Source organism: Sphingomonas daechungensis (assembly GCF_039543105.1).
Lineage (GTDB): Bacteria > Pseudomonadota > Alphaproteobacteria > Sphingomonadales > Sphingomonadaceae > Sphingomicrobium > Sphingomicrobium daechungense.
The window spans coordinates 1,547,943-1,657,944 of sequence record NZ_BAABJC010000001.1 but is presented as its reverse complement, the minus strand read 5'-3'; the positions used below and the strand labels follow the sequence as shown (position 1 = coordinate 1,657,944).

The window sequence follows — 110,002 nt, the reverse complement described above, 5'->3', positions numbered from 1 at the left end:
CTCGCGGACTTCTACGCCAGCGCGATGTAGGCCAGCTTCGTGGAAGCGAATTATTGGAGTTGCCGGGCTTTTTCTTTCGCCTCCAGGCGTCCGCCAATGGTCTCCATCACCTTGCCGCGGACCTGCATGTAGTCTCCGCATTCTTGCAGATACGGGCCGAGGGGTTTGCCCTCGATCATCCGTCCAGCAGCGGCCATCCGCTCCTCCAGTTCCGCCTCGGACAGAACGGCATCGACTCGCCCGAAGAAGTACATGGAGGCCATTTATGTTGCGAGCGCCTCCGACCCCTCGAGCTGCTGGGAAGCCAGCTGGGTCGCAATCATGCATCGCGCGTCGAAATCGATCTGGCTCGTGGACGGAGCAGCCGCTGTCGCCGCCAGGAATAGGAAGGCGATGATGTTCATCGACGCGTCTCCTCATAGAAAAAGCCGGCGGGATGGTGGTCCCGCCGGCTCTGTCTTGCCCCCCTGAAACGCCTTATTCGCTGATCGGCGCCAGGTTCACCGCCGCATATTTGCCGCGGCGATCAACCTCGATCTCGAACTCCAACTTGTCGCCCTCGTTGAGGGTCGGCATGCCCGCGCGCTCGACGGCCGAAATGTGCACGAAGGCATCCGGCTGTCCGTCGTCGCGCTGAATGAAGCCGAAGCCTTTCATCGCGTTGAAGAACTTGACCGTTCCGGTCGCCTTTTCGCCCGTCAGCTGACGCTGCGGAGCCCGCTCGGCGCGTTCGACTGCCATCGGCTCACCGTCGATTCGCAGGTTGGTCGCGGAAATGCGGCCCCCGCGGTCGACCAAGGTGAACTCGAGCGGCTGCCCGTCCGCCAGGTCGGTCAGGCCGGCCTGCTCGACAGCGGAGATGTGCACGAACACGTCCTCGCCGCCGTCATCGCGAACGATGAAGCCGAAGCCCTTCTGCGGATTGAAGAATTTGACGACGCCTTTGCCTTCGCCGACGACCTGGGGAGGCATTCCGCCACCACCGCCGCTGCCGCCGCCGCGGAAACCGCCGCCGCCACCGCCGCCACGGAAGCCACCGCCTCCGCCGCCGCCGCGGAAACCGCCGCCGCCACCGCCGCCAAAGCGATCGCCGCCACCGCCGCCAAAGCGATCGCCGCCGCCGCGGTATCCACCGCCGCCGCCGCCACCGCCAAAGCCGCCGCGGTCGGAAAATCCGCCGCGGTCGCCATAGCTGCTCTCACCACCGAAGAAATCGTCGCGCTTATCACGGCCGCGACCACCGCGGTCCCCCTTACGCCCTTTATCGAAACCCATGCCCGTCTAAAATCCTTTGTGCCCGCAATGTCTTAAAACCAACGCGCTGGGCCCAAAGAGCGCAACCGGTCGGGGGCGTGATTGCTCACACACCGTTCAGCACCCTACATGAAAAAAGCGAGCCTCTCTAGATGATTCCCGCGCGTTCTCGTGGCATGGGCTTAAGAGGCACGCCGACAGGCCTGCCGGGACAGCCTGGCTCAGTACGGTTTGCAGCGATTTGGGACGATTGAATGAGCATCCATTTCCACGAAGAAGACCTGCCCGAGGGCGTGCATTTCGAAGGCCCGATTGCCGTCGATACGGAGGCGATGGGCCTCCATCCGCATCGCGATCGCCTGTGCCTCGTCCAGCTTTCCGATGGGCGCGGCGACGAGCATCTCGTCCGCTTCAGGAAAGACGGCCCCTATTCCGCACCCAACCTCAAGGCGCTTCTGGGCGATCCCAATCGACTGAAGCTCTATCACTTCGCACGCTTCGATATCGCGATGATCCAGGCCTACCTCGGCTTCATGGCCGCGCCGCTTTACTGCACGCGCACGGCTTCCCGGCTGGTCCGCACCTACACCGACCGTCACGGGCTGAAGGACCTGGTGCGCGAGCTTCTGGGTCAGGAGATTTCCAAGCAGCAGCAGACCAGCGATTGGGGCGCTCCCGAGCTCAACGACGCGCAGCGCGAATATGCGGCAAGCGACGTCCGCTACCTTCATGCCCTGAAGGAAAAGCTGGACGAGCGCCTGGTCCGCGAAGGCCGGGTCGTGCTTGCCCAGGCCTGCTTCGACTTCCTTCCCAACCGTGCCCTGCTCGATCTCGCGGGTTGGCCGGAACAGGATATTTTCGCTCACGACGGCTGATCCATGTCCGATCTCGCCAACCAGGAACGCGCGACCAAACAGCGCTGGGCCGTGCCGGGAAGCTCGCACGACAAGATCGTGCGTCTCGCGAAGATCGGCCTTCCGGCAGCGGTGGGAGTGGTCATTGCCTTCCTGGCAATGGCTCCCCTCGATCAGCACGGCGACGTTAGCTTCGTGCTCGACAAGAAGAAGGTCGAGAACGCCCCCGAGCGCATGCGCGTCGAAAAGGCCAGCTATGTCGGCGAGGACAATCGCGGGCAGAAGTTCCAGATCGAGGCGAATCGCGCTCTCCAGCGTTCGTCGGATGAGCCGGTCGTCGACATCTGGGGCATGCTTGCCCGATTCGGACTTTCGAACGGGCCAGTCACGGTTGCTGCCAACCAGGGGCGCTACAACCTCGACGAGCAGAAGGTGGCGGTCCAGGGCCCGGTCCGCGTCGCTGGGCCGGAAGGCGAGCAGCTGGTAACCCGCGATGTCACTGTGGATCTGAAGCAGAATTTGGTCACCAGCGACGGCGGTGTCACAGGTCGCACCGAGCTCGGAGAGTTCCAGGCGGACAGCTTGCGCGCGGATCTGGACGGGCGAACCGTAGTGCTGGACGGTCGCGCTCGCTTGAAAATCGTACAGGGGGCGGTCAGATGAGAACAATGCGCCGTTTGCCGCCTCTCCTGATCGCACCGCTGGCTTTGCTGACGGGTGCAGCCGCGCTCGCCCAGGCGAATGCGCCGGTGTCGGCACTAAAGGGTCACAACAGCAACGCTCCGATTGATGTCACCTCCGACAGGATCGAGGTCCAGGACCGCGCCGACCGCGCCATTTTCGTCGGCAATGTCCACGTCAGGCAAGACGAGCTGACACTCGAAACCGCGCGGCTGACGGTGGCTTATTCGAACGCGGGGAGCGTGCAGATCAATCGCCTCGACGCGAGCGGCGGTGTGACCGTGCAGAGCCCGTCGGAGACTGCACGGGGCGAGTTCGGCATCTACGACCTTGACCGCAAGCTCATCACCCTGGTCGGAAACGTCGTGCTTAAGCGCGAAGGGTCCCAGATCAACGGGCAGCGGCTGACGATCGACCTCGACTCGGGCCGAGCGGTCATCGACGGTGGCCCGGCGGGTGTCGGACAAAGCGGTGGTCGCGTGACCGGTCACTTCACCGTCCCGCAAAAGAAGGGCGGCTGATCCCGTGAATGAAGCCGCAACGCTGCCGCGCGCGGCGATGGAACCGGAGGCGGCGGCAGGCGGTCTCGAGGTCCGCTCGATCGCCAAAGCCTATGATCGCCGCGCCGTGCTACACGACGTTTCGCTCGACGTGCATCGCGGGGAGGTCGTCGGGCTGCTCGGTCCGAACGGCGCGGGCAAGACCACCTGCTTCTACTCCGTCATGGGTCTGGTGAAGCCCGACAGCGGTCGCATCTTCCTGGATGGTCAGGACATTACCGAGCTGCCGATGTACCGGCGCGCCATCCTCGGCCTCGGCTATCTGCCGCAGGAAACATCGATTTTCCGTGGCCTCACGGTCGAGCAGAACATCATGGCCGTGCTCGAAGTCGCGGAGCCGGATGCCGGTGCGCGCCGTGCCCGGCTGGAGCAGTTGCTTGGCGAGTTTGGCATCACCCATCTTCGCGAATCTGCCGCAATGGCGCTTTCCGGCGGCGAGCGGCGGCGCTGCGAGATTGCGCGCGCCCTGGCCGCCGATCCGTCGATCATGCTTCTCGACGAGCCGTTCGCGGGCATCGACCCGATCTCGATCTCCGACATCCGCGAGCTCGTACGCGAACTCAAGAAACGCGACATCGGCGTCCTGATCACCGATCACAACGTGCGCGAGACTCTCGACATCGTCGACCGCGCCTGCATCATCTACGACGGACAGGTACTCTTCGCCGGCACACCGCAGGCGCTCGTCGCGGACCATGAAGTGCGACGACTTTATCTTGGCGAGAGCTTCGCCCTTTAATCCTTTGTCGCTAGTCTGATGGCGCAATGGCGCTAGGTCCACGTCTCGATATCCGGCAAACTCAGGCACTTGTCCTGACGCCGCAGCTTCAGCAGGCGATCCGCCTGCTTCAGCTGTCGAACATGGAGCTCGAGGCGGTCATCGCCGAAGAAATGGCGAAGAACCCATTGCTGGAGGCTTCGTCCAGCGACGACGAGCCCAGCTCAGCGCCTGACGGGGATGCCGACTTTCCTGCGGACTCATTGGAAGACCCCGCCGCTCCCGGTGCGGACGAATTGATGGTGTCATCCGACGGCACATCCGACCAGCCGCTCGACTTCGACTGGAACAGCGAGGCGCTGGAAACGGACAGTTACTCAGACGTCGCGCTGAGCAGCAGTGGCGGCGGGGAAGATGGCCCCGACTTCGAACGGATGGAATATTCCGCGGACTCGCTTGCCGAGCACCTGCTCAACCAGCTGCACGGTGCGGGCGGCGAAGTTGGCCGCCTTGCGCGAGCCATCGCCGAAATGCTCGATGAAACAGGCTATCTGTCCGTTTCGGTTCGCGACATTGCCGAAGCGACCGACGAAGCCGTCGAATTCGTCGAAGAAGCACTCGCGCTGGTCCAGGACCTCGATCCGCCCGGCGTCGGCGCCCGCGACCTGGCCGAATGTCTCGCGCTGCAGGCCAAGGCTGCCGACCGTTACGACCCGGCCATGGCGAGGCTGATCGACAATCTCGACCTCCTCGCCAAGGGCCGGATGACCGACCTCAAGCGGATCTGCGGAGTCGACGACGAGGACCTTTCCGACATGGTCCGCGAGCTTCGGGCCTACGATCCCAAGCCCGGCTGCCAGTTCTCGAGCAAGGGTGTCGAAGCGGTGGCCCCCGACGTAATCGTCCGCCAAACCCGGGGCGGCTACGCGGTCGAGCTCAATCAGGCGACCCTGCCGCGGCTGTTGGTCAATCGGCGCTACTATCAGGAGCTGAAAAGCGGTCCGAGCGACAAGACCTCGCGCGCATGGCTGAGCGAATGCCTGGCCAGCGCGAATTGGCTGGTGAAAGCGCTCGACCAGCGCGCCCGGACGATCGTCAAGGTTGTGTCGGAAATCGTGAAGCGCCAGCAGGGTTTCTTCGAAAAGGGCGTGGCCGCGATGAAGCCGATGACGCTTCGCGAAATTGCGGAAGCCATCGAGATGCACGAGTCCACGATCAGCCGTGTCACCTCGAACAAGTACCTGCTGTGCGATCGTGGCCTGTTCGAGCTGAAATACTTTTTTGGGTCGGGCGTCGCTTCGACCGAAGGCGAGGGGGACGGGGCGGCCGCGGAGGCCGTGAAGGCGGCGATCCGCGAGATCATCGACCGTGAGGCGGACATTCTCAGCGACGACGCCATCGCCGGCCTGCTCAAGCAGCGCGGTTTCGACTGCGCGCGCCGGACCGTCGTCAAATATCGCGAGGCGATGGGGATCGGCTCATCGATCCAGCGCCGCCGTCAGCGCAAGATCGCGGGCGCGGCCTGAACGTCAGCCCGTCAGTCGCGCCCAGACAGGAAGGTGATCGGATGCTCGCCGCGCAGACGGGCTCATGTGCACGCCTGCTGCTGCAATGTGCAGGTCCTTGTCGACGATAATTCGATCAAGCGCCGCCACTGGATGACGAGAGTGGAAGCTCGGTCCGGTCGAAGCGATGTGGAAGTCGGGTTCAAGGTCCTTCAGGCAACCCGCGACATCGCGCCATTCATTGGTGTCGCCCATCAGGATCGTCGGCATGCGCTGCGGCCGCCGGGAGACCGCGTCGAGAATCGCGCGGATCTGACGCCGCCGCCACAGCCCCGAAAGGTCAAGGTGCATGCCGACGACCCGCACCGGCTGCTCGTCGATCAGCAATTCCGCAAGCACCGCGCCGCGAGGCTCGAAGGTCGGAAGGTCGAGAGCGGCGCAATCGAGAACGCCGATATGCTGCTTCACGAGGATGGCATTGCCGTGCCAGCCCATGTTCCGCGTATTGATTTTCAAGAGCGAGTCGACGTGCTTCCCACCCGGCATGCGGTCGAGCGCGCGGCGATGCTTCACGCCGAAGAATACCGGCTTGTACATGCCATGGTCGTCGATCAGCTCGTGCGGAACCGCCGCGCCGCGCCCGCCGAACCTCTTGTCGGCCTCCTGCAAAGCGACGATGTCCGCGTCGATCTCGTGCAGCACGTCGAGAACACGCTGCGGATTGCGGCGACGGTCCGTGCCGATGGCCTTCCGCACATTGTAGCTGGCGACGGTGATCGAGGGCGCTGCGGACACGTTGCGGCAACCCGGATCCTGCTACCGCAGTTCCTCAGACGTCCAGGTTCGCGACGCTGAGTGCGTTCTCCTGGATGAACTCCCGCCGGGGTTCGACGATGTCGCCCATGAGCCGCGTAAAGATCTCGTCAGCGACGTCCGCCTGGGCGACTTCGACGCGAAGGAGCGAGCGATTGGAGGGGTCGAGCGTCGTCTCCCAAAGCTGCTCCGCATTCATCTCGCCCAGACCTTTATAGCGCTGGATGCTGAGTCCCTTCCGGCCGGCCGCGAGAACCGCATCGAGCATCTCGGACGGGCGGCTAACCGGGACCGTCTTGCCCTTGGTCTCCGCCTCCTCCGGCTGATCTTCGGTTTCTACGCCTTCGATCGGCTCGGGCTTCTGCTCCTCGGTGACCGCGCCCTTCTTCAGCGTCTTGAGCACCGACGGCGCCGAATAGACCGCAGCCTGCTCGCCAGCGAGCGTCGCCAGCTTGCGGGCTTCCGCCGAGATGAGGAAGCTCTTCTCGATGATGTGCGCATCGGTCACGCCGCGCCACAGCCGCTTGAGCAGATAACCACCCTCAGCCGCGAGCTCGCCCGACCATTGCGCTTCGAGATCCGCCCGGCCGAGCCATTCCCCGACCTTGGCGATCGCTGCCTTTTGCCCGGCTTCGTCGAGGTTCGGCTTCAGCGCGCCGTTGATCGCCAGCGCTTCGATGATCGCCGGATCATATTTGCGCGGGGCGTAGCGCATCAGGGTCCGCATGCGACGGGCATGGTCGACAAGGGCACGCAGGTCTTGCCCGCTCCGCTGGCCGTCGGCCGCTTCCAGCACTAAGCCGTCCAGGCCGGCATCGACGAGATATTCGTCGAGCGCCGCATCGTCCTTGAGGTAAACTTCCGACCGGCCGCGAGCGACCTTGTACAGCGGCGGCTGGGCGATGAAGAGGTGCCCTGCTTCGATCAGCTCCGGCATCTGCCGGTAAAAGAAGGTCAGCAACAAAGTCCGGATGTGCGCGCCGTCGACGTCGGCATCGGTCATCAGGACGATCTTGTGATAGCGCAGCTTCTCGAGGTTGAACTCTTCGCGGCCGATGCCCGTGCCGAGCGCCTGGATCATCGTCCCGATTTCCTTGGACGACAGCATGCGGTCGAAGCGCGCACGCTCGACGTTCAGGATCTTGCCCTTCAGCGGCAGGATCGCCTGATACTTGCTATCGCGACCCTGCTTGGCGGAGCCGCCGGCGCTGTCACCCTCGACGAGGAAAAGCTCGGACTTGGCCGGATCGCGTTCCGAGCAGTCGTGCAGCTTGCCGGGCAATGAGGCGATGCCCATCACCGACTTGCGACTGGCCTCGCGGGCCTTGCGGGCGGCTTCGCGTGCAGCAGCGGCGTCAATGATCTTCTGGACAATCGTCCGCGCGTGAGCCGGATTCTCCTCCAGCCATTCTGCGAGCTTGTCGGCGATCAGGCTTTCGAGCGGCTGACGGACTTCGGATGAAACGAGCTTGTCCTTGGTCTGCGAGCTGAACTTCGGGTCGGGAAGTTTCACCGACACGATGCCGGTAAGGCCCTCGCGCATGTCCTCGCCGGCGAGGCTGATCTTCTCTTTCTTCAAGACGCCCGACTTGTCTGCATAGTTGTTGAGCGTCCGGGTCAGTGCCGCGCGGAAAGCCGCAAGGTGCGTGCCGCCGTCGCGCTGTGGAATGTTGTTCGTGAAGCAGAGGACCTGCTCGTAGTAACTGTCGTTCCATTCGAGCGCGACTTCGATGCCGATGTCGTCGCGCTGCCCGGTGACCGAGATCGGGTCCGGGATCAGTGGAGTCTTGGCCCGGTCGAGATATTTCACGAAGGCTGCGATTCCGCCTTCGTAATGCATCTCCACTTCCTTCAGCTCGTCGTGCCGAGCGTCCTGCAGACGGAGCCTCACGCCCGAGTTCAGGAAGGCGAGTTCGCGGAAGCGATGCTCGAGCCTGTCGAAGTCAAAATCGGTGATCTTGAAGGTTTCGGGGCTTGGCAGGAAGGTCACCCGGGTTCCGCGGCGATCGGTCTTGCCGACAACCTTGAGCGGAGCCTCGGCCTCGCCGTGGCGGAAGCGCATGTAATGCTCTTCGCCGTCCCGCCAGATGGTGAGATCGAGCCATTCGCTAAGCGCGTTGACGACCGACACGCCGACGCCGTGGAGGCCGCCCGACACCTTGTAGGCATTGTCGTCCGACGTGTTCTCGAACTTACCGCCGGCATGAAGCTGGGTCATGATGACCTCGGCCGCCGAGACACCTTCTTCCGCGTGAATTCCGGTGGGGATTCCGCGGCCATTGTCGTCGACCGAAACGGAACCGTCCGGATTGAGCGTAATCAGAATCCTGTCGCAGTGGCCTGCAAGCGCTTCATCGATGGCATTGTCACTGACCTCGAAGACCATGTGGTGGAGGCCGGATCCGTCATCGGTGTCGCCGATGTACATGCCGGGACGCTTGCGCACCGCGTCGAGGCCCTTGAGGACCTTGATGCTATCGGCGCCATAGGAATTGCTGTTGGGGTCGGTTGCCATGATATCCGGGATAAGGTGAAAAGCCGCGAAAGTCCCACGAATTCGCGCGTGCGCGTACGCGCGCGTGAGTCAGTCCTCCCTGATATAGGAATAATCGGCGGAATTTCGAGCTTCTGCTTGCGTGGGAGCCTCGAAAAGTGAAGCTTGCTGCCGCTGCTGATCGAAGGCGGCCGAAACCGGGGGGCCAGATGATCAAATCCGCTGCCGCAATTGCGTTTGCATTCACCGCTTCTGCCGTCTCGGCCCAAGCCCCGCGACTGGATCAGACCGAGTTTCGCGCACTCTATAAGGAGCTGGTCGAGACCAACACGACGCTGAGCAGCGGCAGCTGCACCCTCGCTGCCGAGCGTATGGCCGCGCGGCTGAAGGCGGCCGGGCTCCCGGAGAGTCAGATCACCCTTTTTGCGGATCCTGCGCATCCGAAGGAAGGCGGCCTCGTCGCAGTCTATCCGGGCACGTCGAAGACGCTGAAGCCGGTCCTCGGCATCGCCCATATCGACGTGGTGGAAGCCAAGCGGGAGGATTGGACTCGCGATCCATTCGCCCTGATTGAGGAGAACGGCTACTTCTACGCCCGCGGGACGAGCGACAACAAGGCCATGGCGTCCATCCTGGTCGACACGCTGATCCGCTTCCAGAAGTCGGGCTACAAGCCGAAGCGCACTGTGAAGATCGCGCTGACCTGCGGTGAAGAGACCAACGGCGCCTTCAACGGAGCGGAGTGGCTCGCCGCCAACAAGCGTGACCTGATCGATGCCGAGTTCGCCATCAACGAAGGCGGCGGCGGATCGACCGACGGCAAGGGCAAGGTCGTCGAGCAGGCGATGCAGGTCGGCGAAAAGACCTTCGGCACGTTCCGTCTCGAAACCCGCAACCCCGGCGGGCACAGCTCGGTGCCGCGACCGGACAACGCCATCTATCAGCTCGCTCACGGCCTCGTGAAGTTGGAGGCGTACGAATTCCCGCTGGAGATGACGGAAACCACGCGGGCCTACTTCCGTGAGGCCGGCGCGGGTCGGAAGGATGAGATCGGCGCGGCGATGGTGGCGCTTTCTGCCAACCCCGCGGACAAAGCGGCGGAGGCCGTCGTCAACAAGGACCCGTTCCTCCACTCCAACCTGCGGACGACCTGCGTCGCGACGATGCTCGACGGCGGTCATGCGAAGAACGCACTCGCACAGCGCGCGGGCGCCTACGTCAACTGCCGGATCTTTCCCGGACATTCGGTGGCATCGATTGGCGAGGAATTGTCGAAGGTCATCGGCGATCCCGGCGTGACCGTGACGGCTATTCCGCCGCTTCGGCCGTCACCGCCGGCGCCACCGCTCGATCCCAAGGTGATGGGGCCGGCCAAGAAGGTTGCGGCCAAATATTTCCCCGGCGTTCCGGTCGTGCCGGCCATGGCCAACGGCTACACCGACGCGACCTTCCTGGGTGCTGTCGGCATTCCGACCTACGGGGTTCCCGGGATCTGGGGCGACCCCGACGGCAATGGCGTGCACGGCTTGAACGAGCGGATCGAAGTCCGCTCGCTCTATGTCGGCCGCGATTATCTGTTCGACCTGATCAAGGCCTACGCGAACTAGCCCTGCGCGCGGCGCGGGCCGCCCGGTCGGCCGCGACGGCCGTGGAACTTCCCATGAGGACGGCCACCGTCCGGACGGGACGGACCGCGCGTGTCGTTCGGACGAGACTGACGCGGACCCGCGTCGGCTTCACGATAGGCCTCGGGCCGGTAGGACGAACGGCTGCCGTCGCCACGCTGATCGTCACGCCGCTGGCCATTGCGATCCTGAGCCGAGGATCGGTGAGCGGCATGCCCCTCGCCGCGATGCGGATGACGCTGGCGCTCATTGCGCTGATCGCGCCGCTGGCCGTCAGCACGGCGATCCGCCTTGAAACCATGCGACGCACGGCGAGGCTGGTCCTCGACCTTCTTCGGTGCCGGCTTGAGACGCTTAAGCTTCTCCGCAGTCTCGAGGAAGTTCGCCGGAAGCGGAGCAACGTCGATCTTCAGTCGCGTTAGCCGCTCGATGTCGCGCAGCAGGCCGCGCTCATCGGGCGAGCAGAAGGCAAGGGCCTTCCCCTCGGCCCCGGCGCGAGCCGTCCGGCCGATGCGGTGGACGTACTGCTCGGGGACTTCGGGCAGGTCGTAGTTGATGACGTGGCTGACACCCGGGATGTCGATCCCGCGCGCGGCAATGTCGGTGGCAATCAGCACCGAAACCTCGCCCGACTTGAACTCGCGGATCGCCTTCTCGCGCTGCGACTGGCTCTTGTTGCCGTGGATCGCGTTCGCGGAGATCCCCGCCGCGCTCAACATGCGGACGATCTTGTCGGCGCCATGCTTCGTACGGCTGAACACGAGTGTGCGCTCGGTCTTTTCCGACTGCAGGAAGATGGTCAGAAGCGCGGTCTTTTCCGGCTGATTGACCATCACAACGGCCTGGCCGATGCGATCGGCAGTCTTCGCGACCGGGGTCACGGCGACTTCGGCCGGGTTGGTCAGATACTTGTCGGCCAGCTCCTTGATCGCCCGCGGCATCGTGGCCGAGAAGAACAGAGTCTGGCGCTTGGCCGGAACCAAGGCAACAATCCGCTTCAGCGCATGGATGAAGCCGAGGTCGAGCATCTGGTCAGCCTCGTCGAGGACGAGGATTTCGAGCTCGCGAAGGCTGAGCGCACGCTGATCGATCAGATCGAGCAGGCGGCCCGGGGTCGCGACGAGCACGTCGAGACCGCGCGAAACCGTGCGGACGCTCTTCGAGTTGGGAACGCCGCCGAAGATGACGCCGACCGACAGGCGCATGAAGCGGCCGTAGGTTTCGGCGCTCGCGGCGATCTGCGAGGCAAGCTCGCGGGTCGGGGCAAGCACCAGCATGCGGATCTGGCCTGGCTTCGGGATGTTGCGATTGGCCGCGAGACGGTCGAGCGACGGCAGCATGAACGCCGCCGTCTTGCCGGTGCCCGTCTGGGCAATGCCGAGGAGATCGCGGCCCGTGAGAACCGTCGGGATCGCCTGGGTCTGGATCGGCGTCGCTTGCGAATAATTCTTTGCCGCGAGCGCGTCGAGAAGGGGCTTGGACAGCCCAAGGTTATGAAATGACAATGGAAATTCCAATATTGTACGGCCGCGCAAACCGCGCGGTCCGAAGGGGTCAAAAAAGCGCCCCGCGTGAATTGGAGAGCAAAATCGGTCGAAGCGCGGGCCGGTCCCGGATCTCGTCCGGACGTTCACGCCGCTTGGAAAAGCGCTTCGTGCTGCGGTGCAATATAGCTCAAAAGCGCGAAAAGTCTAGGATGCGCTCACTGAGCCGCCTTCGACATGGAAGCGGGTCGCGGTCCCGACGCCTTCGAACAGTGCCGCCTCAGTCGCCGTCATCCACACCTGCCCCCGCCCTTCGAGACGGGCAAACAAGGCCGCGCGCCGCTTCGGATCCAGGTGAGCGGCGACTTCATCTAGAAGAAGGATGGGTGGTTCGCCGCGTCGCTCGGTGACCAGTTCGGCATGTGCAAGCACCAGCCCCAGCAGCAGCGCTTTCTGTTCACCGGTCGAGGATCGTGCTGCGTCCATCTGCTTGGCACGATGCAGGACGAGGAGATCCTGGCGGTGGGGGCCGACGGTGGCTCGCCCGGCAGCGGCGTCGCGACCGCGAGCTTGTCGCAGCTGCTCTGCCAGGTCGGCCTGCTCCCAGCCGCCGATCTGAATTGAAGCCCTCGCGAATTCATCCTCCGGACTCTCTTCCAGCCGGCGTTCGAGCTCCGCAACTGTATGCGCGCGCGCATCTCCGATTGAGGCTCCATGTTCCGCCATCTGCTGTTCGAGGGCAGCAAGCCACGACGGGTCCGGGATACGGTCGTCCGCCAGAAGCTTGTTTCGCGACCGCATGGCCGCCTCGTACCTAGAGGAGTGGTGCGCGTGGCTCGGCTGCAGGGCGAGAACCAGGCGATCGAGGAAGCGTCTCCGGTCGCCTGCAGAGCCGAGGAAGAGCCGATCCATGGCCGGTGTCAGCCAGAGCACGGACAGCCGTTCGCTCAGCGAGTTCACCGAAGCAGGGGCGGAATTGATCCGAACCTGTCGGCGTTCCGGAGCTGTCGGAACGGTCCCAGTGCCGATATCGGCCTCAGCGAGCCTGGCTGCGACCGCGAAGCCGCCCTCTCCGCCGATCCTGGCCATGTCGGAAAGCGCCGCACCCCGCAGGCCGCGACCAGGACTCAGCAGCGACACCGCTTCGAGCAGGTTCGTCTTCCCCGCCCCATTCTCGCCCGACAGAAGGACAAAGCCAGCCCCCGGCTCAATCAGTGCCGATGGGTAGGATCGAAAGTCGGTAAGGGTTAGGCGACTGACCGGCACATTACTGTCATTGCGAGGAGTAGAACGACGAAGCAATCCAGCAACGCAAACTGGATTGCTTCGCTAAGCTCGCAATGACCAGCTACTGAGCCCTGCGGTCGAGAACCTCGAAGTGTGCGGCGCGCGCATCGAATCTCAACAGCACTGCCTGAGCGGCGGCGGGCACATGACTAACGCTGTAATCCTCGCCCACGAAAGCCTTGATTGCGTCGATACTGTCGAACCACATGCACGTCATGAACTCGACCTCATTTCCAAGGTCGCGCCTCATCAGGTCGATGTGATGAAAGCCGGGGATCCGCCGTGCTTCGATGCCCGGGATCACGTCCTCGCGAACGACACGCTCATAGGCTTCGGCATTCTCGAGCGTCGCCCATCCGCGCCAGACCCGGCAGATCATGTCCTACTTCTTCTTCGCAGCCTCAAACTTCGCGAGTGTCGCGGTCATGATCGCTTCGATCTCAGCTTCGAACTCTGGCGCGGGTTCGTTCGAGAAATCCTGCTCAAGCTTGCGCATCGCCGGTGCCATCATCGCAACGCGCGTGAAATAGGGCTTCATCGCAAATTCCTTGAGCGCCGGTTGGTCGCTCTCGTCGATCAGCTTCGTTGCCGCTTCCGTGCTTGCCTTGTGGTCCGCCGCGACCGCCGCATAACTTGTGGGCTTATCGGGATCGGCCATGACCTCGCTCAGAGTCGCCCCGACGGTCGCATTCTGCTGCATCCCGTTCAGAAGTTTTTGACCGGTCGGGGTGAGATAGAATTTCGTCAGGTCCTCAATTTCGGCGGCATTGAGACGCGAGGAAATCAGGTCCGCGACCCGCTCATGATAAGCCGGAAGCTCCTTGATCGTGAAACGCACCAAGGCGGGCTTCATCTCGCGAAGGATAGCCTCTGTGAACCCGGGGTATTCCTTATCGAGAAATTGCAAGTCCGAATTTGCGCGGAAAGCCGCCGAAAGTTCGCCGTCGGCGATCCGTTCCGCCACCGCAGCCTGTGACCGCTCCGAATAGAGAATGCCGGCTAACCGAAGCGCCGCAGCCTTAGCCGCGGGATCGATGGGCGCCGGACTAATCACGGCCGGTGGTGCGACAGGCGCTGCCGATGCCTCGCAAGCGAGGCTGCCAAGCAAGAGCCCGACTATCAGATTCCTATACTGTGCCCCTACGGAGTGATTCACACCCGCATCGGCATCAGGACATAGAGTGCCGAGCTCTTGTCGTTCTCGCGCAGGAGCGTCGGCGCGGCGGCGTCGGCGAGATGGACCTCGACGGTGTCCCCGTCAATTTCGCCAAGGATGTCGAGCAGGTAGCGCGCGTTGAAGCCGATCTCGAGGCCGTCGGCGCCATAGTCGGCCGCGATCTCCTCGGTCGCCGTTCCGGCTTCCGGCGACGTCACCGACAGCGTCACCTTGTCGCGGTCGACCGCCATCTTCACGGCGCGCGTCTTCTCGCTGGCGATCGTCGAGACGCGATCGACGCCCTGAGCGAAGCTCTTCGGGTCGAGCTTCAGCAACTTGTCGTTCGCGGTCGGAATAACCCGATTATAGTCCGGGAAGGTGCCGTCGATCAGCTTGCTGGTCAGCACCGCGCTGCCAAGACCGAAGCGGATCTTGGTCGGCGACATCGACACTTCGACGGTACCCTCGAGCTCCTCAAGCAGCTTGCGAAGCTCGGCGACGCACTTCCGAGGGACAATGACGTCAGGCATGCCGTCGGCGCCATCCGGCTTGGCCACGGTCACGCGGGCAAGGCGGTGCCCGTCGGTCGCGGCAGCTTTCAGCTGATCGTCGGCGACATGGAGGAAGATGCCCATCAGGTAATATCGGGTTTCTTCGGTCGAGATGGCGAACCGGGTCTTGTCGATGATCTGGCGGAGCGTCGCGGCCGGAAGCTCAAACCGCGTCGGCAGGTCGCCCTCGGCAATGACCGGGAAATCGTCGCGCGGCAGCGTCGAGAGGTTGAAGCGTGCCCGCCCGGCAGACAGTTGCATCTTCCCATCGGCGGCGTTGAGCTCGACCTGGCTGCCGTCCGGAAGCTTGCGGACGATGTCGAACAAGGTGTGGGCGGATACGGTCGTAGCACCCGCCGTTGCGACGTTGGCAGGAACGCTCTCATCGACTTGCAGGTCGAGGTCGGTGGCCATCAGACGGATCGACCCGTCGTCGCGCGCCTCGATGAGCACGTTCGACAGGATCGGAATGGTGTTGCGACGCTCCACGACCGACTGGACGTGGCTCAGGCTCTTGAGGAGTGTCGCCCGTTCAATCGTCGCCTTCATGCGTCGCCCTGCCCCCAATCATGCCGGTATCAGCACTCGTTTATAGCGAGCGTTCCGTAGCTTGGAAGCCAAGAATGGCGGCTCGCGAGCGCAAGCCGCCACTCACATGTCAGGACTTGGCCGGCGCTTTCGAAGCCGCGGCAGGCATCAGCACCGTATCGACGTACTGGACGACACCGTTGGACCGCTTCTGGTCTCCATCGACAATGGTCGCCTTGTTCCCGACAGCGTCCGTAAGGACGACCTTGGCGCCGTCCTTCGTGGCTGTGAGCGTCTGCCCGTTCATCGTCTGCACGAGCGCCTTACCCTTGCCATTGTCGACCGCCTTGCCGAGGTCTTCGATCAGAACCGTGCCCGGAAGGATGTGATAGGTCAGGACTCGAGTCAGCTCGGCCCGGTTCTCCGGATTGGCCGCGTCCTTCAGCGCACCGTCGACCTTTGAGAAGGCATCATCCTTGGGAACCAGTACGGTGTAGGGGCCTGGACCCGCCAGGGTGGAGTCCAAACCGGCGGAATGGGCGGCCTGATAGAAGCGCCCATTCTTGTCCAGCGCCGCCGAGATCGTCTGGTCGCCAGCGGCCTTCGCGGCCTGCGCCGGCTGATCCGGGGCGGAGCTATTGGTATTGTCGGTCTTGTTGCAGCCGCCAATCGCCAGAGCGAGCGCGGCCGTGGTCACAGCTAGCATTCTGAAGGTCATTGCCTTCCTCCTGATTTCCGTTGTGAAGGCGAAACGGCCCGGCAACGCATGCCGGGCCGCAAGCGATCCATCGGCCGTCAATTAGACGAGCGCCTGGACCATCGCCGTGATCAACTGGGTCGTCGGATCGACCTGGTAGATGTAGCCGTCGCTATAGCGGTACCAGGCGTCCGGCCGATCGTAGTACCGGTCGCGATAATCGATCGGCACGTTGTAGACCGAATAGGCCGGCGGAAGCGGCTGGCCCACGGACAGGCCGCCCGTCAGCAGCGTCGCAATCGCCGTGATCAGCTGGCTGTCGCGGTCGACCTGGTAGATCGCACCCGGAGCGTAGCGGTACGAATAGTCCGCCGTGTCCGGGTAGTAATCGCGATACTGGTACGGCACGTTGTAATAGCTGTACCCGGCCGGCATCATCTGCCCGATCCCGTAGCCGCGATCGAGGAGCGGGATGACGTCCTCGATGTAGCCGCTCCCGGCATCGACCCGATACACATAGCCGTCGTCATATCGATAATAATCGTACGGCGTGTCCGGGTAGAACGACTGGTAATAGCTCGGCACATAGTAGCCGGGCTCGTTGTAGTACGGGAAGTACTGCCCAACGCCGTAGCCGGCGCCGATCAGCGGCAGCAGTGCCGAGATCAGATTGTCGCCCCGGTTGACCCGATAAACGTAGCCGTCGCCATAGCGGTAATAATGGTCCGGCGTGTCGTAGTAGATATCCCGCAGGCCTAGCGGCAGGTAGCTGGACCGGTAATAGTCCGGAAGGGCCTGACCAACGTAGCGCTCGCGCGCCAATCCCGGCGGCACACAGGCCCGGCTCTTCTTGGCGAGACCCGGAGGACAGCCGACATAGGCGGCCGGAATGCCGCGATAGCCGTAGTTGCGATCCCAATCGCCGTCATTCCAATCACGCCACTTCGCGTGCTGGCGGAAGTCGTCGCGGCTCACGAACGCAACACGACGGCTGTCTTCGAAAGCGCGAACCGGGGCGAATTCACGGACGCTGTCGCGGAAGGTTCCGCGCTCCTGAGCGAACCGCCGATCGTCGCGGCCGCCCTTGTTCTGAATCTCGATCCGGCCGTCGCGATGGCTTCGATTATCAACGCGAGCGGCCTGGCGCTCGACCCGCTGAGGCTGGCGTTCGATTCGGTTCGCGTTGCGGCCTTGACCCGGCTGGACATTGGCCACGTGCCGGTCGCCGCCGTTGCGACGCTCCTGCTTTGCACCGTGTCCGCGATCGGACTGGAAGTTCGCAAAGCGCGGTCCGCTTCGCTCGACGCGCTGCGCCTGGCGATTGCCTCCGCTTTGGCGCTGGAAGTCATGCTTCTGTCCGCCGCCGCGATTGGCCTGCATCTGACGGCCGCCGCCATGGTCCATGCGCTGCATCTGCACCTGACGACCGCCACCGCCACCGCCTCGTTGACGCTGAGCCTGCTGGCCACCGCCTCCGCTGCCGCGCTGCTGCTGTGCGCGCTGGCCTCCGCCACCGCCATGGCCGCCGCCGCCCTTGTCCGGCTTCGCTGCTGCCGGCGCGGTGATCGCGAGCGCCGCGACACCAGCTATCAGGATGAGGTTCCTCATCACGAATCTCCTTTGTATCCCTGTCACAACGACGCTTTCAGGGCGCCGTTCCACCTTCCGGTAGATGTACGGGAAGGAGTAGCGGAAGGCCCATGAGCCTGAGATTTCCGCCACTTGCAGGTGAGGTTAAGACTTGAGGTCGTCCCTCAGACGCCGTGCGGCGAACAGGTAGAAGACAGCGGCGAGCAGGTAGAAACCGAGCCCGTACAGGATCGAATATTTGAGCGAATCCACCCCGTGAGCGGCCTTCATGGCGTCCGAGAACCACCCGAAGAAGTAGATGCCGAACGCGATTCCGATCAGATTGTTGATGAACAGGAAGCTGGCCGATGCCGTTGCCCGCATGGCCGGCACGACGATGTGCTGGATCGCCGTAATCACCGGCCCGAGCCATGCCAGCGCGAGCATCTGACCGATGGTGAACAACACCCACGCCAAGGGAAGGTTGGGGGCGAATAGGCCGAGCGCTAGCATGGGAGCGGTGACCAGGAAGCACACGGCAGGGATCAGGGCATACCCGCCAGGCCGCGACGGTCCGATCCGATCGCCGAGCACGCCGCCTAACCACGTTCCAAGCGCTCCACCGACGAGCACGATCGAGCCATAAAACAGGCCAACCTGATCGACTGCGAGTCCGAAGCTGCGATTGAAGAAGCTCGGCAGCCAGAAGATCAGGCCGTAGCCAAGGATCGAGCCGGACGCCGCACCGAAGGACAGCAGCCAGAAGCTGGGGATCCTGACCAAGGTGCGAAGGACCTCCGCCGCAGGCATCGGCACCGCCGGCGCCGCGTCGAAGCGGCCCCGTTCCGGCTCCGGAACCAGCAGCTTGATGAGGAGGGCGGCGGGCAGCCCAAGCAGGCCGACGATGATGAACGCGCTCCGCCATGACAGCTGCGCCGCCAGCCAGCCGCCGAAGAACACACCGAGTGCGGAGCCGATAGGGATGCCCAGCGAATAGAACGCCAGTGCTCGCGACCGGCGCTCGCGCGGAAAATAGTCGGAGATGAGCGAATAGGACGGCGCGATTCCGCCGGCCTCCCCCACCGCAACGCCCATGCGTGCGACGACCAACTGCGTGTAGCTTTGGACAACGCCGCAGGCCGCCGTGAACAGGCTCCACAGCGCGACAGAGGCGGCGATGATGTTGACGCGGCTCTTGCGGTCAGCCGCCCAGGCAATCGGAATGGCGATGACTGCGTAGAAGATTCCGAACGCGACGCCGAGGTGACTGAGGGCTGTGTCCGAGAGGTTGAATTCCTCGCGAATCGGAACTGCGAGAACGCCCGCGATGTTCCGATCGATGAAGTTAAAGATGTAAGCGAAGAGGAGGAGCAGCAGCACCCGTGAACGAAGTGCTCGGTCTTCGGCGGTCGGTTCGGTCATTGATGTTGGCGCTGGCAGGCCAGCGGCGGGGCGACAAGCCCCGCCGCCCTTCGCGACCTCAGTAACGAGCCGTCAGCTTGAGCTGTATGGTCCGCGGATTGCCGTAATAGACTGTGCGGATGTTCCCCACGCTCGAGAATTCCTGGGCGTCCGTCTTGTAGGCCCTGTCGGTCAGATTGTTGCCATAGAGGCCGACCGCAATCTTCTTCGACGAATTCTCCCAGACAATGCGCGCGTCCTCAACCCAATAGCCGTTCTGGAAGAGCCCATCGATCTCCACGTTGGAATTCACCGGCGTGTTGTCCACGGCGAGGGCCTGGCGCGAACGATAGCGCGTCTGGCCGCCGATGGTGATACCGCCCGGCCCGCCGAGGTCGAAGGTATATTGGGCTCCGAAGCGAAGCGTCCATTTGGGCGCGAACGCCGGCGTCTGGAATGCCCGGCTGCCGTTGAAGTTGACGAAGCGCGCATCGGCAAACTTCTTGTATTCGGAATCGAGGTACCCGACCTGCGTGTCGAGCAGAAGGTTCGCCACGGGCGTCCATGACGCTTCGAGCTCAGCGCCCTTGATGCTCAGCTTGCCGGCGTTGAGGACGGACAGCTTCGGCGACGGCAGGCCCGTGACGGGATCGGTGTCGAGCCCGGAGACGCGGGCCTGGAAGTTCTTGTAGTCGTTGTAGAAGACCGACCCGTTGACGCGCAGCTGCTTGGCAAGCGTCGACTTGAACCCGGCTTCATAGGACCAGACCGTCTCCGGATCGTACTTGGTCGATTCTGCCACCGTATTGGCGCGGCCGTTGAAGCCGCCGGACTTAAATCCCTTCGCGACGCGCGCATAGAGCATCGTGTCCGGCGTCGCCTGCCAATCCAGGCTGACCATCGGCGACGTGTCGTGCCATTTGGCCTTCGGCGGGGCGAAGACGTAGGTCGCGTTGAAGGCCGGCAGCAGCGAGAAGAACGTGCTGGTCGTGCGCCAGTAATCCTTCTTTTCCTCGGTGTGGCGGATGCCTGCGGACAGCCGCACCGTCGGCACGATCTCGTACGTAGCATTCGCGTATGCGGCGTAACTTTTGGTGTTGAGCTTATCGTCGATGGTGCGGAGGAAGCCGCTGTTGAAGAACGCCGGGCCGAGCAGGTCGTCGGCATAGGCTTCCTGATGGGAATCCACGTTCTCGTTGAGGTAATAGAGGCCGCCGACCGCGCTCAGCTTTTCGCCCGTGTAGGCGAGCTGGAATTCCTGGCTGACCTGATCCTGATCGACGCCAACGAAGACGTCGCCCACTTCATACCGTGTCGCGTCAATGTCGATGTAGTCGTCGGTCTTGAGGACCCGGTAAGCGGTGATCGACTTCAGCGTCAGATTGTCGGTTAGATCGAAAGCCGCAGTACCCGCAAATCCGTAATGCTTGAGCTTGGTCGAATTGGGGAGGCCTGGCGTTGTCTCGCCCTTCCACTTGTACTTTCCGGAGCCGACGGGATCGGTGACGACCAGGACGCCGCCAGAGAAGGTGACGAGATTGTTGATGGGGCGACCGACGTTCAGCGAGGCATCGTCCTTGCTGTAATCCACCGCCAGGTCGAGCCGCACCTTGCTCGAAGGCGTGAAGGCAAACGCTGTGCGGATGCCGAAAGAATCCCGGTCGTTATATTCGCGCTTGTCGTTGCGATCGTCGACGAAGCCGTCGCGCACCGAGCGCATGATCGACACTCCGGCCGAGACGCCTTCCCCAAGCGGCCCCGAGATGTTTCCGCGCAGGTCGAGCTGCGTGTAGGAGCCGAGCGTTGCGCTGGCTTCCGCGCGAAGCTCGTCGCCGGGCTTCCGCGACACGAACTTGATCGCGCCGCCGATGGTGTTCTTACCATACAGCGTGCCTTGAGGGCCACGCAGCACCTCGATCCGCTCGACGTCGAGCAAGTCGAGCTGGTTGCCGCGGATGCGCGACAGATAGACGTCATCGACATAGACGCCGACCGCCGGGTCGAAGGTCTGCAGCGCGTCCGGCTGACCGATGCCGCGAATGTAGATGTTGGTGGCGTTGGACGATCCGCGACCCTGGACGATGTTCAGGTTCGGAACCGCGCCTTGCAGGCCAGTCGTGTCGGTCGCCTGGATGCGATCGAGCGCGCGTTCGTTGAAGGCCGAAATAGAGGAGGGGACGCGCTGCAGCCGCTCGTCGGTGCGGCGGGCGGTGACGACGATTTCACCCGTTGCCGAATCCTGGCCTTCGTCGTTTGTGGCAGTGGTCGCCTCCGGTCCCGGAGCTTGCTGCTGCGCTTCGGCAGTCGTCTGCTCCGCAGTCTGCGCCCAGGTCGGCGTGGCGATGGCAAGTCCGGCAACACCTGCGAGCAACAGGCGTCCATAGCGGTCGGCGCGAATCATTTGATGTCCCCTCTCCCCGCCGCGCTATGATGGTTGCGCAGCGTTCAAGCATCGGTAATACTGAAACCTGAACCGGGTTTCAACTTTGTTTGATTGGCCGGTGATCCGAGGGGGACAAGATTGGCCGGGACGCGGGAAGCGGATGGTTCTGCTGGCGAGGCTGCGGCCACGCGCGCCGTTGAATCTTCCAGTCCAGCGAGCGACGGCAAGGCGCCCCGCACCGCGCGTGGAGAAAGGACGCTTCGAAAGATCCTCGACGCAGCGTTGGAAGAGTTCGGTGAAAAGGGCTTTTCGGAAGGGTCCATCGTCGGGATTACCAGCCGGGCGCGCGTCGCACTCGGGACCTTCTACACTTACTTCGACAGCAAGGAGGCGGTGTTCCAGGAGGTGGTTCGCGACATGTCCGCTCAGGTCCGCGATCACGTCGCGCCTGTGCTACAGTCGGCATCAGGAGCACTCGAAGCGGAGGGTCTCGCGCTCGAGTCCTTCCTTCGGTTCGTAGCGACGCACCGTCAGGTTTACCGGATCATCGACGAAGCCGAGTTCGTCGATCCGGATGGCTTTCGGAAGCATTACATGACCACAGCCGAGCGCATCGCCGCCCGCCTTCAGGCCGGAAAGGACAAAGGTGAAGTGGTGAAGGTTGACTCGCCACTCGCAACCGAGGTCGAGGCCTGGGCGATCATGGGCATGAACGTGTTTCTGGGTCTACGTTTCGGTGTCTGGGGCGAGGACTCGCCGGCGGAGGTCACCCGCGTTGCAAACCAGCTCATCCGCCGAGGTCTGAAGCCTTAGGCCAGGCCCTTCGCCAGTTCGGCGAAAGCTTCCACGTCTTCCTCGTCGTGGTACAGCGCAAGCCCAATCCGCAACACGTCTCCGCGCACGTCGGTGATGCAGTTTCGAGAGAGCAGTTCGTCCGACCAGCGCTTTGCACTTGGGGTCCGAAACGCCAGGAAACGCGCGTCACCCGGCCCATTCAGCCGTTCGACCCTGTTGAAGGCTGTGCCTTGGACTGCATCGAGCAGATGCTCCTGCAGCCGGCTGACATGCGCTGAGATCCGCGATGTGGTCAGCCCATTCTCGTCCAGCATTCGGCGAACGGCATTGAACCGGTACAGTCCCGAAGGATCGAATGTCGCGCCCATGAACCGCATCGCGTCCTTGCGGTAGCCGACGGATCCTGGCGGCAGGGTAAGGTCTTCGAATTCCGCGAACCAGCCGGTGATTGGCGGACGGGCGCCAAAGCCCGACGGCGCATGGAGGAAGGCGCAACCCTCCCCGGACATCGCATATTTGTACCCACCGCCAAGGTAGAAAGCAGATTCCGCGGCGACCTCGTCGAAAGGCGCTTCGATCGCCATGAAGGCGTGATAGCCGTCGATCACCACCCAGGAGCCTTCGGGCCTTGCAAGCGAGGCAAGCTGGTCAACCCGGTCGAACCGTCGGCCGCTGCCGAACAGGGCCTGGCTGATGAAGATCAGGTCGTGGCCGCCTTGTTGTGCCGACTCCAGGAATCGGTCCGACAATGTTTCGAAGGGCTCGCACGGGACTCGGTCGATGACCGCCTCCCCACTCTCTTCCCAACGCGCGAATTGCCGTCGCGCACTGTGGAATTCGCCGTCGGTCGTCAGAATTCGAACCGCTGGCCCGGATCGCGGCGCTGCGGCGACGAGGCGGATGATAAAGTCGTGCGTGTTGGGGGCAAACACCACTGCGTCTGGCATGCCGGTGCCGAGTTCGGCGGCGATGTTAGCCTGCGCCTCCGGCCAGACCTCGTCCATGATCCGGTCCCATTTGCGGTCGGCCAGCGTCGCCGCATCCTCCCAGCATTCGACCTGTCCTTCGAAGCTCGCGTCGGGCCACAGGTGATGGCTGTGCGCTGCCAGGTGCAGCCGATCCGGATTGGCGCCGAGGCTTCGCGCGAACAGGGGCTTGAAGCTCAGAGCGCCGTCCTCAGCGACCAGAGTTCGGGAAAGGCCCGCTTGTCGAGTGTCGAGCGCAGGTAGGGCGCTCCGGCCGAACCGCCGGTCCCGGGCTTGTTGCCGATGATCCGCTCGACCGTCAGCACATGCTTGAACCGCCACATCGACAAGGCATCGTCGATATCGACCAGCTTTTCGGCCAGTTGATAAAGATCGAACCAGCGGTCGGCATCGCGATAGACCTCTAGCCAAGCGGCAGAGACTGCATCGTCCGATCCGTCGCCAAGGTCGAAGCCGGCGCGCTGGAGCGCCGCATGGCTCGCTTCTCGAAGGCTCTGCCCTTCCAACGCCGCCTTGAGGCGCGCCGACGCGTCCGGAATGTCCTTGTGATATTCGAGGAAGGCGGGGTTCTTGAGGCCCAGCTTGAATTCAAGCTCACGAAATTGCGCCGACTGGAAGCCGGACGACGTCCCAAGCACATGGCGAAACGCCATGTAATCGACCGGCGTGAGGGTCGACAGCACGTCCCAGGAAAGCGTCATCACCGACTGGATCCGGCTGATCCGCGACATCGCCTTGTAAGCCGGCGCAAAGCGGTCCTCGTCCACCAGGCCGATCGCAAGGTCGACCTCGTGAAGCATCTGCTTCAGCCAGAGCTCCTTGGTCTGGTGGATGACGATGAAGAGCATCTCATCGTGCAGGTCCGACAGCGGCTTCTGCGCGCCGAGCAATGTGTCCAGGGCCAGATAATCGGCATAGGTCATGCCGGCGGGCGTAGCGGTCATTCGCCTCGCCTAAGCGAAAGCGCGGCCGTTAGAAAGATTACTGTCGCTGGCTGCCCGGCAGGCCTGGCTGACTGATCGTGCCGATATTGTTGAACAGCTCCTGGAAGAAGCTGCGCTCGCGGCCGAGCGTCGGGGTGCGATCGCCGGACGGCCTGATAGAGGCGATCAGCTTCTCGTCCGTCTGCTCGACCGAGGCGACGTTGCCGGCGGGATCGAAGCGGACGTGAATGACGGTCTGGTCGGTCACCTTCGGATTGCGGAAGGCGAAGGCGCGGGTGTCGCGCGCGACATAATACCAGTCGTTCTGATCGAACGTGCCGGTAAAGGTCGGGTCGCCGAGCGTCTTCTGCACCGACGCCTTGTTGTCGGTTCCGACGGCGATGCCGGAGGTCAGCTGTTCGTCCACCACATAGCCACGGTGCTCGCGCACGGTGATGCCGCCGCATCCGGTCAGCATCGTCGCCGCCATGCAGGCGACCGCGCCTTTGAAAACCGCAGACTTCATGATTGGACCTTCTCCCAATATCCGGCAGTTGGCTTGCGCAACCGCAGGGTGGCCTCAATATGCGGCTCGCCCCAAGGGCCGCAAGCCCTACACGCAAGCTCGAGCCAAGAGGAGTTCTATGTTCCGCGCCCTGTTCGCCAGATTAACGGACGAGCCGAAGCGCGGCCAAGCCTTGTTCCGCCTCGCGGTTGCAGAGGCTCGCCGGCCGGATTGGTACCTTCGGGGCCAGGTCCCCGACACCGTGAACGGCCGATTCGCGGTGCTGGCAACGATCGTCGCGCTGCTGATGGTGAGGCTCGATCGCGACGGCGAGCCGGGCAAGGACGCAGGCACGGCGCTGACCGAGCGCCTCGTCGAATCGCTCGACGCCGAGATCCGCGAGATGGGGACGGGCGACCCGACGTTGGGCAAGCAGGTTCGCCAGCTGGTCGGCGCAGTCGCTGGACGGGCCGATCGCTGGGGCAAGCTGGTCGCGACAACGGAAACGTGGGGCGCGGAGCTCCGCCGCAGCGTCTATCTGGATGAGACCGTGGCGACGGAGGCGCTGGATTTCAGCGAATCGGCCCTGCGGATATTCTGGGCCCGCATCGAAGAGTCGCGGGTCGAGGACTTGATCGACGGGAAGATTGGATGACCGACGACTTCGCCCACCGGCTCCCGCTCAACCAGATTCGCGACGGCGAACGAGTCGACCTCAGCGCTGACGAGTCCGAGCGAGCAGGCGTCGCAGAACGGCTCGGCCTCCGCGGACTGGAGCGCCTCGAAGCGCACGCGGTGCTCGACCGGAAAGGCGAGATCGTCCGGGCCCGCGGACGGCTGAAGGCAAGCCTTTGCCAGAGCTGCGTGGTGACAGATGAACCCGTCGATGCCCGGATCGACGAGGCCTTCGACATCTATTTCCTGCCCGAGCCGGCCGCCGATGGGTCGGAGGAGGAGGTTGAACTGGTCGAAGCCGATTGCGACGTCGTCTTTCACGACGGTTCAGCCATCGATCTCGGCAGTGCGATCGCGGATACGCTGGCTCTCGGACTCGACCCTTATCCGCGCAGTGCAGGGGCCGAGGCCGCGCTCAAGGAAGCAGGCGTCCTCAGTGAAGCGGAGGCGGGGCCGTTTGCGGCGCTCGCCAAGCCGAAGCGGAGCGACTCCTAGAAAGGAACGTCGTCGTCTAGGTCGCTGTCGAACGCGGCCGGCTGCGGACGCTGCTGGCGCTGTGAGCCGCCGCCACTGCTCCCGCCACCGAAGTCATCGCCGTAACCGCCGCCGCCGAATGCGCCGCCCGATCCGCCGCCTTCACCACGGCTGTCGAGCAGGACCAGCTCACCGCGGAAACGCTGAAGCACAATCTCGGTCGTATACTTGTCGTTGCCGGACTGGTCGGTCCACTTGCGGGTCTGGAGCTGGCCTTCGAGATAGACCTTCGAGCCCTTCTTCAAGTAGCTCTTCGCGACGCGGCCGAGGTTCTCGTTGAAGATGACGACCTGGTGCCATTCGGTCCGCTCCTGACGGTTGCCGTCGCGGTCCTTCCAGTTCTCGGAAGTGGCAACGCGAAGGTTCACGACCTCGCCGCCATTGTTCAATGAACGGGCTTCCGGATCCGCGCCGAGATTGCCGACCAGGATCACCTTGTTCACGCCCGCCATGTCACTCTCCTTCGTGTCTTGGAGAGTCGCTATAAACCCAGCGCGACCGCCGTCCAGTAGGTCAATCCGGCGGCGACATAAGCCAGCACGAAAAGATAGCTGACCATGAAGAGCGGCCACTTCCAGCCGTTCGTTTCGCGCCGCGTGACGGCGATGGTCGAGATGCATTGAGGGGCGAAGACGAACCAGGCGAGGAAGGCGAGCGCGGTCGCCAGCGACCAGCGTCCCTGCAACCGTTCGGCGAGCGGCTTCGCCGCTGCTTCCTCATCGCTCGCATCAATTGAGTAGACGGTGGCAATGGCGCTGACCGCAACTTCGCGCGCGGCCATGGCTGGAAGCAATGCGAGCGAGATGTCGCGGTTGAAGCCGATCGGCTTCACCAGAACGTAGATGCCATCGGAAATCCTGCCGGCGATCGACACGTCGACCTGGCTTTCACCCGGCTTGGCCTGCGGAAAGCTTGCCAGCGCCCACAGCAAGATGGTGGTGCCAAGGATGATCGTGCCCGCACGTTTCAGAAAGATGATCGCGCGCTGATAGAGTCCGAGGACGACGTCCTTCAGGCGCGGCATCTGATACTTCGGAAGCTCCATCATGAACGCCCCGCCGCCGCCTTTGGTAATGGTCCGGCGAAGCGTCAACGCGGCAAGCAAGGCGCCGACGACGCCTGCCACGTACAGCCCGAACATGACCAGGCCTTGCAGGCCGATACCCGGTCCGACCGCGCGGTCGGGAATGAAGGCCGCGATGATCAGGGTGTAGACTGGCAGCCGCGCGGAACAGGTCATCAGCGGCGCGACCAGGATGGTCGTCAGACGGTCCTTCGGATTGTCGATCGTCCGCGTGGCCATGATCCCCGGCACCGCGCAGGCAAAGCTCGACAGCAGCGGAATGAACGCGCGTCCGGACAGCCCGGCGCCGTGCATCAACTTGTCCATGATGAAGGCGGCGCGGACCATGTAGCCGCTCGCTTCCAGCATCAGGATGAAGAGGAACAGGATCAGGATCTGCGGCAGGAAGACTACGACCGCGCCGACGCCGCCGATCACGCCGTCCACGATTAGCGACTGCAGCACGCCCGCCGGGATCACGTCCGTCGCGGCCGACGCGAGCAGTGCCATGCCGCTTTCGATCCAGCCGACCGGGATCTCGCTCCACGCGAAAACCGCCTGGAACATGACGAACAGGATGGCGGCAAGAATTACCGGGCCCGCGACCGGATGCAGCAGGACACTGTCCAGCCGGTGGGTCCAGCGACGCGTCGGACTTTCGCTGACCACCGCCGCCTTTGCGATATCGCGAGCACGGCGTTGGAGCTGAATGAGTTCCGAAGGCACCCGTTCGTTCACCGCGCAACGCGGCGCCGATAGCATGTCGTCGAGAGCCGCCTGCAACTCGGGCAGGCCGCGCTTGCGGACGGCGACCGTCTCGATCACCGGGACACCGAGCTCGGTCTCAAGCCGCTTCGGGTCCAGCTCAAGGCCGTCCCGCTTGGCAAGGTCGACCATGTTCAGCGCGACGATGGTCGGGAGGCCGAGCTCAATCAGCTGCAGCGCGAAGCGGAGGTGGCTATCGAGGTTCGACGCGTCGACCACGATCACCAAGGCGTCAGGCGTCCGCTCGCCTTTCTGCTTGCCGAGCAGGACGTCGCGGGTCACCGCCTCGTCGGGGCTGGCGGGATCCAGGCTGTAAGCGCCCGGAAGATCGACCAGCTCGACCGGTCGGCCATCGGCGAGGGTCAGGCGTCCGGAATGGCGCTCGACCGTGACGCCTGGATAATTGCCGACCTTCTGCCGGGCGCCCGTGAGAGCATTGAACAAGGCGCTCTTTCCGGCATTGGGGCTGCCGGCAACCGCGACGAGCGGAAGCGGGGTCATGGCAATCCTACTGCGGGAGAGTCACGCGCACGGCGCGAGCATGGCTGCGGCGGATGGCGACGGTCATCCGGCCGACGCGAATAGCCAACGGATCTCGGCCAAACGGACCGAAGTGCAGCGGCTCAACGACGACCCCCTCATCGAACCCGAAATGCTTCAGACGCGCGGATTCGCCGGCTTCAAGCGCGTCCCAGTCGATAGAGGCAATCGACGCACGCGACCCGACCTCGAGCTGGTCGAGCGAGATCGACTCCGGTTTGAAGTGCGCCGTCATGTTGCAAGTGATTATCAATAACGAGCGCGACACGCCATAGGGCGTATTACGTAAGGGCTTGCCGCACTAGCGAGCCGGGTAGCGGAGCCGACCCAGAAAACGCGTGACGCTGAAGTGCTCCTGGCCCTTCCACTGCGCCTTGAACTTTTCGAACTGCATGACGTCCTCGATCCGTCGATCGAGGAATGCGGAGGTTTCCATCCAGCCTTCCGTCTCGTCGTTGATCCAGACGAGGAGCGTCGATCCATAAACGCCGCTGAGGGTCATGCGCTTGGTGTAATGATTGAAATCGGTGCTGGTATCGCCCGCGATCCGCCACATGGTGTCCGCGGTGCGCCAAGCCGACTTGAGCCCCGTTGGCAGATTCTGCGGCATGGCCAGGATTGACAGCGCGCGCCGCACTGCCTCTCGCGCCGGAGCCATGATTTCCAGCCGCTTCCAGATAAGGCCGCGGATCTTCTCGCGAATCTTGAGGCCCTGCAGGCGCTCCGGCGTGAACCACGCCTCGAGTTCCTGGTCCACCGCGCTGATGTAGGTGTCAATCTTGCCGGCCTGGTCCTTGGGTACAGCCAGCCGGGCTTGGTCCGGATCGATCCCGAGCTGCGCCGCCGCGGAATCGACCGCCGCCTGGGTCCAGCCGTCGAACACCGCATTCTCGCCGACGGCAAGCGCGAGGGTATCGCGGATCTGCTTGAGTGGGCTTGGCTGCTCCATTTGGGCTCAACTCGCCCCTTGCGCCGCAGGTTGCAAGTCCCGCTTCGGCAATCGCACCAGGATGAGCGCGGCGGCGATGGCTAGAGCCCCCACCCAGTCAAGTGGCGATAGCGTCTCGCCATAGACCGTCCACCCGATAAAGGCCGAGATCGCCGGTTGGGTGAGCAGGGTCAGTCCGACGACAAGCGGCGACAGGGCGCCGATCGCGTAGACAAGCAAGCCTTGCCCGATCACCTGGCTGCTGATCGCCAGGATGATCACAAACGTCCAATCGCTGGGGACAATGGTCTCTCCAAGCAGGAACGAGAAAGGCAGCAGCATGGCCGCGCCCATCGCGCTGGACAGGAACAGCAGCGGCAATGGCGCAAGCGTCTCGCGGGCCCGCTCGACCGAAATTAGATAGCCGGCGTAGAGCAGCCCGGCCGCAAGGCAGAGCATGTCGCCCTGGACGTTCCGAAGCGATAGTTCGGCGCTGCTTCCCATCAGCAAAACCGCACCGAGTGCCGCCAGGATCAGGGACGCGCCCTGGATCTTCGAAGGCCAGCTCCGCGCCAGCCAGAGGCCCCAGCCGGCGAAGGCAAAGCTCGCGACGTTTCCAAACAATGTCGAGTTGCCGAGCTTGGTCATGTGGATTCCGAGGTGCCAGGCGGCGAGGTCGGCGGCGAAGAAAAATGCCGCGAAGGCGATGATCGTCCCCAGCGCCCGGCCCGGCCAGTGCACCGGCTGGCCGGCAAACTTCGCGATCGCAAACAGGAACGGCAAGGCCAGCGACAGGCGCCAGAAGCCGGCTGCGACCGGACCCACGCCGGTCAGGCGAACGAGCCAGGGACCGACCGCAAGCGCACTGCTTCCGAACAGGAGCGCGGCGAATGCGAACGGATGATGATCGGAGCGCTTCACGGGACGTGGATTAGGCCCTTCACCACGCCGGCGAAAGTGTGAACGTCAAACGATGCTCATAAGCTGGCCTTATGGAATGTCAGTGAGAATCAGAATTGAACGGATAGCGAGCACAACTATTTGAGCCGTGGGCTGCCGGAGAGGCACAACCAGTTTGGAAGGACTCTGATGTCCAATCTATTCGATCCCCTCGAGTTCGGCGCATTCGACCTGGCCAACAGAATTGTCATGGCTCCGCTCACTCGCGCTCGCTCGGGCAAGGACGGCGTGCCGAATGCTTTGATGGCGGCTTACTATGCCCAGCGGGCGAGTGCCGGCCTGATCATATCCGAAGCCACAGGCATCAGCCGCGAAGGCCTCGGCTGGCCAAACGCGCCCGGCTTGTGGAACGACGACCAGGTCGAGGGCTGGAAGCTGGTGACCGACGCCGTCCACCGCTCCAAGGGACGGATCGTTGCGCAGCTTTGGCACATGGGCCGTCTCGTTCACCCGGATCTGGGTGGCGGCCAGCCCGTCAGCGCATCGTGCACGACGGCCCCCGATTTCGCTCACACTTATGAAGGAAAGAAGCCCTACGTCGCAGCTCGGGCCGCCAGCTTCGCCGACATCCAGCGGATCATCGGGGATTACGCCACGGCCGCGCGAAATGCGATCGCCGCTGGCTTCGACGGCGTCCAGATTCACGGTGCCAACGGTTACCTTGTCGATCAATTCCTTCGCAACAGCGCCAACTTCCGCACTGACCAGTACGGCTGCTCAATCGACAATCGCCTGCGCTTCATGACCGAGGTCCTGGAAGCCGTCGGCGATGCGATCGGGATGGAGCGCGTCGGCATCCGCTTCTCGCCGAACGTCTACACGCAGGGCGTCGACGATTCCGATCCGATCGCGCTGTTCACTGCGGTTGCTCACCGGCTGGAAAAGCTGGGCGTGCCGTGGATCGAGCTTCGCGAGGCCCATCAGCCGACGTCCGCGGGCGCCGTCCCAACGGTGCCCGTCAGCCCCGCCATGCGGCCGCTTTATTCCGGCAAGATCCTGCTCAACAGCGATTATGACGGCCCAAGCGCGCGGGAACGCATGGCGGAAGGCATCGCTGACGGGATCAGCTTCGGGCGGCCGTTCATTTCCAACCCGGACTTGCCCGAGCGGATCGCGCTCGGCGCACGGCTCAGCCCTGGCGATACCTCGACATTCTACTCCGGTGGCGCGGCCGGCTACGTCGATTATCCCACGTTGGATCGCGTCGAAGCCGCTTAGGGCGCATACTTCTCGCGAAGGTCGAACAAGGCGAGGGCGGCGCGAGCGGCGTGGCCGCCCTTGTCCAATTGGCCCGGATCGGCGCGGACGATCGCCTGCTCCTCATTTTCAACCGTGAGGACGCCGTTGCCGATCGCGAAGCCTTCGAGCGTCAGATCCATCAGCGCCCGAGCGCTCTCCTCGGCGACGATCTCAAAATGATAGGTTTCGCCCCGGATCACGACGCCGAGCGCAACGAACGCGCAATATCGTCCGCTCTTGGCTGCTAGCGAAATCGCCGCCGGGAGCTCAAGCGCGCCGGGCACGGTGAGCGTCTCATGATTGTGCCCCGCGTCCTCGATAGCCTTGCGGGCACCGTTGAGCAGCTTGTCGTTGAGGTGCGGATAAAAGCGCGCCTCGACGATCAAGATGGTCGCCATGGCGTCAGTCCTCCGTCTCAATCGCGCGTTCCTCGACAATCTCCAGCCCGTAGCCAGAGAGTCCGACGGGGGACTGATGCGTGTTGGACAGCAAGACCATCTCGTGAATGCCCAACGCCGCGAGGATCTGCGCGCCGATGCCATAGCTTCTGAGAGCGGGTCCTTCGGTCGGCCTACCGGCGCGAAGGTCCGCCGAACGCGACAGGGATCCGGGAGCCGCGGCATGTAGCGCCACGATCACTCCCGAACCTTCATGCTCGATCATCCGCATTGAGCCACGGAGCAGCCCTGAGCGCGGGCTGCGCTCGCCAAGGACGTCGGCGAAAAGGTCGAGACTATGCATCCGAACAAGCACCGGTTTCGTCACGTCGAGCGCCCCGTGCACGAGAGCCAACTGCTCTTCGCCGGTCGCCTTGTCGCGGAAGACCTGCGCCTGCCATTCCGCTCCACTCTGCGCGCGAAATGCAGTCGATGCCGCGCGCTCGACCATGTGGTCCTTCTTCAGCCGGTAGGCGATCAGGTCGCGGATGGTGCCGATCTTCAGCCCGTGGGTGCGGGCGAAGTCCATCAAGTCGTCCAGTCGCGCCATGCTGCCATCGTCACGCATGATCTCGCAGATGACTGCGCTCGGGTTGAGGCCGGCGAGACGCGAGATGTCGACGCCTGCTTCCGTATGCCCAGCGCGGACCAGAGTGCCGCCCGGCTTGGCGACGAGCGGAAACACGTGTCCAGGCGAAACCAGGTCATCGGGCCCATGCGATGCGTCGATCGCGACCGAGATCGTGCGCGCGCGATCGGCGGCGCTGATCCCCGTCGAAATGCCTTCCCGTGCCTCGATTGAGACGGTGAACGCAGTCTCGTTGCGGCTGCGGTTATTGTTGACCATCGGCTGAAGGCCGAGCGTGTCGGCCCGCTCCTTCGTCAGAGCGAGGCAGATCAGGCCGCGTCCGTGACGAGCCATGAAGTTGATCGCTTCGGGCGTCGCCATCTGTCCCGGAATGATGAGGTCGCCCTCATTCTCGCGGTCGTCATCGTCGACGAGGATAAACATCCTGCCATTCCGGGCTTCGTCGATGATCGCCTCGGTGCCGACCAGCACTTCGGTGTTTCCGCGCTGGAGCAGCTTCTCCAGGCGCCCGAGCGTGTCAGCGGTCGGGTTCCAGTCGGAATGGCCGAGCTTTCGCAGGGAGTTGGGATGCAGCCCGGCGGCTCGAGCAAGAGCGGCGCGGCTGACCTCGCCGGTTTCGATGATGGCGTTGAGCCGATCGATGAGAGTAGTGCTCATGGCGCTCTCCCATAATCACATTGCAATGTGATGGATAGCAGGAACAGTGCTGTTCCTAATGTGAGCGAGCAGCGAGCATCCGATCGATATAGCGGGCAATGACGTCGATCTCGACATTGAGCTGTCGGCCCGGCTTCAGCCCACCGAGCGTCGTCTCATTCGCAGTGTGCGGGATGATGTTCACCGAGAATTCCGTCCCGTCCCGCACATCCGTCACATCGTTGACGGTTAGGGACACGCCGTCGAGGCAGATCGAGCCCTTCTTCGCGATTGCTGGCGCCAAGCCCCGGTCGACGCGAATGGCAATCCGGATCGAGTCGCCCTCCGCCGACACGTCGATGACCTCGCCCACGCTGTCGACATGGCCGGTGACGATATGCCCGCCCAGCTCGTCGCCCATGCGCAGCGACCTTTCGAGGTTCAGCCGCGCACCTTCACTCCACATGTCCCCGGCAGTTCGCGAGATCGTTTCCGCCGAGACATCGGCCGCGAACCAGTCGTCGCCCTTGTCGACCACCGTCAGACAGACGCCCGAACAGGCAATCGAAGCGCCAAGGTCTACGGTCGAGAGGTCGTACCCCGTGCGAATTCGCAATCGCCGATCGCCGCGCTGCTCGGCGCTGACCACTTCCCCGACGTCGGTGACGATGCCCGTGAACATGACTGCCGCTTAAGCTCCGCGCACCCGCTCGTAAACTTCAAGCCGGTCGACGCCGAGACGCCTGCCATCGCTTGGCCTCCACAGCCCATGCGCGTCGGCGATCGCGTCCAGCCCGACATAACCGAACGACGACTTGCCTTCGCCGACGATGATCGGCGCGCGATAGATGAGGATGCGATCGACCAAATCCGCCTCCAGGAAGGCGGTCGCGGTGGCCGATCCGCCTTCGACGAGCAGGTCATTGACGTCATGAAGTCGATAGACATCCGCCGGATTTGAAAGGATTTCCCATCCGGCGACGGCGTCCCCGCGAGTCAAGAGTGCACGCCGGGGCGACCAGTCCTCCAGCCCCGGCAAACGTACGTCGAGGCGCGGCGCATCGGCCTGGTATGTCCCTCGCCCGACCAGAATCATGTCGGAGTGCGCCCGCTCCAGATGCACATGCTTCCGCGCATCCTCGCCGGTGATCCATTTGCTCTCGCCGGACGGAAGAGCGATCTTTCCGTCGATCGACAATGCCAGCTTAAGGGTGATCCTGGGCCGTCCGAGTTCAAGCCGGGTCAGCCAACCCGACAGCGATTCTCGCGCCGCCTTTCGGCCGACGCCCATCTTTACGTCGATGTCCGCTTCACGGAGTTTCTGGATGCCGCGACCAAGCACGCGAGGGTCCGGGTCCTTCAGTGCGATGACGACACGCGACGGCCGGGCCTCGACCAGCAGGTCGCTGCAAGCCGGGCCGCGCGGGCTTTCGTGCGCACAAGGTTCAAGCGTTGCGTAAACCGTCGATCCGCGCGCCTTCGATCCGGCCTGGGCAAGCGCGACGGCTTCGGCGTGCGGGCGGCCGCCGGCCGCCGTCGATCCTCGACCGACGATTTCGCCTTTGCCGGAAACGATGACGCAGCCGACGTTGGGATTGGGGGCGCTCCGGCCACGCGCGGCTTCACCGAGCCGCACCGCCTCCGCCATGAACCGCGAGTCTGGCGTTCCCCCCGGCCCGCTCACATTCCGAGCTGCTTTTCCAATTTCTGGAACTGGCGCTGCTTTTCCTTCGCCGCTGCGTCCTTCTTGGCCTGGTCGACCTTTTGCTGGGCGACGATCTCGGCATCGGTGCGGTCTGCGCTCCAGCTCTGAGCATAGACGATCTGCTGCGGCGGAGCCGTGTTGATCCTCGAATCGATCAGGAATTCGAAAACGATGACGGCTGTGACCAGCACGGCAAGGGCCGCGCCGATGAATTGCTCGCGGCTCCGCTGGCGCATGAAGGCGCGCAGATCGGCAAAGGCGGCGCGTGGGCCAACCGGTTTCGGGAACCAGGACATGGGACGAATGTAGGCGCTGCGGCATGGGAGTGCCAGTCGCAGCGACCGGCCCGCGCTCGCTGAGCTAAAGCCGGCCTTTGGCATGTTTCAATCGCGCCTCGGCGGGAATTGAGAAGATTCTTCTGTCTATCGGCAGCCTAGCGGCAACATCCACGCTATTTCTGGTCTCCCTCTTGCCCATGAAGGCCCTGGGGTGGGAGTAGCGTCGCGTTCGGTTTTCAGAGCGCGCAGTCGAATTGAGAAGAATCTTCTCGTTTGATGTTCTCGGCAACCGACAACTCCCTAGGGCCCCGGCAGGTTCACTGCCGGGGCCAATCCGAGATTTCGGGGGCGGGGGCCCAATAAAGAAAGTTGCGGAGGATTTTGAATATGAAGCTTTTCCAAATCGCCAGCGTCGCGGTCGCCGCGGCAGCCCTTGCCGCGTGCGGTGGCGCGGCCAGCGAAGAGAATACGGCGGTCGAGAACGTCTCGCTCGAGACGGAGAACCTGGATGCCGGTGCGGATCTCAACACGACCGACCTCAACACGGTCGACGCGAACGCGACGGTCGGCAACGAGGTCGATGCCAACGCGGCTGACAATGCAACGGCGGCGGACAATTCGACGAACGCTCAGTAAACCCCTTGAGTGTGGGAAAGGGCGCGGTGCCGAAAGGCGCCGCGCCCTTTCTTTCATGCGAGCCGGAACGACAGGGTGATTACCGTCGACGAGGGGACCGGATGGCCGTCCTCGGTCGCCGGCTTGTAGCGCCAGTTCGCAATCAGGTGCCGGCGGGCTGCTTCGAAGAAGGAGCGGTCCACCTTTCCAACCGGTTCAACGGCCACGACGTGCCCGCGTTCGTCGATCGACAGCTTCAGCCGAAGCGTCGCCTCCTCCTCAAGCCGCTGCTTGTCAGCGGGATAAGGCGGCTTGATCAGCCGGTTCGGAGTGATGAATCGCGCCGCAATCCAAACCGGATCGGGTACCGGGACTGGCACGACTTCCGGGCCGGTTCCGATCGGACCGGGCGTGGGCAGGGTCGGGATCGGAGTCTGGTCCACACTCGGTCCGCGTGGATTGGAAATGGGAACCAGCGGCTGAGTGTGATCGATGGACGAATTGGGCGGAGACTTCCGCTTTGGCGGCTCCGGCACCTTTTGCGGAGGCGGGTCCGGCGGAATCGGAATCTGATCCACGATGATCGGCGGCTCGAAAATGCGCGTGGGCAAGTCCATCTTCGCGGTCATCACCGCAGCAATCGCAACGGCGTGAATTCCAACGATAAAGACGAGTGCACGCGGATGTTGGCGCTGGCCGACGAAGCCTGGTGGGCTGGCATAGACTGGCATGTCCCTCTCCTCTCTCAAGAGCAACACGAGGGATGTTACAACATTACATGCTTATTACAAAGTGGTTTCTGCGAAGTCGTCCACCACCCCCAGTCAGCGCTTGGCTGCGGCCTTGAGTCTTTCCAGGGTAAGGCTCTTGCCCATCCGCTCGATGAGGCCGGCCATTTCCGGACCGCTCTCGCGCCCGGTGAGCGCGAGTCGCAGCGGATGGAACAGCTCGCGCCCCTTCTTGCCAGAGGTCGCCTTCAGCTCGGCGGTCAGCGCGCGCCAAGGCTCCTGCGTCCAATCCAGCCGTTCGGCGACCGCTGCGGCGTCCTTCATGAGCAGGCGCTCATCATGCGCCAGCTCCGGCACGTCGACGTCGCCGCGCAGCACATCGAACCATGACCGGAAATCGGACAACCGTTCCAAGTTCGGCCTCAGTAGCAACCAGTCTTCCTCCGCCGTGTCCGCGGGCAATCTGTCCTTGACCGCATCATGGTCCAGCTTGTGCAGCAGGCGGGCATTGAGGTGCTCGACCTCCTGCGGATCGAAATGCGCCGGCGCCCGGCCGAAATGCGCGAAGTCGAAATCGCTTGCCAGTTCATCCAGTGACGCAATCGGCTCGACCGGCTGCGAGGTCCCGATCCGCGCCAGCAACGACAGCATCGCCATGGGCTCGACGCCCTCCTCGCGAAGATGCTCGGCGCCGTAGGAACCCAGCCGCTTGGACAATTTGCCTTCCGATGCGACCAGCAAAGCCTCGTGGGCAAAAGACGGCGCCTCGCTTCCAAGCGCCTCGAACATCTGGATCTGCGCGGCGCTGTTGGTGACATGATCCTCGCCACGCACGATGTGCGTGATGCCAAGGTCGACGTCGTCGATCACGCTCGGCAGCAAATAGAGCCAGCTGCCGTCCTCCCGCCGGACGACCGGATCGGACAGCAGCTTCGGATCGAACCGCTGCGGACCGCGGATAAGATCGGTCCATTCTATCGGCCGCTCGTGATCGAGCCGGAAGCGCCAGTGCGGACGGCGGCCTTCGGGGACCGGCGCATTGTCAGGTTTCCGCTCATAAACCGGCGGCAGGCCGCGCCCGAGCAGGACCTTTCGGCGAAGCTCAAGCTCCCCCGGCGTTTCGTAGCAGGGATAGACGCGTCCCACCGACTTCAGCCGATCGAATTCGCGCTCGTAAAGGTCGAACCGCTCCGACTGGCGGACCTCGGCGTCCGGATCGAGTCCCATCCAGCCAAGATCGTCGCGGATGGCTTCGACGAATTCCTTCCGGCTGCGCTCGCGATCGGTGTCGTCGATCCGCAGCAGGAACCTGCCGCGATGCTTTCGCGCGAACAGGAAGTTGTGCAGCGCGGTCCGGATATTGCCGACGTGGAGCCGCCCGGTCGGCGACGGCGCAAAGCGAGTGACGACGCTCACTTCGGCAAGCCGGTGTGGAAGAAGTTGCTGATCGGGTAGCGACGGTCGCGGCCGAAGTTGCGCGCGCCGATCTTCACGCCCGGCGGAGCCTGCCTCCGCTTGTATTCCGCGCGGAGCACGAGTTGCTCCATCTTCGCGACAAGCTCTTCCGGCTCGCCCGTCGCGTTTGCCGTCTCCCGAACCGACATCTCCTTGTCGATCAGGGCCTCGAGAATGCGGTCGAGGTCGGAATAGGGCGGGAGGCTGTCCTCGTCTTTCTGTCCCGGACGCAACTCGGCCGTTGGCGGCTTGGTGATGACGCTGGCCGGCATCACAGGTCCGTCCGGCCCGAGCGCACCCTCCGGTCTATTGCGGTTACGCCAGCGCGATAGCGCGAACACGGTCGTCTTGTAGGCGTCCTTCAGTACGTTGTAGCCGCCCGACATGTCGCCGTAGAGCGTCGCATAGCCCACGCTCATCTCGCTCTTGTTGCCGGTCGTCAGCAGCATGGGTCCGAACTTGTTCGACAAGGCCATCAGCGCGACCATTCGCAGACGAGCCTGGATATTTTCCTCCGCCAGACCGGGCATCGTTCCGGCAAACGCCTCGGCAAGCGCTTCGTCCATCGCGTTCACCCCCGGGGCGATGGAGATGACGTCATGGCGGCAGCCGAGCAGTCGAGCGCACTCGCGTGCGTCTTCCAGGCTTTCGTCAGACGTATACTTGGAGGGCAGCATCACGCCCCAAACCTTGTCGGGGCCCAAAGCATCGACCGCAATTGCCGCCGAAAGTGCGCTGTCGATTCCTCCGGACAGCCCGAGGATCACGCCGGGGAAGCCATTCCGCCCGACGTAGTCGCGAAGGCCCACCATCATCGCCCGGTAGACATCCTCGGGAAACGGATCGAGCTCATGGCTTTCCTGCGTCTCGCAGACCCAGCCGTCGGCTTCCCGCTTCCATTCGGTCAGCAACAGCTTCTCATCCCAGTCCGGGAACTGCACCACACGCTCCCCGTCGGGATGCATGATGAACGACGAACCGTCGAATACCAACTCATCCTGGCCCCCGACGCGGTTGAGGTACGCCATCGGCAGGCCGGTCATCGTGACCCGCGAACGGACGAGCAGGGCGCGCTTGTCGTCCTTGTCCAGCTCGTAGGGACTGCCATTCGGCACCAGCAGGATTTCCGCGCCGGCATCGGCGAGGTGCGAGCAAACGATCTCCTGCCAGATATCCTCGCAGATCGGGACGCCGATTTTGACGCCGCGAAACTCGATCGGTTCCGGCAAGGGCCCCGACGCGAAGACGCGCTTCTCATCGAACGTGCCGTAGTTCGGGAGCTCGCGCTTTAGCCGGCGCGCGACCATCCGCCCGCCTTCCGCAAGGATCATCACATTGTAGTCGAGGCCGCCCTCGTTGTGGATTGATCCGAACAGCAGCGCCGGCCCGGGCGAGGCCGTCGCGTCGATCAATCGCTCGGCTGCTTCCATCGTCCGCCGAACAAATTCGGGTTTGAGGACGAGGTCTTCGGGAGGATAGCCCGTAAGCTGCAGCTCCGGCACCATCAGCAGGTCGGCGCCGGACGCCCGATCGCGCACTGCCAGGATCGCCCTGGCGTTGCCCTCAAGGTCGCCGACCCTTTGGTTCATCTGGGCGAGCGCAATGCTCAGTCGATTGGTCACTTCGGCAGCCATGCGGGCGATTTAGCGTCTGGGCAGCCCTCGGCAACCTTTACGGCACCGTGACTCGCTCGCTAAGGCGATGAGACCGCAAGGGGGAAGCACAGCCGATGAAACTTCTCGCCGGGAACAGCAACACGCCGCTGGCCCGATCCATCGCCGACTATCTCGAGATTCCGCTGACGGAGGCGAGCGTCCGCCGCTTCGCCGATGAGGAGATTTTCGTCGAGATCAACGAGAACGTGCGCGGCGAGGATGTCTTCGTCCTGCAGTCCACCAGCTATCCGGCCAACGACAATCTGATGGAACTGCTGATTTGCATCGACGCGCTCCGCCGTGCGTCGGCCAAGCGGATCACCGCGGTCGTCCCCTATTTCGGCTACGCCCGCCAGGACCGGAAGCCCGGGCCGCGCACGCCAATTTCGGCCAAGCTGGTCGCCAACCTGATTACCACCGCCGGAGCCAACCGCGTCCTCTCGGTCGACCTGCACGCCGGCCAGATTCAGGGCTTCTTCGACATTCCGACCGACAATTTGTTCGCCGCTCCGGTCATCGCGGCCGATATTCAGGCGCGCCTTTCGAACAAAAACCTGATGATCGTATCGCCGGACGTCGGCGGCGTGGTTCGCGCTCGCGGCCTCGCCAAGCGGCTCGACAACGCCCCGCTGGCGATCGTCGACAAGCGGCGCGAACGCGCCGGCGAGTCCGAGGTCATGAACATCATCGGCGACGTCGAGGGCCGCACCTGCATCCTCGTCGACGACATCGTCGATAGCGCCGGCACTCTCTGCAACGCTGCTGCAGCCCTCCGCCAGCAGGGCGCCGAGGAAGTCTTCGCTTATTGCACCCACGGCGTCCTTTCGGGCGGGGCCGCCGCTCGCGTCGGCGCTTCGGAGCTCAAGGAGTTGGTGGTCACCGATTCCATCTACAGCGGCGAGCCCGATACCGAAGGCGACAAGATTCGCCGCCTGACGATCGCACCCTTGCTGGCGGAGGCGGTCCGCCGCATTGCCGACGAAAGCTCCGTCTCCAGCCTGTTCGACTGACGGGCGTTCGGCCTGGGCCTGGGAACTTGCCTTAAACGGCTGCCCTCTCTATAGGCGCCCAGCTTTCCAAATCATTGGAAGACCGATGGCCCGGCCAAAAGGCATGCCGTGGCGGTTGGATTATGTCGCGTCTTTCGGGACGCAAAGGAGACGAAATGCCCAAGCTGAAGACCAAGAGCGGCGTGAAAAAGCGCTTCAAGCTCACGGCGACCGGCAAGATCAAGCATGGTGTCGCGGGCAAGCGCCACCGCCTGATCAGCCACAACGCCAAATATATTCGCCAGAACCGCGGTACAGATGTTCTCGCCGACGCCGATACGGCGCGCGTGAAGCTCTGGGCGCCCTACGGCCTCAAGTAAGGAGTAGCGGGACATGGCACGCGTCAAGCGCGGCGTAACCACGCGCGCAAAGCACAAGCGGATCCTCGACAATGCGAAGGGCTATTACGGCCGTCGCAAGAACACGATCCGCATCGCCCGCCAGGCAGTCGAGAAGGCAGGCCAGTACGCCTACCGCGACCGCAAGGTGAAGAAGCGGAGCTTCCGCGCCCTCTGGATCCAGCGCATCAACGCTGCGGTCCGCGCGGAAGGCCTGACCTACGGGCAGTTCATCCACGCCCTCAAGCTTGCGAACATCGACCTCGACCGGAAGGTCCTGGCCGACATCGCGATGCACGAAGGCGAAGCGTTCAGTGCCATCATCGCTCAGGCGAAGAAGGCTCTCGAAGGCAACAAGGCCGCGGCCTAAGCCTCAGCGCTGAAGAAAAAGGAAAGGGCGTCGGAGCTTCGGTTCCGGCGCCCTTTTCGTTTCGGGTTAGCTGTCAGCTTTGGGCGGATAGCGGGCATAAGGACATTTCGCGTCCCGACAGAACTAACCTGTCAAAACTGTCCGCGCTGCCGACAAATGTGCCCTGCTGATTGGAACTACCGTGTCATCAACCAGCCGGGCAATCGCTCGTCCGGACGTTCTTTCCAGCACGCGAACACCGTCTTTGGCCACCCACCAGCTACGGTGCACGCGAAGGCCCAGCCGGGAATCGATCAGTGCCGCCGCGTCCGCCAGCCGCATCAAGACCAGTGCCGAGCCGTGGAGGGTGTGCACACGCACGTAATGATCCTCGGCCTCAAGCGCGAGTATGTCTCGGCGCAAGGCAGGCGGAAGCTTCGACACGAACTCGGGCGGGTATTCGGGAGCGGCGGCTGGCTGTTCCACGGGTGCGGCCGCACTCATCCAGTTGTCCGGAGATGTGAGCCAGGCGATCAGCAGCTGCACCAGCGCCACGTACGGATACAAGCCGAGCAACTGCAGAGGACTGAATGCTCTGCCTGGTCGAACCACGCCCATGGCCCACGCCACGAAGAAGGTCATGGGCACCGCGGATGCGGCTGCTATGGCGACGATCCGCGTTGCCTGCTTCCCGCCCAACGCAGCGGATGAAAGCACTCGCCCGGCGGCGGCGGCGGCGCCAAAGCCGACGAGCGCTACGTCCATCCAGAATGCATATTTCACGGCCGGGGCGAGTGCGGTTTGCGATCCGAATGGACCTGTCACTCCAAGCAGCGCGCCGATAGCGAAGGCACTGATCGGCCCGCGCCATTTCCCCATCTGCCGCCATTCACGCATCGCCAATTGCATCGGCCCACCGGTCACGAAATATCGAAGGCTATTCACGACTTTCCCTGTTGTCGACCGGCATCGCCACCCGCCAACCGAGCACCACAACGCCGCTATGGCGACAGGGAGGAAGTAATGAATCGGATTATCGCAGGCCTTGCGTTGGTATGTGCAGCTCTACTGCCGGCAGCGAGCGAAGCCGCACCGTCGATCGCCGTGGACTGCGACGCGGGAGCCGTTACGGCGGGCGACGAGGCTCCGAACATTCACGGCCATTGGGATTTCCTCATGATTCCCCGCGGAACGCTCAGCTTCGGGCTAATGTCGATCGGCTTCGTCGGCGCTGACTATGGCGGATCGCTGGCACCGGCGAGGACCGCGCCCGTTGTCCTGCGCAAGGTCACCTTGGCCGGCAAAAGCATCCAACTGATTGTTGCCTCCCGCGAGGGCGACGTCCGGTTCGACGGCAAGCTGTCCGCCAAGGGCGACTTCATGTGCGGAACCGTAACCTACCACAGAGGCGAAACCTTCCCGATGGTGGCGCAGAAGCGGCCTTCAACCTATCAGTCGCAGCCTCAGGCACAGCGGGCGCGGTAATCGGCTCGGGCGGTGCCGCCGGGGCGCTCAGGCGCCGCCGCTTACTATGCGCTGCTTCAGTCGAGTAGCTCGTAGGCCGGCAGGGTCAGGAATTCGACGAAGTCGTCTGAGACGACCATTTCGCGGAACAGGTCGGAGGCGTCGGCGATGTTTTCGACTTCCTGCAATAGGCCAATCTCTTCCTCGTAGAGCGCGTCGAACAGTTCACGGTTGAACTTGCGGCCGTCGTCTAGGGGAGCCTCGAAATGCAGCCACTGCCATAGCTGGGCGCGGCTGATCTCCGCCGTCGCCGCATCCTCCATCAGATTGTACAGCGGCACCGCGCCTTTCCCGCCGAGCCAGGCGGCTAGATATTGCACGCCGACGCGGATGTTTTCGCGGGCGCCCTGCTCGGTGCGAGGGCCGGTGTGCAGCTCCAGCATCTCGTCGCGGCCGGGAACGCGGTCCGGCCGCTTCGATAGCTGGTTCGGACCGGTCATCGCCTCGAACGCTTCCAGCGCAGCCGGTACCAAGGCCGGGTGAGCGACCCAGGTGCCGTCATGCCCGTTGGTGACTTCGCGCAGCTTGTCGGCGCGGACCTTGTCCATCGCTGCGCGGTTCGCCCCCTCGTCGCCCTTCACCGGGATGAAAGCCGACATGCCGCCCATCGCGAAGGCTCCGCGCCGATGACAGGTGTCGATCAGCCGCAGCGAGTAGGCCGCGAGAAAGGCCTTATCCATCGTCATCGCCGAGCGGTCGGGCGTCAGGCGATCGGCGCTCCGGCCCAGTCGTTTGATGGTCGAGAAGATATAGTCCCAGCGGCCGCAGTTCAGGCCGACGATATTCTCCTTCAACGCGTAGAGGATCTCTTCCATCTCGAACGCCGCCGGGATGGTCTCGATCAGGATCGTCGCCTTGATCGTCCCGCGTTCGAGGCGAAGCCGGTCTTCAGTCAGAGCGAAAATGTCGCTCCACAGCGCCGCCTCTTCCATGCTCTCGAGCTTCGGAATGTAGAAATATGGCCCGGAACCCTTGGTCAGCGCCGCCCGGGCATTGTGCCAGGCGTAGAGCGCGAAATCGAAGAATGCGCCCGCGACGACCTCGCCGTCGACCGTCACATGATCTTCCGGCAGGTGAAGTCCGCGCGGGCGCACCATCAGCACCGCCGGATTCTCTCCGACCTGGTAGCCCTTGCCGCTTTCCGGATCGGTAAAACCAAGGCGCCCAAGCCAATAAGCCTTGAGGTTCGCCTGGCCGGTGATCAGCTCGTCCCAGGTCGGCGAGGTCGCATCCTCGAAGTCCGCCATGAACACCTTTGCGCCGGAATTGAGCGCATTGATCACCATCTTGGCGTTGGTCGGGCCGGTTATCTCGACGCGGCGGTCCTGCAGATCGGCCGGGTTGCTGCCGACAGACCAGTTCGATTCACGGATCTCTCGCGTGTCCTCGCGGAAGTCGGGAAGTTCGCCGGCGTCGAACCGCGCCTGCCTTTCCAGCCTTTTGTCGAGCTGCTGCCGCCGCCGCGAATCGAAGCGCTCGTGCAGCTCTGCAACGAGGTCGAGAGCGTCCGGGGTGAGCACTGCGCCCGCCCCCGGTACCCGGCTGGCCTCGGCCACGATCCGCGGCCGGTCGATCACAGAGTTCATGCGCGATTCGGCTCCATGCAGATCGAATAGCGCGTCGTGGCCTCGCAATGATCCCGAAAAGTGAGCCGCTGCCACTCGGTTCGTGCCTTCAGCTCGTTGTCGTAGGGACCATGCACGATCTCGGTGCCCGGCTTGAGGTCCGTGAAGCGGCAGTCGCGATAATCGCCGCCGATCACCCAGTAACGGTAAGTCATACTCGTCCTCCTCCAGAAGGCTTCATTCGGCCGCGATGAACTGGGCGGCTTCGGTGGATTCCTTGAGTGCGACGGTCGACGACTGGCCGCCGGAAATGGCGGTCGCGACGGCGTCGAAATAGCCGGTGCCGACTTCGCGCTGGTGGCGGGTCGCAGTGTAGCCCTTGGCCTCGCTGGCGAATTCCGCCTGCTGAAGCTCGGAGTAAGCCGCCATGCCGCGATCGCGGTAGCCGGTCGCCAGCTCGAACATGCCGTGGTTGAGGCTGTGGAAGCCGGCCAACGTGACGAACTGGAACTTGTAGCCCATTGCGCCCAGCTCGCGCTGGAAGTTGGCGATCGTCTGCTCGTCGAGCTTGGCGCGCCAGTTGAAGCTGGGCGAGCAATTGTAGGCGAGCATCTTGCCGGGGAAGCGGGCGTGAATGCCCTCCGCGAAGGTCCTCGCTTCGTCCAGGTTCGGATGGCTGGTTTCAAACCAGATCAGGTCCGCGTGCGGAGCGAAGGCGAGACCGCGCGAGATGCAATGGTCGAGGCCCGTGCCGTCGGCGAGGCGGAAGAATCCTTCCGGCGTGCGCTCACCGGTCATGAACGGCCGGTCGCGCTCGTCGACGTCGGACGTGATCAGCTTGGCGCTCTCCGCGTCCGTGCGGGCGACGAGGATCGTCGGAACTCCGCAGACGTCGGCGGCGAGACGCGCGGCATCGAGGTTGCGGACCGCTGCCTGGGTCGGGATCAGGACCTTGCCGCCGAGGTGGCCGCACTTCTTCTCCGACGCGAGCTGATCTTCGAAATGAACGCCGGCGACGCCCGCTTCGATATAGGCCTTCATGATCTCGAAGCAGTTGAGCGGACCGCCGAACCCGGCTTCCGCGTCGGCAACGATCGGCGCGAACCAGTCGCGCTTCGCTCCGCCTTCGCTGTGCTCGACCTGGTCGGCGCGTTGGAGGGCGCGGTTGATCCGCTTGGCGAGCTCGGGGCCCGTGTTCGCGGGATAGAGCGATTGGTCAGGGTACATCGAGCAGGCCGTGTTGGCGTCTGCCGCGGCTTGCCAGCCCGACAGATAGATTGCCTTGAGGCCCGCGCGGACCATTTGCATCGCCTGGTTGCCGGTAATGGCGCCAAGCGCACGAGTCGGCTCGTCCTGATGCAGCAGTTCCCACAGGCGCAGCGCACCACGACGAGCGAGCGTGTGCTCGATCGGGAACGAGCCGCGCAGGCGGAGGACGTCTTCAGCGCTATACGGGCGCTCGATTCCATCGAAGCGGCCAGCGGGAGCGGAAACAACGACACCAAAGTCAGACATAGCGAATCCCCTGTGATCTAAGTGCAGGGAAACACAGCCTTTTGGTTAACGTTGCACAAATAAGGGCCAAGGTGACAAAACTATACTTGTGTACTTTGTAAATTCGTTCACAATTCGACAATGGTTGCACAACGCAAGCTGTTCCTAGGGGCAAGGCTGCGGCGCCTGAGGCGCGAGCGCGGGCTGCATCAGGCTGCGATGGCCGAGGAAATCGGCATCTCCGCCTCATACCTGAACCACCTCGAGCGGAACCAACGGCCGGTCACCGCCGGAATCCTGCTCCGGCTGGCCGAAGCCTTCGACATCGACATGAAGGCGTTCGCCTCCGAAGGCGGTGACACGGCTGGCGCGGACCAGTTGGGCGAGATCTTTACGGATCCAATGCTCGCTGACCTCGGGATCGGCCGAGCGGAGCTGATCGAGCTGTCTGACAACGCTCCCGCTGTCTCGGAAGGCGTGGTCCGCCTCTACACCGCGTTACGAGAGCTCCAACGCAGGCCGCCGAGCGGAACGGACGAGGAGGCAGCCGGCGACCCCCGCGCGCTGATCACGCCTGAGACGTGGGTGCGAGACTACATCCAGTCGCAGCGGAACCATTACCCGGAGCTGGAAGAGCGCTGCGAAATCCTTGGCAATTCACTCAGCGATCCGCTGTCGGTTTCCGAAGCGCTGCGCCGCCGCCTGAAGGAGGCCTACGGCGTCGAGGCGCAGGTCGTGTCGCCGGAGCTGCTCGACAACTTCAGCCAGCATTACGACGCCCAGCGCCGCACCTTCATGATTTCGGCCCTGTTGCGGGCAGAGAATCGCACCTTCGGCCTCGCCTACCAGCTCGCTCTGCTTGAGCTTGCGCCCCTGCTACAGCGCATGGCGGACGACGCGCGGCCACCCGACGCCGGAACGCGAGCGCTGTTGCACATGAGCTTCGCCAATTATGCCGCGGGCGCGATCATGATGCCCTACGGCCGTTTCCTGCGCGCCGCGGAGGAGCACCGTTACGCAATCGATCGCCTATGCGGACAGTTCGGTGCCAACGTCGAGCAGATCGCGCACCGGATGACGACACTTGGGCGCTCCGGCGCACGCGGCGTCCCCTTCTTCATGCTGCGCGTCGATCCGGCCGGAAACATTTCCAAGCGCTATGCCGGCGAGAATTTCCCCTTCTCGCACTTCGGTGGGACCTGCCCGCGCTGGCATCTCCACGCGGCCTTCCAGACGCCCGGTCAGACGATCCGCCAGCTGATCGAAACGCCTGACGGCCAGCGCTTCTTCACGATCAGCCGCACCATCGAGCGCCCGATTCGTCCCGAGTTGAGAGACGACGCATTGCTCGCCATCGGTCTTGGATGCGACGTCCGCTACGCCCCGCGCATTGCCTATGCCGACGGCCTCGACCTTACCAATACGCCGGCAACTCCGGTCGGGCCGGCCTGCTCAATCTGCCCGAGGATGGAGTGCGCCTATCGCGCCATGCCCCCAGCGGGGCGGATGCTTGCGGTGCATGAGAACCGGAAAACGATTTCGCCCTTCCCTTTCCTGCCCGGCTAGGGCGCGACCGGTTCTCTCTCGAGCGTCGCTCGATCCCAGTCGGCAAGATCTGCCGCTGCCTCGTAGGTCGAATGCAGAAAGCTGGTCAGCAAAGCGTCGGGATCCGGCGCGGCTCGCACCTCGTCATAGGGCAAGGTGAACTCCTGCCAGTCGGAGTTCCAGCCGCCTGCTGCGATCGGGCGATCCCTGAAGCCGGCGGGCTCCGGATAGGCATAGTTGTAGAAGAATGCGTCCGCCTTGGTTGCTCCGCCAGCCCAGAATCCTGCGCTGGACACTTCCTGGCTGTAGGCTTCGCGCGCGACGCTGTCGGGAAGTCCCGGGACGCCGCCCGGATGCGGCGGTGCGATTCGGCCCGAGAATCGCGTTACCGCCAGATCGAAGCTTCCCCACCAGAAATGGACAGGGCTCGACTTGCCGATGAAACTCGCACGGTAGCGTTCGAAGGCGGGCAGCATCGCCGCAAGTGCTTCGCGAAAGGTCGCCGCCGACTCCGGCGAGTACGCGCGCGGCTGGACATCCTCGGCAAACGGTACGGCGTCAGCGATCTCGTTCGGCTTTCCGTTGAAATCGGATGGGAGCCGATACTTCTGGAGCATCTCGACGAGTCCGGAATGCAATGCCGAAATGGAGCCGGCATCCAGCGGCAGAACGCCGCGCTCTGCCGCGCTCGTGGTCAGGACGATCGCGTTGCGGCACAGATCCAGCGCCAGCGTGAACGTCCGCCCGTCGCTGGCAGCCGTCGGCAGGGTCGCCAGGCCTCGCGCATTCGGCTGCAGCGCGACATGCCAGCCGTGATTGGTCCATGGTGCGTGCCGCACTCTGATCTTCCCGAGCATCTGCGCCGTGAGATGCAGGATCGTCAGCGTTTCATGATCCTTCTCCGGATCGAGAACAGGCCAGCTCATGGAACCCCTGTAGCACGCGCCTTTGCATTTTGCGCTGCGGTGCAGCTAAGGCCGCGCCATGGCGTCAGACACTGACCTTCTCGACCAAATCCGCTCCGCGCCCGACCTTGGCGCGCTCGACCAACTGCGCGTGTCCGTGCTCGGCAAGTCCGGAAGCATCACGCAGCAGCTGAAGTCGCTTGGGGCGATGGACCCGGAGACGCGGGCCGCCCAGGCGCCGGAGATCCACGCTTTTCGCGAGCAGGTCACCTCTGCAATCGCCGACCGGAAGTCGGCGCTGGAAATGGCCGAATTGGACCGCAAGCTCGCGACCGAAACGATCGACTTGTCGCTTCCGGCTCAGGACACGCCGACCGGTACGGTCCATCCGGTCAGCCAGGTCATGGACGAGCTGGCGGAGATTTTCGCCGACCTCGGCTTCGCGGTCGCGGAAGGACCGGAGATCGAGGACCAGTGGCACAACTTCACCGCGCTCAACATGCCGGAGTTCCACCCGGCGCGCGCGATGCAGGACACCTTCTACCTCGAACGCCAAGAGGGTGAGACAGAGTCGAAAGTCCTGCGGACCCACACCTCGCCGGTGCAGATTCGGGCGATGCAGGCGACCGGCGCGCCGCTCTACGTGATTGCTCCGGGCCGCGTTTACCGCTCCGACAGCGACGCGACCCATACGCCGATGTTCCACCAGGTCGAGGGTCTGGTCATCGACCGCGCGATCCACATGGGGCACCTCAAGTGGACGCTGGAAACCTTCCTGAAGGCCTTCTTCGAGCGCGACGATGTCGTGCTGCGGATGCGCCCGTCCTACTTCCCGTTCACCGAGCCGTCCGCCGAGGTCGACGTCGGCTACACGCTCGTGAACGGCAAGCGGACCATCGGCGGCAGCGAAGGCTTTATGGAAGTTCTCGGCTCGGGGATGGTCCACCCGCGCGTAATCGCCAATTGTGGGCTCGACCCGGACGAATGGCAGGGCTTCGCCTTCGGCTGCGGCATCGATCGCCTCGCCATGCTCAAGTACGGAATGGACGACCTCCGCGCTTTTTTCGACGGCGATATTCGCTGGTTGAAGCACTATGGCTTCCGAGCGCTCGACGTGCCCACGCTCAGCGGGGGAGTAGGCGCATGAAGTTCTCGCTGAGCTGGCTCAAGCAACACCTCGAAACCGATGCCAACGAGCAGACGATTGCCGACACACTGACGGCGATCGGGCTGGAGATCGAAAGCCTCGACAATCCGGCCGAAGCGCTTGCGCCCTTCCGGGTCGCGAAAGTGCTGACGGCGGAGAACCACCCGCAGGCCGACAAGCTGCAGGTGCTGACAGTCGACGCGGGGGAGGGAGCGGTCCAGGTCGTTTGCGGGGCTCCCAACGCTCGGGCTGGAATGCTCGGCGTGTTCGGTCCTCCGGGCGCTTACGTGCCGGGTTCCGACCTCACACTCAAAGTCGCGGCCATCCGCGGCGTCGAGAGCCGAGGCATGATGTGCTCCGTTCGTGAGTTGCAGATCGGCGACGAGCACGACGGCATCATCGAGCTTCCCGCCGATGCGCCCGTCGGGACCGCCTTCGCCGATTATGCCGGGCTCAACGATCCGGTGTTCGACGTGAACGTCACGCCCAACCGGCAGGATTGCATGGGCGTTCGGGGCATCGCCCGCGATCTTGCCGCTGCCGGCATCGGAACGTTGAAGCCGCTCGCGGTTCCGCAGATCGAGGGCAGCTTCAAGTCACCCATCGACATCCGCATCGAGGATTCGGCGGGATGCCCCGCCTTCTTCGGCCGCGCGGTTCGCGGCGTCCGCAACGGCCCCTCGCCGGACTGGATGCAGCGGCGGCTGAAGAGCGCGGGCCAACGGCCGATCTCCGCGCTGGTCGACATCACCAACTATGTCATGCTCGATGTCGGGCGTCCCGCGCACGCCTACGACATCGCCAAGCTCGATCGCGCTCTCGTCGCCCGGCCCGCCCGGGACGGCGAGAAGGTGCTTGCGCTGAATGAGAAGGAATACACGCTCGACCCGTCGATGACGGTCATCGCCGACGAGCGCGAGGTACACGACATCGGCGGCATCATGGGCGGCGAGCATTCGGGCGTCAGCGAGAGCACGACCGACGTGATGCTCGAGATCGCCTACTTCACGCCCGAACGCATTGCGCAGACGGGGCAGAAGCTCGGCCTCACCAGCGATGCCCGCAGCCGGTTCGAGCGCGGCGTCGATCCCGCCTTCCTCGGTGATGGGCTCGACATCCTCACTGGCCTCATCCTCGACATCTGCGGTGGCGAAGCTTCGGAGGCGATCCACGTCGGCACCCCGCCGCTTGAAGATCGTACCGTCCGCTTCGTTCCGGAGCGCGCATTCGCCCTCGGCGGAGTCGAGGTCGCCGAGAACCGTCAGCGCAACATCCTGGAGTCGCTTGGTTTCGAGTTCGCCGATCCGGCGAGCGTTCGCGTCCCAAGCTGGCGTCGTGACGTCATCGGCACCGCGGACCTGGTCGAGGAAGTCGCCCGCATCACGGGCTACGATAAGGTGATTGCCGAACCCCTGCCCCGCACTGCTGGCGTTGCCAAGCCGACCGCCACCCGCTCCCAGATGCTGGAGCGTGTTGTCCGGCGGACCGCTGCCGCGCGCGGCCTCGACGAAGCCGTGACCTGGAGCTTTATTTCGGAGCCGGAGGCTGACGCTTTCGGTCCGGGCGAATGGTCGCTCGCCAACCCGATCAGCGAGGACATGAAGGTGATGCGACCCTCGCTGCTTCCGGGCCTGATCTCGGCGGCTCGGCGGAATCTCGACCGCGGTGCTCCTTCGGTCAGGCTGTTCGAGATCGGGCGCCGCTATCTCGCCGACGCCGAGCGGCCCACGGCAACGCTGCTGCTCGCCGGTGAGAAGCAGCCGCGCGGCTGGCAAAGCGGCAAGGCGCAGCGATTCGACGCGTTCGATGCCAAGGCAGAAGCTTTGGCCTTGCTTGAGGCTGCCGGTGCGCCAGTGGCCAACTTGCAGATCTTCCCGGATGCTGGGCCGAACTGGCACCCTGGCCGTTCGGCGACGCTTCGTCTCGGCCCGAAAACGATCGTGGCGGCCTTCGGCGAGCTTCACCCGAAGCTTGAGAAGGTGATCGACGCCCCCGAGCGTGCAGTCGCGGCCGAAATCTATCTCGACGCGATTCCCCTGCCCCGCTCGAGCGGTCATGCCCGTTCGGCTTACACGCCGCCGGCGCTCCAGCCCGTGACTCGCGACTTTGCCTTCATCGTACCCGCCGAGGTCCAGGCCGATGCTCTCGTCCGTGCGATCCGTGGCGCGGACAAGCAGGTCATCACCGGCGCTCGCTTGTTCGATCGGTTCGAGACGGCCGACGGCCTCAGCCTCGCCGTGGAGGTGGTCCTACAGCCCGGCGAAAGGAGCTTCACCGAGGCAGAGCTTGGCGAGACTACAAGAAGGATCGTGGCAGCCGCCGAGAAGCTAGGCGCTCGCCTGCGGACCTGATTCGAGCACGTTGATCGCGGCGTGAACCCGCGCCTCGATGTCTTCGCGCTTGAGCTCGGCCGGGATCGGCTCGCCGACCACGAAGTGAACTGTGCCTGCGTTCCGCGGCAGGTTTCGGCCCCACAGGCGTCCGCTGTCCATCGCCACAGGAACGACCGGCAGACCGAGCGCCTTGTAAAGTCCTGCGAAGCCGGCCTGGAGCGGCGGCGTCTCCCCCGGCCGAACTCGCGTGCCCTCAGGATAAATGATGACCGGCCGCCCGATCGCGGCAGCCTCCTTGCCCAACAGCAGCATTTCCCGGAGCGCCTTGGCTCCTGCCGAGCGGTCGACCGGGATGACGCCATAACGTCGCGTCGCCCACCCAAACCCCGGCAACTGGCTAAGCTCGCGCTTGAGGACGATTACCGGCGTATTGGCGATGCGTACGATCTCCAGCGTCTCGAACATCGACTGGTGCTTGACCGCAATGAGGAACGCGCCGGACGGAATGCTCCCACGAACCTCGGTGAAGATCCCCAGCATTCGCACCAGCGCGTGATGAAAATCGGTCCAGGCGTGAACCACGGCGCGAAGCGGCTTCGATCCGAACAGCCCTGCTGCAAAGCATCCGATCACGAACATAAACGTCGCAGGATAGAAGATCAGGGCGTAAGTGCCCTGCCGGAACAGCCGCATCACACGTCCAGCCAGACCGCCGCGCGCCGAAGCAGATACTTGTTATACTCGGCGAACAAAGTGCCGAACGCAGGCTCGGTCCGAACCGCGTCGGGAAAGATCTTGTACTTGCCGTCCAGGCCTTTGCGAAATTCATAGTCCGCCCGGCGCATGTGCCAGTCGTTGGTGATCAGGCGGACCGTCCGGTAGCTATGCTTCGCCAGCCACCGTTGCGCCTCCTCCGCATTCGATCGCGTATCGACGGACTCGCTGCCGAGATCGACGCAACAGCGCACCAGCCGCCGCTCGGCGTTAAACCGGTCGACGAGATCCTTTTTCGTCACCAGGGGGTCCGCGCCCGCGATGAGGACACGCTTCGCCTTGCCTTGCTCCAGCACCTTCAAGGCATGCTCGATGCGTCCCTTGCCGCCCGTGATGACTACGATTGCGTCGGTCCTGAGATCGCTCTCGGCCGGCCGCCCCAGCGTCACCGAGAAGAGGATGAAGCCGAGCGCGTAGAGAAGAAGAAACAGCGAGAGAAAGCGAGCAATCATATGACCTTGTGCAATGCACTGAGGACCGCGAACCTCGCAACCAAAGTTGCGAGTACGACGGCCGCGATCGGCAGCATCGCCAGCACGACCAGATCCGTCACGTCCAGCGGAGGGCCCCCCGCAAGCTCTCGCGCCATCGCCATCCCGCCGCCGCCGATGACCAGCAGCGCGATCGCTGCAAGCGCTCCGCCAATCAGGGCGCCGACCATAGCGTCGAGCGCAATCTTGCGCTGGAACAGCAACGCCACCTGCTCATCCGTCGCGCCGATCCCGTGCATGATCTCGATCGTGGAGCGGTGCGTGTCGAGCGCACCCCTCGCCGCCAGTACGACCGCGGCTGACGTGGCCGCGGCCATCAACAGGACCAGCGCTACTGCCAACCAGCGAAGCGCCCTCAGCGACCCCAGCAAGGGTGCTACGGTTGCTTCCTCGGCAATGAACCTCGAGCCGGGGAGGGCGCGGCCAAGCTGCGCCGCAATGTTGGCTGCACGGGCATTCGGAGCCAGTTCGAGATGAACAATTGCCGGGACGGGAAGATCCTTCCCGAGGCCGCCTGGCCCGACCCACTTCTCCAGGGTTCGCCGCATCTCGTCTTCGCTGACCGGTTCGACGTTGGTCACGCCGCGGACCGATGCCGCAGCCTTCACGGCCTGGTCCAGCTTGCCTGAAGTCCCGTCGGGAAGCTGCAGGACGTAGCGATGCTCTACCGCACCGGCGACGATCCCGGCCGCATTGGCGAGCGCAAGGCCGGCGGCAGCGACGATCATCATCGCAAAGGTCATGATGGCGATGACGTAAGGCGTCGGTCCGCGATGAGTCCCGCCGGGCAAGAGTCGCCGCTCGGCCTCCGTGCCAGCAAGGATGGACAGCTTCATGGGACTCGCGCGCCCCCCGCCGGCGGATTCTTCAGAAGACCGGTCGGGTCGCTCACTGTCCCCTTCTCGATCCTGATCAACTGCGCTCCCGGGGTGCGGGCGATCAGGCTGATGTCGTGAGTCGCGACGACAATCGTCGTGCCGAGGCGATTGAGAGCGGTGAACAGGTGCAGCAAGCGAATCGCCATCTCCGCATCGACGTTTCCGGTCGGCTCGTCGGCGACGAGGAGCTCCGGCTGGCTGATGACCGCACGGGCAATGGCGACACGTTGCTGCTCACCACCCGAAAGCGTCGGCGGCCGAGCGCTGGCCCGATCGGCCAGCCCAACCCAGGCGAGCATCTCGCGCACCGGACCTTCTAGCTCCGCTTCGCTCGTCCCGGCGATGCGTAGTGGCAGTGCGACATTATCGAAGGTCGACAGATGCCGGATCAGGCGGAAGTCCTGAAACACAACGCCGATGCGGCGACGAAAGTCGGGCAGGAAGTCGCGCGGAGCGTCGGTCAGATCCTGCCCGAACAGCTGGATCCGCCCGCGGGTCGGACGTCGCGCAAGATAGAGCAATTGCAGCAGGGACGTCTTTCCCGCGCCAGAGGGCCCGGTCAGGAAATAGAAGCCGCCTTTCGCGAGCCGGAAGTCGAGGTCGCGCAAAACCTCGGCGCCTGTACCGTAACGCAAACCGACGCTGTCGAATTCCACGATTGCCGACAGAGGCCCGCCCCTCCTTGTCGAACGGCTTCTTGCATGTGGCCGCCGCCTTGCCAATGGGCGCGCATTCCTGTTTACCCTCTGAAAACCAAGAACGAGTGCTGCCATGATCCTGACCTGCCCTTCCTGCGGCACGCAATATGTCGTGAAGGATGGCGCCATCCCGCCGAGCGGGCGTCAGGTCCGCTGCAAGGCGTGTCAGCACAGCTGGCGCGAAATGCCTCCCGCCGAGGGACAGGTTTCGGAGCCCGAAGCTTTAATGCCGGAGTTCGCCGAGCCAGACATTCAGCCAATCGAAGCCTCCGCTGAGAGTTACTCTGTGGCGGAAGAATATTCGGACGTTGCCGCCGAGGAGGTGATGCCGGAGGAGGCCGCGCTCGAAGAGTCCTATCGCGAAGAGGAGACGCTCGCCGAAGCGCCGGCTTCCCCGCCGATCCCGCCGGAGACGGAAATTCCCGAGCTTGCCGAAGCCGCGCCATCCGGACGGCTGGAATGGGTTGAGCGGGACGAAGACTTCAGCCCGTTCGCAACCCGGGACGACGTTGGTGCGAAGCCGAAGCGTCGGCTGCTCATCATCATCCTGGCGATCCTGGGAATCGCGGCCATCGTTGCCGCGGTCTGGTTCCTGGCTCCGCCCGAGCTTCGCCAGCGCCTCGGCATTGCGGGGTCCGGGGATACGCCGTTGCAGCTGATGATGACCCATAGCGACCGAACTCAGCTCGCCAGCGGCAACGAGTTCCTGAACATCAGCGGCCGGATCATCAATCCGACGGACGAGCAGCAGAAGATCCCGCCGATCACCGCCCAGCTCCACGATGCGTCGGGCAAAGTGGTCTACAAATGGACGATTCCGCCGCCGATGAAGATGCTTCCCCCAGGCGGCAGTGCCAGTTTCAACAGCGCCGAGCTCAATATCCCGCCCGCCGCGCAGGAGCTGACGGTGACCCTCGGCGATCCGAAAGTCGGCGGCTAGTAGAACTCCACCAGCGATGCAGTCCGGCGGGAGCCGTCGCGCTCGCGGATCGTGGATGCTCGAACAACACTCGCCTCAAAATCCGCGGGCCGGCCCCACCGCATTTCGGCTCCACGAACGATCCGGACCGTCGCCTGCGCCGAGGCCGACGCGACAGTGCGCGAAGGCGACTGCGCGGGCGTGGCGGCGATGGTCGAAGCGAGCAAAAGCGTGAGCATTGTCGCTCAGCTAAACGCGTCAGTGCCCGATGGTAAACAGTGCTTTAAGAATTCGTCCCTCCGAGGGACAGATTGCCCCCGTTGCGCGGCTCGCCATCCCTTGCTAGAGGCGCGCGCCTACCGGGATTGCGGTCGCCGACCGCTCCCAATCTTCATGGCGTGCGGTCGTGGCGGAACTGGTAGACGCGCAGCGTTGAGGTCGCTGTGGCCGAAAGGCCGTGGAAGTTCGAGTCTTCTCGACCGCACCAATGAAACGGGATCAGCGCCAGCGGTACGCTCTGCTGCGACTGAGAATCAATAACAGTTTAAGTCGCCCGAGACGACTTTCACTGTGCCGATGCGACGGTCGGTATCCTCGTCACCTGGATTGATCCCAGCCGTGCAACCGACCTTTCTTCGGTGAGCTCAGCCACGGTGTTGAGGTCGGGCAGGATCTTCGCAGCGACCGCCGAATCCTTCGCTACACGAATCGTGTAACGCCCATACGCGGCGCGTTCGAACAGGAAGTAGCCGTCGTAATCCGTTTGCGTCGTGGCGATAACCTTGCCCTGCGCGTCGACAAGCTCGAGCGCCAGGCCTTCGAAGCCGAGACCGCCATTCTTGACGATTGCGCCCTCGATTTCACCACCGCCGACCAGGCCGATTTCCACCTCAGCTGGCACGCCGGGCCGTGGCACGACCACCTGCAACGCCTTGCTCGGCACCAGATTGGGGTCGGCAAGGCTGGTGGTGTCGACGCCAACGGCCACGGGCGTGAATGTCGCGAGGCCTCCGACCATAACTGATCCCCGCTCGTCAGTGGTCTTCTCTGTAATCCTGGTTCCAGTGGTGATGAGCGCGCCCTTTTCGAACGGCTCGGACGGGTCGCGTACGCCATTGTCGTTGCGATCGCGGTAGACGCGCGCCCGCACAGCGCCGGCAGCCGCCAACGGCTCGCGCGAAAGTCCAAAGCCGTGGTTGGGATCGAGCGAGAAGTTGAGGTTGAAGCCCACTGCCACCGAGCCATCGGTCGCCGCCTCTCCGGTCACGGCAAGTGCGAGCGTGTTGATGCGCCGGATGTGCGACACTCGCATTCGCCCGCGCTTCGCACCCGGGTCGTAAGCGACCGCGCCCTCCCAGTCGACATGTTCGCTCGCCGACCAATAGGCACTGAGTTCGGCCGCGCGGAAACGGCGTTCCGGCGCGACCTCAAACGTGCCGTAGCCCCGGAGACGGACGTTGCCGATGCCTCCGGAGCCGATCAACGAGACCTCGAGTTCGCCGGGCGGCGCAGGGCCGTTGGCGAGGTACTGCCTGCGATAGCGGACATCCGTCGCGAGATTGAACCGCCGCAATGTCGTCGAAAGTCGCGCCGCCGCCTCCAGCTGGCTCGAATTGTCTTCATATTTGATCAGTCGCACATCAGAATGTGCGGATACGAACGTCTTGCCCACAGTGAATGGTGCGTCGACGGCCAGCTTGAAGTCTTTGCCTGATCGGCGGAGCCGCTGGCCCTCAAGGTGGAAATTGTCGGTCAGCAGCGCCTCGCCACTGACATTGACCTTGCCGAACTTTGCCAGGACCTGAGCGCGGGCAGCCTTGCCGCCACCGCTCTCCCAGGCAACGCCGACTGCGACGAGGGCGGGGCCGATCGAACGGCGAATCGAGCCCTCCACGAACGTCAGTCGCTCGTCGCCCATCAGCATCGTGCGCGCAATCGCGCCTACGGACATGCGATCATCGATGCCGTGCTCGACTGAGACAGCCGCCTGGGCTTTCGGCAAGTTGAGCGTGTCGGGCGAATCGTGGAACGCGATGACATCGCGGCCAGGCTGGTTGGCGCCCGCCCAGTACCAGGTCTTGCCCTTGGGCACGTTCTCCTGGCCGACGTTGATCATCTCCTCGCGCGTACGGATTTGCCCCTGCGGACCGTACATGACGATGCTGATCTGGTTCTCGCCGTACAAAAGCTGCACGTCTTCAAAGACATAGCGCGAAGACGCTGTCGGACGGGCGAAGGCCAGCAGTTCCCCGTTGCGATAAAGTTCGGCCTCCCATCCCACTGGCAGGTCGCCTTCGAAGCGCGTTTTGTCGAACGCCGTGGGATTGAACAGTGGCCGGTTGGTGACGACCGCGCCACGTCCGCTCGCGCCGGAGCCGCCGAGCCCACTGTCGAGACCGTTAACGTCGCCAAAGCCGAAGTGCGTCGCCTTGAGCGGCCCCAGCAGCTTTGCGTCGGGATCGGAACGATAGGCGCTCACCCGCAGCGAGCTCGGAATGCCCTTGGAATCCGTGGAGAGGCGGGCGTCATAGGACAAATGCGCGATTTCGCCGGCCGCGTAGATCGACGTGCTGCGATCGACGCGAACGCCATCGTTGGCGCGATAGGTCACTCCTCCGCTGACGACGAAGTCGAGCGCGGGTGCACGCCACATGCGATAGGGCAGCTTCACCTGGGGCAGGGTGCTGAGGTCGAACTTGGCCGGCTTGATTTGCGCCGCGCGCTTCTCGCGCTCGATCGCCAGTTCGACCGGCAATTTCGCATCGGATTCGAGGATCAGCGCCGAGCCGTTGGTGTTCGGCTTGACCCCGATCCCGAACCAGCGAGCAAGGGCGGTGCTGTCGACGCACCATCCCTCCGGGGTTTCCCGGACGGCGCCCTTCACGAGGTTTTCCGTGCTTTTCCCGTACGTTACAGATCCGGAAGCGATATCGATGGAGATGCGGTGCTCTTCCTTGAACGCCCAGCCTGATGCCTTCTTCGCGGCAAGATCGATCTTCATCGGCACGTCGAGCGCCGCGAGAAAGTCGCCGAACACGATGCACGTGCCCTCCGGCGTCGCATAAGCGCGAACACCGTCCCCAAGCCGGAGACGGTGAAGGTTCACGTCGAGAAGGAATTGGCCTTCCGGGTCCGCCGACCAGCTGTCCGCAAGTGGCGTCGCGGCAGGCGCGCCGGCGCACAGTGCGCCGACCAGGGCGAAGGCCCCCAGGATCTTGCCGCCGCGCAGCATCGATCGGTCCTGCGGCTGCTCCCGCGTCCTAGTTCAAGACCGCGTCGGTCTCGGCGATGGTGAGCGGGCCGTTGTCGCTCGGTTCGACATATTGAACCGTCACATGCCCGCTGGCCGAGGCCAGATATTTCTCGTCGATCGGGATGGTGAGGCTTCGCTGCCCGACCTCGGTATAGACGGCGACGCCGCGCTGCACGGCGATCGGGTCCTTGATCCCCGATTTCATGACCCGAACCTCGCCGAAGGTCGAGCGCTCGCCGTTGCGGGTCAGCTCAACGCTGACGGCGGGCTTCCCCTCTGCCTTGGTCAGTTTCACGTTGCTGATTCCGGCCTTGGCCTCGAGATTGCCGAAGCGGGTGATGACGGGGATGGTCACGCCGTAAATCGGCGTCAGGGCGAAGGCGATGCCCTTCACGTCCTGCGGCGCCTGCACTGGCGTCGGCGGCGGGACGGCGCGGAAGAGCAGGTGGACGCGATATTCGCCGTCCGGAAGATCCTTCGGCGCACGGGCGGAAATGCGGATGGTCTGCGGCTCGCGTGGAGCCAGCGTGACCCTCCGCGGCGCGTAGAAGATCATTGATTCCGCGAGCTTTTCTTCCGCATTCGGATCGGTGACGTCGTGGAGCATCCCGTCCGGTGTCATCCGCCGCAGCTCGACCGAGATACGATACGTCGCAACGTCATCGCCGATGTTGTTGAGCACGATCTCGGTGCCGCGACTGCCGTTGAGGACGATGCGCGTCGGCGCGACCAGGAGGTCGCCGACGCCGGCCTGCGCAACGGGTGCGGCGAGCAGCAGCGGAGCAAGAAGCGCGGCGCGCGCAGCAAGACGAAAGAACGACATCGAAATCTCCCCACGGGTTCGGAGGGAGATTTGGTCCAAAATGGTTGATATCCCGCTAACCATATCGCCCGCGGAATGCAGACAACGAAAAAGGGCCGCGGCGAACCGCGGCCCTTTCCCTTCCGATCAGCCCTTGCGGGCCCTCAGCAGCTTATTGATAGTCAACGGTGACGTTGACGTTGCCGCTGTAGACGCCGTCGGTCGTTGCCGGGACGATCGTGATCGAGCCGCCAACGTTGAAGTTGGTGCCCGGAGCGCCCGAGTTGGTCAGAGTGACCGAAACCGGAGCATTCGGCGAGAACGACAGGGTCGTGCCATCGTTCGCGTTCGTCAGCGGGCTGGCGACCGCGGTGATCACGACGACCTGGTTGTTGGTGCCCTGCACGTTGTAAGCCGCCGAAACCGGGGTGCCCGAGCAGGTCAGGCCACCCGAACCGCAGGTGACAACGCCGGCCTGGTTCATCGCGACGGTCTCACCGCCGGCAGCAACCGTGCCGAGCGTGATCGTGCCGAAGTCCAGGTTGCGGGTCGCCGTCAGCAGGAGCGGACGAACGATGCGAGCGCGCGCCGTGGCGGGCGTGGCGGCGCCAACCGGCGCAGCGACGGCCGGCGTGGCAACCAGTGCCGAAGCCGCTACCGAGGCGGCGAGGCACGTATTACGAAGAAGTTTCGTCATTTGAGAATCCCCACTTGTTCCGAACCAAAAGTCTCGCGGTTGGGCTGACCGCTGGTCCGCTCACCGTGATCGCCGCATTAACCCCAACCGATTAGAGGTTGCTTCAAGGTCATGGTTACCAAGACGGAAAGGATTCCGCCGTTTTGGGCCATTCTCTCAAGGGTATTCCACGGTGATCGGCAGCTCACCCCGGAAGTCGCCATCGTTACTTCCGTTGAAACGAATTCGCCCGCCGAAGCGGAAATTGAGAATGCCCCGCGAATCGAGGCGAGGGTCGCCCGGCAAGTCGGTGACGATCTCGTCGATCGTGATTCGCCCGCCTCCCATGGAGTGCAGCTGAAGACGCGATGGCATGTCGATTCGAACGGAGCGGCCAGGCTCCCCCCGGATATGCGCTTCGCCGACCATCGCCCGTCCGCCCATTGCCTCAACGGAGCCCGAAGTCTGCCGGGTTCCGTTGGGCAGCAGGGTTGCCGTGCCTTCACCATCGCCAAGGACGACCAGCCGGTCGAAGTCGAGGCTGGCTTCGATTTGGAGCTCGATGATCTCGCCGGACGAGTCTGCTCTGGGCGCGGTTACCGGCTTGTCGCAGAGCCTGCACTGGGCGCGCGCGTCGGGGATCGCCGCCAGCAACGCCGCCGCCGCCAAACCCACAGCAAAGAGTGCGGTGCGGGCCAACATGCGGCCGTGGCTACGGGTGAAACATCAAAACAGGGTTAATCCTGCGGTAAGATGCCGATGGCGATAGCGCTTGTCGGGTGTCACATGAGTTTATAATCCTCGTCACACGATGGCCCGCGCCGCTTCGAACCCCATCCGCAGGCCACTCGTGACCGCGCTGAAGATTGCCCTTTACGGAGCGCTGCTCGGCCTGATCGCCCTGATCGTCGCGGTCGCGGTCGCCTATGCCAATCTTCCCAGCTACTCGGACCTCAAGAGCCGCACCGGGCAGGGGCAGATGATCCGCGTCCGAGCATCGAACGGCGCGGTCCTGGTCAACATCGGCCCAAGCTTCGGGCAGTGGCTCCCCTACGACCAGATCCCGGCCGAAATGCGCGCCGCGATGATCGCGGTGGAGGACAAGCGCTTTCGCTCGCACCTCGGAGTCGATCCGGTCGGAGTCGCTCGCGCCGCGAAAGTGCGCGTGGACACCGGGCACTGGACGCAGGGCGGATCGACCATCACCCAGCAGCTGGCCCGCAACATCTTTCTCACCAACAGCCGCACGTTCGGCCGCAAGGTGAAGGAGGCGGTCCTCGCGCTGGCGATCGAGCGCAAGTTCACCAAGGACCAGATTCTCGAGCTCTACCTGAACCGCGTCTATTTTGGCGGCGGCGCCTACGGCATCGATGCGGCGTCTAGGCGCTTCTTCGGGCATAGCGCACGCAACCTTTCGCTGGGCGAGGCCGCGATCATCGCCGGCCTGGTGAAGGCACCGTCGAACTATTCGCCGACCGCCGACATTGAGGCTGCCCGTAGCCGGTCCGAGGTCGTTCTCAAGACCATGGTCGACAATGGGTTCGTCTCGCCGGACCGCGCCGCGCAGGTCGATTCCGCTGCGGTGAAGATCCAGCCGACCACCAAGCAGAACAGCGTTCGATACTTCACCGACTGGGCGCTGCCCCAGCTCGACACGTTGATCGATGAAAGCAACGAACCGATCGACGTCTGGACGACGCTTGATCCGAACATGCAGGCCGCGGCGGAGCGGGCAATTGCTGCCAACGCGCCCGCCAATGCCCAAGGTGCTCTGGTATCGCTCGACAGGGACGGCGCCGTTCGCGCCATGATCGGCGGCAAGGATTACGTCGATTCCATCTACAATCGCGCTACGCAGGCGGAGCGCCAGCCCGGCTCATCGTTCAAGCTGTTCGTGTACCTGGCGGCGCTCGAGTCCGGGATGAAGCCGACCGACACCATCGTCGATGAACCGGTGACGATCGACGGCTGGACGCCGCGCAACTCGACGCGAACCAACCGCGGTCCGGTCAGCCTGCGCGAAGCCTTCGCTCTGTCGATCAACACGGTCAGTGCCAAGATCGGCGCCCAGCTCGGGTTCGGCACGATCGCCGACATGGCCCGCCGCTTCGGTATCACCAGCAAGATCTCGACCTATCCTTCGATGGTGCTTGGCACGAGCGACGTGCGCCTGATCGACATGACTCGGGCCTTTGCGTCGGTCGCCAACCAGGGGGTCTCTGTTACGCCGTATGCGATCCGCAAGGTGGTCACCGCCGACGGCCGGCTGCTCTATCAGAAGGAAAGCGAGGAGGGCCGAGTGCTGGTCGCTCCCTGGGTTGCTGCGGAAATGACAGACCTGCTGCAATCTGCCGTGCTGACGGGTACGGGTCGCGCCGCGCAGATCGGACGGCCGGTGGCCGGCAAGACCGGAACCACGAGCTCCAACAAGGACGGCTGGTTCATCGGCTTCTCGAGCGGCCTGACAACCGGAGTCTGGATGGGCCGCGACGATGCTCGCGCAATTGCCGGATTGCAGGGTGGCACCGCCCCCGCGCGCGCCTTTCATGACTTCATGGTCGTCGCCGTCGCCAACCGGCCGGTGGAGAATTTCCAGACCGAAGTGCCGATGCCCGACTGGAACCTCGATGCCGAGGAAGATCCCTATGCCGTCGACAATAGCGTTGGCCCGCCTCCGCTGGTCGACGAGAATGGCAATCCGCTTCCCGGTCAGCCGATCGACACCATTCCCCCGCCCGGCCAGCCGCTTCCGGGCCAGCCCCAGCAAGTGCCCCAGACCGGCAATCAGCTCGACCAGCAGTGGCTCGACAAGGTGCTTCCCCCTGGAAGTGCGGACCGCCAGCAACCTCAGCGGCAGCCGGCGCCCCGGCCGCAAGTGGTCAGGCCGCCCCAGCCGGGTTCACAGCGTCCGCCCGATCCGCTTCAACCGGCCCCCGATCCGTCGCAGCAATAGCCGCGCGGCGTCGGCGTCACCGTCGAAGAGCTCGCGCTCCAATGCCTTGAATTCGGGACCGTGATTGAGGTGCACGAGGTGCGCGACCTCGTGGGCGACGACGTATCGCCGGACCTCCGACGGAGCGAGAATCAGCCGCCAGCTGTAACGCAGCCGGCCAGCCGACGAGCAGCTTCCCCAACGCGTGTCGGGATCGCCCACTGACACGCCTTTCAGCGTCACCTTCGCGCGTTCTGCGAACTCCGCCGTCTCCTCGGAAAGCAGCTTGAGAGATCGGCGGCGCAGGAAAACTTCGATGCGCCTGGCAAAGCCATCTCGCGGTCCCCCACAGGCGAGTAAATCGCCTTCCAGTCGCGGCGTTCGCGGTGCCTCTTCGGACCAACTGAGGCGCACATCTCGCCCCTCGACCGGGATTACCGCGCCGGGCTCGAACGGCTCGGCTGGCAGCATCGCTGCGACTTGCGTTTCGACCCAGTCGCGCTGCTCCGCAGCCCACTTCAGGGCCGCCTTGCGGCTCATTCGCAACGGACCGGTGAGCTTTAGCACCTGGCGCTTCTCGTCCAGGCGCAGGCGCAGGCGCCGCGCACCCCGGATGCCGCGAATTTCGACCGGCAACGGAAGGTCGCCGTGCCGAAAGAGAGCCTCAGAGCCCGCGGTCGACGACATGATCTTCCAGTTCATCCACATCGAGTTCGCTCACCGTCCAGCCACGCGTCGATTGGCCCGCTTCGTGCACCGTCTCGCGGCTCCCCGAAATAAGATAATGCCATGCGCGAAGCGGCTTTCCTTCCGACCGCAGCCGATAGGCGCAACTTTCTGGCAACCAGTCGAGTCCACCGAGCGAGTTGCGGTCCAGCACCACGCAATCTGTCACGCGCTTCTTGCGGTGAGCGTAGTCGATGCACATCCCATTCTTGCGGTCGAGAAGCGCGCAGGCGACGTTCGTAGGATAAAGCAAGCCCGTGTCTTCATCCTCGAGCTTGTGCAGGCAGCACCGCCCGCAGCCGTCACACAACGCCTCCCACTGCCCGCGATCCAGTTCGGACAGCGGCCGCTCCCAGAACGGGATGGAAGTTTTGCTCGGCTTGGCCATGACAAGTTCAGACATGCTTTGCTATCGGGGCGCGTTCAAGGAGCAGGGCTCAAAAGGGCAGACAATATGAAATGGTTCGCATTGATCGCTTTCGCGCTTGCGGCAGCATCGGCGCCGGTGGCCGCACAATATGTTTCAGATGCTGAGCCGTTCCTGACTGCGGTCCGCTCACGCGACGGCAACAAGGCGACCGAGTTGCTGGAAAGCCGCCCGGCCCTTCTCAATTCCCGGAACCTGAAGGGCGAGACTGCGCTCACCATCGTCATCGCGCGCGGTGACGATTTGTGGACCAAGTTCCTGCTCGGCAAGGGCGCCGACCCGAACCTGGCGGATGGAGGCGGAAACACTCCGCTAATCGTTGCTGCGCGGGTTGGCTACACCGATGCCGTCGACATGCTTCTGCAACTCGGCGCAAAGGTCGACGCTACCAATAAGATGGGCGAGACCGCGCTAATCCTCGCGGTCCAGCAGCGCCAGTTGGAGTCGGTGAAGCTTCTTCTCGCCAGGGGCGCGAACCCTGACAAGAAGGATGCCGCTGCCGGGTATTCGGCTCGCGATTATGCGAAGCGCGACACGCGCAATCGTAAGATCATCGCGACCATCGAAGCGGCTGGCAAAGCGAAGCCGGCCAAGACCGACGATCTCGACAGCTTCAAGCTGAAGTAGGCCCTAGAAATCGTCGCCCATGCTTGGGTCGATCTGCGCCGACAAGCGCCGGGCTGCTCTGCGCGCGAACCTCAGTAGCTCTGCCTTTCGCCGTGCCGGCGCCAGCGGCCGATAGGTCGCCTCACGGATCAGCACCGCGTCGTAGCGGTCGGCCACGATCAGGCCGGCCTCGCCAGGCTTGAACCGCTCGCCGTCACAGATGGATGCCAGATCCGGTGGGACGGCCCAGAAGAAGCGATCGCAATAGTCCAGGTAGTCGGTCCACTTTCCGTCGCCAAGCAGGTCGGCCTTCGCAACCTTGATCTCGACGATCGTCAGCAGCCCCTTGGCATCGATGGCCATCATGTCCGCCCGCCGCCCGTTAGGGAGCGGCACTTCGCAGATCGCGAACAGGTCGGAGCGGCAGAACAGCCGGGTCACTCCGCGCGCCACTTCGGCAGCGATTGGCGGAGCGTCGGCAAAGCACGAATCGATTAGGGTGGCCATCGCTGGTCACCCTAGAACGAAACAAGAATATCGAAAACCGCTCTAGCGGTAGAAGACGTGATTCCCGATCGATGCGACGCGCTTCAGGCGCCAGCCCGGGGACACGCGCTTGGCGTGAAAGAACAGCGCGTTTTCGGCCGCGGAATCCTTGAGGTCCTGGTCGACAATCTTGGCGATTGCGACAGCCGTCTGCCACTGGCGGTTCGACCGCGCGACCGTCGGAAGCGACCGGCCGCGAATGAAGCTGAACTGCCCACGCTGGAACAGCACGCCGCAATAGGTGGACGGAAAGCGGCCGTTCGAATTCGCACGGTTGGCGATGACCTCGCCAACAGCCAGCTGCCCCGCCAGGGGCTCGCTCTTCGACTCGAAATAGATTCCGACCGCGAGGCACTCGAGCTCCCGACTCCCGGCGTCGGGGCCGCGAAGCTGGGCCACCAGCGACGAAAGGTCGCCCGTCGGCTTGACGATTTGCGGAGCAACGGAGTCTGCCGCGCCATCAACGTCCGACTGTGTGTCGGCATCAGGCGTATAGGTCGGGTTGGTAATCGGTTCCGGAACGACGATCTTCGGAAGCGAAGCAGTCGTCACGGGAATTAGCGGCTCTTGCGAAGTCGGGCCGACTTGGGCCGGAGCAACCGAGCTTGCGCTGGCTGCGGCGAAGATCAGCAAGGCCGATCGTAAAGTCACAAACATGAAATCCGAACATTGGGCGGTGAACCGACATCACAGGCGCGCAACATCGCACTCAAAAACTGTGCTTAGCGCCTGGTGTTTGTTCCCCGTCTTGCGTGGCACCTGCCCCCGGCTTGTTCCGGTAAGATGGTGCCCCCCGCTCTTGTTGGACCCTGTTTTCCCGGCGCGGGAGCAGGGGTCAACCCGAGCCGGTCGTTTCAGCGATGAATCGTTCCGGCTCCGCGACGTCCAGTTCAATTAACCAGAAATCCGGGTCGAATCGCGATTTCCGCGCGATCAAATCGCCAAGAGTTTCGGAACCATCAGTTTTGAAGACCCAGTCGTAAGTGAAGTTCGGCCCGAGTTCCCGCTCAAGAATTCCGCAAAAATCTCCTCTTTTCTGAATATAGAGGACAACTGCGCCGCGATCCGGATCGCCCCTGCGGAGCATGGTTGCGAAACCGCCCTCCGCTTCGACCCGTCGCATGATCGCCGACACTTCGACGTGCGCCGGAAGGCGTTCGTTCATCAGCTTTTGTAGCCGGGCAGGCTGCTCAACGGGATGTGAGACCTGACGAACGTGCCGGTCCCGCGCGCGGCTTCCTCTCCGTCCGAGCCGATGATGTGAGCATCGGCGATCAGCACCCTGCGGCGCCCGCTGATCCAGCGTCCCTCGGCGACGGCCTCACCCGCGCGCATCGGCCGCGTGAAGTGCAGGTTGAAGGCTGTGGTCAGGAGGAAGCGGTCGCTGACGAGGCTGTTCGCGGCGTAGAAAGCCACGTCGTCGAGCATCTTGAAATATAGCGTTCCGTGCGCCGCACCTGCCGCGTGAAATGACGATTCGTCGACCTGGAACCGGATCCTGGCATGACCCGGCCCGCTGATCTCGATCCGCGATTCAAATGTCCGGTTGACCGGGGCCGAGCGGTAGAGCGATTCGAGACGGCGGAAATGCCCTTCCGCTCCGGTCGCCGTCAGCTCGGAAGCGTCAGGCGGCGTCTCGCTCATCGGCCCCCATGAGAACGGCCGCGAGCGCGTCCCGGCTGCGGGCGCCTCGCATCTTCTCCAGCGTCGGAGCATGGCGCGTAACACGGCTGATCGCGGCCAGGGCCTTCAAATGCTCCGCCCCCGCATCGGGCGGCGAGAGAAGCAAAAACACGAGGTCGACCTTTTGTCCGTCGATCGACTTGTAGTCGACCGGCTCCGCGAGGCGCACGAACAAGCAATAGATCCGATTGAGGCCTTCGATCTTGCCATGCGGGATGGCGACGCCCTGGCCGAACCCCGTCGATCCAAGCCGTTCGCGTTCGGAAACGCTCGACATGATCTCGCCGGCGTCGGCGAGAAGACGACCGGCCGCAATCTGCGCCAACTGCTGCAGCAGCGCGCGCTTGTTGCCGCCCGGCAGTGCAGGCTTGATCGCGTCAAAATCCAGGAAATCGGCCAGTTGCATATTCTACTCACCACTACGGCAAACGCCGCACGTCCACCGATACACACATTCCAGATGTTGTCAGCGGGCGGGCGGTTCAACCCAGCCGATATTACCGTCGTCGCGGCGGTAGATCATGTTCAATTCTCCCGATGCCCTATTCTTGAACATCAGCGCGTTCGTGTTGCGCAGGTCGAGCATCATCACCGCGTCGGACACAGTGGCCTCGGGAATGTCGACTTTCGTCTCTGCGATGATCGCAGGATGGTCCGACGACTCCTCGGATTGCTCCTCGGCCTCCGGCGGGACTGCGAAAATGGTATAGCCGGCCGTCTCGACGAAGTCGTCGCTGCCATTCCCTTTATGGTCGCGCAGTCGCTTGGCGTAGCGACGCAACTGCTTCTCGATCTTGTCACCCGCGCCTTCGAACGCAATCCTGGCTTCCGGCGCCCGGTGATGCGCCTTCAAAACCACTCCCTGGGCGACCGGCGCGACGATATCGCAAATGAAATCGTTATGGGGCCCCGGACTCATGGTCACATTGGCCGAAACGGCTCGCGAGAAGTATTTTTCGGTCAGCGATTGCATCCGGCCGACTGCCAGTTCGCGAAGCGAATCCCCGATGTCGACCTGATGGCCCGTCACCCGTACGTCCACCATTCAGCCCTCCTTTCCTGTGCGGCGCGCCGGCTAGGCGCGCTCCGGCCATTGCGTCAATCACCCTAGGCGGCGAGTGGCGCGAAGCGTTCCCAAAGCGGGTTCGCCATACGTGCGATAAACGCACGATGCCGTTCCAGTTCCTCCGCGCTCGCAAAGTGCGGACGCGGAACGCGCGGCTCGCGGACCGTAACGGTCGGTCCGCCGACTTTGACATCCTTGGCGTTGGTATCGGCGACCAGGCCGAGACCGATCTGCCTCCCACCGGTCAACTCGACATAGACTTGCGCAAGAAGCTGAGCATCGAGCAACGCGCCGTGCTTCACGCGAAGGCTGCGATCGACGCCGAAGCGCGTGCATAAGGCATCGAGGCTGTGTTTCGCGCCTGGATGCCGCGTACGCGCAAGCACCAGCGTATCGACCATCCTGCTCATGCAGACGAGCGGCCGACCGCACAGCTGGAGCTCGTGATTGAGGAAGCCGAAATCGAACGAGGCGTTGTGCGCAACGAGCGGCGAATCCGCCAGGAACTCGATCAGCTCCTCGACCTTGTCCTCAAAGAACGGCTGCGCCGACAGGAACAGGTTGCTGAGTCCGTGGATCGCCTCGGCCTCGGCAGGCATGTGGCGTTGCGGATTGAAATAGGCGTGAAAATGGCGGCCGGTCTCGACCCGATTGACCATCTCGATGCAACCTATTTCGACCATCCGGTCGCCACCGGCGGGATTCAGGCCGGTGGTTTCAGTATCGAAGACAATCTCTCGCACCCGATTTCTATCGGCCTCAGCGGAGCCCGAGACAATAAAGAATTTCATTCACCTGGGCTTCGGTTGCGGAAAGGTCGGCGCCGGTATCGACGACGAAGTCGGCACGCTCCCGCTTTTGGGCGTCGGGCATTTGCCGCGCCAAGATCGCATTCAGCTTGGCCTCGTTCATCCCAGGTCGCTGAAGTACCCTTTCGCGCTGGACCTCGGCCGGAGCCGAAACCACGATGACCTTGTCGAACGCCTCTTCGCCGCCGGTTTCGAATAACAAGGGAATGTCGAACAGAAGCGCCGATGCGTCTTGATGATCTTCGATGAAACGCTGACGCGCGGCCTGCACTTCCGGATGGACGATAGCCTCAAGAGCTTGAAGCTCCGCCGGGGCACCGAGCACGGCCCGCGCCAGTGTCTCCCGATCGAGCACAGTTCCGCGAACGGCATCCGGGAAACGCTTGCCGATCGCCGCAATCATTTCCGGATCGTTGGCCTGCAAATCGCGGACGACAGCATCGGCATCGAACAACGGTATGCCCGCCTTCTCGAACAATCTCGCGACCGTGGACTTCCCCATTCCGATGGAGCCGGTGATCGCGAGCATCATCATTGCACCGCCCCGCGAGCCTGGCGTCGTGACGTCAAACATGACGTCATGACTGCATCAGACCCTTGTTGCGAAGCCGCTTCAGCAAGGGGAGCAGCGGCATGCCCAGGATCGTGAAGTGCCCTCCAGCGATCGTCTCGAACAGCTGGATCCCGCGGCCCTCGATGCGGAACACGCCCACGGTATTGCCGACGTCCGGCCATTCTGCATCGAGGTAGGACTGGATGAACTCCTCCGAAAGGTCGCGAACTTCCAGCTCGGCCCGGCCGAAGTGCGACCAGTCGACCTCTCCGTCGCGAGCCAAGGCCACGCCGCTCGTCAGCAGCATCTTCTTGCCGGAGAATTTCCGAAGGTGCTCGGCGGCCTCTTCGCGGCTGGCGGGCTTGTTGAACAGTGCGCCGTCCACGCCGACCACGGAATCGCTGCCAATCACCCAGTCGCCCGGCCGCTCCCGACTGACCGCGACCGCCTTGGCTTCCGCGAGACTCTTTGCGATCATTTCCAGACCCTTCCCGAGGTCCTTCTCGGCACTCTCGTCGATATTCGCCGGGACGACTTCGAACTCGAGCCCGACGTTCTCGAGGATTTGGCGGCGGATGGGGCTAGCGGACGCGAGGATCAGCACGTTTGGAACAACCTTGTGGAAAAGTGGGTGTGGCGTCCTAGCGCGGAGTTGGGGAGCGGCTCAATCGTGCCATTCTTCGACGTCCCTTTTGGACCTTCCCGAGATTCATCCACGGGCGCCCGATTCTATCCCCAGCCTGTGAATCGCGGGCACGAGCCAAGGCGACTCGCCGGTTCCCCTCAGGAGTCCGGAACGCACTCTTGTTGGCAAATACGGGAGCCACGCCTAAACCCCGCGTCCCGCGCGCCAACAACATCATCAGTCTTCTAAGAATCTATATATAAGGGAGAGTAGAGGGTGGCTTCGAGCCCGAGCGAAACCTGTGAAATCGGATCGTTGCAGAAGCCCATGCTGGCCGTACTGAGCGGTGAGCGGCGTGATCCGCCTCCCGTCTGGATGATGCGCCAGGCCGGTCGCTACCTCCCTGAATATCGCGAGTTGCGAGCCGATCGCGGAAGCTTTCTCAATCTGGTCTATGACAGCGAAGCCGCGGCGGAAATCACGCTGCAGCCGCTGCGCCGCTTCCCGGAACTCGACGCGGCGATCCTGTTCTCGGACATCCTCATCGTCCCATTTGCATTGGGCCAGAACCTGACCTTCGTCACGGGCGAGGGTCCGCGCCTCACGCCTCCGCTCGCAAATGCTTCCCTGGAGGACCTCCAGCCTGCGCTGCAGCGCCTGGATCCGATTTACGAGACGGTTCGCAGGGTGAAGGCAGCGCTCGACCCGTCGAAGACGCTGATCGGCTTTGCAGGAGCGCCCTGGACGGTCGCGACCTACATGGTCGCCGGCCAGGGCAGCCGCGACCAGTCGGAAACGCGCCGGCTGGCCTATGCCGACCCGGCGCGATTTGCAGCCATCATCGAGAGTATCGAGATGACGACGCTCGATTATCTGTCCGGACAGATCGAGGCCGGAGCGGAAGCAGTCCAGTTATTCGACAGTTGGGCCGGCAGCCTGGCTCCGGCCGAGTTCGAGCGCTGGGTCATTGCGCCGACCGCGCGCATCGCGACCGCCGTCAAGCAGCGCCATCCCCATGTTCGGTTCATCGGCTTCCCCAAGGGCGCCGGCGGCAAGCTCGGCGCTTATGCTCGCGAAACCGGCATCGATGCGATCGGCGTCGATGAAACGGTCGATCCGGTCTGGGCCGATCGTGAGCTGCCCTCCGGCCTGCCGGTACAGGGCAACCTCGATCCCCTCGCTTTGCTGTCAGGCGGGGAAAGCCTCGCCGACTCCGTCGAGCGCGTCCTTGACGCCTTCGCGGGACGGCCGCACATCTTCAATCTCGGCCACGGAATTCTTCAGGAAACGCCCATTGCTCATGTCGAGCAGATGCTTGCCCAGGTGAAACAGCGCGCATGAACAACACCTTCGAGCTGCTGACCGTCGCCTATCCGTGGATTAAGGCCGCGCACCTGACGTTCGTCATGTTCTGGATCGCGGGCCTGTTCATCTTGCCGCGCTTCTACGTCTATCATCATGAGACGACCCCCGGGTCGGCCGAGGACCGCGCCTGGATCGAGCGGGAGGATCGCGTCCGCACGATCATCCTTACACCGTCGATGATCATCGTCTGGGTGCTGGGCTTGATCTTGGCCTACCTGATTGGTGCCTGGGACCAGCACTGGTTTCAGGCCAAGCTGTTGCTCGTGATCGCCTTGACGGGTTACCAGGGATGGCTGGGCAAGTACGGGAAGGGGCTGGCCGCCGGAAAGCGCCCGCTCGACAGCCGCACCTTGAGAATCATGAACGAGCTGCCGGGAATCGCGACAGCGATCATCGTCGTGCTAGTGATCGTCAAACCGTTCTGATCGCGAATCTTCATTGGCGGCATTGACTTGGGTCACCGCCAGACATACCTCGAACAGCGACGGCTAAATCGGCCAGTTCACTTCCTTTGCCGACGAACCGTTTGTCCCGGATGAGGCGTCCTGCCCGTCCCGAGCTTTTTGACTAAAGCCGTTTTTCCAATCCTTCGTCCGAAGCGATATCGAATGCATCTGAAAGATCTCAAGAAACAAACCCCCGCAGAACTCGTCACCATGGCCGAAGAGCTTGGTGTCGAAGGCGCGTCCACCCTGCGCAAGCAGGATCTCATGTTCTCCATCCTCAAGGTCCGCGCCGAAACCGGTGCCGAGATCATGGGGTCGGGGACGATCGAAGTCCTCAACGACGGCTTCGGCTTCCTCCGCTCTCCCGAGGCCAATTACCTCGCCGGACCGGACGACATCTACGTAGCACCGAGCGTCGTCAGGCGCTTTGGCTTGCGCACCGGCGACACCGTGGAAGGTGAAATCCGCGCTCCCAAGGAAGGCGAGCGCTACTTTGCCCTGACCAAGGTCACCGCCATAAATTTCGACGACCCCGAGGCCGTGCGCCATCGGGTCAATTTCGACAATCTCACGCCGCTCTACCCGACGTCGAAGATCGAGCTCGATCCCAAGGATCCGACGGTCAAGGACAAGTCGGCCCGCGTGATCGACATCGTCGCTCCGCTCGGCAAAGGCCAGCGTGCGCTGATCGTCGCTCCGCCGCGGACCGGCAAGACGGTGCTTCTCCAGAACATCGCCAAGTCGATCACCGACAATCACCCGGAAGTCTTCCTGATCGTCCTGCTCATCGACGAGCGGCCGGAGGAAGTCACCGACATGCAGCGCTCGGTGAACGGCGAGGTGATCAGCTCGACCTTCGACGAGCCGGCTTCGCGCCACGTCCAAGTCGCTGAAATGGTTATCGAAAAGGCCAAGCGCCTGGTCGAGCACAAGAAGGATGTCGTGATCCTTCTGGACTCCATCACCCGGTTGGGCCGCGCCTACAACACGGTCGTGCCGAGCTCCGGTAAGGTGCTGACCGGCGGTGTCGATGCCAACGCACTTCAGCGTCCGAAGCGCTTCTTCGGAGCTGCGCGCAACATCGAGGAAGGCGGATCGCTTTCCATCATCGCGACCGCGCTGATCGACACCGGCTCGAAGATGGACGAAGTCATCTTCGAAGAGTTCAAGGGCACGGGTAACAGCGAAATCGTTCTCGACCGCAAGGTCGCCGACAAGCGCATCTTCCCGTCGCTGGATGTCGGCAAGTCCGGCACCCGCAAGGAGGAGCTGCTGGTCGAGCAGGGCACTCTCAGCAAGATGTGGGTGCTTCGCCGCATCCTCATGCAGATGGGTACGGTCGACGCGATGCAGTTCCTTCTCGACAAGATGAAGGACGCCAAGTCGAACGAGGACTTCTTCGCCTCAATGAACCAGTAAGCTGCGCTAAAGCACCGGCCAGCCATGTGCGGGCCGGTGCGTGCCTCATTTTGCGGCCGGAGCGTTAGTCGTCGAAGATGATCACAGGATTCAGTTTCTCCAGCGTTTTTACTGCGACGGGCATGGCCAAGCTCGGCCAGATCATAGTCGGCGACCTCACCATGGCCGGTGACAATGTCGTCATCATGGGATCGCTGGCGTCTGGGCTACCGGAGAAGGACCGTCGCCGAGTTCTGATGCTCGGGGTAGGGATGGCGCTCGCTTTCCTAATCACCTTTGCGGTGATCGCCACGCAGCTCCTACGTGTCACGGGTCTGGTATTTGCCGGCGGCCTCCTCCTGCTCTGGGTTGCCTACAACATGTGGCGGGAGATGCATCCGCGTGCGCCGGTGATCAGTGACGATCCCGATACGCCCGAGATTGAAGGGCCGCCCCGCACCAAGACGTTTCTTCAAGCCGCGATCCAGATCACCATCGCAGATCTCAGCATGAGCCTGGACAACGTGCTGTTGGTCGCGTCGATCGCGCGCGACAATCCGGCGCTTCTCGTGATTGGGCTTACTTTTTCGGTGCTGTTCATGGGATTTGCGGCGAATTACGTCGCCCGGCTCATCCAGCGATATCACTGGATCAATTATATCGGCTTGGCAGTGATCCTCTATGTGGCTCTCAACATGATCCATGAGGGATGGGTCGGTGGCGAGCACGTCCTGGGCTTGAGGGACGCCTTGGGCTTGGTCTAGTCGGGAACAAAGGCCGCCCGAGGCGCTTGGACTGCACGTTTCGCAAAGAGGATTGAAAGTTGCTCGAGATTCTCATGACGACCCTGGGATCGGTCGCCGCGCATTACGGTGCACCGGCCAACATCTGGGCCGCCATCGTCCACGATTTCTCGAATATCACCGAGCCGGCAGCGTTCGCCGCCTTCCTTCAGGTTCTGATGATCGACCTCGTTCTGGCGGGCGACAATGCGATTGTTGTTGGCGCGCTTGCCGCCGGCCTGAACCCGGAACAGCGCCGCAAGGTCATCCTCATCGGCGTCCTCGCCGCCCTCGTGCTCCGCATCATCTTCGCCTTGATAGTCACCCAACTTCTTCAGATTATTGGACTTATCTTCGTTGGCGGACTTCTTCTGCTGTGGGTGGCCTGGAAGATGTGGCGGGAACTGCGTCACAACGGGGAATCGGCCGGGTCTGAAGAGATCCTGGGTGACGAACACTCGGGGCTGAAGCCCGCAAAGAGCTTCTCCGGCGCCGTCTGGGCGGTGGCCATAGCGGACGTCTCGATGAGCCTCGACAATGTGCTCGCTGTGGCTGGAGCCGCGCGCGACCATCCGGGCATTCTGATCGTCGGCCTTGTGTTCGCAGTGCTCCTGATGGGTGTCGCGGCCAACGTGATCGCTCGCTACATCGAGCGGTACCGCTGGATCGGCTACGTCGGCTTGCTCGTCATCGTCTATGTCGCGGTGAAGATGATCTACGATGGTTGGGTCCATCCGGAGGTCGGCCTCGGCCAGCTGTTCGCCTGAGCGCTCCCGGTGCGCTAAGCGGCGCACGTGAATTCCGAAACGATCTTTGCGCTATCCAGCGGCCGTCCGCCCGCGGCCGTCAGCGTCATCCGAATTAGCGGCCCGAGGGCGCACGAGGCCGGCGTAAGACTAGCTCGGACCTTGCCGGAGCCACGGCACGCCGCCGTGCGGATCCTCCGCGATGACATGGGCGAACTGCTGGACGAGGCCTTAGTGCTGCGATTCGACGGGCCGCATAGCTCTACCGGTGAGGATGTCGTCGAACTGCACTGCCATGGAGGCCGGGCCATCGTCGACGCGGTTCTCTTGGCCTTGAGAGGCCTGGATGGCTTGCGGGACGCGCTTCCCGGCGAGTTCACGCGCCGCGCTTTCGAAAGTGGCCGCATCGATCTCACCGAAGCCGAAGGGCTGGCCGACTTGCTGGAGGCGGAGACGGAGACCCAGCGCAAGGCTGCGCTTGCACTCGCGGAGGGTAGGCTCAAGCGTATCGTCGAAGACTGGCAAGCGCGGCTCCTCGGATTGTCGGCCCGGGCGGAAGCGGCAATCGATTATGCTGACGAGGACGACGTTGGGTCGGATCCGAGCTTGTCCGATGACTGCGGCGTTTTGGCGGCTGAGCTTGGAGCGTGGCTGGATCGCCCGCGGGTCGAGCCTTTGAAGGACGGTGTTCGGATCGTCGTAGCCGGCCCGCCAAACTCTGGAAAATCAAGCCTAATCAATGCGATAGCTGGACAGGAAAAGGCAATCGTTACCGATGTCCCGGGGACAACGCGCGATCATATCGAAGTCCCGCTTTCGATCCGCGGAGTGCCAGTACTTCTGACGGACACGGCAGGACTTCGAGAGAGCGAAGAGAGGGTTGAACGGATTGGGATCGAGCGCGCGCGAAACCTGGCCCAGAGCGCGGACGTGCTTCTTTGGCTTGGGGACCCAGAGGATGCGCCTGTGCACGACCGCCGGATTCTGGTTCATTCGCGTTCTGACTTAGCAGAGCGGTTCGATGTCCCGGGGGATTCGCTAGCGGTTTCGTCTGTGACGGGGGCGGGGCTGAGAGAGTTGCTCAGCGAAGCTTCTCGCCTCGCTACGGAAGTTCTGCCGGGTGAAGGCGAAGTTGCTTTCAATAGGCGACACGCCTCGCACGTGATCGAAGCGAGAGAGGCTCTGCAACGCGTTGTTGCCGTGGAAGATCTCGAACTCGCCGCTGAGGATCTCCGCCTCGCGCGATCGGCTTTTGACCGGCTCACTGGGCGAGCGGGGGTAGAGGACGTACTGGACGCTCTGTTCGGACGGTTTTGCCTCGGAAAGTAATGTTTCACGTGAAACAGTCGTCTGAGACGATTTTCGATCTTCGGCAAATTCGCTAAGCGCATCAGCATGTTCGACGTACTCGTCATCGGAGCCGGCCATGCTGGATGCGAAGCCGCGGCGGCCGCGGCTCGGCGGGGCGCACGTGTGGGCTTGGTCACGTTCCGCGACGAGGACGTCGGTCAGATGTCATGTAACCCGTCCATCGGTGGTGTCGGAAAGGGGCATCTGGTCCGCGAACTGGACGTCTTTGACGGTCTCATGGCTCGAGCAGCGGATCGAGCGGCTATCCACCGCCGGATGCTCAATCGCAGCAAGGGCCCCGCTGTCCAGGGTCCGCGCGTTCAGGCGGATCGCTCCCTGTATCGAGCGGCCATGTGCGAGCTCGTGGGTGCGTCGGGCGTCGAGCTGATCGTGACCGAAGCGATTGCTTTAGTGGTCGTCGGTGGTCGCATCGTCGGCCTCAAGACCGAATCGGGGCTCATCGAATGCCGCGCTCTCGTCATTGCGACCGGCACGTTCCTCGATGCGCGCATCTTCGTCGGTGACCGGATTCGGTCCGGGGGGCGGCGCGACGAAAGCTCAGCCGTCGCTCTCGGCGCACAGATTCGAGAGATCGGCCTCGCGCAGGGCCGGCTCAAGACAGGCACGCCACCTCGTCTCGATGGACGCACGATCGACTGGGCCCGGCTTCAGCCGCAGCCCAGTGACGACGATCCCTGGACGATGTCGGCGATCGACGACGGCTTCCGACCGCCGCAGCTAGCTTGCGCGATTGCGCGAACCAATGAGACGACGCACGACATCATTCGCTCGAGTTTCGACCGTTCGCCGCTATTTTCGGGTTCGATCGAGGGGAGGGGTCCACGTTACTGCCCGTCGATCGAGGATAAGGTCCGCCGCTTCGCCGATCGTGATGGGCATCAGATTTTCCTGGAACCTGAGAGCCTTACCAACGCTCTGGTCTATCCTAATGGTGTGTCCACGTCCTTGCCTGAAGAGGTGCAGCTCGCGTTCATGCGCAGTATCTCCGGGCTGGAGCGGGTCGAAATTGTTCGCTGTGGGTACGCGGTGGAGTACGAGTTCGTCGATCCGCGTACGCTTTCATCCACCCTGGAAACCCGAGAAATTGCGGGCCTGTTCCTCGCCGGCCAGATCAATGGCACGACCGGATATGAGGAGGCGGCCGCTCAGGGGCTGGCCGCGGGGCTCAATGCGGCGGCGAAGGCGCTCGATCTCGACTCCGTGCGATTCGACCGGCGGACGAGCTACATCGGTGTGATGATCGACGACTTGACGCTTCAGGGCGTCAGCGAACCGTATCGTATGATGACCGCACGGGCCGAATACCGACTTGCCCTTCGCGCCGACAATTCAACCTCGAGGCTCGGGCAACAGGCTTTGGCAGCACACTGCGTGGGTGACTCGCGTAGAGCGCAGATTCGTGAGCATTTCGAGGCTCGCGGCTGTTCCACGTGGAACATGACCCCCGAAGGCGCCGCGGATGCCCTTTATGCTCCATACTTGGAGCGCCAGGAGCGGGAATGGACTGCTGTACTTGGCGATCGCACCGTGCAAATCCCGGCCAACCTCGATTTTCGGGCGATACCTGGCATTTCGAATGAAATGAGCGAACGACTAAGCGCTGCTCGTCCAGAAACGCTGGACCAAGCGTCTCGCGTTCGTGGCGTCACGCCGGCTGCGTTGTCCGCTCTTTATGTTGCTGCAAGCCGCCGAGCAGCATGATTGAGCAACTAAGAGCCGCCTCCGGCAAAGATGTTCCACGTGAAACACTGGAGCAATTGGAAGCGTATATCGAACTGCTCAAAGAAGAAGCTAGACGGCAGAACTTGATCGCCCCCTCGACGCTCGAAGCGGTCTGGGATCGCCACATCCTCGATTCCGCTCAGCTCTTACGTTTCGAACCATTTTCGGGAGCCGCCTGGGCGGACATAGGCTCCGGTGCGGGACTCCCGGGCATCGTGATCGCCCTTCTGGCGAGCGGGCCGGTTACCCTTATCGAGCCCCGACGCCTGCGTGCAGAATTCCTTGCGCAATGTATCGACCGCCTCTCCCTAGGAGAAAAGGTCACGGTGAAATGCTCGAAGGTCGAGCGCGCGCAGGGCAAGTTCGACGTGATTACCGCTCGCGCCGTCGCAGCTTTGGATCGACTGATTGCTATCGCCGAGCACCTCTCCCACAAAGAGACGGTGTGGGTTCTCCCGAAAGGCAGAAGCGCGCAATCGGAACTGGCGCTGGCCAAGCGAAACTGGCACTGTGACGTTCGGGTCGAACGGAGCTGCACCGATCCCGAATCCGAGATCCTGGTGCTGACAAGGGTGGGGGCCAAGTAGAGTCCATGATCAGGGTCGCCGTTGCGAACCAGAAGGGTGGGGTCGGCAAGACCACCACCGCCATCAATCTTGCGACAGCACTGGCCGCGATCGGCTGGAAGGTCCTCCTGATCGACCTTGATCCGCAGGGCAATGCTTCTACCGGGCTCGGCGTCAACCAGGCGAGCCGCGAGCTGTCGAGCTACGACGTCTTGATCGGCAAGGCTGGAGTCGCTGAGGCGGCAGTCCAGACGCGTGTTCCACGGCTAGAGCTGCTACCCGCGACGATGGATCTCTCCGGGGCCGAAGTGGAACTCGTTTCCCTGGAGGATCGCGCTCGCCGGATGGAACGGGCGCTGGACGCTGTCCCGGCCGGTCGCTGGGACATCTGCCTGATGGACTGCCCGCCCTCGCTTGGTCTCCTGACGGTCAACGGCCTGGTTGCAGCCCGCCATCTTCTGGTACCTCTGCAGTGCGAGTTCTTCGCTCTCGAGGGGTTAAGCCAGCTTCTCCAGACCGTTGAGCGCATTCGTCTCGCTTTCAACCCTGAGCTCCAGATCCTTGGTATTGCGCTGACGATGTTCGATCGCCGCAACAAATTGTCCCAACAGGTTGCGGATGACGTCCGAGCCTGTCTCGGCCGCGCGGTGTTCGATACGGTCGTGCCGCGCAACGTGAGATTGTCCGAGGCGCCCAGCCACGGCCTGCCGGCCCTGATCTACGATCTGAAATGCTCGGGGTCTGAAGCGTACGTTCACCTCGCCCGTGAGCTGATGGGACGCCTGCCGCGCCAGGCGGAGGCAGCATGAGTACGAATCGCCCAGGCTCCGGCCTTGGTCGCGGCCTTTCTGCGCTGCTGGGCGAACAAGCCGCCTCCCCTTCAAGCAAGTCCGACGTCGCGCCGAATCGCCCCGGCGGAGTTCGCGAGATCGAGATCGGTCGGATTCGGCCGAACCCGGATCAGCCGCGCGTACAGTTCAACGAGGAGGCGATCGACGAGTTGGCCGACTCGATCATGGAGCGCGGCGTTCTCCAGCCGATCCTGCTTCGTCCACATGGCGACGGCTTCGAGATCGTGGCTGGTGAAAGGCGATGGCGAGCGGCCCAAAAGGCGCGACTGCACACGATCCCCGCCATCGTTCGCGAGATCGACGATTCGAACACCGCCGAAATCGCCTTGATCGAGAATGTTCAACGCGAGGATTTGAACGCGATCGAAGAAGCCGAGGGATACCGGCAGCTCATCGATCGCCATGGTCATACCCAGGACAATATCGCGAAGCTCGTTCACAAGTCCCGGAGCCATGTCGCTAACTTATTGAGATTGCTCGACCTTCCAGAGTTTGTCCGCCAATCGCTTTTGCGAGGCGATATCACTATGGGTCATGCCCGGGCAGTTGCGACGGCCCCCGATCCCGAGGCGCTGACCAAGGAGGTGATCGCCAAGGGGCTTTCGGTTCGGCAGGCGGAGCAACGGGCACGGGTCGAACGGCCAGGCGCAGGGCACGACATCGCCAGGGGCAGTGCGCGGAACTACAAGAACGTCGACGCGGATGTGGTCGCGCTCGAACGGCAGCTTGGAGATACGCTTGGCCTGAAGGTCCAGATCGCCCACAACGGCCAAAAGGGCGTCGTGACTTTGAGTTACAGCAGCCTCGACCAGCTCGACATGATTTGTCAGCGGCTCACCGGCGAACCGATTTAGGGATCAGCGTCGCCGCGCCTGCCGGGCGATGGCGACAAGTTCTTCGCCCAGCGCTTCGGCCGGCGACGGAGCATCGCCACGCATCAGCCTTCGCTCCAAGTCCCCAGCGCGCTCCGCGACCCGGGCCAGGCCAGAGGAGTCCCACATGCCGAGCATGCGTTCGACAAGTGGCTTATCCTTCCAGAACAGAGCCTTGCCCATTGACGTCATGACAGCAGCGACGCTTTCCCCAGCGTCGACTCGCGCGCGGATCGGCGCAAGCATCAACAGCCGCCGCTGAAGCGAACGGATCACGGGAATGGCGTCCCGCCCGCCTTCATCCATGTCCGCCAGTGTCTCGCCTAGGCTCCGGACGTCTCCCGACAACGCCAGGTCGGCGATGTCCAGGAAATCGCCGCCGATCGCCGCCCCTACGGCGTCCAGCGCCTCAGACTCCAGCTCCTTCGGCGCGTTCGGGGAAGCATCGAGATACAAAGCGAGCTTCGCCAGCTCCTGTGCGATCATCCGACGGTCGTTGCTGCAGCCCTCGGCGATTCGCGCGGCAATGATTGGCTGCATGCGAAGACCTTCGGTACGCCCGAGTTCGGTCACCAGGCGCTCCGCATCCCGCGCGTCCAGTTCGTAGGAGACGTGCGAAAGGGCGCGCGGATGGGAATCGGCGAGCTTCAGCAAGCCGGACGTCTTGGTCAGCCGGCCCGCGATCGCCACAACCGGGCTCTCCAGCGCGGGCGCGTTCAAAAGGGCCTCTACCGCGGCCAGGCTTTCCTCGCCGGCCGGTTGTAGCCAGATCACCTTCGAGCCGCCGAACATGTCGATCGCGCCCGCTTCGTCGGTCAACAAGGCCGGATCCGACCTCAAGCTGGCGGGCGCAATGGCCTGCTTGCTGGCCTTCAGCGCGACGACCAGACGCTCTCCAAGCGCAGAGGATTGCGATTCATCCGTCCCATGGAAGAGGTAGAAGCGGATGGAGGGGTTCGGTTGGTCGACCGATCGGCCGATGCTGCCCTTCGCGGCTTTCACTTGGCGGTTGGGTTGCTCGCGGCGAATTGCGCCAGGCGGGCTACGATCTGATCGGAAACCACGTCCGCGAGCCGCTCGGCGGCGGTCTGCTCAGCCGCAACCGTCGCATACTCGGAGCTGACGACGTCGATGCCGGCATCCGAACCCGCAGTCGCATCGAGCACAACGGCGCCAGTCGAGACGTCGACTAGCTGAAAACGCGCCCTCAACGTCCGCCGCTCCCGGGTCACCGCGCGATCGCCACGAATGCCGAAGCCGGTAATATCGTCGTCCAGCTTCACGTCGAGCCGGTATCTCGTCTGGTTCGACCCTGACGCCGCGAGACGATCCTTGAGCTTGGTGTACATGAGCCAGCCGACCTGGCCTTCCATCGTGCTGACCGAAATCGTCGACAGCGTCGAAGCAACCGGCCCGTTCGCACCCCCGGCGTAGACGGGCTGCAGCTGACATCCGCTAAGGCCAAGCGCGGCAGCAGCGAGAAGCGCATGCTTCATGCGACGATGTTCACCAGTCGATCGGGCACAACGATCACTTTCCGCGGCGCATTTCCTTCGAGCAGACGCTGCACCTTCTCGGAGGCGAGCGCCAGCGCTTCTGCGGCCTCCCGGTCCAGGCCACGCGGAGCATCCAGCGTGTCGCGGAGCTTGCCGTTGACCTGGATCGCCAATGTGACTTGATCCTCGACCAGCAGCCCCGGATCGAACTCGGGCCACGGCGCATCGACCACCATGCCGGCTTCACCCAACGCGGCCCACGCCTCTTCGGCCAGATGTGGAGTTGCAGGAGCAACAAGCCGAATGAGAGAGCGAATGGTGGAGGACCGGGTCGCCGACGGCTTGGCCTTCTCGATCGCGCTGACCAGCTCATAAAGCTGTGCCACCGCCTTGTTGAACTGCAGGCCGTCGAGTGCTTCCGTAACCGCCGCGATGGTCTTGTGCAGCTTCCGCTCGAGCGCTTCATCCGCGCCCTCGCCGGCCGTGTCAGTCGTCGCCAGGCGCCAGACGCGCTGGACGAAACGCGCGGCGCCTTCGATGCCGCCCTCAGACCATTCGAGGTCGCGCTCGGGGGGACTGTCGGAGAGCATGAACCAGCGCACCGCATCAGCGCCGTAGCGGGCGATGATCGGCTCCGGATCGATGGTGTTGCGCTTCGACTTGGACATCTTCTCGACGCGGCCGAGGGTGACCGGAACACCACTCTCGATGTGGATCCAGTCGTCTCCGGTCTTCCGGACCTCGTCCGGGCTCAGCCAGCTGCCGTCGCCAGCACGATAGGTCTCGTGCGTGACCATGCCCTGCGTGAACAAGCCCTTGAACGGCTCGGCCATGCCGAGGCGACCGATGTGGTTGAGCGCCCGTGTCCAGAAGCGGGCATAGAGCAAATGCAGGATCGCGTGTTCGACGCCGCCAATATATTGATCGACCGGAAGCCACTGCTCGACTTCTTCGCGATCGAACGGCTTGTCTGCCGGCTCACTGGCGAAGCGCATAAAATACCAGCTGGAATCCACGAACGTATCCAGCGTGTCGGTTTCGCGACGCGCCTGGCCCTTGCACGACGGGCAGGGGATGTTTCTCCAGCTTTCATGCCGGTCCAGTGGATTGCCGGGCTGATCGAAGCTGACATCCTCCGGCAGCACGACGGGGAGCTGGTCGCGGGGGACCGGGACCGCCCCGCACGCATCGCAATGGATGATCGGGATGGGGGTGCCCCAGTAACGCTGGCGCGACACACCCCAGTCGCGGAGGCGATAGGCGGTCGTCCCAACGCCCCAGCCTCCCGCCTCGGCGCGGCGGATGACCTCGGCCTCGGCCTGCTCCGTGCTCAGGCCGTCGAGGAACTGGGAGTTCACCGCAACGCCGTCCATCGCCTCGGCCTCGCCGACGATTGGCTGGCCGGCCTCTTCAAGGCTCGAGGCGACGACGCGCTTGATCGGCAGCGCGTATTTGCTCGCAAATTCGAAGTCGCGCTGGTCATGACCAGGGACGCCGAAGATGGCGCCCGTGCCATATTCCATCAGCACGAAGTTCGCGATGTAGACCGGCAGGCGCCAGTTGGGATCGAGCGGATGGATTGCCTCGATCACGGTCTGGAAGCCCTTCTTTTCGGCCGTCTCGATCTCCGCCGCGCTGGTTCCGCCCCTGCGGCATTCTGCGATGAAGTCGGCGACGGACTGATCACCTGCCGCAAGCGCTTCGGCGATGGGGTGGGTGGGCGCAATGGCGACGAAGCTGGCGCCGAAAATCGTGTCCGGTCGGGTGGTAAAGACCTCGACCGAGTCCGTGCCATTGACCGGATCGGCCAGGCGGAAGCGGAACTGCAGGCCTCGGCTTTTGCCGATCCAGTTCTCCTGCATCAGCTTGACCTTGTCCGGCCAGTTGTCGAGCTCGCCGAGCCCCTCGAGTAGCTCTTCCGCGAAGTCGGTAATCTTCAGGAACCATTGCGACAGGCGCCGCCGTTCCACCGGGGCGCCGGAGCGCCATCCCTTGCCGTCGATCACCTGCTCGTTGGCGAGCACGGTCATGTCGACCGGGTCCCAATTGACCTCGCTCTCCTTGCGATAGACCAGGCTGGCCTCGAACAGGTCGAGGAACAGCGCCTGCTCATGTCCGTAATAATCGGGTTCGCAGGTGGCGAGCTCGCGGCTCCAGTCGAGCGCAAAGCCCAGGCGCTTCAGCTGTTCGCGCATGGTCGCGATGTTCTGGCGAGTCCACTCGCCGGGATGGACCTTGCGCTCCATCGCCGCATTCTCGGCCGGCATGCCGAATGCATCCCAGCCCATCGGATGAAGCACTTCGCGGCCCTGCATCCGGCGGAAGCGGGCGAGCACGTCACCCATGGTGTAGTTGCGGACGTGGCCCATGTGGATGCGCCCCGACGGATAGGGGAACATCTCCAGGACGTAGGTCTTCGGCTTGAGGCTCGCGCTGTCGGCGACGAAGCTGCGAGCCTCGTCCCACCGGGCCTGCCAGCGGACGTCCGCAACGGCCGGATCGAAACGGCCGGTCATATGCTCGGCCTTATCCCCTGACGGTCGTGCGGCGGATGTCGCGGGCACGCGTCAGGATGATGTCCTCGAGCTTCTGGACGGTCGAGGCAGAGACAGGCGCGTTTACCCAGTTGCCGCCCTGGTTGACCTGCCGCGACGCGGTCACGCGCAGAGCGTCAGCGCGAAGGTCCTGGTCGAGGATGGACGCGGTGACTTTGACCCGCTCATTCGGGGACTGGGGATTGGTGTACCAGTCGGTGATGATCACGCCGTTGCTCGAATCGGCCTGAAGGAGTGGAGCGAACGACAAAGTGTCGAGCGCCGCCCGCCAGAGGTAGGCATTCACGCCGATCGTCGTCATGCGCGACGGGGCAAGCTCGATCGGCACGTCGCGATTACGCGAACAGCCTGGCGCGGCCACGGCGATGACGAGAAGCGCAGCAGCGGCGGTCTTCAGGCGAAGCATCGGGAATCCTTCTGAGGTGAACTCGGACGAAGGGGCGTTATAGATACTGGCGTAGCAGGGGCAAGCAGCGTGAATCTCGCGATTCTGTGTTACCTGTGCAACAGAGCGGGACGGAATCAAACAACGTCATGGAACCTTCAGGTTCGCCAGACTATATCGGAGTCGAAACAGGAGGAATTTGGGTGCCGATTCTCGGTCATTCACGGAGCGCAAAGTTGCTCGCCGCGGTTTCCGCGGTGGGTCTTCTGCTGTCGCCCGCGATCGCCGCACCGGCACCGGCGAAGAAGAAGGCACCGGCCGTAGCGCTCAGCTTCGACCCGCTTTCCAACTTCACCCCTGCAGGCGCTGACCCGAAGCTGGCGGCGTCGGTCGGCAGCCGCAGCCTGTCACTCACCGATTTCAAGTTCACTCCTGCTGCTGCCAAGAGCCGCCCGTCGCAGGTTCGCGTGGCGATTCGGGCGCGTCCGAACTCGGCGGTTCGAGTCGGCGACGGTTCGGCCTCGCCGATCACTGCGCTTACGCCGGCCAGCTACAACCTCGGCGTCGCTGTTGGCTGGCGCAGCTTCGCGGTTTCTGGCGACGTCGCCAAGACCGAGTCGCGCAACCCGTCGCTCGGCAACAAGGAGAGCGCCGTCGTCGGTGTCAGCTATTCGCTCAAGCGCTTCACCGGTCGCGTCGCCGTGGGCGCGGAGCGCGACAGCCAGGTTCCTGCTCTTCGCGACCGCGAGAATTATTCACTCGACGTCGGCGGTGCCTACAACATCAGCCAGCGCATCGCCCTCACGGGCGGTGTCCGCTACAATGTCGAGCGCGACCGTAATGCCGTCGTGAGCGACAGCCGCCGCGACAGCCAGGCGGTTTACGTCGGGACCGCGTTCAAGTTCTAAGCGTCGCGACCGCCTAACCAGGCGTCGATTCCAGCCCAGCCGTAAAAACCCTCGCGCTCCAGTCGCGCCGATTTGAGCTCGTCCATGCCGCCAAGAGCGATTGCCGGAACGCCGGCGGCTTTGGCGATCCGCAGCGCTTGCGGCCGATGCAGCGCCTTGCCGCCGGGATGCGACCGAGTTGGGTAAACGGGCGAGACGAACACCAGCGTTGCGCCGTCCGCCTTGGCATCCTCTGCTTCTTCGACCGAATGCACCGACCGAGAGAAGGGCAGGTCGATCGTCGGCCCGGATGGATTGTGGACGAGATCTGCTCCCAGCGTGCGGGCCAGATCGACGTCTGCGGCAATGGCCAGCGCAAGGCTCCGCCGATGACAAATATCGGCAATCCGTCCCGCCAGCACCCTCCTCGCCTCGGGTGAGACCGAATAATGTCGGAAGACGATACCGGCATGCTTGATCGGCAGCCGGTCGATGGCGTCCCACAGGCGTTCGCCCATTCGCTCGTCGGTCATCAGCCAGGCTCGGGGCCAAGGTCTCTGGCGGGAGGTCATGCCGCTTTCTATAGCCTCGCCCGATGAACGCTGCCGAGCGCCGCCACACGATCCTCGACCAGATTGCCGCCGCCGCGAAGCTCGCCGGCCGGGACCCAGCCGACGTCCGGCTGATCGCGGTAAGCAAGACCCGCTCCGTGGAAGACATCGAGGACCTCATCGAGGCGGGCCAACGCGACTTCGGCGAGAGCCGGGTCCAGGAGGCGCTGGCGAAGTGGCCTTCGCTTCTGGCTCGTCATTCGGATGTGCGCCTGCACTGCATCGGGCGCCTGCAATCGAACAAGGCTGCGGAAGCGGTGAAATTATTCGACGTTGTCCATTCGCTTGATCGTCCCTCTCTTCTGGAGGCGCTGGCCAAGGAAGCGGAGAAAGCCGGCCGCGTCCCGTCCGTCTACGTCCAGGTGAATATCGGCGAGGAGGAGCAGAAGGGCGGCTGCGCGATCGATGAGGTCGGGTCGCTGGTTCAGGCTGTCCGCTCCTCGCCGCTGCCGCTCGCTGGTCTGATGGCGATTCCGCCGCAGGATGTGGAGCCCGGGCCCTATTTCGCACTGCTCGCGAAACTGGCGCGAGATCTTGCTGTCGACGGCCTCAGCATGGGCATGTCATCGGACTTCAAGCCCGCCGTGATGCTCGGCGGGACCGTGGTCCGCGTCGGAACGGCCTTGTTCGAGGATTGAGCGAGGCTAGTCTCCATTTCATGCGTTGGCTCGCAGCCTTGTTCCTGATCCTGGCGGCGCCCGCCTCGGCCTTCGCGCCGATCTTTGCTGGCGGCCAGTGGGCGGCACTCGATCGCGGGAATAGCTGCGAGGCCGCGACACGAGCCGTCCGCATTGCCGAAAAGGGCAAGGTCCAGGCGCGAGCCGGCTTTGCCTTTGACGTATCCGGCCCCCGTCACGGCCAATTCTTCGCCCAACTCAGCCGAATGCCGCGCCCCGGCTCCACGGTGATTCTCACCGTCGGCGACCAACCCTTCCTCCTAGCCGCCGGCAGCGGCTGGGCGTGGAGCCGCGATCCGGCGCAGGAGGCGGCAATCATCGCCGCGGCTCGCTCAGCCGGCGGGATGCGGATCGAGTCCCGCGACCAGGCGGGCGCTCGGTTCATCGATCGCTATCTGCTCGAAGGCGCCGCGACTGCCATCGATGCGGCGGCCGCCCGTTGCGCGACGGCCAAGCTGGCAAAATCAGGCCGCAATCCCTAGGTAGGCCGCCTTCCATGAGTGCCGATACCGCCATCATGCCGATCCCCGGCCCCGTTGACCCTGTGCCCGTGCCACGGGTCGCGACCCCGCGCGCCGACGGCAGAGTGGAGCTCGTCGGCCTGTCGAAAGACCGGATCCGGACCGCCCTGGAAGAGGCGGGACTCGATTTGAAGCAGGCCAAGCTCCGCGCCAAGCAGATCTGGCACTGGATCTACAATCGCGGCGTCAGCGACTTCGAGGCGATGAGCGACATCGCGAAGGCGCAGCGTCCATGGTTCGCCGAGCGATTCGCGATTACCCGGCCCGAGGTGGTGGAGGCCCAGGTCTCGACCGATGGAACGCGAAAGTGGCTGCTCAAGACCCACGACGGTCATGATTTCGAAATGGTGTTCATCCCGGATGCCGACCGCGGAACCTTGTGCGTGTCGAGCCAGGTCGGCTGCACGCTCAACTGCCGTTTCTGCCACACCGGTACGATGCAGCTCGTCCGCAACCTCGAGCCGTCGGAAATCGTCGGCCAGGTCATGCTTGCCCGCGACGCCCTTGGCGAATGGCCGAGCCAGCCCGAAGGCCGCATGCTTACCAACATCGTGATGATGGGCATGGGCGAGCCTCTCTATAATTTCGAGAACGTCCGCGACGCGCTCAAGATCGTAATGGACGGCGATGGCCTCGGCCTTTCGAAGCGCCGAATCACCCTGTCGACGAGCGGCGTCGTCCCGATGATGGAGCGCGCTGGCGAGGAAATCGGCGTGAACCTCGCTGTCTCGCTGCACGCGGTGACCAAGGAAGTCCGCGACGAGATTGTCCCGCTCAATCGCAAGTACGGCATCGACCAATTGCTGGAGGCCTGCGCGGCTTACCCGGGCGCAAACAACGCCCGGCGGATCACGTTCGAATATGTGATGCTGAAGGACAAGAACGACAGCGACGACGATGCCCGCGAGCTCGTTCGACTGATCCGCCAGTACCGGCTGCCGGCCAAGGTCAACCTGATTCCTTTCAATCCGTGGCAGGGCGCAGCTTACGAATGCTCGACGCCGGAGCGGATCAAGGCGTTCAGCAACATTGTCTTCGAAGCCGGCATCTCGGCGCCGGTGCGCACACCGCGCGGCCGCGACATCGATGCGGCGTGCGGTCAGTTGAAGACCGCTGCCGAACGTAAGCGTAAGGCTCGCGAAGCCGCCTGATTGCCCGCGCCACCGCAACGTGGCAGGTCCGTTCCGTTGCGGAGGTGCGGATGGCCTTGATCGGACGTTTCATTGAACAGATCCTGCCGGTCGGCAGCATCACCCTCGTCCAGCCGGATGGCGGACGAGAGACATACGGACCGGGCGGCGGCAAGCACGTCACTGTTCGGCTTCACGACCGTCGCGCTGCCTTCGAACTCTTCCGCAACCCGCGGCTGAAGCTTGGCGAGCACTACATGGACGGCCGGTTGACGATCGAGGATGGCACGATCCTCGACCTGCTCGAGCTCATTGTCGGCGCGAAGCCCTGGGAACAGGGCAAGCGAAAGGGGCTGGGGAAGGGCAAAGCCAAGGCGTTCAAGCGCTTCTTCCGCCGCAACGACCCGACCAAATCCCGGCGGAACGTCGCGCACCACTATGACGTCGGCAATCAGCTCTACGAGCTCTTCCTGGATCGCGACCTTCAGTACAGCTGCGCCTACTTCACCGATCCCGACAACACGCTCGAGCAGGCGCAAGAAGACAAGAAGGCTCACATCGCGGCGAAGCTCTACCTGAAGCCCGGCCAGAAGGTGCTAGACATCGGCTGCGGTTGGGGCGGGACGGCACTCTATCTCAATCGCGTCGCCGACGTTGACGTCCTCGGCATTACGCTGTCCGAGGAGCAGCTGAAGGTCGCCCGGCAGCGCGCCAGGGACGCCGGCGTTTCAGATCGCGTCCGCTTCGAGCTGATTGATTATCGCCATCTCGACGGCCACTTCGACCGGATCGTCTCGATCGGCATGTTCGAACACGTCGGCGCGGCCCACTACGACGAATTCTTCGCCAAGTGCCGCGATCTGCTGACCGACGATGGGGTCATGCTGCTGCACACGATCGGCAAGCTGGGCGGCCCCGGGACGCCAGATCCGTTCACCGACAAATGGATCTTTCCTGGCTACCATCTGCCGAGCCTGTCGCAGATGTCGACGTCGACCGAGAAGGTGAAGCTGATCGCGAGCGACTTCGAGATGCTTCGGCTGCACTACGCCTACACGTTGCGCGAATGGCTACGGCGGTTCACCAACGCACATGACAAGGTGGTAAAGCTCTACGACGAGAAGTTCTTCCGGATGTGGGAATTCTATCTCGCCGGCGGGATCGTGATGTTCGAGAGCGGCGCGGCCTGCAACTACCAGGTGCAATACATCCGCGATCGCCGTGCAGTGCCGATTACGCGCGATTACATGGCAGAGGCCGAGGCCCGCTATCGCAAGTCGCTGATGGCTCCCGCAGCGAAGAAGCGGCCAAGTCAGGCACGCAAGGCGGAAGCTGCCGAACCCGTAAAGTAAGAGGCCCGACGAAAACGCCGGGCCTCCAAGATCGATTGGAGCAGATTAACCGCGGTGCTCGGTGCGCATGCGCTGATGCAGCTGCTTGCGCTCATCCGGCGTGATCTGGCCGTCCTTGTTGGCGTCGGCCATGTCGAAATGCCTGAGGGCTGCAGCCTGGGCTTCCTGCAAAGTCACGCGGCCGTCCTTGTCGGCGTCGGCCATCTCGAACATGTGACCGCCGAAGTTGGCCATTCCGCCATGCATTCCGCGGCCTCCTCGGTCCGGACGTCCGTCGCCGTCCTTGTCGCGCGACGCCATGCGCTGCTCGCGCTGCGCAGCTCCGGCATCCCACTCGGCCCGGCTCACGGAGCCATCGCGATTGGCATCGAGCCGCTCGAAGGCATTCTCGCGGCGGTCGTCGCGGCGATTGTCCATTTTGGCGGCGAACTTGGCGCGGAAAGCCTGCGAGGCCGCATCGGCTTCGTTCTTGGTAATGGCGCCATCATGGTTCGCGTCGACTTTCGCGAAATGCTCGGCGACCTTGGCCTGGACATCGGCGCGGGTGTGCGTGCGTTGGGCCGCTGGCGCTGTGGGCGCGACCTGCGCGGCTGCCGCAACCGAGGCCAGCAACACGGCTCCACCAATCAATATCGTCTTCATCGGAGTGGTCCTCCCTCAAAAGAAAGTGTCATCCGGTTAAGAGATGTAAGCTGTATCCTTCTTGAATGGTGCGCGCCTTCGGTGGCAAGGCCGACCTTTATGACATTTGCGTGTCGAAGCATTTTCACGAGGTAGGTACGGCGGCCGGATGACGGGGGGCCAATCATGACGATGACTGCCGCGCCGCCGCGGCCGCCCGGACCGCGCCCGTGGTGGGAGACGCGGCCGTTCATCGCGCTGCTGATCCTGATCTCGATGGTGCCGCTGCTGTATCCGCCGGTGCCGCCCCTGGTCGATCTACTCGGCCACATGGGCCGATACAGGGTTCAGCTCGACCTCGGCGATTCACCGTGGCTCTCGCAATATTACGAATTTCACTGGGCCGCGATCGGCAACCTTGGCGTCGACCTGCTGGTGCAGTTGCTCGCTCCGATCTTCGGGCTCGAACTGGCGGTGAAGCTCATCATCCTCGCGATCCCGCCGATGACCGTGGCCGGATTCCTGTGGGTGGCGCGGGAAGTGCACAACCGGATCCCGCCAACGGCGATCTTTGCCTTGCCGCTCGCTTATTCGCACCCGTTCCTGTTCGGGTTCGTGAACTTCTCCCTGTCGATGGCGCTCGCGTTTCTCGCGTTCGGTCTCTGGCTGAGGCTCGGCCGCCTCGGGAAAACCCGGCTGAGAGCCGCGCTGTTCGTTCCGATTTCGGTTTTCATCTTCATCACCCACACGTTCGGGTGGGGAACGCTCGGAATGCTGTGCTTCTCGGCTGAGGCCGTTCGTCAGCACGACCGCGGCGCCAACTGGTTTCGCGCCGGCTACCGCGCGGCTCTTCATGCCTCGAGCCTGGCGCTTCCGATCGTCTTCATGCTCGTCTGGCGCAGCGACGCTCCTCCCGGACAGACGGCCGACTGGTTCAACTGGGAGGCAAAGTTCCAGTGGCTAAAGATGATCTTTCGCGATCGCTGGAAGAACTGGGACCTGATTTCAGCAGCGATTCTGGTCGCCGTGATGGTCGAGTGCATCCGCAATCCCCGGCTGGGCTTCTCGCGAAACCTCGGCTTCTCCGCGCTCGTGATGTTCCTGGTGTTCATCATGCTTCCGCGGATCATCTTCGGTTCCGCCTATGCCGACATGCGGTTGACGCCTTTCCTCTTCGCACTGGTCCTGTTGGCCATCCGCTTCCGTTCCGATACCCACAAGCGCACGGCGAACGTGCTCGCGGTCCTCGGCATGGCTTTCTATCTCGCGCGGATCGCCACGACGACGGCCAGCTTCGCGATGGCTGCGAACGACCATCGGAATAAGCTTGAGGCGCTGAACTACGTTCCGATGGGCGCGAAGGTCGCCAGCCTGGTCGGCCAAGGTTGCGTAGACTGGTGGTCGATGCCGCGAAATAGCCACCTCGGGGCGATGGTGATCGTTCGCCGGCAGGGCTTTTCGAACGACCAGTGGGACATTGCCGGCACCAACCTGATGAACATCCGATACGATGCGGGAGCGTTTTCGTCTGATCCGACGGAGATCGTCCGGCCGTCGAGGTGCCGGATCGCGAGGAAGTGGCGGATCGTGAACAACAGGCTTCGCGGGGATTGGAAGATCGATACCGCGCTCAAGAATCTTCCGCGCGACAAGTTCGACTATGTTTGGATCGTCGACGTTGCGCCTTATGATATGAAACTCGTCAGTGGGATGACGCCGGTCTGGAAAGGCTCACGCTCGATGCTCTATCGTATCGACAAATGACCGGCCTTTCAGTCGTCGTCCCTTGCTTCAACGAGGAAGCGTGCCTGCCAGAGCTTCACCGGCGGCTGTCGGCGGCCGCGCAATCCGCGGCGGGGCAGGACTATGAGCTGGTCTTCATCAACGATGGCTCGCGCGACCGCAGCTGGGACGTCATGCGGCAGATTGCTGCGGCCGACGATCACGTCGTCGCGATCAACCTGTCGCGCAATCATGGCCATCAGCTCGCGCTGACCGCAGGCCTCGACCTGTGCCGGGGCGAGAAGATCCTGATCATCGACGCAGACCTCCAGGATCCGCCCGAGCTGCTTCCGGCAATGCTCGAAACCATGCACGATCAGGATGCCGACGTGGTCTATGGTGTTCGACGCAGCCGCGCCGGCGAGACGGCGTTCAAGCGCGCCACCGCGCACGGGTTCTATCGCCTTCTGTCACGCGCGACAGAGATCGAGATTCCCGTCGACACCGGCGACTTCCGGCTGATGAGCCGCCGGGCGCTCGAGGCCTTGCTGGCGATGCCCGAGCAGTCGCGCTTCATTCGCGGAATGGTCGCCTGGATCGGCTTCCGGCAGGTCCCGCTTCCTTACGACCGCGACCAGCGTTTCGCTGGCCATACGAAATACCCGTTGGGGAAGATGGTGCGCTTCGCGTTCGACGCCCTCACGGGCTTTTCGTCAGCACCGCTGAAGCTCGCCAGCCATGCCGGCCTGGCGCTCTCGCTCGGTTCGCTGCTGATGATCGGCTATATCGCCTACGCCTGGATCTCGGGGCAGAACATCCAGGGTTGGACCTCGCTGATGCTCGTGGTGGTCGTGCTCGGCGCGGTCCAAATGTTCGTTTTGGCACTGATGGGCGAATATATCGGCCGCCTTTACAACGAGGTGAAAGGCCGGCCGCTGTACATTGTGCAGGAGATTGCCGGGGGAGAGCCGGCGGCTGGGAAGCTGGGCTACGTCGCCGAAGCGACGGCGAAGAGCGAAAGCCCGGGCGGAAGCGGCACACGACCGATCACTCGCCGCTCCAGCGCGAAAATCCGCTCCAAGGCCTGATTGATGGGTTCGGCCGGAGGCGCGAGGTTCGCGTCGTCCTTGCCGCGAAGCTTGGACGCCAGGCGCTCCGCCATCGCGACCGGAAACAACAGGCTGTTGAGATAGCCGATCGCTTCCAGCTTCAGTGGCGATTGCTCGAACAGCCGGGTCAAGGCAGCCTTGGAATAACGACGCTGATGATGGTTCACGACATCGTGCGCAGACCACATCCACTGGTGCGCCGGGACGGTCACGAGCAGCTTCCCGCCGGGCTTTAGAACCCGCGCAATTCCATCGAGGGCCGCCTTGTCATCGGGGATATGTTCGACGACGTCCAAGGCAGCGACCATGTCGTAGCGATCGCTAGGAACGCCCTTCAGTTCGGGCAGCGGCGACGACAGGACCTTGTGACCAAGCCGTTCCTCCGCCAATTCGCGCGCGATTGCATCGACCTCCAATGCATCGACGCTCCCAAACTCGCCAAGCATCGCGAGGTTGTGGCCAGTGCCGCAGCCAATCTCGAGCAGTTGCGCGTCCTTCGGAAGAGTCACCTTCCGGCAAATGAGCGCGGCAACCACTTCACGGCGGGCCCGGTACCACCAATGCCGCTCGTCGTGTTCTGCCATGGCTTCGTAGACCGAGCGATCCATCAGCGGAAAACCCATTGGCGATTGAGCGTGAAGGTCACGGCAGGTGTAATGAAGAGCATCGGCGGAATCGGCGCTGCGCGGCCAAGCTGCAGGTGCGTGAACAGCAGCCAGACCCAGAAGCTGTTGAGGGCATAACTGATCACCGACACTACTACGAAGCGCATCTTTGTACCGTGAGTCCTCTCCGAGCCGTGGCCCTTGAAGCTCCACTTGCTGTGCATGAAGTATCCGGTGCCGACCGCGATGACGTACGCGAGGAAATTGCCCAGCTGTGGGTGCCAACGCAGCACCAGCGCCACGATTGCGTACACTCCAACGCCGAGCGCAGTGACGAACGCTCCGCTGATCACGAAGCGAATGAGCTGGCCGAAGAGGCGGCGTTGATCGGGGTTTAGCGAGGATAGCATTGGAAGACGGTCTGCTTGCTCTGTAGCCGCGCCCCGCTACAGCAGGAAACCTTTAAAAAGGGCCAAGCTTGAACCGCCTACTCGAGTTCACCGACCGCTACTGGAAATGGATCGTGGTCGGCGTCTGGCTTGGCCTTTGCGGCTATTTTCTGATCCAGAGATGGACTTCGATCCAGTATTTCGCGCTGGGCGACACGGATGACAATCTGAGGATGAGCCAGGTCAGAGCCCTACTTGCGGGGCAGGACTGGTTCGACCTTCGACAGTATCGCCTGAACCCGCCTTATGGTGCGAACATTCACTGGTCACGCCTCGTCGACCTTCCTCTTGCGGGGATCATCCTCGCGCTGCGCCCGATCGTTGGTGGAATCGCTGCGGAGAAGACTGCGATCGCGATCGCGCCGTTGCTGCCGCTCCTGGTGTTGCTTTTCTCGCTCGCGCTGATCGTCCGGCGCCTCGTCGATCGCCATGCCTACCCGCTGGTTTTCGTCGCTTTGTTTTTCGCCGGCTCGGCCCTCAACATGTACGCGCCGACGCGGATCGATCACCACGGCTGGCAGCTTGCCTTGCTGGCGCTGGCCGTAGCCGGGATTGCCGATCCGAAGCGCGCGAGGGGCGGCGCGATTGCCGGCATCGCATCGGCGATGTCGCTGTGGATCGGCCTGGAAATGATCATCTACCTCGCCGTGACGGCGGGCGCGATGGCGCTCTTTTGGGTTGCCGATCTGGGGGAGAGGCGTCGGCTCTCGAGCTACGCCGTCACCTTTGGAGGAGGCACCGCGTTCGGCTTCCTGGCCTTCGCGTCCTACGCGAACCGTCTTCCGGTCTGCGACGCGCTTTCCCCGGTCTGGCTATCCGACGCGTTACTGGGTTCGGCGTTGCTGCTGGGCCTCAGCATGGTCGAAGCGAAGGACTGGAAGCTACGCTTTGTCCTGGCGCTCGGCGCGGGGATCATCGTTGCTGCTTTCCATGCCCTCGTGTGGCCGCACTGCCTGACCCGGCTCGAAGGGATATCACCGGAAGTCTACCAGCTCTGGATGAGCCACGTGCGGGAAGCGCGTCCCCTGAATCGGCACGGCTGGCAAACGGCGTCCGCGGTGGTGGCGATCCCGCTGACCGGGCTAGTCGGTTGGGGACTTCTGGCTTGGACGAAGCGGTCCGATCCCGACCTCCTGCGTCGAATCCTCGCGGTCGCTGCCCCCGGGCTTGCTGCAATCCTCCTGCTGCTATGGCAGACCCGCACGGGACCGGCTGCACAGGTGCTCGGGCTCGCCGGAGCGACGGCCTTGCTTTGGGTGGCAGTGCCGAAAGCCTGGAATGCCAAGAACTCCGTCATCCGGGTCCTCGGCACGTTCCTTCTGATTATCATCGGCCTTGGCGCCGCGATTCCGTCGGCCAGCTTCTTCTATCCGGTCAAGAAGAAGACGGCCTACGAACGCTCCATCGACAAGGCCAACCGGCAGTGTGCCTCCCTATGGGGCATGAGGCCGGTCGCCAAGCAGCCGAAAGGCATGGTTTTCACCTTCGTCGATCTCGGCCCGCGGCTGATCACCGTCACTCACCATGACACGGTGACAGGTCCTTATCATCGCAACGGAGACCAGATTGCTGACGTCATGAAGGCATTCCGCGGAGGTGAGCCGCAAGCGCACGCCATCGTCTCGAAATATCGTTCGGACTATGTGTTGATCTGCCCGAATATGTCGACGGCGACCATCTTCCGGGCCGAGGCGAAGAACGGCTTTTACAATCAGCTGGTGGCCGGCAAGGTCCCGTCCTGGCTTACGCCGGTAGCGCTGCCCAAGGATTCGCCGTTCCTGATGTGGCGGGTGAAGCCCTAGCCTAGCGCTTGAGGGCCTTCACCGCAGCGAGCGTCTTCGTCACATGCTCGCTCCAGTTTAGGTCGGAGTGGACGAAGACGATTTTCCCGTCGCGACCGATTACATAGGACGTCCGGTCGGTCAGTTCGGGCTTCTGTTTCAGCGAGACGTCATAGGCCTTGATCACTGCCGGAGTGGCCGTCGCGACCGGGAATGCGCTCCGGCAGCCCTCGACCGAGAATTTCTTGAGGGTTGGCAGGTCATCCGCCGACATGCCGATCACCTGCGCGCCCGCTTTCTTGAAATCCTTCTCCGCTTCGCTGAAGGCATGCGCCTCCAGCGTGCAGCCCTGCGTGAAGGCCTTCGGATAGAAATAGAGAACGACCGGTCCCTTCTTGAGCTGGGCCGCGAGGTTGAGCTTGAACGGTTTGCCGCCAAGCGCGCCGGTGGTGGTGAAGTCGGGAGCCTTCGCGCCCGTGGGAAGCGCCGCTGACGCGGGCCCGGCGGCGATCGCGATGAGGACCAATCCGGTAAGGCAGTTGCGCATGCGACTCTCCTTCGATGTCTTCATGCTCTAGCCAATGGGATGGCCCACCGACAACAGCTGAGCTGGAAAGGGTCGGCGCCGTTCACAACAATAGGTTAGGAAAGGTTGGCCCCGGATCAACGATCGGAGGCCAACCAGCCCGTCAGGACATAAAACAGGATCACGACCGGTCCGGTCAGCAGCAGCGCGGCGACCATGCCGAGACGGATCAGCAATGCATCGACACCCGTCCAGTCGGCGAGGCCGGCGGCGACGCCCATGACCTTCCCCTGAGACCGGTTGAGGACAAAACGATTGTTCACTTCGAATTCCTATTCGTCTGAAGTTGTTAGGCAATCGGCAGCATGCTGGTGGCCGAGCTGACGAACAGCATGGCAGTGATGAATGCGGCTGCGAAAGCGGTGGCAGTCGAGCGTGCGTCGTTCAGAGTAAGCATTGTTCAATCTCCCTTTTTTGACCCTCGACGGGTCATGCAGCATTCAATGCAGGGAGCGTGCCAAATGGAAATTATCGTTATTTCACAGTGCAGCGGGCAACTTTCGCCTGACGCATTGCTGAATTTCCGGCTGAGAGTTGGGGAAATATCCCAACCCCGAGTCAGGTAGAGGAGGTGTTTCCGCCGTCGGGATGGAGAACCTGCCCGGTCATGTAGCTGGAATCGTCGCAGGCTAGGAACAGGAATGAGGGAGCGACCTCATTGGGCTGGCCGGGCCGCTTCATCGGCGTGCTCTTGCCGAACTCAGGGATCTTCTCCGGCGGTTGTCCGCCCGAAGGATTGAGCGGGGTCCAGATCGGTCCCGGCGCTACACCGTTCACGCGGATGCCTTGCTCGACCAGGTTCTTGGCCAGCGAGCGGGTAAAGGCGGTGATGGCGCCCTTGGTCGCGCTGTAGTCGAGCAGGCCGGGCGAACCCTTGTACATCGTCTCCGACGTGCAATTTACGATCGCCGAGCCTTCCGTCAGGTGCGGCATCGCCGCCTGCGTCAGGTAGAACATGCTGAAGATGTTGGTCTGAAACGTGCGCTTCAGCTGATCCTCGGTGATGTCGCGAATGTCTTCGTCATAGTGCTGCTCGCCGGCGTTGTTGACGAGGATGTCGAGGCCACCGAGCTCATCGACGGTTCGCTGGATGACCTGGTCGCAAAAGCTCCTGTCGCCGAGGTCGCCGGCGATGACGATCGCCTTCCGGCCTTCCCCTTCCACAATCGCCTTCGTCTCCTTGGCGTCGTCATGCTCGCAGAGGTAGGCAATCGCGACGTCCGCGCCTTCGCGCGCGAACAAGGCTGCAACCGCGCGGCCAATCCCGCTGTCTGCACCCGTTACCAGCGCAACCTTGCCCTTCAGGCGATCCGATCCGGCATAGCGTGGCTCCCAATCCGGCTTCGGCTCGAGCTTGCTTTCATGACCGGGCAGCCGGTCCTCGTGGACCATGGGTTCGATGACATCGGACATTTTGATCATCCGCGGAGGGCGTTGACGGGAACGCGCACGGAATCGTCCTGCTGTGCGATCGTGCGGGGGTCAGTCACGCGGCACTCTGCGACCAAGGTCGGAAAGTCGAATGCATTGTTCTGGAGGAGCGCCTGGTGCGTTCCCGCGGAGCAAGCCTCCTGCGACGCATAATGCGTGGGCATGGTAGCAACCGGCGTGCACTGCGCGGAATCGTCAGGACAGCCGAGGATCGCAATCACATAATAGATTGGTTCCATGAGGAAATTCCGTTCCGTTGTTGCAGCGCTGAACAGCCGAGCGGCAAGCCGGTTCCGATTGTTTCGCAACCGGCGTTTGCGGCTCGCTCCCGGGGCACCTACCTAGGAGGGAATGGCCGAAGCAGCGGAGCAGCAACCGAAGACCGACGCGGGGTTCCGCACGCTTGTCCGCTTCCTGCCGATGCTGTGGCCAGCCGGCCAGTTCGAGATCAAGGCCAGGGTCGTCGCGGCAGTCATCCTGGTGCTTGCCGGCAAGGCCGCAACCCTGGTCATGCCCTTCGCTTACAAGGCGGTGATCGACCGCATGTCCGGCCCGCAGGTCGTGTTTGGCGTCGTCGCCATGCTGGTCGTCGCCTACACGGTGGCGCGCTTCGCGGGCGTTCTCGCGGATAACCTACGCAACGCTTTGTTCGAGAAGGTCGGGCAGGGCGCCGCGCGCCGCCTGTCGGGGCAGGTTTTCCGGCACATCCACGACCTCGGCCTGCGCTTCCATCTTGAGCGGCGGACCGGATCGCTGACGAAAGTGGTCGAGCGCGGGACCAAGAGCATCGACATGATGCTCTATTTCATCCTGTTCAACATCGCTCCGACAGCGATCGAGCTAATTGCGATCTGCGTCATCTTCTTCGTGAAGTTCGGCGCCGGACTGGTCGCGGCGACGCTGGCGATGGTCGCCGTCTATATCGCCTTCACGCGCAAGGTCACCGATTGGCGCGCGCAGATCCAGCGCGACATGAACGAGGTGGACAACAAGGCGATCGGCCGCGCCGTCGACTCTCTTCTGAACTACGAAACGGTCAAGTACTTCGGGGCCGAGGAGCGTGAGGCAAAGCGCTACGACGAGGCGATTTCCGCCTTCGCCAAAGCGGCGGTCCGCAACGAGACATCCTTGGCATGGCTCAATATCGGCCAGAGCTTCATCACCAACCTGATGATGGCCGGCGCGATGATCTTCACGGTCTGGGGGTGGAGCCGCGGGCAGTTCACGCCGGGCGACGTAGTGCTTGTGAACTCGCTGCTGATGCAGCTCTTCCGTCCGCTCGACATGCTCGGCTGGGTCTATCGCTCGATCCGTCAGGGCCTGATCGACATGGAGGCGATGTTCAGCCTTCTCGATACGCCGGCAGAGGTAATCGACAAGCCTGGCGCGCCGGCGCTCGAAGTGAAGCGCGGCAACGTCCGCTTCGAAGGCGTGCATTTCGGATACGAGCCGGAGCGGGAGATCCTGAAGGGCATCGACCTCGACATTCCGGCGGGGTCGAGCCTGGCGGTCGTCGGTCCCTCGGGTGCTGGCAAGTCGACCCTCGCGCGGCTGATGTACCGCTTCTACGATCCGACCGCGGGCCGCATCCTCATCGACGGCCAGCCGATCGCGGACGTCGCCCAACGATCGCTTCGCTCCTCGATCGGAATCGTCCCGCAGGATACCGTGCTGTTCAACGATACGATCGGGTACAACATCGCTTACGGTCGCGGGCAGGCGTCAACCGAAGACATCGAGCAGGCTGCGAAGGGCGCGGCGATCGACGATTTCGTGAAGGCCCTGCCTCAAGGCTACGAATCCATGGTCGGCGAGCGCGGACTCAAACTATCAGGCGGAGAGAAGCAGCGCGTGGCCATCGCTCGTACGCTGCTCAAGAATCCGCCGATCCTCGTCCTCGACGAAGCGACAAGCGCGCTCGACAGCCGGACCGAGCAGGCGATCCAGGAAACACTCGAACGCATTGCCCGCAATCGCACGACCATCATCATTGCCCACCGGCTCTCGACGGTCGTTGGCGCAGACCGCATCGCGGTGCTGGAGAACGGCAAGGTCGCCGAGCTCGGCACGCACGAGGAATTGCTGGACAAGGGTGGCCTCTACGCGGACCTCTGGTACCGTCAGGCGGCCGAACGGGTTCTGGAAGATGCCGCCGAAGCGGCGGAGTAGCGTAAGAGTGGAATGACCGACCCGCTGGCAATCCTGAAAGACACGTTCGGGTTCGATCACTTCCGAGGAGTGCAGGAGGAGGTCATCGGGCGCGTCCTTGCTGGGCGCAGCACCCTTGCCGTCATGCCGACCGGCGCGGGAAAGTCGCTCTGCTATCAGCTTCCGGCGGTCGCACGAGAGGGCACGGCGCTGGTGATCTCGCCGCTGATCGCTTTGATGCATGACCAGATCCGGAGTGCCAGTGCGATTGGGCTTCGCGCGGCTTCGTTGACATCCGCCGATACGGACCGTGAGCGGACGATCGAGCGCTTCAAGGCAGGCGAGCTCGACCTTCTTTACGTCGCGCCGGAGCGGGCCAATATGGACTCGTTCCGGCGGCTCGTCAGCCGGGTGAACCTGTCGCTGATCGCGATCGACGAGGCGCACTGCGTCAGCGAGTGGGGTCATGACTTCCGGCCCGACTATCGCCAGCTGCGAACGTTGCTGGATGAGAATCTGGACGTTCCCCGTCTCGCCCTGACGGCGACAGCGGACCGGCGGACCCGCGAAGACATTCTCGCCCAGCTCGGAGTTCCGGAGGACGGGCTGGTCATCGCCGGGTTCGATCGGCCCAACATCCGCTACCACGTCCGTCCGCGCGACGGACTCAATGCACAGCTGAAACTGCTGCTCGCGAGCCAGACTGGAGCGGGAATCGTCTACGCGCCGAGCCGGGACAAGTCGGAGCGGATTGCGGAGCAGCTTTCGTCCACCGGGCGCCCCTCGCTCGCCTATCACGCCGGTCTCGACCCCTCGATCCGGGCACGCAATCAATCCGCATTCGTCGCGTCCGAGGAGATGGTGATGGCGGCGACCGTTGCGTTCGGCATGGGCATCGACAAGCCGGACGTGCGCTTCGTCGCTCATGCTGGAATCCCGAAGTCGATCGAATCCTATTATCAGGAGACCGGTCGTGCGGGCCGTGACGGGGATCCCGCCGAAGCCTGGCTGTTCTGGGGCGCCGAAGACTTCGCTCGCGCCCGCACCCGCATCGAGCAGGAGGTTGAGCCCGATCGCCGGCCGGAGGAGCGCGAGCGGTTGAACGCGCTGGCTGCGTTCGTCGAGACTGCGGGCTGCAGGCGCGCGATCCTGCTCAAGCATTTCGGCGAGGACACGCCAGAGGCCTGCGGCAATTGCGACAATTGCATCGATCCTCCCAAGACGATCGATGCGACGGAGCTTGCGCGCAAGCTTCTTTCTGCCGCCTTCCGTACCGAGATGCGGTTCGGCGTTGCGCACCTCGCCGATGTGCTGGCCGGGAACGACAACGAGAAGGTGCGAAGCTTCGGCCATGATCGGCTGTCCGTGTTCGGGATTGCAGACGCCGACGAAGTCGCATTGGTGCGGCCGGTCGCTCGTGCCCTGATCGCGCGCGACGCTTTGCGAGCGGATGCGTACGGTGGACTAAGCTTCGGTCCCGGCGCCAAGCCGATCCTGAAAGGCGAGCAGGAGCTGACTATTGCGGTGCCGCCTCCGCGTCGGCGCGGCTCTCGCGTTCGTCGTCAGGGACCGGCCGATCCGATGTTTGACGCCCTGCGGGAGGCACGGCGGAAGCTCGCGGCGGACGCGGGCGTCCCGCCCTATGTCATCTTCCACGATTCGACATTGCGGGAAATTGCCGCTTCGCGCCCGAGATCGCTTGGGGAGCTGGGCACGGTGCAGGGGGTTGGTGCCGTCAAGCTTGCCCGCTACGGAGAAGCCATGCTCGCGGCCGTCGCCGCGGAAACGGAGAAGTCGGATGACACGCCAGCTGGATGACGTCTTGTCGGTCAGTGGTCAGGTCCAGCCCGGCGACATCGCGGCCCTGGCTGGCGAAGGCATCACCCTGATCATCAACAATCGCCCGGATGGCGAAGAGCCGGGTCAGCCGCGCGGCCTGGAGATCGAGCAAGCGGCGACAGCGGCCGGCATCGCCTATCGCGCCGTGCCGATCATCCGTGGGATCGGTCCGGCTGACGCGGACGCGATGAACGATGCGCTTGCGGCCGCCTCCGGAAAGGTTCTCGCCTTCTGTCGCAGCGGAACGCGTTCGGCACTGACCTGGGCATTGGCGAAAGCCGACAAGGGAATGCCGCGCGACGAAATCGAGCGTCGGCTGGTGGCCGTCGGCGTCGACCCGACGCCGATCGCGCACCTGCTCTAGCCGGTCGCGAGAACCTGGCGCGCGTCGGCCAAGTCTTCGTCCAGAACCATCAAGCGTACCGGGATCATCGGCCCCCACCCGAAGCTGTGCATGTCGGCGTCGAACAGGACGGCCTCGATCCCCTCCGCCTGGAGGTTCAGCCGAGCGAGCTCTGCCTCAATGCGATTTTCGAACCGGGCGAGCTCGACGAGGCTCATTCACCAGGGAACGATATCGCCGGCGGCCACTTCGGCCGGTCGCGGAGTACGCCCAAGCATGGCGTTCCGATGGGGAAACCGTCCGAACCGCTCGATCACGTCGTGATGCTTCTTGGCGTAGCCGAGCAGGTTCTCGTCGCCGAGCGCGGTGAATAGCTGGATGGACCTTTTCTGGTCGGCGAGGTTCTCACTGTGCTCGAACGGCAAATAGAGGAAGCCACGTTCCTTGGGCTCGAGCTGCTCATCGAAACCGAGATCGACGGCTGCCTTGGCGATGCCCAGTCCCAGGATGTCCGTAGCGAACTGCTCGGCGTCGCCGCGGAACATGTTCCGGGGGAACTGATCGAACAGGATGACGCCCGCCAGCGCGGTCAGCGGGTCGTCGAGAAACGAGCTCACAGGAAGCTGCCTCTTGCTCTCCCAAAGTGGGAGGAACCGCTCACGAATCTCTTCGTCGACCGCGGGCTCGCTCCGCCACCATTGCGCGGGATCCAGCCCGAACCAGTAGGTCAGAACGTCGCGTCGCCAGTCGGTCATGCGGTGGCGGTTCCCCCGACGGTCAGCCCGTCGATGAGCAATGTCGGCTGTCCGACGCCGGCCGGGACCGACTGTCCACCCTTGCCGCAAATGCCGACGCCTTCGTCGAGCTCGAGGTCGTTGCCGATGCCCTTGATCCGGGTCAGCACCGTCGGGCCATCCCCGATCAGCGTTGCGCCCTTGATCGGTTCGGCAATGCGGCCGTTCCGGATTCGGTAAGCTTCAGTGCAAGAGAAGACGAACTTGCCGCTGGTGATGTCGACCTGTCCGCCTCCGAAACTCTTGGCGTAGACCCCGTCCTTCACCCGCTCCGTGAGCTCGCCCGGATTGTCGTTGCCGGCGAGCATGAAGGTATTGGTCATGCGCGGCATCGGGGCGTGGGCGAAGCTTTCGCGGCGGCCGTTGCCGGTCGGCTCAACGCCCATCAACCGGGCGTTCAGTCGGTCCTGGATGTAGCCCTTCAGAAGGCCGTCCTCGATGAGAACGTTGCGGCGGGTCGGCGTGCCCTCATCGTCGATGGTCAGCGACCCGCGGCGACTTCCGATGGCTCCGTCGTCAATCACCGTGACGCCGGGCGCGGCGACCCTTTCGCCGATGCGGCCAGAAAAAGCCGAAGTGCCCTTGCGATTGAAATCGCCTTCCAGCCCGTGGCCGACCGCCTCGTGGAGCAGCACGCCCGGCCAGCCAGGACCAAGCACGACCGGCATTTCTCCAGCCGGCGCCGCAACGGATTCAAGGTTGGTCAGCGCCTGCGCAAGCGCGATGTCGATCGCGCGGTTCCACGTCTCCGGCTTGAACAGGTCGTCATAGAGATAGCGGCCGCCGAGACCGTGATGCCCTGTCTCCCGGCGATCTCCGTCCTGGGCGACAATCTGCACGTTGAGGCGCACCAGCGGCCGGACGTCATGCGCGACGAAGCCGTCAGCGCGGACGATATCGATCACGCTCCAGCTTGCCGCGAGCGAAACGGCGACCTGCGCAACGCGCGGATCGCGAGCGCGGGCGGCGGCGTCGATGGTCTGGCAGAGCGCCACCTTTTCGGCGAACGGAATCAGCGAAAGCGGATCGTCGGCAGTGTACATTGCCTGGTTCGTGCGCAGCGGCGGCGGCGCCGTCTGGCCCCTCGCAGGATCGAGCAATTTCAGCGTCGCCGCAGCGCGGTCAATCGCGCCCGCGCTGATCTCGTTGGCGTGCGAGAACGCCGTTGTTTCTCCCGAAACTCCGCGGAGGCCGAACCCGGAGCCAGTGTTGTAGTCGGCGGTCTTTAGCCGCCCGTCGTCGAAGCCGAACGCCTCGCTCGCCGAATATTGCAAGTACAGCTCGCCATCGTCGCATCCGGACAAATGCTTGGACGCGAGCTGCCTTGCGCCGTCAGGGTCCAGGCTTCTGTAAAGGAAGCGGCGCGGATCGGAGGCGCTCATGCGAGCGTGTCCGCGGGTCCCCCCTCAAGGACGAAACGGCGGTCGCAGTACCCGCATTCGACGAAGCCCAGGTCGGGCTCGATGCGCAGGAACACGCGCGGGTGGCCGAGCGCCGGGGCAACCTCGCCGGAGCCGTCGCAGGCGACCTGAAGCGTCTTGACCTTGAAAACTTCTGGCGGCGGCAAGGAATCAGCGGCTTTGGCGGATTGGTCCATGCCCTTCAGGTAGCTGCGGCGTGCCGCCCGTTCAACCGCGCTCGGTCAGAGATAGTCGACCGTGACGTTGAATTGCCCGATGTATGTTCCCTCGGTCTGGTTGGCGTTGACGTTGAGCCGCGCGCCCACCTTGAAGTTCAGGACGCCGTTCTGCGGGATGATCCGGATACCGAGCAGACCGTCGAGATCCCAGTTCGAGACCGTCATCGTCTGCGTTCCGCCGACACGCGTCAGCGTGACCGATCCACTCGGGAGAGTCACGAACAGGATTGCGGCCCGGGCGGCGGCGATCTGGAATTCTGCCGGTTGCGGACTCCCTGCGATTTGCTGGACGCCGCCGGACGTGGTCATTGCCCCGGTGTCGGCATTGATCGTCGCCGACCCGGCGGCGGTCACTCGAAGGGCGGCGAAATCGAGGTCCTTGATCCAGGTGAGGGTGATCGGCCGACCGATCCGCAGCTTGCCCGTCGCCGGCGGAGATGCTGCCTTGGGCGCCGCCAAGGCCGGCGATCCCATCGCCAGCCCAAGGACTGCTGCTGAAAGCAGGACAAAATGTCGAACCGAACTCATAGCAAACGCCACCGCCCCCAGCCGATGCCGAGCCGTATATGACAAGTCTAGTTAACATCGTCTTAGGACGGGCCGGCGTGGAATGTCAGGGGTATTGAACGTCCACCGTGAACGTCCCGGCATATACGCCCTCGACCTGGTTGGCGTTGACGAACAGAGTCGCACCGACCTTGAAGTCGAACGGCTCCTTGGAATTGACGTTGCGGCTGTTGCTGCCGTCCACGGTCCAGTTCGACACGGTCATCGTCTCGGTCCCGCCGACGCGCACCAAGGTGATCGGATTCTTCGGAATGCGGACGATGACGACGCCCTTCACGGGCGAAACGCCTTCAAACAAAGCGGAATAGGGATTGCCGCCGATCTTCACCACACCGCCGGTCGTCGTCAGCGCATCGGTGTTGGGGTTCATCACCGCGGTCCCGGCCGTGGTCACGCTGAGGTAACCGAAGTTCAGGTCGTTGAGCAGCCGGACCTGCGTTGCCTTGCGGATATCGACCGAAGCACGGGCGGGTGGAACAGCCGCCTTGGGTGCAGCCGAAAGCGGAGCCGCGGTCGCAATCGACAGCAGCCCCGCTGACAGCAAGGGTAAGAAGCGCAAACTCATTACAAACGCGGTGGTAACCCTTTCTTCTCAAGATGCGTCTGACAGACAGGGTAAAGCGCGCGTTTACCTTTCACCTTTCCACTCGCTTGTCGGCTGGGGCGACTGGCCGCTATGCGCGCCCAATGGACGCGTCTGCTGCAATCCGGATCGAATCGCTGTCGAAGACTTACTCCGACGGCAAGAAGGCGCTCGACGATGTCAGCTTCGATGTTCCCGCCGGCCAGATCTTCGGCCTGCTCGGCCCCAACGGCGCGGGCAAGTCGACGCTGATCAACATCCTTGCGGGCCTCGTAGTCAAGAGCAGCGGCAAGGCTTCGATCTGGGGCTTCGACATCGACCAGCATCCGCGCAATGCGAAGCGCTCGATCGGCATCGTCCCGCAGGAAATCCTGTTCGACCCCTTCTTCACGCCGAAGGAGGCGCTGGAGATCCAGGCCGGCCTGTACGGAATCCCGAAGGAACAGCGGAAGACCGGTGAGCTCCTCGCGGCGATGCACCTGACCGACAAGGCGAACGCTTATTCGCGGACTCTTTCGGGGGGAATGAAGCGGCGCCTCCTGGTGGCGAAAGCGATGGTCCACTCGCCGCCGATCCTCGTGCTCGATGAGCCCACCGCGGGCGTGGATATCGAGCTGCGCCGCCAGCTCTGGGCATATGTCCGGCAGCTCAATGCTCAGGGGGTGACCGTCGTCCTGACGACGCATTATCTCGAAGAGGCCGAAGAGCTTTGCGACCGGATCGCCATCATCAATCATGGCCGAGTCATCGCCAATGAGCCGACGCGGCAGCTCGTTTCCAAGGCGCAGGAAAAGGCCGTGGTCGTGACCTTCGACCGCGAAATCGATTCCGTCCCGGCCAATGCCTGCTTCGAGAATATCAACCTGCTTGACGAGCGAACTCTCGAAATCACCTATCGCAAGGACAAGGTCGATGCCGGCCAGGTGCTCGCGGCCGTCCAGCGCGACGGCTTCGCCATCGTCGACGTCCGCACCCGCGAGCCGGACCTGGAGGATGTCTTTCTAAGCTTGACGTGCGAACCCGCCTGATGAGCGCGACTGCCGACGTCCTCGTTGTGGGATCAGGAGCTGCCGGCCTAACGGCGGCGCTCAACCTTGCCGAGACCCGCAAGGTGGCGGTGATCGCCAAAGGAGCTCTCGGGGAGGGCGCGACGGGCTGGGCGCAGGGCGGGATCGCCGCCGTACTGGAAGAGGGAGACAGCTTCGAAGCCCACATCAACGATACCATGATCGCCGGCGCCGGGCTCAACGACCGCCAGGTCGTCGAGCATGTCGTCGAATCGGCGCCGCGGGCGATCGAGAGGCTGGTCGAGCTGGGCGTTCCCTTCGCCACTGATGAAGACGGGCTACATCTCACGCGTGAGGGCGGTCACAGCCATCGCCGGATCGTGCATGTCGCCGATGCAACCGGCGCCGCGGTTCAGCGCGCGCTGGAAACCGCGGCGGCCAAGCACCCCAATATCAAGCTCGTCCCGGACATGGTGGCCGTCGATCTGATTACCGGCCGGCATGCCTCGAACTTTTCGACCAGCGGCGCCGTTCACGGGCTCTACGCCTACAATCGGGCGAAGAAGCGCGTCGAAGCCTTGACCGCCCGGGCAACGGTTCTGGCAACCGGTGGGGCAGGGCGTGCGTACCTGTTCTCCACAGCGCCACGCGGTGCGACCGGTGATGGAATCGCCATGGCTTGGAGAGCGGGCTGCCGAATCTCCAACATGGAGTTCATGCAGTTCCACCCGACCTGCCTGTACAATCTGGAAGTCAAGAACTTCCTCATCACGGAGGCAGTTCGGGGCGAGGGTGGGCAGCTCAAGATCCCGGGAACGGGCGAGCGGTTCATGCCCCGCTTCGACGAGCGTGCCGAGCTTGCGCCGCGCGACATCGTCGCCCGGGCCATCGACCATGAGATCAAGCGCCTGGGCCTCGACTACGTGCACCTGGATATTTCGCACCGCGAGCCGGAGTTCGTTAAGGAGCACTTCCCGAACATCTACGAAAAGCTGCTCGGCCTAGGCATCGACATTACGAGGGATCCAATTCCCGTCGTTCCCGCGCAGCATTACACGTGCGGCGGCGTGATGGTGGACCTTCACGGCTGTACCGATGCACCCGGGCTTTATGCTGCGGGAGAAGTGACTCAGTCGGGCCTCCACGGCGCCAATCGCCTGGCGTCCAACAGCCTCCTCGAATGCCTTGTCTTCGGCGAAGCGGCCGCGCAGCACATCCTTGGCAATTGGGACTCGCTCTCGGACGTTCCGGAAGTTCGCGGATGGGACGAAAGCCGAGTGACCGACAGCGACGAGGAAGTCGTCATCACCCAGACGTGGGGCGAAATCCGCCGCTTCATGTGGAATTATGTCGGCATCGTCCGCACGACCAAGCGGCTCGAGCGCGCCAAGCACCGGATCGACCTGCTTCGACAGGAAGTCACGGACTACTACCGGCACTTTCGCGTGACGCCGGACCTGATCGAGCTTCGCAACCTGGTGGAGGTTGCGGATCTCATCATCCGCTCGGCCTTGTCGCGGCATGAAAGCCGCGGGCTTCACTACACGCTCGATTTTCCCAAGACTGCGAACGACGCCGAGGACACCGTCCTCGTACCCTAACGGAATGTCTTAGCGGCCGTGTCCACGCCAGCGCTTGATCGTGCGCTGGATGATGCCGTCTTCGCCGCCGGTCTCGCGCCACAGGGCGGCGAAGCTCGGGTCGGACGAGGCGGGACGCTTTTCCGGCTCGAGATCGTCGAAGCGGACGCGGATCGGAATCGCAACACCTTCGCCGCAGACGATGCATTCGCGGTTGCGGAGCGCCGGGATGGCGTCGAGGAAGCCGCGCGCGCCTTCAGGCATTGCTGCACGAACGCAGGCCTGGTCGCGGTCGTTGTTCAAACGCATCGAGATGATCGTGCCGCACTGGGAAAGCACGCCTTCCGCCAAGTCGGACGGACGCTGCGTGATCAGACCCAGCGAGACGCCGTACTTACGACCTTCCTTGGCGATACGCTCGAGGATCTTGCGAACGGCCTGGGCGCCGCTGTTCTCGTCCTTCGGAACGTAGCGATGGGCCTCTTCGCAAACGAGCAGGATCGGACGCTGCGGCTCGGTTCGCGACCAGATCGCATAGTCGAACACCATACGGGCAAGCACCGAAACCACGACCGAAGTGACCTCGGACGGAACACCGGAAACGTCGACGATGGAGATGGGGCGGCCGTGGCTCGGCAGGCGGAACAGTTTCGCAAGGAAGCTGCCCATCGAGTCCGAAACCAGCATGCCGGAGAACATGAAGGTGTAGCGCGGATCGGCGCGGAGCTCTTCGAGCTTCGTCTTCAGCCGCTGGTAGGGAAGCGTATCGCCCGCGCGGTCGAGCTTGCCCATCTCGTTGACGAGGATCGCGTTGAGGTCGGTCAGCAAATACGGGATCGGCGAGTCCACGGTGACCTTGCCGAGCTGCTCGACATTCTTGCCCTTGGTGCGGGCTGCGAGAAGGATCTTCGCCAGGATGTCGGCATCGCGCTGACGTTCGGAACCGTGCGTGGTCAGCAGGACCTCGCAATGCTCTTCGAAGTTCATCAGCCAGTAGGGAAGCTGCAGATTGTCGACGTTGAAAAGCTCGCCGCAATCCTTGAACGCAGCCGAATATTCGCCGTGCGGGTCGATCATCACGATATGGCCCTCGGGGCTGAGCTCCGAGATGCGGTGGAGAATCAACGACACCGAGGTCGACTTGCCGGTACCGGTCGATCCCAACACCGCGAAGTGCTTCG

119 protein-coding genes and 1 tRNA gene (2 of these 120 only partly in view) are annotated in these 110,002 nt (G+C 63.6%); 46 read left to right on the top strand and 74 right to left on the bottom strand.

Going from position 1 to position 110,002, the window contains the following annotated elements; translation table 11 throughout:
* Window positions 1–30, top strand: the 3' portion of a protein-coding gene (locus tag ABD928_RS08665; protein ID WP_345167970.1) for a S10 family peptidase. Its footprint begins 1,515 nt before the window's first position; only the last 30 of its 1,545 coding nucleotides appear in the window; the start codon falls outside the window, past its left edge; its stop codon occupies window positions 28–30.
* 20 nt (window positions 31–50) lie between these two features.
* Here ABD928_RS08665 and ABD928_RS08660 read toward each other — a convergent pair whose 3' ends face one another.
* The 3 genes from ABD928_RS08660 to ABD928_RS08650 form a co-directional block, all read right to left on the bottom strand.
* Window positions 51–263: a hypothetical protein gene (locus tag ABD928_RS08660; protein WP_345167967.1), complete on the bottom strand. Its 213-nt coding sequence runs from the start codon at window positions 261–263 to the stop codon at window positions 51–53.
* Window positions 264–404 (bottom strand): hypothetical protein, encoded by a 141-nt coding sequence (locus ABD928_RS08655; RefSeq protein ID WP_187715499.1) that lies wholly within the window; start codon window positions 402–404, stop codon window positions 264–266.
* A gap of 73 nt (window positions 405–477) precedes the next feature.
* Window positions 478–1,275 carry a cold-shock protein gene (locus ABD928_RS08650; protein WP_345167962.1) on the bottom strand — a complete coding sequence of 266 codons (798 nt, stop codon included), beginning with the start codon at window positions 1,273–1,275 and terminating at the stop codon, window positions 478–480.
* A 233-nt stretch (window positions 1,276–1,508) separates the two neighbouring features.
* Here ABD928_RS08650 and ABD928_RS08645 point away from each other — a divergent pair, with 233 nt between their 5' ends.
* The 5 genes from ABD928_RS08645 to rpoN are packed head-to-tail and all read left to right on the top strand — an operon-like array spanning window position 1,509 to window position 5,593.
* Window positions 1,509–2,129: a ribonuclease D gene (locus ABD928_RS08645; protein ID WP_187715501.1), complete on the top strand. Its 621-nt coding sequence runs from the start codon at window positions 1,509–1,511 to the stop codon at window positions 2,127–2,129.
* A 3-nt stretch (window positions 2,130–2,132) separates the two neighbouring features.
* Complete coding sequence (gene lptC, locus ABD928_RS08640; protein ID WP_345167959.1) at window positions 2,133–2,771, top strand: LPS export ABC transporter periplasmic protein LptC; 639 nt, start codon at window positions 2,133–2,135, stop codon at window positions 2,769–2,771.
* A gap of 5 nt (window positions 2,772–2,776) precedes the next feature.
* Window positions 2,777–3,310: an LptA/OstA family protein gene (locus ABD928_RS08635; protein WP_223276550.1), complete on the top strand. Its 534-nt coding sequence runs from the start codon at window positions 2,777–2,779 to the stop codon at window positions 3,308–3,310.
* A gap of 37 nt (window positions 3,311–3,347) precedes the next feature.
* A complete protein-coding gene (gene lptB / locus ABD928_RS08630; RefSeq protein ID WP_187715807.1) occupies window positions 3,348–4,088 on the top strand; it encodes an LPS export ABC transporter ATP-binding protein in 741 nt (246 codons plus the stop codon).
* Window positions 4,089–4,114: 26 nt separating this feature from the next.
* On the top strand, window positions 4,115–5,593 hold the full coding sequence (rpoN, locus tag ABD928_RS08625) for an RNA polymerase factor sigma-54 (RefSeq protein WP_345167953.1): 1,479 nt from the start codon (window positions 4,115–4,117) through the stop codon (window positions 5,591–5,593).
* Window positions 5,594–5,596: 3 nt separating this feature from the next.
* Here the strand turns inward: rpoN and ABD928_RS08620 are convergent, their stop codons facing one another.
* Together ABD928_RS08620 and gyrB are read right to left on the bottom strand one after the other, a co-directional pair.
* Entirely contained in the window at window positions 5,597–6,367 is a 771-nt protein-coding gene (locus tag ABD928_RS08620; RefSeq protein WP_345167950.1) for an endonuclease/exonuclease/phosphatase family protein, read from the bottom strand.
* A 34-nt stretch (window positions 6,368–6,401) separates the two neighbouring features.
* On the bottom strand, window positions 6,402–8,900 hold the full coding sequence (gene gyrB, locus ABD928_RS08615; RefSeq protein ID WP_187715503.1) for a DNA topoisomerase (ATP-hydrolyzing) subunit B: 2,499 nt from the start codon (window positions 8,898–8,900) through the stop codon (window positions 6,402–6,404).
* Window positions 8,901–9,088: 188 nt separating this feature from the next.
* Here gyrB and ABD928_RS08610 point away from each other — a divergent pair, with 188 nt between their 5' ends.
* Window positions 9,089–10,486 carry a M20/M25/M40 family metallo-hydrolase gene (locus tag ABD928_RS08610; RefSeq protein ID WP_345167946.1) on the top strand — a complete coding sequence of 466 codons (1,398 nt, stop codon included), beginning with the start codon at window positions 9,089–9,091 and terminating at the stop codon, window positions 10,484–10,486.
* Here ABD928_RS08610 and ABD928_RS08605 read toward each other — a convergent pair.
* From ABD928_RS08605 to ABD928_RS08565, 9 genes are all read right to left on the bottom strand, one after another.
* Entirely contained in the window at window positions 10,483–12,009 is a 1,527-nt protein-coding gene (locus ABD928_RS08605) for a DEAD/DEAH box helicase (protein WP_187715504.1), read from the bottom strand. The genes ABD928_RS08610 and ABD928_RS08605 overlap by 4 nt on opposite strands.
* A 186-nt stretch (window positions 12,010–12,195) precedes the next feature.
* Window positions 12,196–13,254 carry a DNA replication/repair protein RecF gene (gene recF, locus ABD928_RS08600; protein WP_345167941.1) on the bottom strand — a complete coding sequence of 353 codons (1,059 nt, stop codon included), beginning with the start codon at window positions 13,252–13,254 and terminating at the stop codon, window positions 12,196–12,198.
* Window positions 13,255–13,336: 82 nt separating this feature from the next.
* Window positions 13,337–13,654 (bottom strand): antibiotic biosynthesis monooxygenase, encoded by a 318-nt coding sequence (locus tag ABD928_RS08595; protein WP_345167938.1) that lies wholly within the window; start codon window positions 13,652–13,654, stop codon window positions 13,337–13,339.
* Window positions 13,655–13,657: 3 nt separating this feature from the next.
* Window positions 13,658–14,329: a DUF2059 domain-containing protein gene (locus ABD928_RS08590; protein ID WP_345167935.1), complete on the bottom strand. Its 672-nt coding sequence runs from the start codon at window positions 14,327–14,329 to the stop codon at window positions 13,658–13,660.
* Window positions 14,330–14,427: 98 nt separating this feature from the next.
* Complete coding sequence (dnaN, locus tag ABD928_RS08585; RefSeq protein ID WP_187715506.1) at window positions 14,428–15,531, bottom strand: DNA polymerase III subunit beta; 1,104 nt, start codon at window positions 15,529–15,531, stop codon at window positions 14,428–14,430.
* Between the two features lie 109 nt (window positions 15,532–15,640).
* Window positions 15,641–16,228 (bottom strand): fasciclin domain-containing protein, encoded by a 588-nt coding sequence (locus tag ABD928_RS08580; protein ID WP_223276552.1) that lies wholly within the window; start codon window positions 16,226–16,228, stop codon window positions 15,641–15,643.
* Window positions 16,229–16,309: 81 nt separating this feature from the next.
* Complete coding sequence (locus tag ABD928_RS08575) at window positions 16,310–17,815, bottom strand: hypothetical protein (protein WP_345167929.1); 1,506 nt, start codon at window positions 17,813–17,815, stop codon at window positions 16,310–16,312.
* A gap of 126 nt (window positions 17,816–17,941) precedes the next feature.
* Entirely contained in the window at window positions 17,942–19,198 is a 1,257-nt protein-coding gene (locus ABD928_RS08570) for a spinster family MFS transporter (protein ID WP_345167926.1), read from the bottom strand.
* 58 nt (window positions 19,199–19,256) lie between these two features.
* The gene (locus ABD928_RS08565) at window positions 19,257–21,578 is read right to left on the bottom strand and encodes a TonB-dependent receptor (protein ID WP_345167923.1); all 2,322 of its coding nucleotides are present in this window, start codon (window positions 21,576–21,578) and stop codon (window positions 19,257–19,259) included.
* 120 nt (window positions 21,579–21,698) lie between these two features.
* On the opposite strand from ABD928_RS08565, the gene ABD928_RS08560 reads away from it, so the two are divergent.
* Window positions 21,699–22,373: a TetR/AcrR family transcriptional regulator gene (locus ABD928_RS08560; RefSeq protein WP_223276555.1), complete on the top strand. Its 675-nt coding sequence runs from the start codon at window positions 21,699–21,701 to the stop codon at window positions 22,371–22,373.
* Here ABD928_RS08560 and ABD928_RS08555 read toward each other — a convergent pair.
* From ABD928_RS08555 to ABD928_RS08545, 3 genes are all read right to left on the bottom strand, one after another.
* Entirely contained in the window at window positions 22,370–23,359 is a 990-nt protein-coding gene (locus ABD928_RS08555; protein ID WP_345167919.1) for an aminotransferase class V-fold PLP-dependent enzyme, read from the bottom strand. The two genes, ABD928_RS08560 and ABD928_RS08555, sit on opposite strands and share 4 nt — an antisense overlap.
* Window positions 23,360–23,517: 158 nt before the next feature.
* A complete protein-coding gene (locus tag ABD928_RS08550) occupies window positions 23,518–24,285 on the bottom strand; it encodes a tryptophan 2,3-dioxygenase (RefSeq protein WP_223276558.1) in 768 nt (255 codons plus the stop codon).
* A 37-nt stretch (window positions 24,286–24,322) separates the two neighbouring features.
* The gene (locus tag ABD928_RS08545) at window positions 24,323–24,754 is read right to left on the bottom strand and encodes an outer membrane protein assembly factor BamE (protein ID WP_187715511.1); all 432 of its coding nucleotides are present in this window, start codon (window positions 24,752–24,754) and stop codon (window positions 24,323–24,325) included.
* Window positions 24,755–24,908: 154 nt separating this feature from the next.
* Between ABD928_RS08545 and ABD928_RS08540 the strand changes: the two genes are divergently transcribed.
* Window positions 24,909–25,424, top strand: coding sequence for a ubiquinol-cytochrome C chaperone family protein (locus ABD928_RS08540; protein WP_345167915.1), 516 nt, complete (start codon window positions 24,909–24,911; stop codon window positions 25,422–25,424).
* The gene (locus tag ABD928_RS08535) at window positions 25,421–25,939 is read left to right on the top strand and encodes a YceD family protein (protein WP_187715513.1); all 519 of its coding nucleotides are present in this window, start codon (window positions 25,421–25,423) and stop codon (window positions 25,937–25,939) included. The genes ABD928_RS08540 and ABD928_RS08535 overlap by 4 nt, the downstream gene beginning before the upstream one ends.
* Here ABD928_RS08535 and ssb read toward each other — a convergent pair.
* From ssb to ABD928_RS08510, 5 genes are all read right to left on the bottom strand, one after another.
* Window positions 25,936–26,430 (bottom strand): single-stranded DNA-binding protein, encoded by a 495-nt coding sequence (gene ssb, locus ABD928_RS08530; RefSeq protein ID WP_187715514.1) that lies wholly within the window; start codon window positions 26,428–26,430, stop codon window positions 25,936–25,938. The genes ABD928_RS08535 and ssb overlap by 4 nt on opposite strands.
* Window positions 26,431–26,459: 29 nt before the next feature.
* Window positions 26,460–28,307 (bottom strand): ferrous iron transporter B, encoded by a 1,848-nt coding sequence (gene feoB, locus ABD928_RS08525; RefSeq protein WP_345167910.1) that lies wholly within the window; start codon window positions 28,305–28,307, stop codon window positions 26,460–26,462.
* 7 nt (window positions 28,308–28,314) lie between these two features.
* Window positions 28,315–28,581, bottom strand: a complete 267-nt coding sequence (locus ABD928_RS08520) for a FeoA family protein (RefSeq protein ID WP_187715515.1) — start codon at window positions 28,579–28,581, stop codon at window positions 28,315–28,317.
* Window positions 28,582–28,647: 66 nt separating this feature from the next.
* A complete protein-coding gene (locus ABD928_RS08515; RefSeq protein ID WP_187715516.1) occupies window positions 28,648–29,295 on the bottom strand; it encodes a COQ9 family protein in 648 nt (215 codons plus the stop codon).
* 6 nt (window positions 29,296–29,301) lie between these two features.
* Window positions 29,302–30,195: a DMT family transporter gene (locus ABD928_RS08510; protein ID WP_187715517.1), complete on the bottom strand. Its 894-nt coding sequence runs from the start codon at window positions 30,193–30,195 to the stop codon at window positions 29,302–29,304.
* Between the two features lie 168 nt (window positions 30,196–30,363).
* Between ABD928_RS08510 and ABD928_RS08505 the strand changes: the two genes are divergently transcribed.
* A complete protein-coding gene (locus ABD928_RS08505; protein ID WP_345167906.1) occupies window positions 30,364–31,452 on the top strand; it encodes an alkene reductase in 1,089 nt (362 codons plus the stop codon).
* Here the strand turns inward: ABD928_RS08505 and ribH are convergent.
* The 5 genes from ribH to ABD928_RS08480 are packed head-to-tail and all read right to left on the bottom strand — an operon-like array spanning window position 31,449 to window position 35,136.
* Window positions 31,449–31,871: a 6,7-dimethyl-8-ribityllumazine synthase gene (gene ribH / locus ABD928_RS08500; RefSeq protein ID WP_187715518.1), complete on the bottom strand. Its 423-nt coding sequence runs from the start codon at window positions 31,869–31,871 to the stop codon at window positions 31,449–31,451. The genes ABD928_RS08505 and ribH overlap by 4 nt on opposite strands.
* A gap of 4 nt (window positions 31,872–31,875) precedes the next feature.
* Window positions 31,876–33,156 (bottom strand): 3,4-dihydroxy-2-butanone-4-phosphate synthase, encoded by a 1,281-nt coding sequence (ribB, locus tag ABD928_RS08495; RefSeq protein ID WP_187715519.1) that lies wholly within the window; start codon window positions 33,154–33,156, stop codon window positions 31,876–31,878.
* Between the two features lie 55 nt (window positions 33,157–33,211).
* Window positions 33,212–33,817, bottom strand: coding sequence for a riboflavin synthase (locus tag ABD928_RS08490; protein ID WP_187715520.1), 606 nt, complete (start codon window positions 33,815–33,817; stop codon window positions 33,212–33,214).
* Between the two features lie 9 nt (window positions 33,818–33,826).
* Window positions 33,827–34,783, bottom strand: a complete 957-nt coding sequence (gene ribD, locus ABD928_RS08485) for a bifunctional diaminohydroxyphosphoribosylaminopyrimidine deaminase/5-amino-6-(5-phosphoribosylamino)uracil reductase RibD (RefSeq protein ID WP_345167901.1) — start codon at window positions 34,781–34,783, stop codon at window positions 33,827–33,829.
* A gap of 32 nt (window positions 34,784–34,815) precedes the next feature.
* Window positions 34,816–35,136 (bottom strand): hypothetical protein, encoded by a 321-nt coding sequence (locus tag ABD928_RS08480; RefSeq protein WP_187715521.1) that lies wholly within the window; start codon window positions 35,134–35,136, stop codon window positions 34,816–34,818.
* A gap of 369 nt (window positions 35,137–35,505) precedes the next feature.
* Between ABD928_RS08480 and ABD928_RS08475 the strand changes: the two genes are divergently transcribed.
* Entirely contained in the window at window positions 35,506–35,754 is a 249-nt protein-coding gene (locus ABD928_RS08475; RefSeq protein ID WP_187715522.1) for a hypothetical protein, read from the top strand.
* 53 nt (window positions 35,755–35,807) lie between these two features.
* Here ABD928_RS08475 and ABD928_RS08470 read toward each other — a convergent pair whose 3' ends face one another.
* From ABD928_RS08470 to ABD928_RS08460, 3 genes are all read right to left on the bottom strand, one after another.
* Entirely contained in the window at window positions 35,808–36,464 is a 657-nt protein-coding gene (locus ABD928_RS08470) for an energy transducer TonB (RefSeq protein ID WP_187715523.1), read from the bottom strand.
* 93 nt (window positions 36,465–36,557) lie between these two features.
* Window positions 36,558–37,877 (bottom strand): glutamate--tRNA ligase, encoded by a 1,320-nt coding sequence (gltX, locus tag ABD928_RS08465; protein WP_187715524.1) that lies wholly within the window; start codon window positions 37,875–37,877, stop codon window positions 36,558–36,560.
* The gene (locus tag ABD928_RS08460; RefSeq protein WP_345170174.1) at window positions 37,874–39,538 is read right to left on the bottom strand and encodes an NAD+ synthase; all 1,665 of its coding nucleotides are present in this window, start codon (window positions 39,536–39,538) and stop codon (window positions 37,874–37,876) included. The genes gltX and ABD928_RS08460 overlap by 4 nt, the downstream gene beginning before the upstream one ends.
* Window positions 39,539–39,645: 107 nt before the next feature.
* On the opposite strand from ABD928_RS08460, the gene ABD928_RS08455 reads away from it, so the two are divergent.
* From ABD928_RS08455 to rplT, 3 genes are all read left to right on the top strand, one after another.
* Complete coding sequence (locus ABD928_RS08455) at window positions 39,646–40,581, top strand: ribose-phosphate pyrophosphokinase (RefSeq protein WP_187715525.1); 936 nt, start codon at window positions 39,646–39,648, stop codon at window positions 40,579–40,581.
* A 155-nt stretch (window positions 40,582–40,736) separates the two neighbouring features.
* A complete protein-coding gene (gene rpmI / locus ABD928_RS08450) occupies window positions 40,737–40,940 on the top strand; it encodes a 50S ribosomal protein L35 (protein WP_187715526.1) in 204 nt (67 codons plus the stop codon).
* A 13-nt stretch (window positions 40,941–40,953) separates the two neighbouring features.
* Window positions 40,954–41,328, top strand: coding sequence for a 50S ribosomal protein L20 (gene rplT, locus ABD928_RS08445; RefSeq protein WP_187715527.1), 375 nt, complete (start codon window positions 40,954–40,956; stop codon window positions 41,326–41,328).
* A gap of 123 nt (window positions 41,329–41,451) precedes the next feature.
* On the opposite strand, the gene ABD928_RS08440 is transcribed toward rplT, so the two are convergent.
* Window positions 41,452–42,252 (bottom strand): LytTR family DNA-binding domain-containing protein, encoded by an 801-nt coding sequence (locus ABD928_RS08440; protein ID WP_187715528.1) that lies wholly within the window; start codon window positions 42,250–42,252, stop codon window positions 41,452–41,454.
* Between the two features lie 78 nt (window positions 42,253–42,330).
* Here ABD928_RS08440 and ABD928_RS08435 point away from each other — a divergent pair, with 78 nt between their 5' ends.
* Complete coding sequence (locus ABD928_RS08435) at window positions 42,331–42,792, top strand: hypothetical protein (protein WP_187715529.1); 462 nt, start codon at window positions 42,331–42,333, stop codon at window positions 42,790–42,792.
* Between the two features lie 56 nt (window positions 42,793–42,848).
* Here the strand turns inward: ABD928_RS08435 and aceB are convergent, their stop codons facing one another.
* Genes aceB through aceA form a run of 3 tightly spaced genes read right to left on the bottom strand, consistent with a single transcriptional unit; the run spans window position 42,849 to window position 45,911 of the window.
* Window positions 42,849–44,417, bottom strand: coding sequence for a malate synthase A (gene aceB, locus ABD928_RS08430; protein WP_345167888.1), 1,569 nt, complete (start codon window positions 44,415–44,417; stop codon window positions 42,849–42,851).
* The gene (locus tag ABD928_RS08425; RefSeq protein ID WP_187715530.1) at window positions 44,414–44,611 is read right to left on the bottom strand and encodes a DUF4170 domain-containing protein; all 198 of its coding nucleotides are present in this window, start codon (window positions 44,609–44,611) and stop codon (window positions 44,414–44,416) included. The genes aceB and ABD928_RS08425 overlap by 4 nt, the downstream gene beginning before the upstream one ends.
* Before the next feature lie 22 nt (window positions 44,612–44,633).
* The gene (gene aceA / locus ABD928_RS08420) at window positions 44,634–45,911 is read right to left on the bottom strand and encodes an isocitrate lyase (RefSeq protein WP_187715531.1); all 1,278 of its coding nucleotides are present in this window, start codon (window positions 45,909–45,911) and stop codon (window positions 44,634–44,636) included.
* A gap of 120 nt (window positions 45,912–46,031) precedes the next feature.
* Here aceA and ABD928_RS08415 point away from each other — a divergent pair, with 120 nt between their 5' ends.
* Window positions 46,032–47,456, top strand: coding sequence for a helix-turn-helix domain-containing protein (locus ABD928_RS08415; protein WP_345167884.1), 1,425 nt, complete (start codon window positions 46,032–46,034; stop codon window positions 47,454–47,456).
* Here the strand turns inward: ABD928_RS08415 and ABD928_RS08410 are convergent.
* A complete protein-coding gene (locus tag ABD928_RS08410; protein WP_187715532.1) occupies window positions 47,453–48,361 on the bottom strand; it encodes a DUF5996 family protein in 909 nt (302 codons plus the stop codon). The two genes, ABD928_RS08415 and ABD928_RS08410, sit on opposite strands and share 4 nt — an antisense overlap.
* A 58-nt stretch (window positions 48,362–48,419) precedes the next feature.
* On the opposite strand from ABD928_RS08410, the gene pheS reads away from it, so the two are divergent.
* Window positions 48,420–49,487, top strand: a complete 1,068-nt coding sequence (gene pheS, locus ABD928_RS08405; protein WP_187715533.1) for a phenylalanine--tRNA ligase subunit alpha — start codon at window positions 48,420–48,422, stop codon at window positions 49,485–49,487.
* Window positions 49,484–51,838 carry a phenylalanine--tRNA ligase subunit beta gene (gene pheT / locus ABD928_RS08400; RefSeq protein WP_345167878.1) on the top strand — a complete coding sequence of 785 codons (2,355 nt, stop codon included), beginning with the start codon at window positions 49,484–49,486 and terminating at the stop codon, window positions 51,836–51,838. The genes pheS and pheT overlap by 4 nt, the downstream gene beginning before the upstream one ends.
* Here pheT and ABD928_RS08395 read toward each other — a convergent pair.
* From ABD928_RS08395 to ftsE, 4 genes are read right to left on the bottom strand one after another with little or no spacing between them, the layout of a single operon-like run.
* On the bottom strand, window positions 51,815–52,513 hold the full coding sequence (locus ABD928_RS08395) for a lysophospholipid acyltransferase family protein (RefSeq protein WP_345167875.1): 699 nt from the start codon (window positions 52,511–52,513) through the stop codon (window positions 51,815–51,817). The two genes, pheT and ABD928_RS08395, sit on opposite strands and share 24 nt — an antisense overlap.
* Window positions 52,513–53,046, bottom strand: coding sequence for a YdcF family protein (locus ABD928_RS08390; RefSeq protein WP_187715534.1), 534 nt, complete (start codon window positions 53,044–53,046; stop codon window positions 52,513–52,515). Before ABD928_RS08390 ends, ABD928_RS08395 begins: the two co-directional genes overlap by 1 nt.
* Window positions 53,043–53,921 carry a cell division protein FtsX gene (locus tag ABD928_RS08385; RefSeq protein ID WP_345167872.1) on the bottom strand — a complete coding sequence of 293 codons (879 nt, stop codon included), beginning with the start codon at window positions 53,919–53,921 and terminating at the stop codon, window positions 53,043–53,045. Before ABD928_RS08385 ends, ABD928_RS08390 begins: the two co-directional genes overlap by 4 nt.
* Window positions 53,918–54,631 (bottom strand): cell division ATP-binding protein FtsE, encoded by a 714-nt coding sequence (ftsE, locus tag ABD928_RS08380; protein ID WP_345170172.1) that lies wholly within the window; start codon window positions 54,629–54,631, stop codon window positions 53,918–53,920. Before ftsE ends, ABD928_RS08385 begins: the two co-directional genes overlap by 4 nt.
* Window positions 54,632–54,734: 103 nt before the next feature.
* Between ftsE and ABD928_RS08375 the strand changes: the two genes are divergently transcribed.
* Window positions 54,735–55,601 (top strand): zinc-ribbon domain-containing protein, encoded by an 867-nt coding sequence (locus ABD928_RS08375; protein ID WP_345167870.1) that lies wholly within the window; start codon window positions 54,735–54,737, stop codon window positions 55,599–55,601.
* Here the strand turns inward: ABD928_RS08375 and ABD928_RS08370 are convergent.
* Entirely contained in the window at window positions 55,598–55,819 is a 222-nt protein-coding gene (locus tag ABD928_RS08370) for a hypothetical protein (protein ID WP_187715537.1), read from the bottom strand. The two genes, ABD928_RS08375 and ABD928_RS08370, sit on opposite strands and share 4 nt — an antisense overlap.
* Before the next feature lie 161 nt (window positions 55,820–55,980).
* Here ABD928_RS08370 and ABD928_RS08365 point away from each other — a divergent pair.
* Window positions 55,981–56,067, top strand: a tRNA-Leu gene (locus ABD928_RS08365).
* A gap of 78 nt (window positions 56,068–56,145) precedes the next feature.
* Here the strand turns inward: ABD928_RS08365 and ABD928_RS08360 are convergent.
* From ABD928_RS08360 to ABD928_RS08345, 4 genes are all read right to left on the bottom strand, one after another.
* On the bottom strand, window positions 56,146–58,812 hold the full coding sequence (locus ABD928_RS08360) for an MSCRAMM family protein (RefSeq protein WP_345167865.1): 2,667 nt from the start codon (window positions 58,810–58,812) through the stop codon (window positions 56,146–56,148).
* A gap of 28 nt (window positions 58,813–58,840) precedes the next feature.
* The gene (locus ABD928_RS08355) at window positions 58,841–59,656 is read right to left on the bottom strand and encodes a fimbrial biogenesis chaperone (protein ID WP_345167862.1); all 816 of its coding nucleotides are present in this window, start codon (window positions 59,654–59,656) and stop codon (window positions 58,841–58,843) included.
* Window positions 59,657–59,807: 151 nt separating this feature from the next.
* Window positions 59,808–60,332, bottom strand: a complete 525-nt coding sequence (locus tag ABD928_RS08350; protein WP_187715542.1) for a DUF4402 domain-containing protein — start codon at window positions 60,330–60,332, stop codon at window positions 59,808–59,810.
* A gap of 156 nt (window positions 60,333–60,488) precedes the next feature.
* Complete coding sequence (locus ABD928_RS08345) at window positions 60,489–61,013, bottom strand: DUF4402 domain-containing protein (protein ID WP_345167858.1); 525 nt, start codon at window positions 61,011–61,013, stop codon at window positions 60,489–60,491.
* Window positions 61,014–61,122: 109 nt separating this feature from the next.
* On the opposite strand from ABD928_RS08345, the gene ABD928_RS08340 reads away from it, so the two are divergent.
* Entirely contained in the window at window positions 61,123–63,264 is a 2,142-nt protein-coding gene (locus ABD928_RS08340; RefSeq protein ID WP_345167855.1) for a PBP1A family penicillin-binding protein, read from the top strand.
* On the opposite strand, the gene ABD928_RS08335 is transcribed toward ABD928_RS08340, so the two are convergent.
* Window positions 63,211–63,945 (bottom strand): M48 family metallopeptidase, encoded by a 735-nt coding sequence (locus tag ABD928_RS08335; RefSeq protein ID WP_345167852.1) that lies wholly within the window; start codon window positions 63,943–63,945, stop codon window positions 63,211–63,213. The genes ABD928_RS08340 and ABD928_RS08335 overlap by 54 nt on opposite strands.
* The gene (locus ABD928_RS08330) at window positions 63,908–64,372 is read right to left on the bottom strand and encodes a YcgN family cysteine cluster protein (RefSeq protein WP_345167850.1); all 465 of its coding nucleotides are present in this window, start codon (window positions 64,370–64,372) and stop codon (window positions 63,908–63,910) included. Before ABD928_RS08330 ends, ABD928_RS08335 begins: the two co-directional genes overlap by 38 nt.
* A 51-nt stretch (window positions 64,373–64,423) precedes the next feature.
* Between ABD928_RS08330 and ABD928_RS08325 the strand changes: the two genes are divergently transcribed.
* Window positions 64,424–65,023 (top strand): ankyrin repeat domain-containing protein, encoded by a 600-nt coding sequence (locus ABD928_RS08325; protein WP_187715545.1) that lies wholly within the window; start codon window positions 64,424–64,426, stop codon window positions 65,021–65,023.
* Between the two features lie 3 nt (window positions 65,024–65,026).
* Here ABD928_RS08325 and ABD928_RS08320 read toward each other — a convergent pair whose 3' ends face one another.
* The 9 genes from ABD928_RS08320 to ABD928_RS08280 form a co-directional block, all read right to left on the bottom strand.
* Window positions 65,027–65,509 carry an MmcB family DNA repair protein gene (locus ABD928_RS08320; RefSeq protein ID WP_345167848.1) on the bottom strand — a complete coding sequence of 161 codons (483 nt, stop codon included), beginning with the start codon at window positions 65,507–65,509 and terminating at the stop codon, window positions 65,027–65,029.
* Between the two features lie 42 nt (window positions 65,510–65,551).
* Window positions 65,552–66,199 (bottom strand): cell wall hydrolase, encoded by a 648-nt coding sequence (locus ABD928_RS08315; RefSeq protein ID WP_345167845.1) that lies wholly within the window; start codon window positions 66,197–66,199, stop codon window positions 65,552–65,554.
* Window positions 66,200–66,383: 184 nt separating this feature from the next.
* Entirely contained in the window at window positions 66,384–66,683 is a 300-nt protein-coding gene (locus ABD928_RS08310; protein WP_262984935.1) for a DUF1491 family protein, read from the bottom strand.
* A gap of 29 nt (window positions 66,684–66,712) precedes the next feature.
* Window positions 66,713–67,192 (bottom strand): PaaI family thioesterase, encoded by a 480-nt coding sequence (locus ABD928_RS08305; protein WP_187715548.1) that lies wholly within the window; start codon window positions 67,190–67,192, stop codon window positions 66,713–66,715.
* The gene (locus ABD928_RS08300; RefSeq protein ID WP_187715549.1) at window positions 67,173–67,637 is read right to left on the bottom strand and encodes a PTS sugar transporter subunit IIA; all 465 of its coding nucleotides are present in this window, start codon (window positions 67,635–67,637) and stop codon (window positions 67,173–67,175) included. Before ABD928_RS08300 ends, ABD928_RS08305 begins: the two co-directional genes overlap by 20 nt.
* A gap of 60 nt (window positions 67,638–67,697) precedes the next feature.
* A complete protein-coding gene (gene hpf, locus ABD928_RS08295; RefSeq protein WP_187715812.1) occupies window positions 67,698–68,273 on the bottom strand; it encodes a ribosome hibernation-promoting factor, HPF/YfiA family in 576 nt (191 codons plus the stop codon).
* Between the two features lie 65 nt (window positions 68,274–68,338).
* Window positions 68,339–69,040, bottom strand: a complete 702-nt coding sequence (gene dnaQ, locus ABD928_RS08290; RefSeq protein ID WP_187715550.1) for a DNA polymerase III subunit epsilon — start codon at window positions 69,038–69,040, stop codon at window positions 68,339–68,341.
* 16 nt (window positions 69,041–69,056) lie between these two features.
* A complete protein-coding gene (gene coaE / locus ABD928_RS08285; protein WP_187715813.1) occupies window positions 69,057–69,641 on the bottom strand; it encodes a dephospho-CoA kinase in 585 nt (194 codons plus the stop codon).
* A gap of 43 nt (window positions 69,642–69,684) precedes the next feature.
* Entirely contained in the window at window positions 69,685–70,263 is a 579-nt protein-coding gene (locus tag ABD928_RS08280) for a Maf family protein (protein ID WP_345167837.1), read from the bottom strand.
* Between the two features lie 297 nt (window positions 70,264–70,560).
* On the opposite strand from ABD928_RS08280, the gene hemE reads away from it, so the two are divergent.
* The 10 genes from hemE to ABD928_RS08230 all read left to right on the top strand — a co-directional run bounded on the left by hemE (window position 70,561) and on the right by ABD928_RS08230 (window position 80,385).
* A complete protein-coding gene (gene hemE, locus ABD928_RS08275) occupies window positions 70,561–71,625 on the top strand; it encodes a uroporphyrinogen decarboxylase (RefSeq protein WP_398286785.1) in 1,065 nt (354 codons plus the stop codon).
* The gene (locus ABD928_RS08270; RefSeq protein ID WP_345167834.1) at window positions 71,622–72,074 is read left to right on the top strand and encodes a CopD family protein; all 453 of its coding nucleotides are present in this window, start codon (window positions 71,622–71,624) and stop codon (window positions 72,072–72,074) included. The genes hemE and ABD928_RS08270 overlap by 4 nt, the downstream gene beginning before the upstream one ends.
* A 183-nt stretch (window positions 72,075–72,257) precedes the next feature.
* Window positions 72,258–73,514: a transcription termination factor Rho gene (gene rho, locus ABD928_RS08265; RefSeq protein WP_187715552.1), complete on the top strand. Its 1,257-nt coding sequence runs from the start codon at window positions 72,258–72,260 to the stop codon at window positions 73,512–73,514.
* A gap of 77 nt (window positions 73,515–73,591) precedes the next feature.
* Window positions 73,592–74,257 carry a YjbE family putative metal transport protein gene (locus ABD928_RS08260; protein ID WP_345167829.1) on the top strand — a complete coding sequence of 222 codons (666 nt, stop codon included), beginning with the start codon at window positions 73,592–73,594 and terminating at the stop codon, window positions 74,255–74,257.
* 74 nt (window positions 74,258–74,331) lie between these two features.
* Complete coding sequence (locus ABD928_RS08255; protein WP_345170171.1) at window positions 74,332–75,042, top strand: TerC family protein; 711 nt, start codon at window positions 74,332–74,334, stop codon at window positions 75,040–75,042.
* A gap of 27 nt (window positions 75,043–75,069) precedes the next feature.
* Window positions 75,070–76,350, top strand: a complete 1,281-nt coding sequence (mnmE, locus tag ABD928_RS08250; RefSeq protein ID WP_345167826.1) for a tRNA uridine-5-carboxymethylaminomethyl(34) synthesis GTPase MnmE — start codon at window positions 75,070–75,072, stop codon at window positions 76,348–76,350.
* A gap of 66 nt (window positions 76,351–76,416) precedes the next feature.
* Entirely contained in the window at window positions 76,417–78,093 is a 1,677-nt protein-coding gene (gene mnmG / locus ABD928_RS08245; RefSeq protein WP_345167823.1) for a tRNA uridine-5-carboxymethylaminomethyl(34) synthesis enzyme MnmG, read from the top strand.
* On the top strand, window positions 78,090–78,701 hold the full coding sequence (gene rsmG, locus ABD928_RS08240; RefSeq protein WP_187715553.1) for a 16S rRNA (guanine(527)-N(7))-methyltransferase RsmG: 612 nt from the start codon (window positions 78,090–78,092) through the stop codon (window positions 78,699–78,701). The genes mnmG and rsmG overlap by 4 nt, the downstream gene beginning before the upstream one ends.
* A gap of 5 nt (window positions 78,702–78,706) precedes the next feature.
* On the top strand, window positions 78,707–79,489 hold the full coding sequence (locus ABD928_RS08235; RefSeq protein WP_187715554.1) for a ParA family protein: 783 nt from the start codon (window positions 78,707–78,709) through the stop codon (window positions 79,487–79,489).
* Window positions 79,486–80,385: a ParB/RepB/Spo0J family partition protein gene (locus ABD928_RS08230; RefSeq protein WP_187715555.1), complete on the top strand. Its 900-nt coding sequence runs from the start codon at window positions 79,486–79,488 to the stop codon at window positions 80,383–80,385. Before ABD928_RS08235 ends, ABD928_RS08230 begins: the two co-directional genes overlap by 4 nt.
* A 3-nt stretch (window positions 80,386–80,388) precedes the next feature.
* Here ABD928_RS08230 and ABD928_RS08225 read toward each other — a convergent pair whose 3' ends face one another.
* Genes ABD928_RS08225 through ABD928_RS08210 form a run of 4 tightly spaced genes read right to left on the bottom strand, consistent with a single transcriptional unit; the run spans window position 80,389 to window position 84,860 of the window.
* Window positions 80,389–81,405: a DNA polymerase III subunit delta gene (locus ABD928_RS08225; protein ID WP_345167817.1), complete on the bottom strand. Its 1,017-nt coding sequence runs from the start codon at window positions 81,403–81,405 to the stop codon at window positions 80,389–80,391.
* Window positions 81,402–81,899: an LPS assembly lipoprotein LptE gene (gene lptE / locus ABD928_RS08220; protein WP_187715558.1), complete on the bottom strand. Its 498-nt coding sequence runs from the start codon at window positions 81,897–81,899 to the stop codon at window positions 81,402–81,404. The genes ABD928_RS08225 and lptE overlap by 4 nt, the downstream gene beginning before the upstream one ends.
* Window positions 81,896–84,415: a leucine--tRNA ligase gene (gene leuS, locus ABD928_RS08215; RefSeq protein WP_345167813.1), complete on the bottom strand. Its 2,520-nt coding sequence runs from the start codon at window positions 84,413–84,415 to the stop codon at window positions 81,896–81,898. Before leuS ends, lptE begins: the two co-directional genes overlap by 4 nt.
* A gap of 10 nt (window positions 84,416–84,425) precedes the next feature.
* Window positions 84,426–84,860 (bottom strand): DUF3576 domain-containing protein, encoded by a 435-nt coding sequence (locus ABD928_RS08210; protein WP_345167810.1) that lies wholly within the window; start codon window positions 84,858–84,860, stop codon window positions 84,426–84,428.
* 182 nt (window positions 84,861–85,042) lie between these two features.
* Between ABD928_RS08210 and ABD928_RS08205 the strand changes: the two genes are divergently transcribed.
* Entirely contained in the window at window positions 85,043–85,747 is a 705-nt protein-coding gene (locus ABD928_RS08205; protein ID WP_223276566.1) for a porin, read from the top strand.
* Here the strand turns inward: ABD928_RS08205 and ABD928_RS08200 are convergent.
* Window positions 85,744–86,259, bottom strand: a complete 516-nt coding sequence (locus ABD928_RS08200; protein ID WP_345167806.1) for a thiamine phosphate synthase — start codon at window positions 86,257–86,259, stop codon at window positions 85,744–85,746. The two genes, ABD928_RS08205 and ABD928_RS08200, sit on opposite strands and share 4 nt — an antisense overlap.
* A gap of 62 nt (window positions 86,260–86,321) precedes the next feature.
* Between ABD928_RS08200 and ABD928_RS08195 the strand changes: the two genes are divergently transcribed.
* Genes ABD928_RS08195 through ABD928_RS08180 form a run of 4 tightly spaced genes read left to right on the top strand, consistent with a single transcriptional unit; the run spans window position 86,322 to window position 90,017 of the window.
* Window positions 86,322–86,975, top strand: a complete 654-nt coding sequence (locus ABD928_RS08195) for a YggS family pyridoxal phosphate-dependent enzyme (protein WP_187715561.1) — start codon at window positions 86,322–86,324, stop codon at window positions 86,973–86,975.
* A gap of 20 nt (window positions 86,976–86,995) precedes the next feature.
* Window positions 86,996–87,496 carry a hypothetical protein gene (locus ABD928_RS08190; protein WP_187715562.1) on the top strand — a complete coding sequence of 167 codons (501 nt, stop codon included), beginning with the start codon at window positions 86,996–86,998 and terminating at the stop codon, window positions 87,494–87,496.
* A gap of 14 nt (window positions 87,497–87,510) precedes the next feature.
* The gene (rlmN, locus tag ABD928_RS08185) at window positions 87,511–88,686 is read left to right on the top strand and encodes a dual-specificity RNA methyltransferase RlmN (protein WP_223276568.1); all 1,176 of its coding nucleotides are present in this window, start codon (window positions 87,511–87,513) and stop codon (window positions 88,684–88,686) included.
* A gap of 50 nt (window positions 88,687–88,736) precedes the next feature.
* Window positions 88,737–90,017, top strand: a complete 1,281-nt coding sequence (locus tag ABD928_RS08180) for an SAM-dependent methyltransferase (protein WP_187715563.1) — start codon at window positions 88,737–88,739, stop codon at window positions 90,015–90,017.
* Between the two features lie 45 nt (window positions 90,018–90,062).
* On the opposite strand, the gene ABD928_RS08175 is transcribed toward ABD928_RS08180, so the two are convergent.
* Window positions 90,063–90,659 carry an EF-hand domain-containing protein gene (locus ABD928_RS08175; protein ID WP_187715564.1) on the bottom strand — a complete coding sequence of 199 codons (597 nt, stop codon included), beginning with the start codon at window positions 90,657–90,659 and terminating at the stop codon, window positions 90,063–90,065.
* Window positions 90,660–90,824: 165 nt separating this feature from the next.
* Between ABD928_RS08175 and ABD928_RS08170 the strand changes: the two genes are divergently transcribed.
* Entirely contained in the window at window positions 90,825–92,402 is a 1,578-nt protein-coding gene (locus tag ABD928_RS08170) for a hypothetical protein (RefSeq protein ID WP_345167798.1), read from the top strand.
* The gene (locus tag ABD928_RS08165; protein WP_345167795.1) at window positions 92,399–93,448 is read left to right on the top strand and encodes a glycosyltransferase family 2 protein; all 1,050 of its coding nucleotides are present in this window, start codon (window positions 92,399–92,401) and stop codon (window positions 93,446–93,448) included. The genes ABD928_RS08170 and ABD928_RS08165 overlap by 4 nt, the downstream gene beginning before the upstream one ends.
* On the opposite strand, the gene ABD928_RS08160 is transcribed toward ABD928_RS08165, so the two are convergent.
* Complete coding sequence (locus ABD928_RS08160) at window positions 93,349–94,092, bottom strand: class I SAM-dependent methyltransferase (protein WP_317617603.1); 744 nt, start codon at window positions 94,090–94,092, stop codon at window positions 93,349–93,351. The two genes, ABD928_RS08165 and ABD928_RS08160, sit on opposite strands and share 100 nt — an antisense overlap.
* Window positions 94,077–94,484 carry a GtrA family protein gene (locus ABD928_RS08155; protein ID WP_187715567.1) on the bottom strand — a complete coding sequence of 136 codons (408 nt, stop codon included), beginning with the start codon at window positions 94,482–94,484 and terminating at the stop codon, window positions 94,077–94,079. The genes ABD928_RS08160 and ABD928_RS08155 overlap by 16 nt, the downstream gene beginning before the upstream one ends.
* Window positions 94,485–94,552: 68 nt before the next feature.
* On the opposite strand from ABD928_RS08155, the gene ABD928_RS08150 reads away from it, so the two are divergent.
* A complete protein-coding gene (locus ABD928_RS08150; protein ID WP_345167789.1) occupies window positions 94,553–96,325 on the top strand; it encodes an AcrB/AcrD/AcrF family protein in 1,773 nt (590 codons plus the stop codon).
* A 1-nt stretch (window position 96,326) separates the two neighbouring features.
* On the opposite strand, the gene ABD928_RS08145 is transcribed toward ABD928_RS08150, so the two are convergent.
* From ABD928_RS08145 to ABD928_RS08130, 4 genes are all read right to left on the bottom strand, one after another.
* Complete coding sequence (locus ABD928_RS08145; RefSeq protein WP_187715573.1) at window positions 96,327–96,851, bottom strand: peroxiredoxin; 525 nt, start codon at window positions 96,849–96,851, stop codon at window positions 96,327–96,329.
* A gap of 116 nt (window positions 96,852–96,967) precedes the next feature.
* Window positions 96,968–97,153, bottom strand: a complete 186-nt coding sequence (locus ABD928_RS08140) for a PspC domain-containing protein (protein WP_187715574.1) — start codon at window positions 97,151–97,153, stop codon at window positions 96,968–96,970.
* 295 nt (window positions 97,154–97,448) lie between these two features.
* Complete coding sequence (locus tag ABD928_RS08135; protein WP_345167785.1) at window positions 97,449–98,303, bottom strand: SDR family oxidoreductase; 855 nt, start codon at window positions 98,301–98,303, stop codon at window positions 97,449–97,451.
* 5 nt (window positions 98,304–98,308) lie between these two features.
* Complete coding sequence (locus tag ABD928_RS08130; protein ID WP_187715575.1) at window positions 98,309–98,560, bottom strand: hypothetical protein; 252 nt, start codon at window positions 98,558–98,560, stop codon at window positions 98,309–98,311.
* A gap of 112 nt (window positions 98,561–98,672) precedes the next feature.
* Between ABD928_RS08130 and ABD928_RS08125 the strand changes: the two genes are divergently transcribed.
* Genes ABD928_RS08125 through ABD928_RS08115 form a run of 3 tightly spaced genes read left to right on the top strand, consistent with a single transcriptional unit; the run spans window position 98,673 to window position 102,672 of the window.
* Window positions 98,673–100,490 (top strand): ABCB family ABC transporter ATP-binding protein/permease, encoded by a 1,818-nt coding sequence (locus tag ABD928_RS08125; RefSeq protein WP_345167781.1) that lies wholly within the window; start codon window positions 98,673–98,675, stop codon window positions 100,488–100,490.
* A gap of 12 nt (window positions 100,491–100,502) precedes the next feature.
* Window positions 100,503–102,287: a DNA helicase RecQ gene (gene recQ / locus ABD928_RS08120; RefSeq protein ID WP_187715576.1), complete on the top strand. Its 1,785-nt coding sequence runs from the start codon at window positions 100,503–100,505 to the stop codon at window positions 102,285–102,287.
* Window positions 102,268–102,672, top strand: a complete 405-nt coding sequence (locus ABD928_RS08115; protein ID WP_187715577.1) for a protein tyrosine phosphatase family protein — start codon at window positions 102,268–102,270, stop codon at window positions 102,670–102,672. Before recQ ends, ABD928_RS08115 begins: the two co-directional genes overlap by 20 nt.
* Here ABD928_RS08115 and ABD928_RS08110 read toward each other — a convergent pair.
* From ABD928_RS08110 to ABD928_RS08085, 6 genes are all read right to left on the bottom strand, one after another.
* Window positions 102,669–102,869, bottom strand: coding sequence for a putative signal transducing protein (locus ABD928_RS08110; protein ID WP_187715578.1), 201 nt, complete (start codon window positions 102,867–102,869; stop codon window positions 102,669–102,671). The two genes, ABD928_RS08115 and ABD928_RS08110, sit on opposite strands and share 4 nt — an antisense overlap.
* A complete protein-coding gene (locus ABD928_RS08105) occupies window positions 102,870–103,406 on the bottom strand; it encodes a DUF924 family protein (protein WP_187715579.1) in 537 nt (178 codons plus the stop codon).
* Window positions 103,403–104,827: a metalloprotease TldD gene (tldD, locus tag ABD928_RS08100; RefSeq protein WP_345167773.1), complete on the bottom strand. Its 1,425-nt coding sequence runs from the start codon at window positions 104,825–104,827 to the stop codon at window positions 103,403–103,405. Before tldD ends, ABD928_RS08105 begins: the two co-directional genes overlap by 4 nt.
* Window positions 104,824–105,042 (bottom strand): zinc-finger domain-containing protein, encoded by a 219-nt coding sequence (locus tag ABD928_RS08095; RefSeq protein WP_345167771.1) that lies wholly within the window; start codon window positions 105,040–105,042, stop codon window positions 104,824–104,826. Before ABD928_RS08095 ends, tldD begins: the two co-directional genes overlap by 4 nt.
* Window positions 105,043–105,087: 45 nt before the next feature.
* Entirely contained in the window at window positions 105,088–105,612 is a 525-nt protein-coding gene (locus ABD928_RS08090) for a DUF4402 domain-containing protein (RefSeq protein ID WP_187715580.1), read from the bottom strand.
* A gap of 85 nt (window positions 105,613–105,697) precedes the next feature.
* Window positions 105,698–106,216, bottom strand: a complete 519-nt coding sequence (locus tag ABD928_RS08085; RefSeq protein WP_187715581.1) for a DUF4402 domain-containing protein — start codon at window positions 106,214–106,216, stop codon at window positions 105,698–105,700.
* A 122-nt stretch (window positions 106,217–106,338) separates the two neighbouring features.
* On the opposite strand from ABD928_RS08085, the gene ABD928_RS08080 reads away from it, so the two are divergent.
* Window positions 106,339–107,262 (top strand): ABC transporter ATP-binding protein, encoded by a 924-nt coding sequence (locus ABD928_RS08080; protein WP_345167767.1) that lies wholly within the window; start codon window positions 106,339–106,341, stop codon window positions 107,260–107,262.
* Entirely contained in the window at window positions 107,262–108,842 is a 1,581-nt protein-coding gene (gene nadB / locus ABD928_RS08075) for an L-aspartate oxidase (RefSeq protein ID WP_187715582.1), read from the top strand. The genes ABD928_RS08080 and nadB overlap by 1 nt, the downstream gene beginning before the upstream one ends.
* Before the next feature lie 9 nt (window positions 108,843–108,851).
* On the opposite strand, the gene ABD928_RS08070 is transcribed toward nadB, so the two are convergent.
* Window positions 108,852–110,002 carry the 3' portion of an ATP-binding protein gene (locus ABD928_RS08070; protein WP_345167764.1) on the bottom strand. Its footprint extends 532 nt past the window's final position, so only the last 1,151 of its 1,683 coding nucleotides appear in the window; the start codon falls outside the window, past its right edge — the gene reads right to left on this strand; its stop codon occupies window positions 108,852–108,854.

Excerpts from the sequence above, each read along its gene's own strand:
- ABD928_RS08660 (WP_345167967.1), bottom strand. The coding sequence starts at position 263 with ATGGCCTCCATGTACTTCTTCGGGCGAGTCGATGCCGTTCTGTCCGAG.
- ABD928_RS08655 (WP_187715499.1), bottom strand. The coding sequence starts at position 404 with ATGAACATCATCGCCTTCCTATTCCTGGCGGCGACAGCGGCTGCTCCG.
- ABD928_RS08650 (WP_345167962.1), bottom strand. The coding sequence starts at position 1,275 with ATGGGTTTCGATAAAGGGCGTAAGGGGGACCGCGGTGGTCGCGGCCGT.
- ABD928_RS08645 (WP_187715501.1), top strand. The coding sequence starts at position 1,509 with ATGAGCATCCATTTCCACGAAGAAGACCTGCCCGAGGGCGTGCATTTC.
- lptC (WP_345167959.1), top strand. The coding sequence starts at position 2,133 with ATGTCCGATCTCGCCAACCAGGAACGCGCGACCAAACAGCGCTGGGCC.
- ABD928_RS08635 (WP_223276550.1), top strand. The coding sequence starts at position 2,777 with ATGCGCCGTTTGCCGCCTCTCCTGATCGCACCGCTGGCTTTGCTGACG.
- lptB (WP_187715807.1), top strand. The coding sequence starts at position 3,348 with ATGGAACCGGAGGCGGCGGCAGGCGGTCTCGAGGTCCGCTCGATCGCC.
- rpoN (WP_345167953.1), top strand. The coding sequence starts at position 4,115 with ATGGCGCTAGGTCCACGTCTCGATATCCGGCAAACTCAGGCACTTGTC.
- gyrB (WP_187715503.1), bottom strand. The coding sequence starts at position 8,900 with ATGGCAACCGACCCCAACAGCAATTCCTATGGCGCCGATAGCATCAAG.
- ABD928_RS08610 (WP_345167946.1), top strand. The coding sequence starts at position 9,089 with ATGATCAAATCCGCTGCCGCAATTGCGTTTGCATTCACCGCTTCTGCC.
- ABD928_RS08595 (WP_345167938.1), bottom strand. The coding sequence starts at position 13,654 with ATGATCTGCCGGGTCTGGCGCGGATGGGCGACGCTCGAGAATGCCGAA.
- dnaN (WP_187715506.1), bottom strand. The coding sequence starts at position 15,531 with ATGAAGGCGACGATTGAACGGGCGACACTCCTCAAGAGCCTGAGCCAC.
- ABD928_RS08580 (WP_223276552.1), bottom strand. The coding sequence starts at position 16,228 with ATGACCTTCAGAATGCTAGCTGTGACCACGGCCGCGCTCGCTCTGGCG.
- ABD928_RS08575 (WP_345167929.1), bottom strand. The coding sequence starts at position 17,815 with ATGAGGAACCTCATCCTGATAGCTGGTGTCGCGGCGCTCGCGATCACC.
- ABD928_RS08570 (WP_345167926.1), bottom strand. The coding sequence starts at position 19,198 with ATGACCGAACCGACCGCCGAAGACCGAGCACTTCGTTCACGGGTGCTG.
- ABD928_RS08565 (WP_345167923.1), bottom strand. The coding sequence starts at position 21,578 with ATGATTCGCGCCGACCGCTATGGACGCCTGTTGCTCGCAGGTGTTGCC.
- ABD928_RS08555 (WP_345167919.1), bottom strand. The coding sequence starts at position 23,359 with ATGGACGAGGTCTGGCCGGAGGCGCAGGCTAACATCGCCGCCGAACTC.
- ABD928_RS08550 (WP_223276558.1), bottom strand. The coding sequence starts at position 24,285 with ATGACCGCTACGCCCGCCGGCATGACCTATGCCGATTATCTGGCCCTG.
- ABD928_RS08545 (WP_187715511.1), bottom strand. The coding sequence starts at position 24,754 with ATGGCGGCGACGATGCTGACCGGATGCGGCGGCATCACCGTGCGCGAG.
- ABD928_RS08540 (WP_345167915.1), top strand. The coding sequence starts at position 24,909 with ATGTTCCGCGCCCTGTTCGCCAGATTAACGGACGAGCCGAAGCGCGGC.
- ABD928_RS08535 (WP_187715513.1), top strand. The coding sequence starts at position 25,421 with ATGACCGACGACTTCGCCCACCGGCTCCCGCTCAACCAGATTCGCGAC.
- ssb (WP_187715514.1), bottom strand. The coding sequence starts at position 26,430 with ATGGCGGGCGTGAACAAGGTGATCCTGGTCGGCAATCTCGGCGCGGAT.
- feoB (WP_345167910.1), bottom strand. The coding sequence starts at position 28,307 with ATGACCCCGCTTCCGCTCGTCGCGGTTGCCGGCAGCCCCAATGCCGGA.
- ABD928_RS08520 (WP_187715515.1), bottom strand. The coding sequence starts at position 28,581 with ATGACGGCGCACTTCAAACCGGAGTCGATCTCGCTCGACCAGCTCGAG.
- ABD928_RS08515 (WP_187715516.1), bottom strand. The coding sequence starts at position 29,295 with ATGGAGCAGCCAAGCCCACTCAAGCAGATCCGCGATACCCTCGCGCTT.
- ABD928_RS08505 (WP_345167906.1), top strand. The coding sequence starts at position 30,364 with ATGTCCAATCTATTCGATCCCCTCGAGTTCGGCGCATTCGACCTGGCC.
- ribH (WP_187715518.1), bottom strand. The coding sequence starts at position 31,871 with ATGGCGACCATCTTGATCGTCGAGGCGCGCTTTTATCCGCACCTCAAC.
- ribB (WP_187715519.1), bottom strand. The coding sequence starts at position 33,156 with ATGAGCACTACTCTCATCGATCGGCTCAACGCCATCATCGAAACCGGC.
- ABD928_RS08490 (WP_187715520.1), bottom strand. The coding sequence starts at position 33,817 with ATGTTCACGGGCATCGTCACCGACGTCGGGGAAGTGGTCAGCGCCGAG.
- ribD (WP_345167901.1), bottom strand. The coding sequence starts at position 34,783 with ATGGCGGAGGCGGTGCGGCTCGGTGAAGCCGCGCGTGGCCGGAGCGCC.
- ABD928_RS08480 (WP_187715521.1), bottom strand. The coding sequence starts at position 35,136 with ATGTCCTGGTTCCCGAAACCGGTTGGCCCACGCGCCGCCTTTGCCGAT.
- ABD928_RS08475 (WP_187715522.1), top strand. The coding sequence starts at position 35,506 with ATGAAGCTTTTCCAAATCGCCAGCGTCGCGGTCGCCGCGGCAGCCCTT.
- ABD928_RS08470 (WP_187715523.1), bottom strand. The coding sequence starts at position 36,464 with ATGCCAGTCTATGCCAGCCCACCAGGCTTCGTCGGCCAGCGCCAACAT.
- ABD928_RS08455 (WP_187715525.1), top strand. The coding sequence starts at position 39,646 with ATGAAACTTCTCGCCGGGAACAGCAACACGCCGCTGGCCCGATCCATC.
- rpmI (WP_187715526.1), top strand. The coding sequence starts at position 40,737 with ATGCCCAAGCTGAAGACCAAGAGCGGCGTGAAAAAGCGCTTCAAGCTC.
- rplT (WP_187715527.1), top strand. The coding sequence starts at position 40,954 with ATGGCACGCGTCAAGCGCGGCGTAACCACGCGCGCAAAGCACAAGCGG.
- ABD928_RS08435 (WP_187715529.1), top strand. The coding sequence starts at position 42,331 with ATGAATCGGATTATCGCAGGCCTTGCGTTGGTATGTGCAGCTCTACTG.
- aceB (WP_345167888.1), bottom strand. The coding sequence starts at position 44,417 with ATGAACTCTGTGATCGACCGGCCGCGGATCGTGGCCGAGGCCAGCCGG.
- ABD928_RS08425 (WP_187715530.1), bottom strand. The coding sequence starts at position 44,611 with ATGACTTACCGTTACTGGGTGATCGGCGGCGATTATCGCGACTGCCGC.
- aceA (WP_187715531.1), bottom strand. The coding sequence starts at position 45,911 with ATGTCTGACTTTGGTGTCGTTGTTTCCGCTCCCGCTGGCCGCTTCGAT.
- ABD928_RS08415 (WP_345167884.1), top strand. The coding sequence starts at position 46,032 with ATGGTTGCACAACGCAAGCTGTTCCTAGGGGCAAGGCTGCGGCGCCTG.
- ABD928_RS08410 (WP_187715532.1), bottom strand. The coding sequence starts at position 48,361 with ATGAGCTGGCCTGTTCTCGATCCGGAGAAGGATCATGAAACGCTGACG.
- pheS (WP_187715533.1), top strand. The coding sequence starts at position 48,420 with ATGGCGTCAGACACTGACCTTCTCGACCAAATCCGCTCCGCGCCCGAC.
- pheT (WP_345167878.1), top strand. The coding sequence starts at position 49,484 with ATGAAGTTCTCGCTGAGCTGGCTCAAGCAACACCTCGAAACCGATGCC.
- ABD928_RS08395 (WP_345167875.1), bottom strand. The coding sequence starts at position 52,513 with ATGCGGCTGTTCCGGCAGGGCACTTACGCCCTGATCTTCTATCCTGCG.
- ABD928_RS08390 (WP_187715534.1), bottom strand. The coding sequence starts at position 53,046 with ATGATTGCTCGCTTTCTCTCGCTGTTTCTTCTTCTCTACGCGCTCGGC.
- ABD928_RS08385 (WP_345167872.1), bottom strand. The coding sequence starts at position 53,921 with ATGAAGCTGTCCATCCTTGCTGGCACGGAGGCCGAGCGGCGACTCTTG.
- ABD928_RS08375 (WP_345167870.1), top strand. The coding sequence starts at position 54,735 with ATGATCCTGACCTGCCCTTCCTGCGGCACGCAATATGTCGTGAAGGAT.
- ABD928_RS08370 (WP_187715537.1), bottom strand. The coding sequence starts at position 55,819 with ATGCTCACGCTTTTGCTCGCTTCGACCATCGCCGCCACGCCCGCGCAG.
- ABD928_RS08360 (WP_345167865.1), bottom strand. The coding sequence starts at position 58,812 with ATGCTGCGCGGCGGCAAGATCCTGGGGGCCTTCGCCCTGGTCGGCGCA.
- ABD928_RS08355 (WP_345167862.1), bottom strand. The coding sequence starts at position 59,656 with ATGTCGTTCTTTCGTCTTGCTGCGCGCGCCGCGCTTCTTGCTCCGCTG.
- ABD928_RS08350 (WP_187715542.1), bottom strand. The coding sequence starts at position 60,332 with ATGACGAAACTTCTTCGTAATACGTGCCTCGCCGCCTCGGTAGCGGCT.
- ABD928_RS08345 (WP_345167858.1), bottom strand. The coding sequence starts at position 61,013 with ATGTTGGCCCGCACCGCACTCTTTGCTGTGGGTTTGGCGGCGGCGGCG.
- ABD928_RS08340 (WP_345167855.1), top strand. The coding sequence starts at position 61,123 with ATGGCCCGCGCCGCTTCGAACCCCATCCGCAGGCCACTCGTGACCGCG.
- ABD928_RS08335 (WP_345167852.1), bottom strand. The coding sequence starts at position 63,945 with ATGAACTGGAAGATCATGTCGTCGACCGCGGGCTCTGAGGCTCTCTTT.
- ABD928_RS08330 (WP_345167850.1), bottom strand. The coding sequence starts at position 64,372 with ATGTCTGAACTTGTCATGGCCAAGCCGAGCAAAACTTCCATCCCGTTC.
- ABD928_RS08325 (WP_187715545.1), top strand. The coding sequence starts at position 64,424 with ATGAAATGGTTCGCATTGATCGCTTTCGCGCTTGCGGCAGCATCGGCG.
- ABD928_RS08320 (WP_345167848.1), bottom strand. The coding sequence starts at position 65,509 with ATGGCCACCCTAATCGATTCGTGCTTTGCCGACGCTCCGCCAATCGCT.
- ABD928_RS08305 (WP_187715548.1), bottom strand. The coding sequence starts at position 67,192 with ATGAGCGAGACGCCGCCTGACGCTTCCGAGCTGACGGCGACCGGAGCG.
- ABD928_RS08300 (WP_187715549.1), bottom strand. The coding sequence starts at position 67,637 with ATGCAACTGGCCGATTTCCTGGATTTTGACGCGATCAAGCCTGCACTG.
- coaE (WP_187715813.1), bottom strand. The coding sequence starts at position 69,641 with ATGATGATGCTCGCGATCACCGGCTCCATCGGAATGGGGAAGTCCACG.
- ABD928_RS08270 (WP_345167834.1), top strand. The coding sequence starts at position 71,622 with ATGAACAACACCTTCGAGCTGCTGACCGTCGCCTATCCGTGGATTAAG.
- rho (WP_187715552.1), top strand. The coding sequence starts at position 72,258 with ATGCATCTGAAAGATCTCAAGAAACAAACCCCCGCAGAACTCGTCACC.
- ABD928_RS08260 (WP_345167829.1), top strand. The coding sequence starts at position 73,592 with ATGATCACAGGATTCAGTTTCTCCAGCGTTTTTACTGCGACGGGCATG.
- ABD928_RS08255 (WP_345170171.1), top strand. The coding sequence starts at position 74,332 with ATGACGACCCTGGGATCGGTCGCCGCGCATTACGGTGCACCGGCCAAC.
- mnmG (WP_345167823.1), top strand. The coding sequence starts at position 76,417 with ATGTTCGACGTACTCGTCATCGGAGCCGGCCATGCTGGATGCGAAGCC.
- rsmG (WP_187715553.1), top strand. The coding sequence starts at position 78,090 with ATGATTGAGCAACTAAGAGCCGCCTCCGGCAAAGATGTTCCACGTGAA.
- ABD928_RS08235 (WP_187715554.1), top strand. The coding sequence starts at position 78,707 with ATGATCAGGGTCGCCGTTGCGAACCAGAAGGGTGGGGTCGGCAAGACC.
- ABD928_RS08230 (WP_187715555.1), top strand. The coding sequence starts at position 79,486 with ATGAGTACGAATCGCCCAGGCTCCGGCCTTGGTCGCGGCCTTTCTGCG.
- lptE (WP_187715558.1), bottom strand. The coding sequence starts at position 81,899 with ATGAAGCATGCGCTTCTCGCTGCTGCCGCGCTTGGCCTTAGCGGATGT.
- leuS (WP_345167813.1), bottom strand. The coding sequence starts at position 84,415 with ATGACCGGCCGTTTCGATCCGGCCGTTGCGGACGTCCGCTGGCAGGCC.
- ABD928_RS08210 (WP_345167810.1), bottom strand. The coding sequence starts at position 84,860 with ATGCTTCGCCTGAAGACCGCCGCTGCTGCGCTTCTCGTCATCGCCGTG.
- ABD928_RS08200 (WP_345167806.1), bottom strand. The coding sequence starts at position 86,259 with ATGACCGACGAGCGAATGGGCGAACGCCTGTGGGACGCCATCGACCGG.
- ABD928_RS08195 (WP_187715561.1), top strand. The coding sequence starts at position 86,322 with ATGAACGCTGCCGAGCGCCGCCACACGATCCTCGACCAGATTGCCGCC.
- ABD928_RS08190 (WP_187715562.1), top strand. The coding sequence starts at position 86,996 with ATGCGTTGGCTCGCAGCCTTGTTCCTGATCCTGGCGGCGCCCGCCTCG.
- rlmN (WP_223276568.1), top strand. The coding sequence starts at position 87,511 with ATGAGTGCCGATACCGCCATCATGCCGATCCCCGGCCCCGTTGACCCT.
- ABD928_RS08180 (WP_187715563.1), top strand. The coding sequence starts at position 88,737 with ATGGCCTTGATCGGACGTTTCATTGAACAGATCCTGCCGGTCGGCAGC.
- ABD928_RS08175 (WP_187715564.1), bottom strand. The coding sequence starts at position 90,659 with ATGAAGACGATATTGATTGGTGGAGCCGTGTTGCTGGCCTCGGTTGCG.
- ABD928_RS08170 (WP_345167798.1), top strand. The coding sequence starts at position 90,825 with ATGACGATGACTGCCGCGCCGCCGCGGCCGCCCGGACCGCGCCCGTGG.
- ABD928_RS08165 (WP_345167795.1), top strand. The coding sequence starts at position 92,399 with ATGACCGGCCTTTCAGTCGTCGTCCCTTGCTTCAACGAGGAAGCGTGC.
- ABD928_RS08160 (WP_317617603.1), bottom strand. The coding sequence starts at position 94,092 with ATGGGTTTTCCGCTGATGGATCGCTCGGTCTACGAAGCCATGGCAGAA.
- ABD928_RS08155 (WP_187715567.1), bottom strand. The coding sequence starts at position 94,484 with ATGCTATCCTCGCTAAACCCCGATCAACGCCGCCTCTTCGGCCAGCTC.
- ABD928_RS08145 (WP_187715573.1), bottom strand. The coding sequence starts at position 96,851 with ATGCGCAACTGCCTTACCGGATTGGTCCTCATCGCGATCGCCGCCGGG.
- ABD928_RS08135 (WP_345167785.1), bottom strand. The coding sequence starts at position 98,303 with ATGTCCGATGTCATCGAACCCATGGTCCACGAGGACCGGCTGCCCGGT.
- ABD928_RS08130 (WP_187715575.1), bottom strand. The coding sequence starts at position 98,560 with ATGGAACCAATCTATTATGTGATTGCGATCCTCGGCTGTCCTGACGAT.
- ABD928_RS08125 (WP_345167781.1), top strand. The coding sequence starts at position 98,673 with ATGGCCGAAGCAGCGGAGCAGCAACCGAAGACCGACGCGGGGTTCCGC.
- recQ (WP_187715576.1), top strand. The coding sequence starts at position 100,503 with ATGACCGACCCGCTGGCAATCCTGAAAGACACGTTCGGGTTCGATCAC.
- ABD928_RS08115 (WP_187715577.1), top strand. The coding sequence starts at position 102,268 with ATGACACGCCAGCTGGATGACGTCTTGTCGGTCAGTGGTCAGGTCCAG.
- ABD928_RS08110 (WP_187715578.1), bottom strand. The coding sequence starts at position 102,869 with ATGAGCCTCGTCGAGCTCGCCCGGTTCGAAAATCGCATTGAGGCAGAG.
- ABD928_RS08105 (WP_187715579.1), bottom strand. The coding sequence starts at position 103,406 with ATGACCGACTGGCGACGCGACGTTCTGACCTACTGGTTCGGGCTGGAT.
- tldD (WP_345167773.1), bottom strand. The coding sequence starts at position 104,827 with ATGAGCGCCTCCGATCCGCGCCGCTTCCTTTACAGAAGCCTGGACCCT.
- ABD928_RS08095 (WP_345167771.1), bottom strand. The coding sequence starts at position 105,042 with ATGGACCAATCCGCCAAAGCCGCTGATTCCTTGCCGCCGCCAGAAGTT.
- ABD928_RS08090 (WP_187715580.1), bottom strand. The coding sequence starts at position 105,612 with ATGAGTTCGGTTCGACATTTTGTCCTGCTTTCAGCAGCAGTCCTTGGG.
- ABD928_RS08085 (WP_187715581.1), bottom strand. The coding sequence starts at position 106,216 with ATGAGTTTGCGCTTCTTACCCTTGCTGTCAGCGGGGCTGCTGTCGATT.
- ABD928_RS08080 (WP_345167767.1), top strand. The coding sequence starts at position 106,339 with ATGGACGCGTCTGCTGCAATCCGGATCGAATCGCTGTCGAAGACTTAC.
- nadB (WP_187715582.1), top strand. The coding sequence starts at position 107,262 with ATGAGCGCGACTGCCGACGTCCTCGTTGTGGGATCAGGAGCTGCCGGC.